112 protein-coding genes, 2 tRNA genes and 3 pseudogenes (2 of these 117 only partly in view) are annotated in these 115,343 nt (G+C 37.3%); 40 read left to right on the forward strand and 77 right to left on the reverse strand.

Annotated elements, in window-relative coordinates:
• From R3D71_05015 to R3D71_05035, 5 genes are all read left to right on the forward strand, one after another.
• A protein-coding gene (locus R3D71_05015) for a hypothetical protein (GenBank protein MEZ5691008.1) crosses the window boundary here: on the forward strand, positions 1 to 561 show its 3' portion. It extends 42 nt beyond the left edge of the window; 561 of the gene's 603 nt are visible here — the last part of the coding sequence; the start codon falls outside the window, past its left edge; its stop codon occupies positions 559 to 561.
• A 137-nt stretch (positions 562 to 698) separates the two neighbouring features.
• Entirely contained in the window at positions 699 to 1,862 is a 1,164-nt protein-coding gene (locus tag R3D71_05020; GenBank protein ID MEZ5691009.1) for a phosphoserine transaminase, read from the forward strand.
• A gap of 161 nt (positions 1,863 to 2,023) precedes the next feature.
• Complete coding sequence (gene serA / locus R3D71_05025; GenBank protein MEZ5691010.1) at positions 2,024 to 3,598, forward strand: phosphoglycerate dehydrogenase; 1,575 nt, start codon at positions 2,024 to 2,026, stop codon at positions 3,596 to 3,598.
• A gap of 454 nt (positions 3,599 to 4,052) precedes the next feature.
• Positions 4,053 to 4,436, forward strand: a complete 384-nt coding sequence (locus R3D71_05030) for a response regulator (protein ID MEZ5691011.1) — start codon at positions 4,053 to 4,055, stop codon at positions 4,434 to 4,436.
• A 2-nt stretch (positions 4,437 to 4,438) separates the two neighbouring features.
• Positions 4,439 to 5,830, forward strand: coding sequence for a PleD family two-component system response regulator (locus R3D71_05035; GenBank protein MEZ5691012.1), 1,392 nt, complete (start codon positions 4,439 to 4,441; stop codon positions 5,828 to 5,830).
• A 6-nt stretch (positions 5,831 to 5,836) separates the two neighbouring features.
• Here R3D71_05035 and xth read toward each other — a convergent pair whose 3' ends face one another.
• From xth to R3D71_05050, 3 genes are read right to left on the reverse strand one after another with little or no spacing between them, the layout of a single operon-like run.
• Complete coding sequence (gene xth / locus R3D71_05040; protein MEZ5691013.1) at positions 5,837 to 6,652, reverse strand: exodeoxyribonuclease III; 816 nt, start codon at positions 6,650 to 6,652, stop codon at positions 5,837 to 5,839.
• Complete coding sequence (erpA, locus tag R3D71_05045; protein MEZ5691014.1) at positions 6,649 to 7,008, reverse strand: iron-sulfur cluster insertion protein ErpA; 360 nt, start codon at positions 7,006 to 7,008, stop codon at positions 6,649 to 6,651. The genes xth and erpA overlap by 4 nt, the downstream gene beginning before the upstream one ends.
• Positions 7,009 to 7,054: 46 nt before the next feature.
• The gene (locus R3D71_05050; GenBank protein MEZ5691015.1) at positions 7,055 to 7,411 is read right to left on the reverse strand and encodes a hypothetical protein; all 357 of its coding nucleotides are present in this window, start codon (positions 7,409 to 7,411) and stop codon (positions 7,055 to 7,057) included.
• A 137-nt stretch (positions 7,412 to 7,548) separates the two neighbouring features.
• Here R3D71_05050 and R3D71_05055 point away from each other — a divergent pair, with 137 nt between their 5' ends.
• Positions 7,549 to 8,748: a deoxyguanosinetriphosphate triphosphohydrolase gene (locus tag R3D71_05055; GenBank protein MEZ5691016.1), complete on the forward strand. Its 1,200-nt coding sequence runs from the start codon at positions 7,549 to 7,551 to the stop codon at positions 8,746 to 8,748.
• 19 nt (positions 8,749 to 8,767) lie between these two features.
• Here R3D71_05055 and R3D71_05060 read toward each other — a convergent pair whose 3' ends face one another.
• The 12 genes and pseudogenes from R3D71_05060 to R3D71_05115 form a co-directional block, all read right to left on the reverse strand.
• A complete protein-coding gene (locus tag R3D71_05060; protein ID MEZ5691017.1) occupies positions 8,768 to 9,043 on the reverse strand; it encodes a hypothetical protein in 276 nt (91 codons plus the stop codon).
• A gap of 14 nt (positions 9,044 to 9,057) precedes the next feature.
• A complete protein-coding gene (locus tag R3D71_05065; GenBank protein MEZ5691018.1) occupies positions 9,058 to 9,435 on the reverse strand; it encodes a hypothetical protein in 378 nt (125 codons plus the stop codon).
• Between the two features lie 62 nt (positions 9,436 to 9,497).
• Positions 9,498 to 9,809 (reverse strand): hypothetical protein, encoded by a 312-nt coding sequence (locus R3D71_05070; protein MEZ5691019.1) that lies wholly within the window; start codon positions 9,807 to 9,809, stop codon positions 9,498 to 9,500.
• Between the two features lie 17 nt (positions 9,810 to 9,826).
• Positions 9,827 to 12,592 (reverse strand): valine--tRNA ligase, encoded by a 2,766-nt coding sequence (locus R3D71_05075; GenBank protein ID MEZ5691020.1) that lies wholly within the window; start codon positions 12,590 to 12,592, stop codon positions 9,827 to 9,829.
• 66 nt (positions 12,593 to 12,658) lie between these two features.
• Complete coding sequence (locus R3D71_05080) at positions 12,659 to 13,084, reverse strand: type II toxin-antitoxin system VapC family toxin (GenBank protein MEZ5691021.1); 426 nt, start codon at positions 13,082 to 13,084, stop codon at positions 12,659 to 12,661.
• Positions 13,081 to 13,326 carry a hypothetical protein gene (locus tag R3D71_05085; protein ID MEZ5691022.1) on the reverse strand — a complete coding sequence of 82 codons (246 nt, stop codon included), beginning with the start codon at positions 13,324 to 13,326 and terminating at the stop codon, positions 13,081 to 13,083. The genes R3D71_05080 and R3D71_05085 overlap by 4 nt, the downstream gene beginning before the upstream one ends.
• Positions 13,327 to 13,403: 77 nt before the next feature.
• Positions 13,404 to 13,979: a hypothetical protein gene (locus tag R3D71_05090; protein MEZ5691023.1), complete on the reverse strand. Its 576-nt coding sequence runs from the start codon at positions 13,977 to 13,979 to the stop codon at positions 13,404 to 13,406.
• Positions 13,980 to 14,146: 167 nt separating this feature from the next.
• Entirely contained in the window at positions 14,147 to 15,238 is a 1,092-nt protein-coding gene (locus R3D71_05095) for a DUF2157 domain-containing protein (GenBank protein ID MEZ5691024.1), read from the reverse strand.
• Between the two features lie 2 nt (positions 15,239 to 15,240).
• Complete coding sequence (locus tag R3D71_05100; protein MEZ5691025.1) at positions 15,241 to 15,837, reverse strand: hypothetical protein; 597 nt, start codon at positions 15,835 to 15,837, stop codon at positions 15,241 to 15,243.
• Positions 15,838 to 15,852: 15 nt separating this feature from the next.
• Positions 15,853 to 16,887, reverse strand: coding sequence for an aspartate-semialdehyde dehydrogenase (locus R3D71_05105; GenBank protein MEZ5691026.1), 1,035 nt, complete (start codon positions 16,885 to 16,887; stop codon positions 15,853 to 15,855).
• Positions 16,888 to 16,902: 15 nt separating this feature from the next.
• A pseudogene (locus R3D71_05110) lies at positions 16,903 to 17,193 on the reverse strand (type II toxin-antitoxin system RelE/ParE family toxin).
• A gap of 15 nt (positions 17,194 to 17,208) precedes the next feature.
• Positions 17,209 to 17,478: a type II toxin-antitoxin system ParD family antitoxin gene (locus tag R3D71_05115; GenBank protein ID MEZ5691027.1), complete on the reverse strand. Its 270-nt coding sequence runs from the start codon at positions 17,476 to 17,478 to the stop codon at positions 17,209 to 17,211.
• 277 nt (positions 17,479 to 17,755) lie between these two features.
• Here R3D71_05115 and R3D71_05120 point away from each other — a divergent pair, with 277 nt between their 5' ends.
• A complete protein-coding gene (locus tag R3D71_05120; protein ID MEZ5691028.1) occupies positions 17,756 to 18,745 on the forward strand; it encodes an AAA family ATPase in 990 nt (329 codons plus the stop codon).
• Between the two features lie 122 nt (positions 18,746 to 18,867).
• Positions 18,868 to 20,658, forward strand: a complete 1,791-nt coding sequence (locus tag R3D71_05125) for a hypothetical protein (GenBank protein MEZ5691029.1) — start codon at positions 18,868 to 18,870, stop codon at positions 20,656 to 20,658.
• Positions 20,659 to 20,715: 57 nt separating this feature from the next.
• On the opposite strand, the gene R3D71_05130 is transcribed toward R3D71_05125, so the two are convergent.
• The 4 genes from R3D71_05130 to R3D71_05145 all read right to left on the reverse strand — a co-directional run bounded on the left by R3D71_05130 (position 20,716) and on the right by R3D71_05145 (position 22,359).
• Positions 20,716 to 21,027, reverse strand: a complete 312-nt coding sequence (locus R3D71_05130) for a type II toxin-antitoxin system RelE/ParE family toxin (GenBank protein MEZ5691030.1) — start codon at positions 21,025 to 21,027, stop codon at positions 20,716 to 20,718.
• A complete protein-coding gene (locus R3D71_05135) occupies positions 21,011 to 21,298 on the reverse strand; it encodes a type II toxin-antitoxin system ParD family antitoxin (GenBank protein MEZ5691031.1) in 288 nt (95 codons plus the stop codon). The genes R3D71_05130 and R3D71_05135 overlap by 17 nt, the downstream gene beginning before the upstream one ends.
• A gap of 132 nt (positions 21,299 to 21,430) precedes the next feature.
• A complete protein-coding gene (gene rpmB, locus R3D71_05140; GenBank protein MEZ5691032.1) occupies positions 21,431 to 21,727 on the reverse strand; it encodes a 50S ribosomal protein L28 in 297 nt (98 codons plus the stop codon).
• 56 nt (positions 21,728 to 21,783) lie between these two features.
• The gene (locus R3D71_05145; protein MEZ5691033.1) at positions 21,784 to 22,359 is read right to left on the reverse strand and encodes a TlpA disulfide reductase family protein; all 576 of its coding nucleotides are present in this window, start codon (positions 22,357 to 22,359) and stop codon (positions 21,784 to 21,786) included.
• A 13-nt stretch (positions 22,360 to 22,372) separates the two neighbouring features.
• Between R3D71_05145 and argH the strand changes: the two genes are divergently transcribed.
• Complete coding sequence (gene argH / locus R3D71_05150; protein ID MEZ5691034.1) at positions 22,373 to 23,791, forward strand: argininosuccinate lyase; 1,419 nt, start codon at positions 22,373 to 22,375, stop codon at positions 23,789 to 23,791.
• A 222-nt stretch (positions 23,792 to 24,013) separates the two neighbouring features.
• Here the strand turns inward: argH and R3D71_05155 are convergent, their stop codons facing one another.
• From R3D71_05155 to R3D71_05165, 3 genes are all read right to left on the reverse strand, one after another.
• A complete protein-coding gene (locus tag R3D71_05155; GenBank protein MEZ5691035.1) occupies positions 24,014 to 24,199 on the reverse strand; it encodes a DUF465 domain-containing protein in 186 nt (61 codons plus the stop codon).
• Between the two features lie 747 nt (positions 24,200 to 24,946).
• Complete coding sequence (locus tag R3D71_05160; protein ID MEZ5691036.1) at positions 24,947 to 25,312, reverse strand: hypothetical protein; 366 nt, start codon at positions 25,310 to 25,312, stop codon at positions 24,947 to 24,949.
• A 28-nt stretch (positions 25,313 to 25,340) separates the two neighbouring features.
• A tRNA-Pro gene (locus R3D71_05165) sits at positions 25,341 to 25,417 on the reverse strand.
• 212 nt (positions 25,418 to 25,629) lie between these two features.
• Between R3D71_05165 and dapA the strand changes: the two genes are divergently transcribed.
• Genes dapA through R3D71_05180 form a run of 3 tightly spaced genes read left to right on the forward strand, consistent with a single transcriptional unit; the run spans position 25,630 to position 28,398 of the window.
• A complete protein-coding gene (gene dapA / locus R3D71_05170) occupies positions 25,630 to 26,514 on the forward strand; it encodes a 4-hydroxy-tetrahydrodipicolinate synthase (GenBank protein MEZ5691037.1) in 885 nt (294 codons plus the stop codon).
• Positions 26,515 to 26,557: 43 nt separating this feature from the next.
• Positions 26,558 to 27,046, forward strand: a complete 489-nt coding sequence (smpB, locus tag R3D71_05175; protein MEZ5691038.1) for an SsrA-binding protein SmpB — start codon at positions 26,558 to 26,560, stop codon at positions 27,044 to 27,046.
• Between the two features lie 14 nt (positions 27,047 to 27,060).
• Positions 27,061 to 28,398, forward strand: a complete 1,338-nt coding sequence (locus R3D71_05180) for a hypothetical protein (protein ID MEZ5691039.1) — start codon at positions 27,061 to 27,063, stop codon at positions 28,396 to 28,398.
• Positions 28,399 to 28,582: 184 nt separating this feature from the next.
• Here R3D71_05180 and mrdA read toward each other — a convergent pair whose 3' ends face one another.
• The 5 genes from mrdA to R3D71_05205 all read right to left on the reverse strand — a co-directional run bounded on the left by mrdA (position 28,583) and on the right by R3D71_05205 (position 33,102).
• Entirely contained in the window at positions 28,583 to 30,535 is a 1,953-nt protein-coding gene (mrdA, locus tag R3D71_05185) for a penicillin-binding protein 2 (protein ID MEZ5691040.1), read from the reverse strand.
• A gap of 537 nt (positions 30,536 to 31,072) precedes the next feature.
• Positions 31,073 to 31,906: a rod shape-determining protein MreC gene (gene mreC, locus R3D71_05190; GenBank protein MEZ5691041.1), complete on the reverse strand. Its 834-nt coding sequence runs from the start codon at positions 31,904 to 31,906 to the stop codon at positions 31,073 to 31,075.
• A gap of 163 nt (positions 31,907 to 32,069) precedes the next feature.
• A complete protein-coding gene (locus R3D71_05195) occupies positions 32,070 to 32,630 on the reverse strand; it encodes a cob(I)yrinic acid a,c-diamide adenosyltransferase (protein MEZ5691042.1) in 561 nt (186 codons plus the stop codon).
• A 7-nt stretch (positions 32,631 to 32,637) separates the two neighbouring features.
• Positions 32,638 to 32,817 carry an HIG1 domain-containing protein gene (locus R3D71_05200; protein MEZ5691043.1) on the reverse strand — a complete coding sequence of 60 codons (180 nt, stop codon included), beginning with the start codon at positions 32,815 to 32,817 and terminating at the stop codon, positions 32,638 to 32,640.
• 87 nt (positions 32,818 to 32,904) lie between these two features.
• Positions 32,905 to 33,102 carry a hypothetical protein gene (locus tag R3D71_05205; GenBank protein ID MEZ5691044.1) on the reverse strand — a complete coding sequence of 66 codons (198 nt, stop codon included), beginning with the start codon at positions 33,100 to 33,102 and terminating at the stop codon, positions 32,905 to 32,907.
• A 302-nt stretch (positions 33,103 to 33,404) separates the two neighbouring features.
• Between R3D71_05205 and R3D71_05210 the strand changes: the two genes are divergently transcribed.
• On the forward strand, positions 33,405 to 35,111 hold the full coding sequence (locus R3D71_05210) for a hypothetical protein (GenBank protein ID MEZ5691045.1): 1,707 nt from the start codon (positions 33,405 to 33,407) through the stop codon (positions 35,109 to 35,111).
• An 18-nt stretch (positions 35,112 to 35,129) separates the two neighbouring features.
• The gene (locus tag R3D71_05215) at positions 35,130 to 36,005 is read left to right on the forward strand and encodes a 4-(cytidine 5'-diphospho)-2-C-methyl-D-erythritol kinase (protein ID MEZ5691046.1); all 876 of its coding nucleotides are present in this window, start codon (positions 35,130 to 35,132) and stop codon (positions 36,003 to 36,005) included.
• Between the two features lie 152 nt (positions 36,006 to 36,157).
• On the opposite strand, the gene R3D71_05220 is transcribed toward R3D71_05215, so the two are convergent.
• The 7 genes and pseudogenes from R3D71_05220 to thiC all read right to left on the reverse strand — a co-directional run bounded on the left by R3D71_05220 (position 36,158) and on the right by thiC (position 43,199).
• The gene (locus tag R3D71_05220) at positions 36,158 to 36,886 is read right to left on the reverse strand and encodes a hypothetical protein (protein MEZ5691047.1); all 729 of its coding nucleotides are present in this window, start codon (positions 36,884 to 36,886) and stop codon (positions 36,158 to 36,160) included.
• 71 nt (positions 36,887 to 36,957) lie between these two features.
• Complete coding sequence (locus R3D71_05225; protein MEZ5691048.1) at positions 36,958 to 38,136, reverse strand: UbiH/UbiF/VisC/COQ6 family ubiquinone biosynthesis hydroxylase; 1,179 nt, start codon at positions 38,134 to 38,136, stop codon at positions 36,958 to 36,960.
• Between the two features lie 39 nt (positions 38,137 to 38,175).
• Complete coding sequence (locus R3D71_05230; protein MEZ5691049.1) at positions 38,176 to 38,715, reverse strand: hypothetical protein; 540 nt, start codon at positions 38,713 to 38,715, stop codon at positions 38,176 to 38,178.
• Positions 38,716 to 38,940: 225 nt separating this feature from the next.
• A complete protein-coding gene (locus R3D71_05235; protein ID MEZ5691050.1) occupies positions 38,941 to 39,651 on the reverse strand; it encodes a polymer-forming cytoskeletal protein in 711 nt (236 codons plus the stop codon).
• A gap of 182 nt (positions 39,652 to 39,833) precedes the next feature.
• On the reverse strand, positions 39,834 to 40,898 hold the full coding sequence (locus R3D71_05240) for an NAD(P)/FAD-dependent oxidoreductase (GenBank protein MEZ5691051.1): 1,065 nt from the start codon (positions 40,896 to 40,898) through the stop codon (positions 39,834 to 39,836).
• A 9-nt stretch (positions 40,899 to 40,907) separates the two neighbouring features.
• A complete protein-coding gene (locus R3D71_05245) occupies positions 40,908 to 41,465 on the reverse strand; it encodes an endonuclease domain-containing protein (GenBank protein ID MEZ5691052.1) in 558 nt (185 codons plus the stop codon).
• A pseudogene (gene thiC, locus R3D71_05250) lies at positions 41,439 to 43,199 on the reverse strand (phosphomethylpyrimidine synthase ThiC). The gene R3D71_05245 and the pseudogene thiC overlap by 27 nt, the downstream one beginning before the upstream one ends.
• A 162-nt stretch (positions 43,200 to 43,361) precedes the next feature.
• Here thiC and R3D71_05255 point away from each other — a divergent pair.
• Positions 43,362 to 43,592: a hypothetical protein gene (locus tag R3D71_05255; GenBank protein MEZ5691053.1), complete on the forward strand. Its 231-nt coding sequence runs from the start codon at positions 43,362 to 43,364 to the stop codon at positions 43,590 to 43,592.
• Between the two features lie 252 nt (positions 43,593 to 43,844).
• Here R3D71_05255 and alaS read toward each other — a convergent pair whose 3' ends face one another.
• The 9 genes from alaS to R3D71_05300 all read right to left on the reverse strand — a co-directional run bounded on the left by alaS (position 43,845) and on the right by R3D71_05300 (position 57,948).
• Positions 43,845 to 46,463 (reverse strand): alanine--tRNA ligase, encoded by a 2,619-nt coding sequence (alaS, locus tag R3D71_05260; protein ID MEZ5691054.1) that lies wholly within the window; start codon positions 46,461 to 46,463, stop codon positions 43,845 to 43,847.
• Positions 46,464 to 46,490: 27 nt separating this feature from the next.
• The gene (recA, locus tag R3D71_05265; protein ID MEZ5691055.1) at positions 46,491 to 47,525 is read right to left on the reverse strand and encodes a recombinase RecA; all 1,035 of its coding nucleotides are present in this window, start codon (positions 47,523 to 47,525) and stop codon (positions 46,491 to 46,493) included.
• Between the two features lie 154 nt (positions 47,526 to 47,679).
• Complete coding sequence (locus R3D71_05270) at positions 47,680 to 50,385, reverse strand: sensor histidine kinase KdpD (protein MEZ5691056.1); 2,706 nt, start codon at positions 50,383 to 50,385, stop codon at positions 47,680 to 47,682.
• Between the two features lie 79 nt (positions 50,386 to 50,464).
• Positions 50,465 to 52,477, reverse strand: coding sequence for a hypothetical protein (locus R3D71_05275; protein ID MEZ5691057.1), 2,013 nt, complete (start codon positions 52,475 to 52,477; stop codon positions 50,465 to 50,467).
• Positions 52,478 to 52,513: 36 nt separating this feature from the next.
• Positions 52,514 to 56,041: a transcription-repair coupling factor gene (gene mfd / locus R3D71_05280; protein MEZ5691058.1), complete on the reverse strand. Its 3,528-nt coding sequence runs from the start codon at positions 56,039 to 56,041 to the stop codon at positions 52,514 to 52,516.
• 195 nt (positions 56,042 to 56,236) lie between these two features.
• Positions 56,237 to 56,485 (reverse strand): hypothetical protein, encoded by a 249-nt coding sequence (locus R3D71_05285; GenBank protein MEZ5691059.1) that lies wholly within the window; start codon positions 56,483 to 56,485, stop codon positions 56,237 to 56,239.
• A 1-nt stretch (position 56,486) separates the two neighbouring features.
• Entirely contained in the window at positions 56,487 to 56,744 is a 258-nt protein-coding gene (locus tag R3D71_05290; protein ID MEZ5691060.1) for a hypothetical protein, read from the reverse strand.
• Positions 56,745 to 56,781: 37 nt separating this feature from the next.
• Complete coding sequence (locus R3D71_05295) at positions 56,782 to 57,627, reverse strand: hypothetical protein (protein MEZ5691061.1); 846 nt, start codon at positions 57,625 to 57,627, stop codon at positions 56,782 to 56,784.
• Positions 57,628 to 57,687: 60 nt separating this feature from the next.
• Positions 57,688 to 57,948, reverse strand: a complete 261-nt coding sequence (locus tag R3D71_05300; GenBank protein ID MEZ5691062.1) for a succinate dehydrogenase assembly factor 2 — start codon at positions 57,946 to 57,948, stop codon at positions 57,688 to 57,690.
• A 110-nt stretch (positions 57,949 to 58,058) separates the two neighbouring features.
• Here R3D71_05300 and R3D71_05305 point away from each other — a divergent pair, with 110 nt between their 5' ends.
• Together R3D71_05305 and R3D71_05310 are read left to right on the forward strand one after the other, a co-directional pair.
• The gene (locus tag R3D71_05305) at positions 58,059 to 58,967 is read left to right on the forward strand and encodes a GGDEF domain-containing protein (protein ID MEZ5691063.1); all 909 of its coding nucleotides are present in this window, start codon (positions 58,059 to 58,061) and stop codon (positions 58,965 to 58,967) included.
• Positions 58,968 to 59,050: 83 nt separating this feature from the next.
• Positions 59,051 to 59,338, forward strand: coding sequence for a hypothetical protein (locus R3D71_05310; protein ID MEZ5691064.1), 288 nt, complete (start codon positions 59,051 to 59,053; stop codon positions 59,336 to 59,338).
• Between the two features lie 46 nt (positions 59,339 to 59,384).
• Here the strand turns inward: R3D71_05310 and R3D71_05315 are convergent, their stop codons facing one another.
• Genes R3D71_05315 through ubiE form a run of 4 tightly spaced genes read right to left on the reverse strand, consistent with a single transcriptional unit; the run spans position 59,385 to position 63,279 of the window.
• Positions 59,385 to 59,846, reverse strand: coding sequence for a hypothetical protein (locus R3D71_05315; protein MEZ5691065.1), 462 nt, complete (start codon positions 59,844 to 59,846; stop codon positions 59,385 to 59,387).
• Positions 59,847 to 59,853: 7 nt separating this feature from the next.
• Complete coding sequence (locus R3D71_05320; GenBank protein MEZ5691066.1) at positions 59,854 to 60,930, reverse strand: glycosyltransferase family 4 protein; 1,077 nt, start codon at positions 60,928 to 60,930, stop codon at positions 59,854 to 59,856.
• A 54-nt stretch (positions 60,931 to 60,984) separates the two neighbouring features.
• Entirely contained in the window at positions 60,985 to 62,535 is a 1,551-nt protein-coding gene (gene ubiB, locus R3D71_05325) for a 2-polyprenylphenol 6-hydroxylase (protein ID MEZ5691067.1), read from the reverse strand.
• 6 nt (positions 62,536 to 62,541) lie between these two features.
• Entirely contained in the window at positions 62,542 to 63,279 is a 738-nt protein-coding gene (ubiE, locus tag R3D71_05330; protein ID MEZ5691068.1) for a bifunctional demethylmenaquinone methyltransferase/2-methoxy-6-polyprenyl-1,4-benzoquinol methylase UbiE, read from the reverse strand.
• 155 nt (positions 63,280 to 63,434) lie between these two features.
• Here ubiE and R3D71_05335 point away from each other — a divergent pair, with 155 nt between their 5' ends.
• Together R3D71_05335 and R3D71_05340 are read left to right on the forward strand one after the other, a co-directional pair.
• A complete protein-coding gene (locus R3D71_05335) occupies positions 63,435 to 64,484 on the forward strand; it encodes a Ppx/GppA phosphatase family protein (GenBank protein MEZ5691069.1) in 1,050 nt (349 codons plus the stop codon).
• Entirely contained in the window at positions 64,477 to 65,181 is a 705-nt protein-coding gene (locus tag R3D71_05340; GenBank protein ID MEZ5691070.1) for an RlmE family RNA methyltransferase, read from the forward strand. Before R3D71_05335 ends, R3D71_05340 begins: the two co-directional genes overlap by 8 nt.
• Before the next feature lie 95 nt (positions 65,182 to 65,276).
• Here the strand turns inward: R3D71_05340 and R3D71_05345 are convergent.
• The 3 genes from R3D71_05345 to ubiA form a co-directional block, all read right to left on the reverse strand.
• Positions 65,277 to 65,353: transfer RNA gene (locus R3D71_05345), tRNA-Arg, on the reverse strand.
• A 64-nt stretch (positions 65,354 to 65,417) separates the two neighbouring features.
• Positions 65,418 to 66,812, reverse strand: a complete 1,395-nt coding sequence (locus R3D71_05350) for a GGDEF domain-containing phosphodiesterase (protein ID MEZ5691071.1) — start codon at positions 66,810 to 66,812, stop codon at positions 65,418 to 65,420.
• 141 nt (positions 66,813 to 66,953) lie between these two features.
• Complete coding sequence (gene ubiA / locus R3D71_05355) at positions 66,954 to 67,793, reverse strand: 4-hydroxybenzoate octaprenyltransferase (protein ID MEZ5691072.1); 840 nt, start codon at positions 67,791 to 67,793, stop codon at positions 66,954 to 66,956.
• 53 nt (positions 67,794 to 67,846) lie between these two features.
• Between ubiA and R3D71_05360 the strand changes: the two genes are divergently transcribed.
• Genes R3D71_05360 through R3D71_05370 form a run of 3 tightly spaced genes read left to right on the forward strand, consistent with a single transcriptional unit; the run spans position 67,847 to position 70,250 of the window.
• Complete coding sequence (locus tag R3D71_05360) at positions 67,847 to 68,659, forward strand: 16S rRNA (uracil(1498)-N(3))-methyltransferase (protein MEZ5691073.1); 813 nt, start codon at positions 67,847 to 67,849, stop codon at positions 68,657 to 68,659.
• 10 nt (positions 68,660 to 68,669) lie between these two features.
• Entirely contained in the window at positions 68,670 to 69,947 is a 1,278-nt protein-coding gene (gshA, locus tag R3D71_05365) for a glutamate--cysteine ligase (GenBank protein ID MEZ5691074.1), read from the forward strand.
• 21 nt (positions 69,948 to 69,968) lie between these two features.
• The gene (locus R3D71_05370) at positions 69,969 to 70,250 is read left to right on the forward strand and encodes a BolA family protein (protein ID MEZ5691075.1); all 282 of its coding nucleotides are present in this window, start codon (positions 69,969 to 69,971) and stop codon (positions 70,248 to 70,250) included.
• Between the two features lie 52 nt (positions 70,251 to 70,302).
• On the opposite strand, the gene R3D71_05375 is transcribed toward R3D71_05370, so the two are convergent.
• Positions 70,303 to 70,611, reverse strand: a complete 309-nt coding sequence (locus R3D71_05375; GenBank protein MEZ5691076.1) for a hypothetical protein — start codon at positions 70,609 to 70,611, stop codon at positions 70,303 to 70,305.
• Between the two features lie 142 nt (positions 70,612 to 70,753).
• Positions 70,754 to 72,910, reverse strand: coding sequence for a bifunctional (p)ppGpp synthetase/guanosine-3',5'-bis(diphosphate) 3'-pyrophosphohydrolase (locus R3D71_05380; GenBank protein ID MEZ5691077.1), 2,157 nt, complete (start codon positions 72,908 to 72,910; stop codon positions 70,754 to 70,756).
• A 335-nt stretch (positions 72,911 to 73,245) separates the two neighbouring features.
• On the opposite strand from R3D71_05380, the gene cpaB reads away from it, so the two are divergent.
• From cpaB to R3D71_05415, 7 genes are all read left to right on the forward strand, one after another.
• On the forward strand, positions 73,246 to 74,178 hold the full coding sequence (cpaB, locus tag R3D71_05385; protein MEZ5691078.1) for a Flp pilus assembly protein CpaB: 933 nt from the start codon (positions 73,246 to 73,248) through the stop codon (positions 74,176 to 74,178).
• Positions 74,175 to 75,554 carry a type II and III secretion system protein family protein gene (locus tag R3D71_05390; protein MEZ5691079.1) on the forward strand — a complete coding sequence of 460 codons (1,380 nt, stop codon included), beginning with the start codon at positions 74,175 to 74,177 and terminating at the stop codon, positions 75,552 to 75,554. Before cpaB ends, R3D71_05390 begins: the two co-directional genes overlap by 4 nt.
• A complete protein-coding gene (locus R3D71_05395; GenBank protein ID MEZ5691080.1) occupies positions 75,526 to 76,230 on the forward strand; it encodes a CpaD family pilus assembly lipoprotein in 705 nt (234 codons plus the stop codon). The genes R3D71_05390 and R3D71_05395 overlap by 29 nt, the downstream gene beginning before the upstream one ends.
• Before the next feature lie 32 nt (positions 76,231 to 76,262).
• Positions 76,263 to 77,477, forward strand: coding sequence for an AAA family ATPase (locus R3D71_05400; GenBank protein ID MEZ5691081.1), 1,215 nt, complete (start codon positions 76,263 to 76,265; stop codon positions 77,475 to 77,477).
• Positions 77,478 to 77,553: 76 nt separating this feature from the next.
• Positions 77,554 to 79,092: a CpaF family protein gene (locus R3D71_05405; GenBank protein ID MEZ5691082.1), complete on the forward strand. Its 1,539-nt coding sequence runs from the start codon at positions 77,554 to 77,556 to the stop codon at positions 79,090 to 79,092.
• A gap of 58 nt (positions 79,093 to 79,150) precedes the next feature.
• Positions 79,151 to 80,071, forward strand: coding sequence for a type II secretion system F family protein (locus tag R3D71_05410; GenBank protein MEZ5691083.1), 921 nt, complete (start codon positions 79,151 to 79,153; stop codon positions 80,069 to 80,071).
• A 1-nt stretch (position 80,072) separates the two neighbouring features.
• Positions 80,073 to 81,101 carry a type II secretion system F family protein gene (locus R3D71_05415; GenBank protein MEZ5691084.1) on the forward strand — a complete coding sequence of 343 codons (1,029 nt, stop codon included), beginning with the start codon at positions 80,073 to 80,075 and terminating at the stop codon, positions 81,099 to 81,101.
• A gap of 15 nt (positions 81,102 to 81,116) precedes the next feature.
• On the opposite strand, the gene R3D71_05420 is transcribed toward R3D71_05415, so the two are convergent.
• Positions 81,117 to 81,560: a hypothetical protein gene (locus R3D71_05420; GenBank protein ID MEZ5691085.1), complete on the reverse strand. Its 444-nt coding sequence runs from the start codon at positions 81,558 to 81,560 to the stop codon at positions 81,117 to 81,119.
• Positions 81,561 to 81,750: 190 nt separating this feature from the next.
• On the opposite strand from R3D71_05420, the gene eno reads away from it, so the two are divergent.
• The gene (gene eno, locus R3D71_05425; protein ID MEZ5691086.1) at positions 81,751 to 83,028 is read left to right on the forward strand and encodes a phosphopyruvate hydratase; all 1,278 of its coding nucleotides are present in this window, start codon (positions 81,751 to 81,753) and stop codon (positions 83,026 to 83,028) included.
• On the opposite strand, the gene R3D71_05430 is transcribed toward eno, so the two are convergent.
• On the reverse strand, positions 83,012 to 83,278 hold the full coding sequence (locus R3D71_05430) for a hypothetical protein (protein ID MEZ5691087.1): 267 nt from the start codon (positions 83,276 to 83,278) through the stop codon (positions 83,012 to 83,014). The two genes, eno and R3D71_05430, sit on opposite strands and share 17 nt — an antisense overlap.
• 320 nt (positions 83,279 to 83,598) lie before the next feature.
• Complete coding sequence (locus R3D71_05435; protein ID MEZ5691088.1) at positions 83,599 to 84,339, reverse strand: competence/damage-inducible protein A; 741 nt, start codon at positions 84,337 to 84,339, stop codon at positions 83,599 to 83,601.
• A 110-nt stretch (positions 84,340 to 84,449) separates the two neighbouring features.
• On the opposite strand from R3D71_05435, the gene map reads away from it, so the two are divergent.
• The gene (gene map, locus R3D71_05440) at positions 84,450 to 85,244 is read left to right on the forward strand and encodes a type I methionyl aminopeptidase (protein ID MEZ5691089.1); all 795 of its coding nucleotides are present in this window, start codon (positions 84,450 to 84,452) and stop codon (positions 85,242 to 85,244) included.
• Positions 85,245 to 85,467: 223 nt separating this feature from the next.
• On the opposite strand, the gene glnA is transcribed toward map, so the two are convergent.
• Positions 85,468 to 86,871, reverse strand: coding sequence for a type I glutamate--ammonia ligase (gene glnA / locus R3D71_05445; GenBank protein MEZ5691090.1), 1,404 nt, complete (start codon positions 86,869 to 86,871; stop codon positions 85,468 to 85,470).
• A gap of 161 nt (positions 86,872 to 87,032) precedes the next feature.
• The gene (locus R3D71_05450) at positions 87,033 to 87,374 is read right to left on the reverse strand and encodes a P-II family nitrogen regulator (protein ID MEZ5691091.1); all 342 of its coding nucleotides are present in this window, start codon (positions 87,372 to 87,374) and stop codon (positions 87,033 to 87,035) included.
• Between the two features lie 162 nt (positions 87,375 to 87,536).
• Here R3D71_05450 and R3D71_05455 point away from each other — a divergent pair, with 162 nt between their 5' ends.
• From R3D71_05455 to R3D71_05470, 4 genes are all read left to right on the forward strand, one after another.
• Positions 87,537 to 89,792, forward strand: a complete 2,256-nt coding sequence (locus R3D71_05455) for a putative PEP-binding protein (GenBank protein MEZ5691092.1) — start codon at positions 87,537 to 87,539, stop codon at positions 89,790 to 89,792.
• A gap of 114 nt (positions 89,793 to 89,906) precedes the next feature.
• A complete protein-coding gene (gene bfr, locus R3D71_05460; GenBank protein ID MEZ5691093.1) occupies positions 89,907 to 90,371 on the forward strand; it encodes a bacterioferritin in 465 nt (154 codons plus the stop codon).
• A gap of 91 nt (positions 90,372 to 90,462) precedes the next feature.
• On the forward strand, positions 90,463 to 91,035 hold the full coding sequence (locus tag R3D71_05465; protein MEZ5691094.1) for a peptidylprolyl isomerase: 573 nt from the start codon (positions 90,463 to 90,465) through the stop codon (positions 91,033 to 91,035).
• 23 nt (positions 91,036 to 91,058) lie between these two features.
• Positions 91,059 to 91,895 (forward strand): TIGR01459 family HAD-type hydrolase, encoded by an 837-nt coding sequence (locus R3D71_05470; protein MEZ5691095.1) that lies wholly within the window; start codon positions 91,059 to 91,061, stop codon positions 91,893 to 91,895.
• Between the two features lie 15 nt (positions 91,896 to 91,910).
• Here R3D71_05470 and R3D71_05475 read toward each other — a convergent pair whose 3' ends face one another.
• The 8 genes from R3D71_05475 to R3D71_05510 form a co-directional block, all read right to left on the reverse strand.
• Positions 91,911 to 93,032, reverse strand: coding sequence for a peptidoglycan DD-metalloendopeptidase family protein (locus R3D71_05475; GenBank protein ID MEZ5691096.1), 1,122 nt, complete (start codon positions 93,030 to 93,032; stop codon positions 91,911 to 91,913).
• Positions 93,033 to 93,078: 46 nt separating this feature from the next.
• Entirely contained in the window at positions 93,079 to 94,866 is a 1,788-nt protein-coding gene (gene gpmI / locus R3D71_05480; protein ID MEZ5691097.1) for a 2,3-bisphosphoglycerate-independent phosphoglycerate mutase, read from the reverse strand.
• A 32-nt stretch (positions 94,867 to 94,898) separates the two neighbouring features.
• Positions 94,899 to 95,630 (reverse strand): phosphate signaling complex protein PhoU, encoded by a 732-nt coding sequence (phoU, locus tag R3D71_05485; GenBank protein MEZ5691098.1) that lies wholly within the window; start codon positions 95,628 to 95,630, stop codon positions 94,899 to 94,901.
• A 104-nt stretch (positions 95,631 to 95,734) separates the two neighbouring features.
• A complete protein-coding gene (locus tag R3D71_05490) occupies positions 95,735 to 96,190 on the reverse strand; it encodes a 23S rRNA (pseudouridine(1915)-N(3))-methyltransferase RlmH (protein MEZ5691099.1) in 456 nt (151 codons plus the stop codon).
• 18 nt (positions 96,191 to 96,208) lie between these two features.
• Positions 96,209 to 97,657, reverse strand: coding sequence for a fused MFS/spermidine synthase (locus R3D71_05495; protein ID MEZ5691100.1), 1,449 nt, complete (start codon positions 97,655 to 97,657; stop codon positions 96,209 to 96,211).
• A gap of 38 nt (positions 97,658 to 97,695) precedes the next feature.
• Positions 97,696 to 98,073 carry a ribosome silencing factor gene (gene rsfS / locus R3D71_05500; GenBank protein ID MEZ5691101.1) on the reverse strand — a complete coding sequence of 126 codons (378 nt, stop codon included), beginning with the start codon at positions 98,071 to 98,073 and terminating at the stop codon, positions 97,696 to 97,698.
• Between the two features lie 30 nt (positions 98,074 to 98,103).
• The gene (nadD, locus tag R3D71_05505) at positions 98,104 to 98,712 is read right to left on the reverse strand and encodes a nicotinate (nicotinamide) nucleotide adenylyltransferase (GenBank protein ID MEZ5691102.1); all 609 of its coding nucleotides are present in this window, start codon (positions 98,710 to 98,712) and stop codon (positions 98,104 to 98,106) included.
• A 28-nt stretch (positions 98,713 to 98,740) separates the two neighbouring features.
• Positions 98,741 to 100,024 carry a glutamate-5-semialdehyde dehydrogenase gene (locus R3D71_05510; protein MEZ5691103.1) on the reverse strand — a complete coding sequence of 428 codons (1,284 nt, stop codon included), beginning with the start codon at positions 100,022 to 100,024 and terminating at the stop codon, positions 98,741 to 98,743.
• 148 nt (positions 100,025 to 100,172) lie between these two features.
• On the opposite strand from R3D71_05510, the gene R3D71_05515 reads away from it, so the two are divergent.
• Positions 100,173 to 100,640 carry a hypothetical protein gene (locus R3D71_05515; protein ID MEZ5691104.1) on the forward strand — a complete coding sequence of 156 codons (468 nt, stop codon included), beginning with the start codon at positions 100,173 to 100,175 and terminating at the stop codon, positions 100,638 to 100,640.
• A gap of 26 nt (positions 100,641 to 100,666) precedes the next feature.
• Here R3D71_05515 and R3D71_05520 read toward each other — a convergent pair.
• The 3 genes and pseudogenes from R3D71_05520 to R3D71_05530 all read right to left on the reverse strand — a co-directional run bounded on the left by R3D71_05520 (position 100,667) and on the right by R3D71_05530 (position 101,658).
• Positions 100,667 to 100,846 (reverse strand): annotated as a pseudogene (locus tag R3D71_05520) (integrase core domain-containing protein).
• Between the two features lie 40 nt (positions 100,847 to 100,886).
• A complete protein-coding gene (locus R3D71_05525) occupies positions 100,887 to 101,156 on the reverse strand; it encodes a hypothetical protein (protein ID MEZ5691105.1) in 270 nt (89 codons plus the stop codon).
• Complete coding sequence (locus R3D71_05530; GenBank protein MEZ5691106.1) at positions 101,143 to 101,658, reverse strand: hypothetical protein; 516 nt, start codon at positions 101,656 to 101,658, stop codon at positions 101,143 to 101,145. The genes R3D71_05525 and R3D71_05530 overlap by 14 nt, the downstream gene beginning before the upstream one ends.
• Before the next feature lie 78 nt (positions 101,659 to 101,736).
• On the opposite strand from R3D71_05530, the gene R3D71_05535 reads away from it, so the two are divergent.
• Positions 101,737 to 102,411, forward strand: a complete 675-nt coding sequence (locus tag R3D71_05535) for a hypothetical protein (protein MEZ5691107.1) — start codon at positions 101,737 to 101,739, stop codon at positions 102,409 to 102,411.
• Here R3D71_05535 and gyrA read toward each other — a convergent pair.
• The 4 genes from gyrA to R3D71_05555 form a co-directional block, all read right to left on the reverse strand.
• Positions 102,398 to 105,139: a DNA gyrase subunit A gene (gene gyrA / locus R3D71_05540; protein ID MEZ5691108.1), complete on the reverse strand. Its 2,742-nt coding sequence runs from the start codon at positions 105,137 to 105,139 to the stop codon at positions 102,398 to 102,400. The two genes, R3D71_05535 and gyrA, sit on opposite strands and share 14 nt — an antisense overlap.
• A 567-nt stretch (positions 105,140 to 105,706) precedes the next feature.
• Positions 105,707 to 106,240: a hypothetical protein gene (locus R3D71_05545; GenBank protein ID MEZ5691109.1), complete on the reverse strand. Its 534-nt coding sequence runs from the start codon at positions 106,238 to 106,240 to the stop codon at positions 105,707 to 105,709.
• Positions 106,241 to 106,374: 134 nt separating this feature from the next.
• Positions 106,375 to 107,841 carry a Ppx/GppA family phosphatase gene (locus R3D71_05550; GenBank protein ID MEZ5691110.1) on the reverse strand — a complete coding sequence of 489 codons (1,467 nt, stop codon included), beginning with the start codon at positions 107,839 to 107,841 and terminating at the stop codon, positions 106,375 to 106,377.
• A gap of 2 nt (positions 107,842 to 107,843) precedes the next feature.
• Positions 107,844 to 109,994: an RNA degradosome polyphosphate kinase gene (locus tag R3D71_05555; protein MEZ5691111.1), complete on the reverse strand. Its 2,151-nt coding sequence runs from the start codon at positions 109,992 to 109,994 to the stop codon at positions 107,844 to 107,846.
• A gap of 137 nt (positions 109,995 to 110,131) precedes the next feature.
• Here R3D71_05555 and R3D71_05560 point away from each other — a divergent pair, with 137 nt between their 5' ends.
• Entirely contained in the window at positions 110,132 to 110,644 is a 513-nt protein-coding gene (locus R3D71_05560) for a histidine phosphatase family protein (GenBank protein ID MEZ5691112.1), read from the forward strand.
• Between the two features lie 47 nt (positions 110,645 to 110,691).
• Here the strand turns inward: R3D71_05560 and R3D71_05565 are convergent, their stop codons facing one another.
• The 5 genes from R3D71_05565 to R3D71_05585 all read right to left on the reverse strand — a co-directional run bounded on the left by R3D71_05565 (position 110,692) and on the right by R3D71_05585 (position 114,171).
• Positions 110,692 to 111,741, reverse strand: a complete 1,050-nt coding sequence (locus R3D71_05565) for a CsgG/HfaB family protein (GenBank protein MEZ5691113.1) — start codon at positions 111,739 to 111,741, stop codon at positions 110,692 to 110,694.
• A 56-nt stretch (positions 111,742 to 111,797) separates the two neighbouring features.
• Positions 111,798 to 112,241 (reverse strand): hypothetical protein, encoded by a 444-nt coding sequence (locus tag R3D71_05570; GenBank protein ID MEZ5691114.1) that lies wholly within the window; start codon positions 112,239 to 112,241, stop codon positions 111,798 to 111,800.
• A gap of 29 nt (positions 112,242 to 112,270) precedes the next feature.
• A complete protein-coding gene (locus R3D71_05575; protein ID MEZ5691115.1) occupies positions 112,271 to 112,741 on the reverse strand; it encodes a hypothetical protein in 471 nt (156 codons plus the stop codon).
• A gap of 140 nt (positions 112,742 to 112,881) precedes the next feature.
• The gene (locus R3D71_05580; GenBank protein MEZ5691116.1) at positions 112,882 to 113,463 is read right to left on the reverse strand and encodes a hypothetical protein; all 582 of its coding nucleotides are present in this window, start codon (positions 113,461 to 113,463) and stop codon (positions 112,882 to 112,884) included.
• Positions 113,464 to 113,607: 144 nt separating this feature from the next.
• On the reverse strand, positions 113,608 to 114,171 hold the full coding sequence (locus tag R3D71_05585) for a hypothetical protein (GenBank protein MEZ5691117.1): 564 nt from the start codon (positions 114,169 to 114,171) through the stop codon (positions 113,608 to 113,610).
• Between the two features lie 367 nt (positions 114,172 to 114,538).
• Here R3D71_05585 and R3D71_05590 point away from each other — a divergent pair, with 367 nt between their 5' ends.
• Together R3D71_05590 and ilvB are read left to right on the forward strand one after the other, a co-directional pair.
• Positions 114,539 to 115,090 (forward strand): hypothetical protein, encoded by a 552-nt coding sequence (locus tag R3D71_05590; protein ID MEZ5691118.1) that lies wholly within the window; start codon positions 114,539 to 114,541, stop codon positions 115,088 to 115,090.
• A 110-nt stretch (positions 115,091 to 115,200) separates the two neighbouring features.
• Positions 115,201 to 115,343 carry the 5' portion of a biosynthetic-type acetolactate synthase large subunit gene (gene ilvB / locus R3D71_05595; protein ID MEZ5691119.1) on the forward strand. It continues 1,660 nt past the right edge of the window, so the window shows 143 of its 1,803 coding nt (coding positions 1-143); it begins with the start codon at positions 115,201 to 115,203; its stop codon lies beyond the right edge, outside the window.

Raw genomic sequence — 115,343 nt, forward strand, 5'->3', positions numbered from 1 at the left:
AATAACGATGATAAAAAATATCATGTAGAATTCGCTAAAAACAAAACCCCATTACCTGCTGCTTTGAGTAATGAAGCAAAAGAGCTTTTAAGAGGAGCAGTGCTAGAGGATAACACCGAAATACCCAACCGTTCAAAAAATTTGCCAGAATATACTCTGGTTTTTAATAAACTAATTGTGAATAAAAACGACAATAACGCTACAAAATTTTTCGTAAAAGATAAAGATAACAACAAGCTGGAAACTATACCAGTAATAGAAGAGAAATTAGGTATAAAACTAACCCCAAGTGTCCGCAGCGCTATCCTTGAAAGAAATGATGTTAAGGAAGACAGAGAGTTTAAGGCGGTATATGAGTTATCGCGAACTGACGCTGAAAAGCTATTTGAGCATGGTATACCTGTTGTGACATATCATAAAGAGTCAAATAGAGATAGTGTTGTAGTAAAAGACAACGTAACTCAAAAAAACAAAAAAGTGGAATCCGGAAGACCACTTGAAGGTATCAGAAAAAACGCTATAAAAGAGGCTCTTTCTGTTTCTCATTCTCTGAGCGTATGATCTAAGTTTTTACTGGTTAACACCTGTGGACAAATACAATAAAAAATACTTTGCTATAGCCAGCAAAAGGTACTAATTGTGTCACCTGCTATTTTAGCCCGATACATTTGATTTTTTATATCCTAAGGAGATTGTAAGTGAAACCATCAGTTAAGCCAAATAATCCATGTTTTTCCTCTGGTCCTTGCGCTAAACGTCCAAATTGGTCGCTGGACGTTCTTAAAGATACTACGCTCGGTCGTTCCCACCGTGCTAAAATTGGAAAATCTAAATTGGCTGAGGTAATTGAGCGCAGCAAAAAACTACTTAAAATGCCTGATGATTATATTCTTGGGATAGTGCCAGCTTCAGATACAGGAGCTTTTGAGATGGCGATGTGGTCAATGCTCGGCGCGCGTGGCGTTGATGTTTTCGCCTGGGAAAGCTTTGGTTCCGGCTGGGCATCAGATTGTAAGAGCCAGTTAAAACTAGGCGACCTTAATATATATAAGGCTGATTATGGAAAATTGCCTGATCTAAGCAAAGCGAATTGGGATAATGACGTAGTATTTACTTGGAACGGCACAACTTCGGGGGTTTGTGTGCCGGATGCTGACTGGATATCTGCGGATAGAAAAGGTCTTGCTATATGTGACGCGACATCGGCGGTTTTCGCTATGGATATGGATTGGAGTAAACTAGATGTTGTTACATGGTCATGGCAGAAAGCGCTAGGAGGAGAGGGGGCGCATGGTATGATCGCCCTATCACCAAGAGCTGTTGAGCGCTTAGAAAGCTATACACCAGCATGGCCACTACCAAAAATTTTCCGACTTACTAAGGGAGGCAAGTTGATTAAAGGAATTTTTGAGGGAGCTACCATCAACACTCCATCAATGCTTTGCGTTGAGGATGTTTTGGACGCTCTTAATTGGGCTGAGTCAGTTGGCGGGCTTGATGCTCTTATATCTCGTTCTAATGGTAATTTACAGGTAATAACCGATTGGATAGAAAAATCTAACTGGGCTAATTTTTTAGCTGAAGAGGAAAACACGCGTTCTTGTACTTCCATATGTATTAAAATAACTGATAGCTGGTTTGCCTCTTTAAGTGATGAAGAGCAGGCGCAAACCGCTAAGAAAATAGCCTCTCTTTTAGAAAAAGAAAGTGTCGCTTATGACATTGGAGCTTATCGTGACGCGCCTGCTGGTCTGCGTATCTGGGGCGGGGCGACTGTTGAGAAATCTGATATTAAAACTTTGACATCTTGGCTTGACTGGGCGTACTCTGAGGTAAAAAATATTGCCGCTAACGCTGCTTAGAGGATTATCCGTGCATCCTATAGCTAAAGCGATATTACTTATTTTATTTTTGTTCATAATAACTATAGTTATCGGACATTTTAGTAATAGTATAAGGTAGTGAGATACTAGTCTAAAAATAATTAAAAATATGAGTCTAATTAGAAAGAGAGATATAGAAAATGCCAAAAGTTTTGATCGCCGATAAATTATCACCACAAGCAATTGATGTATTCAAACAAAGAGGAGTGGAGGCTGATGTTAAGACTGGTCTTACGCCAGAGGAAATTATTAAAATAATTGGTGATTATGATGGTCTTGCTGTGCGTTCCGCTACCAAAGCTACCGCTGAACTGATTAAAGCTGGCAAAAATCTAAAAGTTATTGGACGTGCTGGTATAGGGGTTGATAATGTTGATATTCCAGCCGCTACCGCAAATGGCATTGTTGTAATGAATACACCATTTGGTAATTCAGTTACTACCGCCGAGCATACAATATCTCTTATGATGTCAGTAGCGCGCATGATTCCACAAGCGAATGCTTCTACTCATGCTGGAAAATGGGAAAAAAGCGCGTTTATGGGAGTTGAGCTTTCTGGCAAGACTCTAGGTTTAATCGGAGCTGGTAATATTGGTTCTATCGTGGCTGACCGTGCGCAAGGTCTTAAGATGAGTGTAATAGCTTACGATCCATTTTTATCTAACGAAAGAGCTACAGCCTTAAACATAAGGAAAGTAGAGCTTGATGAATTACTTGGTGAGGCTGATTTTATCACCCTACATACACCACTTACCGATAGCACTAAAAATATCTTAAACAAAGACACTTTGGCAAAATGCAAAAAAGGCGTGCGTATTATCAATTGCGCGCGTGGTGGTTTGGTAAATGAGGCTGATTTGAAAGAGGCGATTGAAAATGGTCATGTCGCGGGAGCCGCTCTTGACGTATTTGAGAAGGAGCCAGCTAAAGAAAATACCTTATTTGGCATGAAAGAGGTTATATGTACACCGCATCTTGGAGCTTCTACCACTGAGGCACAAGAAAATGTAGCGGTTCAGGTCGCTGAGCAAATGTCTGATTATTTGGTAAAAGGCGCTGTAACCAACGCTCTTAATATACCTTCAATGTCAGCGGAGGACGCTCTTAAGCTTAAACCTTATCTTAAACTGGTTGATCAACTTGGTAGCTTTGCCGGACAGCTTGCCGAGAGTGGCTTAAAAGAGGTAAAAATTGAGTATGAGGGAAAAGCTGGAAAATTAAATACTAAACCACTTAGCGCTGTCGCCTTAAAAGGTCTGCTTTCACCGTTGGTGGAGGGAGTGAATATGGTAAACGCGCCGGTAATAGCGCAAGAAAGAGGAATTAGCGTAAGCTCTACGAGTCATGATAAAACTGGAGACTATCAAACTCTGGTGCGTATCACTATTATTTGTGAGGAAAATACTATCACCATCGCCGGAACATTATTTGCCGATAAACCAAGAATAGTAGAAGTGGCGGGAATCAAGCTAGAAGCTGGTCTTGGTACTAAGAATCTATACGTTAATAATGATGATAAACCTGGTTTTATCGGGGATTTGGGTACTGTTCTTGGTTCAGCGGGAATAAATATAGCCTACTTCCATCTAGGGCGTAATGAAGAATTGAAGGAAGCTATAGCGCTTGTTGAGATAGATCAATCAATATCAGAAGAACTTCTCGCTAAGATAAATAATTTGTCTAGTGTTAGAAAAGCAAAAAGCATAACATTTTGACTATAAATATAAAAATGAGAAAAATTATAACTTATAACTTTTTTTTGACATTTTTCATAATGTGTATATCAGCGCTAATTATGGGAATTAGCTCCATTAGTTTATTTTTTTTATTTAAGGCAAATTTTGAGTTTATATATAAGCATGGAAGAGACGCTATCATGGATGGTGCTTTAAGGCAGTTATTAGAACTATGTTTTTATAGTATAATCAGTATGTTATCTTATATAGTTTTCAAGAGTTGTGAACGGGTATCAGTAGATAAAATATTAAAATAGATTATTAATATACTAGGATTGTGACCAAAAGCCTATATTATCATTATTAATCAATTGATTAAATGATAAACTTTATTCAATAAATAATTTATATAAGTTTTTTATAAATTAGGAGTTTGTTAAGCCTTTATATGTAAATATTATATATTGGAATTTAACTTTTTTTTATAAAAATCATGGAAAAAAAGATATTAATAGTAGAAGATAACGAGTTGAACTTGAAGCTTTTTCGTGATCTTTTGACCGCCCATAACTATAAAATTATAGAGACCAAAGATGGTATGGAGGCGATCTCTCTCGCTCGTAGTGAGAGTCCTGATTTAATACTTATGGATATACAACTTCCAGAAATTTCTGGTCTTGATATAACTAGGCGCTTGAAATCTGATGAGTCAGTTGCCGGAATTCCAATAGTCGCGGTTACCGCTTTCGCCATGAAAGATGATGAGGAGAAAATCCTCGCTGCTGGCTGTGAGGCGTATGTTTCTAAGCCTATTTCTATAGTGCCCTTTTTGAATACAGTAAGAAGGTTTTTGGGTGAAAAGGAACTATCTGATTAGTTATGACAGCACAAATTTTAGTAGTTGATGATATACCGGCCAATATTAAGCTGTTAGAGGCTAAACTTACCAGTGAGTATTATGATGTAATAGCTGCCGTTGACGGGTTTGAGGCAATAAAAAAAGTTAAGGCACATAAGCCTGACCTTATATTACTTGATGTTATGATGCCGGAAATGGATGGGTTTGAGGTATGTACAAAACTCAAAGCAGATCCAGAAATAAGTCATATACCGGTGGTAATGGTAACCGCTCTTTCAGAAAAATCAGATAGGCTAAAAGGTCTTGAAGCTGGTGCCGATGATTTTATTACCAAGCCAATTGATGATACCGTATTGCTTGCCCGTGTAAAATCTTTGATAAGAATAAAAACATTACTTGATGAGTTGCGCTTGCGTGATGCGACAGGTGTACAAATGGGAGCGGCATCAGGTAGTGATAATAATTTTATAGAGGATGTTTCTGGTTCAAAAATTTTGTTAATTGATGATGATGAGATTCAGTCAAAGAGTATTTTATCAAAGCTAGAAGAAACATATGAAGCTCATCTAGAGGATAATGTTGATAATGCTGTATCGGTAGCTGTGGCAGGGAAATTTGATGTTATTTTAATTAGTACTTTATTAAATGATATGGATGGTCTGCGCTTGGCATCTCATATTAAAAGCACTGAGGAAACTAGAAACACGCCAATAATAGTATTAGTTGATGAAGACGAGAAACATATCATGCTTAAAGCCCTTGATATGGGAATTAGTGATTATTTAGTTGTTCCAATAGATAAAAATGAAATGGCGGTGAGGATAAAAACTCAAGTTAGGCGTAAACATTATCAGGACGCTCTTAAGGAGCAGTACAAACAAAGCGTATCTATGGCGCTTACAGATGGTCTTACTGGTTTATATAATCGTCACTATCTAAACACTCACTTAGAAAATATGGTAAGGCAAGCCAGTAAGAACGGTAAAAAACTTGCTCTTATGATAATGGATATGGATCATTTCAAACAAGTAAATGACAATTATGGGCATGATGCTGGTGATATGGTGCTTAAACAATTGGCGGATATAATATTAAACGCAGCCCGTTCTACCGATTTAGCCGCACGCTTTGGTGGAGAGGAATTTGTGGTTCTAATGCCAGAGACTGATGAAAACTCAGCGCTTGGTGTCGCCAGTCGTATGCGAGAAACAGTGGAGAAAACAAAATTTGCTATTGATGGCGATGGCAATACTATAGATAAAACAATCAGCATAGGGATAGCCAACCTTCTTGAAACTGGTGATAGCTCTAAAGGGCTATTAAAAAGGGCTGATGAGGCGTTATATTTGGCAAAAAATAGTGGAAGAAATCAGGTTAAGGTAGCGGTTAAACCGGTACCGTCCGGCTGGTAATATTTTTTATAAAACAAATTTAGCGACTACCGGAGCGTGGTCAGATGGCTTATCAAGAGAGCGTAATTTTTTCTCAACCCAGTATCTATCCAGCTTATCAACCGCTTGCGGTGATAGTAACAGATGATCTATCCTGAGGCCATTATCAGATGCAAAGGCATTAGCGCGATAATCCCACCAGCTATACTCGCTATTTCCATCCCACTTGCTAGCGCGACAAGCGTCATAAACACCAAGAGCCAGTATTTTTCTTAATCTACTTCTTACCTCATAGTGGGTAAGCACACTGTCTTTCCATTTCTCAGGAGAATGTACATCTCTGTCATCTGGCGCGATATTATAATCTCCACCAATAACAAAAGACTCACCATAACTAAGTAAAGTCTTGCTATGTTCGTATAAACTATCCAGAAAACCCAGCTTATAGATAAATTTATCGGAAGTTATTTCTTGACCATTCGGCACATACACTGAGGCAACCCTAAATACTCCACATGGTGTAGTAGTAACCGCTTCTATATATCTAGCTTGTTTATCAACTTCCTCAGCTTGAGATTTTTCAGGCAAACCACGCTCTACATCATCAAGCGGAAATTTTGAGAGAATAGCTACTCCGTTGTAACTTTTCTCACCATGAATCGCGATATTATAACCAACTTCCTCAATCTCCATAGCTGGAAACATATCGTCAGTACATTTTAATTCCTGTAGTAACACTATATCTGGACTGTCATTTTTTAGCCAGTCAAGCAGATGAGAAAGACGAGAACGCACGGAATTAACATTCCAACTAGCTATTGAAATGTTTTTTTTATCATTCATAAATTTATAGAAAAACTATTGCCACAGCCACATTTAGAGGTGGCATTCGGGTTTTTTATCTCAAAACCCGCTTGCGCTAAATCTTCAGTGTAATCAAGCACTGAATTTTTAAGAATACCTGCTGACACATCATCTATAACAACCTCAGCGCCAAAATTAGAGATTACAATATCACAATCCTCCGGCACGTTATCATCAAGGTCAAACTTATATTGAAAACCAGAACACCCTCCACCATCAACACTTACACGAAAACGTAAGGTAGGATTATTTTCCTTCTCTTTGAGATAATTTATCCGCTGAGCCGCCGCTTGTGTGATATTAAAGTCAGAATTTGTTTGTTGAGAGTTTTCCATGTAGTTATATATGGGATAAAAAACATTCTTTCGCAAGTGTGTTTTACTACTTCCTTATACCTCCAAAGGTTTTTTTAGCTTCTTCTTCGAATCTTTTTTGCCACTCTTTTGACCTTTGTCCTTCATTGCTAACTCCAATTTTATGTATAATATGGTCAATATTATTCTCATCAGGTTTAGGTGTTGACATAGATTGCCTATATTTAGCAATAACATTTCGCAATTTATCTTGTACAGTATCACCTAGTTTTTCCTCATTTACGAGAGTCTTGCCTTCTAGAAAATCTTTTATTTCAGTTTGTACAACTTCATTTCTTAAAGATGACTCCGTAAATTTGTTTCTTTGCTCTATATACCACTGTAATGCGTCCATCTCTTCTTCTGTAGGTTTCCCATCTTTCATGTTAATTATCCTTATAATTAAATTAGCTTAAATTAAAGTGTAGCAGCTTATTTTTTAATGAAAAGTTAAATTTTGTTAGTGTTTATTTTTTTTATTTCCTTGCAATAATGGATAATATTCTTTATTTTCAAGTAGATATGATAAAAAATACTAACAATTTTACTCTTTATGCCTGCAACCCATTAAAAACTCGTGGTCGGCTCTATAAAGAAGAGGAGAGTAGTTCCCGTTCACCGTTTCAGCGGGATAGGGATAGGATAATCCATTCTACCGCCTTTCGCCGCCTTGAATATAAAACACAAGTATTCGTAAACCATGAGGGAGATCACTATCGTAACCGTCTGACCCATAGCCTTGAGGTATCACAGCTTGCTCGTTCAATGAGCCGTTCGCTAGGGCTTGACGAGGATCTAGCGGAAGCTCTCGCTCTTGCTCATGATCTAGGGCACACACCATTTGGCCACGCTGGTGAGGATGCTCTAAGTGAGGCGATGCGACCATATGGTGGTTTTGATCATAATGCTCACACTATTCGTATACTCACCTCACTGGAAAAAAGATACGCGGAGTTTGACGGGCTGAATCTTACTTGGGAAACATTGGAAGGTGTAGCTAAACATAATGGGCCACTTACTGTAAAATTACGGGAGATTGAGGAATATAATAAACGCCACGATCTGGAACTTAACACCCATGCTAGCCTTGAGGCGCAAATCGCCTCACTCGCCGATGACATAGCTTATAATAATCATGATATAGATGATGGAATACGCGCTAAGCTTATAACAATTGAGCAACTTGAGGAAGTAAAGGAAATAGCGGAGATTTTTTATGAAGTTAAGAAAAAATATCCAGATATTGAAATAGAAAGATTAACTCATGAGGTAAATCGTCGCCTTATAAACCGCATGGTAACGGATTTAATTAAACAAACCCGTATTAACATAGCTGATAATAACATAAAAACTATTGATGATATTCGTATGTTAGGAAAGCCGCTGGCTTGTTTCTCTCCACAAATGCAACAAATAAATGCCTCACTCAAAAAATTCCTGATGGAAAATATGTATCGTCATTATAAGGTAAATCGTATGGCAAGTAAGGCGAAGAGGGTGGTAACAGACCTATTTGAGTTTTTTCTCGCTGAGCCGCAATGTCTTCCTGATTTATGGCACGATAAGATATTCGTTGATGGTGAATATAGAATAAAAAAAGAGGATAAAACCCGTATAGCTCAAATAGTATCCGACTTTATCGCCGGAATGACCGATCGCTTCGCGCTTGATGAATATAGAAGAATATTTGACGTGCAAGCCCGCAGTTGGCTAGGGAAATAAGCAATATAGCAAATATACACTAGTTATTTCGCGCGACCCAATCACTTAAGAATTTCTCCGCCTTTGCGTCTGGTTCTGGAAGCTCGTCACGATATATTACTTTTCCGTAGCTTTCAGGAGTGGCATAGGTTCTATTCAGGTAGTCCTCCTGCATTTTCCGGTATCCCTCAAAATCACAACGTATATAACAAAAGAAATCTTCTCCCTGCCTATTTTTACCGTAATAGGTCATAATAGCGTCACTCTTGCCAAATTTTACTTTTTCAGCAAAGGTTGGGATATAATTCTCTGCCATCTTATAGACTACATCTATGCCCTAGCTGGAGATTGTAGATTTGTAGCCAGAGCTGCTTCAGTCGGTTGCTGTGTTTGTTTTGACATTCCATTAATCTCTTTATTTATACCTAGATCTGTAGCGTGTTTAGTAAATAACTCATGGTTTTTTACCACCTCGCTATGTTCATCATCGATAGCTTTTAATAAAGCACCCTTTACTATTGGTTTTACTGTGTTAATAAAATGATCACCGGTACCTTCACCATCCTGACTCTTAAGCGCGACAATAGATTTTACCCCATAATCTTGCAGTACAGAGTTTATAGCGTTACTCAATCCATCTATAGAGCTGTCTTTAGCTTTTTCAATCCTATCTAAATGCTCATGATGTTTTTTATATTCAATATCCATAAATTTTTCCTCCCTATATTTAGGTTCATTATATTCATAATTATAATAAAGTAAATATTTGTTTAGTTTATGCTGTTAGCGTATTTATCATGGTCAAAGCCATAATAAGCTTTTATCTTATCTTTAACCTCTGTGCTGGGTTTTCCCTTGCCTTTCTCCACTACTACGGCAAAATGTGGTATATCTCCCTTATCAATACAATACATCATCTGCTGATGCAGGCTGGCGCTTGCTATAGCGTAAAAATATATATCGTCACCGTTTCTCTCATCCTGAGCGGGAATATAGTAGACATTGATTTTCTTCGCTTCCTCATACTTTTTTTTGTAATAAGGTAGGTTTTCCATCATGCTTTCTGAATTATCAGGCGGCATCGCTATTCCTTTTTTATTTACTTTTGACGCTCAAGATTATCAGGAACTCTATTTACCTGTACTTTAACCGTATGTTTAGATAAATCAGGAGTAGCTTTACCATATAATACACCATCCTTATCAATCTTTTCGTATTCCGCCTGCTCAGAGTTACGTTTATGTTCCTCAATTACTGCAAGCCTTACCGAAAGCTTAAACCAGCCAAGATCTGAAGTGTAAGTAAGGTTATCATTATCAGCTTCTATAATTTCATGAACATTACCAGCGGCTTTGAGATCACCAGCAACCATTGTTAATAAATCTAAATCACCGTCACCTGTCGCTATGATTTTAACTTCAGCGACCGGTGCTTTAATGGAAACTCCAGCCTCTGATTTTGCCTTACGAATAACATTAAGAACATCAACAGCGGAGATACCACTTTTTTCATGGTTTTCATTATGTGGATAATCAGTGGCAAGCGGCCAGTTGCCACGAGAATGCACAGAACCCGATTTCTCAAACTTATTATCAAAAATATGGCTATATAATTCTTCTGTAATATGCGGAACAAATGGCGCGAATAAGCGAAGTATAGCATCCAAACAATGATAAAGCGTATAAAGAGCTGACTGCTGAGCCGAGCTGTTTATATCACCCTCACCATAAGCCCGTGTCTTTACTAACTCCAGATAATTATCACAAAAATCATTCCAGAAAAAATCCTCTATGGCAACCCGTGCGTCACAATACTCAAATTTTTCAAATAATTCTGTGGACTTAGCAACCGCTTTATTCAGCCTTGATAATATCCATAAATCCAGAGACTCATTTATTACACCATTTTTAGCGTCAGCGGCGGCAGTGGATGGAGTTCCATCTAGCTTACTAAGATTCATAGAAGCGAATTTGCAGGCGTTCCATAATTTATTCACTAGCTTACGTCCGATTTTAAGTAAGTCTTCAGAAAAAGCTGTATCAGTACCAAGACGTGAGGTAGATGCCCAATAGCGCACCGAGTCTGTTCCTTTTTCTTCAATCAAGGCAACAGGAGTTACTACATTACCTTTGGATTTACTCATTTTTGTTTTATCAGATGCTAAGCACCAGCCAGATATAACTATGTTTTTCCAAGGGATAGCGTCAGCGTGTAGATGCGCTTTAGCTATAGTATAAAAAGCCCACGTACGAATAATCTCATGTGCCTGCGGACGCATATCGGCAGGGAATAATTTCTGGTATCTGTCACCACCACCAATAGCCCGTGCGTTAATTTGTGGGCTTATAGATGATGTCGCCCAAGTGTCTAGTATGTCAGCGTCACCCTTAACCTCATCTTTACCATAGCCTTCCGGTAGGTCAACCAGCGGATCAATAGGTAATTGTTTGGCATCAGGGAATAATATCTTACCTTCTTCGCCACTACGCTTGGAATACCATACTGGAATCGGCACACCAAAGAAACGTTGACGAGAAATACACCAATCTTCCTTTAAGCCCTCAATCCATTGATTGAGACGTATCTTCATATACTCAGGATACCAGTTTACCTCCGCGCCTTTTTTAAGCAATTCTTCTTTCTTATCAGTAAGTCGGATAAACCATTGATAAGTAGGGATTATCTCAATCGGTGTTCCGCTACGCTCAGCGCATTTTACGGTATGAGTCATCGGTGTTTGTTTAAGCAACTTGCCTTCCGTTTGTAACAGCTCAATGATTTTAGCGTTAGCTTGCTTGGGTTTTAGTCCCTGCGTGTCATCCCGCACTTGTTGTGGGATCTGTATAGCGGTTTGCCCAGAAGCAGCAAACGAATCCACAAATAGCTGGTTATTAAAATCAAGCTTTCCTTCTTTGGTAAGCAAGGCACGTAGCGGTAATTTATATTTCCGCCACCACTCCTTATCAGTGTCATCACCGAAGGTACAGCACATAACTAAGCCTGTACCCTTGTCACGCTCTACCGCCTCGTCAGCAATCATCGGCACTTTAACACCAAATAGCGGAGTTATAGCGAATTTTCCTTCATACTTAGCGGCGTTCTCATCTTCAGGATGATACATCACCGCCACACATGCGCCAAGTAATTCAGGACGAGTAGTCATGATAATTATACTTTCGCCCCCGCTACGCGACATACTGTCGCTCACATGGGGCATAGCTGAAGGCTCGCTCGGTCTGCTGACCTCGCCTTCTAACCCAAAAACTATCTCATTCATGACACCGGACATTTCTTTATTCTCAATCTCGGCGGAGGCGATGGCGGTGCCGTCCACCCAGTCCCAGTAAGTCGGGCGGAAATCACGATAAATTTCACCTTTTTTCAGCAAATCAATAAAAGATTCTTGCGATAATTTACGCACGTCATCATTTATTGTTTGATATTCCTGTCGCCAATCAACACTAAGGGCGGTGCTTTTGAATAATTTACGAAAATCTTCCTCAGCGTCACGCACCACATCTTTACACATAGCGACAAAATCAGCACGTGGCATAGAGCTACCACGAACTTTCTTTATTTTCTCAACTAGCCGCTCAGTGGGCAGACCATTATCATCAAACCCCATCGGGTAAAAAACATCCTTACCCGCCATGCGTTGATAACGGGCGATAAAATCCGCCTGTGTGTAGCTAAAGATATGCCCCATATGCAGTACGCCGGATACGGTCGGCGGAGGAGTATCTATAACAAAAGTTTCCTCACGTGGCTTATCATCTCGCCAGTGATAAGTTCCTTTTTCTACCCAATAATCCTGCCAATATTTTTCTTTTTTCTTGTGATCGTAATTTTGTTCTAATTGCTTCATGGTATGTATTTTCTTGGTTTAGTAATATGAGTTTATCATATAAGTCACTATAAGCCCCATATTTCTTTAATGCAGCAAGAAATTACTTATATTTACAATATCGTTATAATACTTTTTTGCTTTGCCTATAAAAACTTTGTCCGCTGTCACAAGTGGCAGTTGTTTATATTTCGCTAGTGCTAGATATAAACAATCAGGGAAGCTATGAGGTATAGAAAGAGTTAACTCCTTTGCTTCTTCCCATATTTCACTATTTTTGACTAGAATAATAGATTCTTTTTTTATATGCTTTTCCCATTCGTTGAGTGCCATATACGTAAGATTTCTGGATAATGCCCCCATACGGTATCTTTTTGTAATAGCGGATACTACTTCTAAATTCACTATTGATGGCGCATACATATTGTTATGTTTAGAAAGTAGTAACTCAGCTTGTTCAGAAAATTCTTCCGGCAATATCCATTTAACAGCGACACTTGCGTCAATAATCATTCATCCTCACCATCACGCATAGAACGAATGAATTCCGCGCTACTTGGCAATATTCCACATTCCTTTTGTACTTTATCACGCAAATCTCTGGAGCTTTCCACAAGCTGCTGTCGTTCGTTCTGTACAAACCCTGTAAGCATTTCTCGTAGCTCAGCCTCTAAGCTTCTGCCATTGCGTTTGGCACGTAATTTCATACTGTCAACTACCCAGCTTTCCAGATTACGGACTCTAATCTCAGCCATATTCTAACCTATAAATTAACATTAGGGACAACTGTCTAATTGTAGTCAAATTATAGATATATGTCAATATAACGGTATTATATTAAGTTTTTTAATATTCCAAACACTCCCCACAGAAAACATAGTGCTCCCATCGCGTTTAAGATAAATATCATATTGTTATGTAATTGTGTGCGTAGCATATAAACAGTAAAAATAAGAGAAATACCAATAATAAGCAGATTCCATTCTCTAGTTATTCCTATCATATCAAAAACTATAAATAGAAAAGAACCAGCGAAACAGATTACGGCAAATAACAAAATGGTTATTTTTGTTGCAATAAATATAGAAAGCTGTTGCATAAGCATAGCCCCGAAAACTATTAGACCTACTAGCCGCCAATTACTAGTGTATAAGTTAGAAAATTCATCGATAAGTATAAATAATCCAATAGTTTTTAATAATATCGCTACAAATATAATAGGCTCTATAATAGACATTTTTCTACTTTCGCGAAGAAATTTAATTCCTATAGCGTATAACACAATACCATTACCAAGGGTAGAGATTACCCTTGCCACTCCGTTTATATCTCGCCATAACGTAGAAATATGAGCTGAGATACCAGAAAATATAGATATTCCAGCAAGTCCAAGTAATGAAAAATACATAATATTCGTTATATCAATGCCCTTTTTATTTTTTTCTTACTTTCTGGTTTATCGATCATAATTTTTTACGCGTCACTTGTTATATGATGTTATACAGGTTGCAATACATATCAGTTATAATTCAGTATATTGAAAAATATATATATTATAAATTTATGATAACTTCTTCATGGTATGTATTTCTTTTTGATTTTGAATGCTCCGGCGCTTATGGCGGAGAATATTATTCCTATTATTATAAGAGAAATCGGCCAGCCAACTGAATTGACAAAATTTTTGGCGGTGAAATACCCGATATAACCAAGTGTTGACAATACTGATATTATCAAAACACTAGTGCTTTTTATAGTTATGCTGAAATACAAGGCAAGGAATAAAAACCCTATATAAAATATCTCAAATGGCGAGTCTTGTAATATCTCAAACCCTCCCCATAAAAAGCATAATGAGCCTATTATGTTTGAGATAAATATTATATTATCATATAGGTGCGCGCGCAGCCCATAGACAGTAGAAACAAGAGAAGCCCCAATAATAGCGGTTCCGTAATCAGCATAATCCAATTGATAAAATATTCCCAATACTCCACTATAAAACACATATATACTAATAACATAAAGCATTTGCGCGATACGCCTGTAAGCATCTTTGTACATACCATGAGATATAAGTAATATAGAAAGCCCAACGATAAACATTGTCCATTCTTCCACTACTCCTAACATATCAAATGCTATGAATAGGAAAGAGCCAGCGAACCAAAACATCGTAAATAATAATATGGGAACTCTTATAGAAATAAAGGTCAAAAGCTGCTGCGTGAGCATAATCCCAAAAACTAGCAAGCTCGCCAGCCGCCAGTTATTAGTGTCATAATTAAAATACTCATTAATAAGAACAAAAAGCCCGCCAGTCTCAAATAAAGCCGCTACAAACATAATAGGAGCCACGAAAGCCGCTTTGCTTTTATCACGGGAAAAAATTATACCCATAACATATAAGGCGATACCACTACCAAGAGTAATAATTACCCTTGCCGCACTATTCATGCCCTCCCAAAACATTGAGGCGTAAACCGCAACACCAGAAAATATGAATATTCCGCCAAGCAAAGAAAAAATCATCATAGCAATGCCCATACCATCTTTTTTCTTATTTTCCGGTGTGGGAGCTATAGCCTCTTGTATCTCACTAATAGAAATTGAGTATTTTTTTATCAATTCTGATATTTGAGATAACGCTTCCTGCCTGCTATCCATAACTATTCTCCATCAGCTATAATCCAGCCTAATAAATATGTATTATTTATGCTATAGCTATAATTTTTACCATTATTTGGATAAATACGAAACACTCTACCATCCTTATTTATAGCCAATCCATTACGTCCTCCGTAATATCCTCCAAAAGGAAAAAATCCGCTTCTATAATTATATCTATAGTTATCAGCGAATTGATAGCCATCAGGAGATACAGGACTGTTATCAAGTTTAATAGACTCTAATTCAGGAATATCAAATTTTTTCCATATTCCAACTTCACCATCTTCAGGGGGCATATTAAAATTTATTTCACGACTGACTAGAGTCTTAGCGTCAAAAATATAAAGCTTTTTATTATTGCATACGTTATTTTTATTATATTTATATTCAGCTGCAATTTTACCATTTACGGTCTTAAAATTAACCTCTGGCTCCTTTCTACAGCCACTATATTCTTGTACGCTAAAAACTAGGTTGTATTTGGGAGGTGCGACAGTCCATCTAGGAATAGCGGTCGCTATATAGAAAAATATAATAAGTATAATTGGAAGCCCAATACCAGCGGCAAGGGCTGGATTTTCTTTTATAAATTTCATATACACTCCTGAATGTTATGATTTATTTTTTGGCATTAGCCCGTAATTAGTTATAAGCTCTTCAGCTATTTGTATGGTATTAAGCGCTGCTCCTTTACGTAGATTGTCAGAGACTATCCACATAGCAAGACCGTTTTTTACTGTTGTATCTAGGCGAAGACGTGAGATAAATACATCATCCTCACCAGCACATTCCAGTGGTGTACAATAGCCACCATCTTTAGGCTCGTCATATAGGGTAACGCCTTTAGCGTTCTGTAGGGCTTCCCATGCTTGTTCCAAACTTATCGGATTTTCAAACTCTAAAAATACCGCTTCCGAATGACCGACAAAAACCGGAACACGCACACAGGTAGCGATAACTTCTATGTCTTTATCCAATATTTTCTTGGTTTCATTAACCATTTTCATTTCTTCTTTGGTCGCTCCACTTTCAACAAAAGAGTCAATATGCGGAATTACATTAAAAGAAATCTGCTTGGTAAATTTTTTAGCTTCTTGCTTTTCATTCATATATATGGATTTAGTCTGGTCGTATAACTCATCCATCGCTGGTTTTCCAGCGCCACTAACCGATTGATAGGTGGATACCACAATACGCTTGATTTTAGCTAGTTCATGCAATGGTTTTAACGCCACCAACATCTGCATAGTAGAGCAGTTAGGGTTAGCTATAATATTATTTTTACGGAAATCCTTAAGAGCGTCAGCGTTTACCTCTGGTATTACCAGTGGAATATCAGGATTCATCCGAAAATAGGAGGTGTTATCAATTACCACACAACCAGCCTTAGCGGCGGTTGGCGCGTATATTTTTGATACCTCAGAACCCGGTGAGAACAGGGCAATATCAGTATCAGAAAAATCATAATCCTCTAATGCTTTTATTTTTAGAGTTTTTATATCGCCAAAACTAACCTCTTTACCTAGTGACCTTTTAGAGGCGAGGGCGACAACCTCACTTACTGGAAAATTACGCTCGGAAAGTATAGAAAGCATAGCCCTTCCTACATTTCCCGTAGCGCCTACAACTGCGACTTTATATTTCATAATACTTTAACTTATCTAAATATTGATTTTACCTATATCACGCATAGCATGAACAACACGAACAATCTCCACAACAAGCTCAAACTCCCTATATAAAATCAAATAATTTTTTATAGGGAAATAGCGCATCTCTAGCGAAATATCAGGACGTGCTCATCCTAGCTTCGGATTCTTGCTGATCAATATACATTTTTCAGCTATATCATCAAGTAACTTATCCGCTGATTTTATATTTTTTTCAGCGATATACGACCATATTTCTAACAAATCAGTATGTGCTTTATTAGAATATAAAATTCTAGCCATAATTACGAATAGCTTTTAATTATTCTTTTTTCTGAAATTACGAGCTTCCTTTTTTATTTTTCTTATATCAAACTCACCAGCTAAGCCGCTATCTATTCCTTCTTGCCATAATGCTCGTAACTCTTCAGTATTGTGATCTTCGAATTTATACTTATTTTTCCAGTCACGTAACGCCTCACGTATAACTTCACTGCTGGAGGCGTAATAACCACTTTCTACCGCTTTGTGAACTAAAAACGCCAAATCAGGAGTAAGCGCTATACTGATTTTTTCTACAGACGACATAAATATTCCTACTTATTATTTATTATTACTAAAAAGTACGATTTAATCATACTATAATTAACTAAAAAATACTATAAAAATCACCGCAGAAAGCAATAATTTTATCATACGAAGCGAGCGTAAAATTTAATAAAAATATGTAATATTTTTATTTGTAACGAGTATGATTGTTGTAATTGCTTAAAATTAAGTTATGTATACTATATAGACTTGTAGCTTATATATCTAAACTGAATGACAGAGCTCGTAGTAAATTAATAGGATTTAGATAAAGAAAATGACCAGCCCAATGATAGCAACCAATAATATTGAAAATAACAAAGAAAAGCTAGAACAACAGGTAGATTCCAAAGAGATATTCGGAATAGATTTTAGCGATGACTTAAAAGCTTTTTCCTCTAAAACAGAGCATGTACCAGAAATTGATCCTGATTATTATTTTGAACCGGAGGTTACTTCCGCCATTCTTGCCGGATTTTGCTATAATCGGCGGGTTTTGGTGCAAGGATTTCACGGAACCGGAAAATCAACCCATATTGAGCAGGTGGCGGCTCGTCTTAACTGGCCATGTATTCGGATTAATCTTGATAGTCATATCAGTCGCACCGATTTAATCGGTAGAGATATAATAACTTTGAAGGATGGTAAGCAGATCACCAGTTTTCAGGAGGGTATATTGCCATGGTCTCTTAACCGCCCGATGGCACTAGTATTTGATGAGTATGACGCTGGAAGACCGGACGTTATGTTTGTAATTCAAAGAGTATTAGAAGCACATGGAAAACTTACCTTATTAGATCAGAACAAGGTTATAACCCCAAATCCATGTTTTCGGATATTTGCTACCTCAAATACCATCGGGCTTGGTGATTCCACCGGACTTTATCACGGAACACAAGCAATTAATCAAGGGCAGATGGACAGGTGGAATGTGGTCGCTACCTTAAATTATCTTGAGCCGGAAGAGGAGCTTAAAATAATAAATAGCCATGCTGAGAAACTACCGGCGAAACAAAAATCCTTGCTTAAAAATATGGTGGAGATGGCAAACCTAACGAGGACAGGTTTTATAAATGGTGATCTGTCTACCGTAATGTCGGTGCGCACCGTAATTAACTGGGCTGAGAACACCGCTATTTTTGGCGATGTTCATAAGGCTTTTCGTCTTACCTTTTTCAATAAATGTGATGAGAGTGAGCAACCACTTATTAATGAATATTATCAACGCTGTTTTAACAAAGAGCTTCTTGAACGTAAGTCACCATAGCATGACCAGTAGGTCATGCGAGCCATCAGCCCGCGAAGCGGTATCCCATGTGAAAGACAGTAGTCTTTCGCGGGGATGGATATAAAAACAAAATACTGTATAGGTAAGTAAAATACATATAAATGCCAGCAAAACCCAAAACACCTCCTGATATATTACAAAACGCTATTGAGGACGCGACCAGAGCCTTAGCGCGGAAAGATAATCTTCAGGTTGAGTTCTCTAATATGAACAGCCGGAGTGATTCTGATAATAAAATTACCCTACCACCAATTTTTTCTAATTATAACCATGATGATCTGGCGAGAATAAGAGGAAAAGCCGATAGCAAGGCTATGTTCCTTCGCTATCATGATAAGAAATTGCATAATTCTATAATCAAAGAATATCCACAGCAGGCTGAATTGTTTAATCGCTTTGAGGAAATAAGGACACAGTCTTTAGGTGGTAGTAAAATGTCAGGAGTACGCCACAATATAGAAAGTTTTTTTAACAATGAATATAGAGATTTCCTAACAGATGAAAAACTCCCTCTCGCTGAGGAAATAATATTACAGGCGAGAAAGCATATCCAAAATATGGATCTTCCAGAAAAACTTGCCATATACGCTGGAAATCCCAGCACAAGCGTAAAGAAAATTATACCGTTACTTGCCGATATGCGAGCTTGCATTGACAATCAGAAGGAATACGCGCGAATAATAGGACAGCTTGTTGATGTTGTTACCACGTCCGCTAGCACCAATGATAGTAAAGAAGATAAAAATAAAAAACCTAGTGATGACAGTGATAATAATAAAAAAACACCAGATAGCGGTGAACAGGAAAATGAGATAGTTTTTTCCTCAGGTGATAGTGTAAGTAGCAAAGAACAAACTAAGATCCAATTATCATCGCCACAAATAGAGCAAGCTGTAGAGCAGCAAGGTAAAGAAGAGAATGCGGCAACGCATAACAGTCCATATCCTTATAATTTTGACGCGAAATCACTGGTAAATCCTTACCATGCCTATACCACTAAATTTGATGAGATAACTAGCGCCACCAAGCTAGCCACTCCAGCAGAGATTGAGAAATTACGCGCGCAACTTGATGAAAGACTTACTCGTTTTCATACAGTGACATCACGTCTTGCTAATCGCTTACAGCGTTTGTTATTGGCAAAACAAGCAAGAAAATGGTTGTTTGATGAAGAAGATGGAATAATTGACAGTAAAAAACTGTCCCGTGTCATTATAAAACCCAATTATAACCATATATATAAGTTAGAAGAGGAAACGGATTTTCGTGATACCGTAGTCACTTTGCTTATTGATAATTCCGGCTCAATGCGTGGTAGACCAATTACCATAGCCGCGCTTTCGGCGGATATTATAGCCAAAACATTGGAGCGTTGTGGTATAAAAGTAGAGATACTTGGTTTTACCACTAAAGAATGGAAGGGCGGAAATTCCTACAAAAAATGGGTAAATGATAATAAGCCATCAAAACCGGGTAGGCTTAACGACCTTATGCATATCATTTACAAATCAGCCGATAGCTCATGGCGGAAATCTCGGAAGAATCTTGGACTTATGCTAAAGGAAGGATTGTTGAAAGAAAATATAGATGGAGAGGCGATATTATGGGCGTGTGAGCGTTTGCTGACTAGGAATGAGCAAAGACGAATTCTGATGGTTATATCCGACGGCGCGCCGGTTGATGACAGCACTCTATCTTGCAACACTGGTAGTTATCTGGATAGCCATCTTAGAGAAGTTATAGAGTATGTGGAAACTAAATTACCGATAGAATTGGTTGCTATTGGCATTGGGCATGACGTAACCAGATATTACAAAAAAGCTATCACCATTTCTGATATAGAAAAACTCGGTGAGACAATGACTGAGCAGCTATTAGATTTATTTAGATAATAGTCACAAATCTCTAAATAATTTTTGGGGATGGTGGAGATTTACTTCAAAAAAAAATTAAATTACTATATATTCTGGAAAGTCCATACGAGAATGCAATACACGAAAAATAGAAATTATATTGCCTTCAATAGCGTAAATAATCGTGTGTTTGTTTACGTTCCAAGCTTTATAATTTTCTCCTATATCATTTCGTGCGTGCCCTAAATACGGGACTTCCTGAATGGTCTTCAAAGCTTTTCTAATGGCATCCGAGTAATTTTTACGCTGTCTTTTACCGTAATTCTCATGTGTATACTGTAAAATATCAATAATGTCCGACTGCGCGATAGGAGCTATTTCTAATCTATACTTACTTTGGAATGACATCAGGATTACTGATCGCTTTACCACTCTCAGCGTTTCTTATAGCAGTCTGTTCAATATTATCCATAAGCTCATCAGTAAATAATATTCCTTTCCCAAGCGCGGTTTGCTCAGCCCCAATCCTGATAGCGGCTCTAAAATTATCCTGACGTTCTTCAGCTTCTCTTTTTGCCCGTATGGCAGCCCTAACGACCTCAGTCTCGTTAGCGAAGTAGCCTTTTTCAACTTGCGATTTAATATAGTTCTCGTCTACCTTCGGAAATCCTATATTCATAATAAGACCTTTTTATGAACCAATTATGTATTGATTATATGTGTATATAATATCAATTCTGACAGTTAAAAGCAAGCCGAAAACCTAACGTTAAAGAGTATAAGCGTAGCAGAGTTGCTTTTTAAGCGAGGATTAAGCAGCCTCAGCGGCAGCCATTTTACGCTTAATTTGACGTTTTAACTTAGCGGCTTTTTCAGTCATTTTATTTGCTGAATGGCTAAGTAGGTAGCCATCAAGACCACCATTATGCTCAATGCTACGCAAAGTAGCGGCTGTTACCCTTAGTGGAACATTTACGCCGAGAACTTCGCTTTTTAAGGTAACATGCTGTAAGTTAGGCATAAAACGAGTACGAGTTTTACGGTTAGAATGAGAAACATTATTCCCTGATTGAGAACCTGTTCCTGTTATGTCACAACGTTTAGACATGATGTTACCTTTTGATTTGTAGAGATTTTAGAGTTAAACAGGCGGGCTTTATATATCTATATATCTTTTAAGTCAAGATATTCCTCTATCAAATTGGTTGTTTCCTCACTTTCCCATTTAACCACTGATTGCTTGCGTAACACTATCATTCCAGTCTTATCTATAAATATAGTGGTTGGCAGAGCATCAATTTTAAGAGCCTTAAATGCTTTCATATAAACATCATAAAATACGTCAAGATTATCTATTTTATTGTCTTTCAAGAATTTTTCTACTTTATCAACATTTTTTCCATCTAGGGAAATCGCAATAACCTTAAACCCTTTACCTTTATATTTTTCTTGAGTTTTACTTACTTCCGGTAATTCCTTTACACATGGCGGACACCAAGTAGCCCAAAAATGCAGAGCGGTAAGCTTGTTACCGCTAGGGTCGAATTTATGTTCTTTATTACTTTTGTCAGTATAACTTATATCCGGCATTACATCTATTACGGATTCAGCTTTTGCTATGTCGGTAAAAAATAGGCTATTAGCTAAAACAGTGATAGCGATAATAACCGGTAACAAAATAAATATAACTCTCCTACTTGCCAAAGAGTGAAGAAACGATGTAAATCTTTGCGTAAACATAAAGGAGCTTCCTATGGTTGATTCAACAGATAACACAAAAAATAAAGTTTCCTCAGCGAACCAGATGTGGGGTGGGCAATTTTCCTATCCACCTGACAAACTCATGGCTAAGATTAATGTATCCGTAGATTTTGATAAGATACTCTACAGGCAAGATATAAAAGGGTCAATAGCCCATGCTAAAATGTTAGCTACTCAAGGAATAATAGATAGTAAAGACTCAGTGGAAATTATAGCTGGTCTTTCAGAGATCGCGCTAGATATAGAAAATGGTGATTTTGAATTCAAAGAAGAGCTGGAAGATATTCATATGAATATAGAGGCAGCCTTAAAAGAAAGAATAGGGGATGCTGCTGGTAGGCTCCATACCGCTCGTTCGCGCAATGATCAGGTGGCGACCGATTTTCGGCTTTATATAAGAGATGCTATGGATTCCTTAGATAACCATATAAAAGAACTCCAAACATCGCTTCTTGATAAGGCAGAAGAAAATACAGATAGCGTAATGCCGGGATTTACTCATTTACAAGTGGCACAGCCGGTAATTTTCGCTCATCATTTGCTGGCTTATGTGGAGATGCTTCAAAGAGACAGGCATAGACTTAAAGACGCTAGAAACAGACTCAATGAGTCTCCACTTGGTGCTGCGGCGCTCGCTGGAACCTCATTTCCTATAGACCGTTTTATGACAGCTAAGGAACTTGGTTTTGGCAGGCCTATGGCAAATTCACTAGACGCTGTATCGGATCGTGATTTCGCTATGGAATATTTATCAACTTCTGCCATTTGCGCCTTACATTTATCACGTCTTGCTGAGGAAATGGTTATGTGGTCAAGCGCGCAATTCGCCTTTATTAGTTTTTCAGACGCTTATTCTACTGGAAGTTCTATAATGCCACAAAAGCGTAATCCTGACGCTGCTGAGCTTATCAGAGGGAAAAGTGGGAGGATGCTTGGTAACATGATAGCGTTGTTTACTACTATGAAATCACTGCCTCTTGCTTATAATAAAGATACGCAGGAGGATAAAGAACCAGTATTTGATACGGCGAGTAATATCAGCTTATGTGTTCAAGCTATGAGTGGTATGGTTAGGGATTTAACCGTAAATAAAGAAAATATGAAAAAAGCGGCGGGAGCTGCGTATTCCACCGCCACTGATCTTGCTGACTGGTTGGTTAGGGAATTGAAAATGCCGTTCCGTAATGCCCATCATGTTACCGCGAGGATTGTAAAATTAGCGTCTGATAGAAAAATCGCTTTGGAAGAATTGCCGCTTGCTGAAATGCAGACTATAGAACCACATATAAATGAAAATATATTTGATTTTTTAAGTGTGGAAAATTCAGTTAATAGCAGAAAAAGTTATGGAGGGACTTCTCCTTATAACGTAAAACAAGCGATAGCTGAGGCAAGAAGCAGGATAGTCTAAACAATATTATTCTATTATCATAATAGTAAGGAGATAATATGCGTTCTTTTGTAATTATAATATCAGCTATGATTCTAGTGCAATTAACAGCTTCATGCGGTATAAAAGGAAACCTAAAAACACCAGACCAAATTGAACGGGAAGCTAGTAAAAAATAAAAAAGCCACAAACTTAAGTTCATGGCTTTTTTCAGTTATATGCTTTTATAGTTAAGGGTTTTAGCTACGCCGAAACCTTTTCTCCCATGTCAATACATCGCTGCATTTCCTCTTTTATTAGCAGCTTTTGTTTCTTAAGCTCGGTTATCACACCAAAGTCGGGAGACGGATGGTTCATTTCCTCAGTAATTTGTTCTTTAATTTGCGCGTGTTTTTCAGATAATGATTCTATATGTGACTGAATAGACATAACAGTATTAACCCTTTCTTTAGAATTGAATTTACGGTCAATAATTCTGCTGATTTTATAAGAACATAGTAATATGTAAGCTTATTATATCATGCTTCCCATAATCTACTGATGTTGCTTTTTTATCGCAGTTTCACCAAATAATTTATAGTGAACGTCATACATTATACAAAAAAATTGACTATATTTTCAAGATAAAAGATGTTAACAGCTTTTTATTTTTCTTGCGATCAATGCGCTGTGGTATAAATAATCCATAGTAACTTGCGGTAAGAATTACCCAAGTTACTATCAAAACCTGCTCCAAAAGAGTCAGTTTTGCGCCGCGAAGCGAGCGAGATGCCTTTATTTTTATGGGTAAAAATAAAGGCAATTTACTATAGTTAAATCAGTGTGATTTATAAATTTGTCTTTTATTGATGGCAATTATCTATACAAAGATTTTTAATAAAATTGATGGTATTTTCAGTAATGGTCGGGGAGGTAGGATTGATAAATGACCTACTGGTCATTCACCCTACGGGTGGCTATGCCGTCTAATTTTGCTTGCTGCAAAATTGTCGAACCTAACGGTTCTTATCCTATCAAATAACCGCAACATTACTAAAAAAGGGCGTAAAGCCCTTCTTTAGTAATGGTCGGAGCGGCTGTACGTCTTTAGAACCAATGAGGGGTTAAAGTTGGTTATTTTACAATTGCCTATCAGGATTCCTAATCAGATAGTAAAGGCAGCTTTTTCTATTTGAGTTATATTCCTATCATGCCCACTGAATAATAAAGCCATTTTATTGCAGAAATAATCAGTATAACTCCCAGAAATAAGATAAAGATCAACTTTTCTGTCCTTAGATATTTTATGTGCAAGTAAATTAAAACTGCCCAATAGCCAATAAGTAGCATTATGAAAGATAAGCCATGAACACGTAGAGCAGAACCATCAAAAAAAGTGATTGTATGTAGAAAAGAAAACGGCATAGCCAATAAGGCATATAGAGTATGACCAATAATCATCTCGGCGATATCAGGCCAATGATTCCAGTGAAAATAAAAAGAGGTGGTGGATATAGCAATTGCCATCAACCAAAGAAGTATTATTGATAAAAATTTCTTCATATATATGAGCACCTTAAATGTTCGAACATGGTCGGGGAGATAGGATTCGAACCTACGACCCTCTGGTCCCAAACCAGATGCGCTACCAGGCTGCGCTACTCCCCGACTAAACACTCCTAACAACAAATATCCATTTGTGGTTAGGCATAATACATATTCAATATACATCAAATAGAGGCGTTATATAAGCTTTTTATTGACGAATATCCTATTAAAGATGTACTAACAGTTTACAACACGATAAGCAATAATATCATATCAATGAATTATGCGAATCACCTTCTTAAACATCAATAATTAACTGTCAACTAAAAATTATGATTAAAGGTATATATACAGCGTTAATTACCCCATTTACCTCTGAAAACACTATAGATGAGAAAAAATTTGGTGATTTTATAGAATGGCAGATAGAGGAGGGGGTGCACGGTCTTGTCCCATGCGGGACTACTGGTGAGTCGCCTACTCTTACTCATGACGAGCATAACAGAGTCATAGAGCTATGTGTTGAGGCGGCGGCGGGCAGAGCGCATATTATGGCGGGAACTGGCTCAAACTCAACAGATGAGGCTATAATGACCACTCAGCACGCCAAAAAAGTTGGCGCTGATAGCGTGCTTGTAGTCGCCCCATATTATAATAAACCAAATCAAGAAGGTATTTATCAGCATTTTAAGGCTATTAATGACGCTGTGGAAATACCGATAATAATATATAATGTTCCTAGTCGTAGCGTGGTTAATATATCAGATGATACTATAGCTCGTCTCGCTCATCTTCCTAATGTCGTTGGAGTTAAGGATGCTACCGGCGATCTAGCCCGTCCTTATCTTTTGAGAAATAAATTGAAAGATTTAGATAAAGATTTTTTTATGTTTTCTGGTGAGGACATGACAGCGGTCGCGTTTAACGCTTCTGGAGGACATGGTTGTATCTCAGTATCGGCTAATATTGTTCCCAGCCTTTGCGCAAAAATACAAAATAAATGTTTTTCCGGTGATTATTATTCAGCATTAGAACTACAAGATAAATTAACAGAATTAAATGACGCGATGTTTAGAGAGACAAGCCCTTGTCCCGTAAAGTATGCTGCATCATTAATAGGTAAATCTTCGCCATACTTAAGATTGCCATTAGTTGAAGTTACGGAAACAACTAAAAATGAAATTAAAAAAATATTAATCAATTTAGACTTGCTATAAAAGAATTTTTCATCTTTATTAGCGCAGTGATTGGAATGATTCCATGACAGGAAAAAATAAAGCGGCAAAAAAAAATACTGGAAATAGTATAGCGTTAAATCGTAAAGCTCGTTTTGAATTTTCTGTTGAGGAAGAGTTTGAAGCTGGCATTGTGCTAACGGGGACTGAAGTTAAGTCGCTACGTGCGGGCAAGGCTCAGATAATGGATGCCTATGCTGGTGAAAAAAATGGTGAGATATGGTTATTTAACTCATATATCGCTGAATATTCCGGTGGGAATCGTTTTAATCATGAGCCACGTAGACCACGTAAGTTGCTACTGCATAAAAAACAGATACGCAAACTACTTGGTAAACTTAAGGTTAAAGGAGTTACATTGGTGCCAATGTCTCTCTACCTTAATAGTCGTGGTTTAATTAAAATAAAATTGGCACTAGCGACGGGTAAAAAACAATATGAAAAACGTGATGCTATAAAACAACGTGATTGGCAGCGCGATAAAGCAAGAATTATAAGAAATAAAAACGGGTAATTATAGGTATTTATATGTTAGAAGCTATTACAGATTTTTGGAAACCAGTAAAAAAGAATCCTCTCCCAGAAAAACTTAAACTGACTGATATGCAGATAGGTAGTGTAATAGGGTTTGGGTATGTTCCACAATCTGAGCTAAGTGGAAAGAAGATAAAGGTAAAGACTATTAATAGTTACCGTTTCGGCGATGATACCTTAACATCTTTCGTTTTGGATAGCCAAAAAGGTAATATTATTTCTATTATAATAGCGGAAGCTCAAGGTGAGCAGTATTTGGCCATATCGCATAAAATATCTGAGGAAAATAAAAACAAGCTGTTTGATAAAGTGGCGATAGATAAAATAATTAGTGATAGTGAGGAAAGTAAATTTTCCTGTAATAACAATATAGAAGAGTTAAAAGGTTGGCTTGTATCTGACTATAAACGTGAAATACAGGGTATGAAAGGGCATATCTATAACGCTGATTTTAGAAAAGGGCGTGATAACTCGGTGCCAGGTAAAGAATTTGAGTATACTTTGCTGGGTAGTAGCAGTAATGAACACGCCATAGAAATTGAGAAATATAAAGATGGTAAAATTGATATTTACGCTACCATATATCGTAGAACTTCCGATATAGCTGAAGTGGTGCATGAGGCAGATAAGCACTATGAAACAAGTGATTCAGATCTTAATTTAATTGTAAAGAATGATATTAGTAATGATGTTGAGGGTGGTAAGAAAATTGAGGATAATAAAGAAGATAATTTAGATATTATTAAGGAAAAAGTTGCTGTTAATGATTTGGTTGAAGAGGAAATAGTAGCTAGTGAAATAAAACCTAATTCGTTAGTTAATGTTGAAAAAAAGATAGACGAAGATATAAAAGAAGAGAAGATTAATAATAATGAAGACAATAATAAGATAATAACAAAAAATAACAACGAGGAGAAAAGTAATATGACAACCGTTCTTAGCAAAGAAGAAGTGAAGCCATCACTAACAAATGGTCAGGTAAGCCCTAGCTTTTCAAGTAGTAATAGTAATGAAAAAACAAAGGAACTTGTAAAAGAAAATAGAGTTATCTCTTCTGATGGTGGTGATTCGGTTGAATGTGAGTTACGTGTGGCTAATCAGATAATAGATGAAGCGATTCGTAATGAAATGCGTCTTTCAGATGTTGTTCGGCGTATAATAGAGCTTCCTGTCTCTCATCAGGAATCTGTGCATCTTCCAATAGCTCTGGCTGATGAGGATTACGCTCTGCTTGCTATACGTTATGGAATACCAGCTTCCAACCGTAACGCGATTAAGTCACGTATCGTTCAGGAACTTGGAGATTTTTCTGGTAGTAACAAAAAAGCCTAGTTATTTATCCTCTGTCTCTGCTGGAATATTTTTTATCCTGTAAGTCGCAAAGATGTACGGGTTATAGATAGTTCTTCGTCTATACTCTTGTTCTACTTCGCTATGACTTATAGAGTCGTGTCTTATGGAATGGTTGGTTTGGTATATTTTGTTCTTATAACAGTTCCAAATTTCTTCCGGTCATTTACTGATACTCTTCTAGCTTATCAGTTATGTCAGTAAAACCATCTCTTGTGGTTGCCGTATCTTCTATATCCTCGGTTCTTTCCTCAATTGGTTCAGGATTATTAGTGGTAGTATTAGAGTATATAGCGGATGGTTCTTGTGGAATTAACTCAACACCAGCTGCTATTTGCTGTGTTCTAAGCAATATATCCCTAGCTACGGGAGCCGCCGCCGCTGAGCCACCACCACCATGTTCAATTACAACGCTACAAGCGAATTTTGGCTTATCAATAGGAGCGAATCCAACAAAAAGAGCGTGATGTCTTGATTCCCAGTCTATTAAATTTTGGTCTTGCCCACGCTTAGTAATTTTACGAACTTGCGCGGTACCTGTTTTGCCAGCCATCTTAAAACGAGGATCAATAATACGTTTATAGTAAGCTGTTCCTCTGCGATCATTATTTACTGAGATCATTGCCTTTCTATTTAATTCAAGTAAATCTTCGCTAACATTCATAGCAGGAAATACAGGGTTCTCTTGTCCTTCATCTACAAAAAGACGTGGCTCTACCTTCATACCGCTGGCCATACGCGCTACCATCACCATAAGTTGTAGAGGAGTCGCTAAAGAATAACCCTGTCCAATAGCGTAATTTATAGTATCACCACCACTCCACCTTTGATTATGTGCCTTTTTTTTCCAGTGTGGAGTTGGAACATTACCATCTTTTTCTCCTACTAATCCAATATTATGCAATTCTCCAAGCCCAAAGCGGTGTGCCATATCAACAATTTTTTCAACACCAAGCTTTTGCGCTACAGTATAGAAAAAAGTATCGCATGATTGCTGTATCGCCTCATGATAGTTAACTGTTCCATGACCACCTACCTTCCAGCAATTAAAACGATGCCTGCCTAAAAAGAAATGACCGGGACAGTATACAGTGCTGTATGAGTTTATTATACCAGCTTCTAAAGCCGCAAGCCCAACAATCATCTTGAATGTAGAAGCAGGAGGATATTGACCAGCGATAGACTTATTAAGCAAAGGAGATTTTTTATTACTGGTAAGCTGTTTCCAATACTCGTTACTTATACCTGAACTAAATATATTGGGATCAAAGGCAGGCATAGAAAGCATAGTAAGTATATTGCCAGTATCTATATCCATTACTAAAACACTCGCGCTTTCATCCTTTATCAATTCAGCGGCATATTCTTGTAGATCTTTATCAATAGTAAGAGATATATTGTCACCGGCTATACTTTCGGTTTTACTTATTTCTCGGACTGGCATTCCATGAACATTAACTTCTAGCTGTCTGATACCAGCCTTACCACGTAATCTATCTTCAAGCATTTTTTCCACGCCATTCTTACCGATTTTGAAGTCTGGCAATCTAAGCAAAGGAAGGTCATTCTCTGATAACTCATTTTTATTTACCGCACTTACATAGCCAAGAAGGTGAGCTGCTTTTTCAAATAAAGGGTAATAACGTATCTGCCCTATATCAATCATTACACCAGTTAGTTCCATTATATTAAGCTCAATTAATGACACTTCATCCCACTCCAGACTAGATTTAACTAGGATAGGAGGAGCGATGCTAGATACTTTTATTCCTTCAATTTCTTCTATTTTTTTATCTGCTATTTCAATTAATTTCTTAAGCTTTTCTATAGTATACTTAAGTGTGTCCTGACTTATGGCGCTGTAATCAATAAATAGCCGGTAATTAATGTTGGTAATGGCCATTGGTTTGCCATTTCTATCTAATATTTTACCTCTAGGCGGAGCTATAAGCTGCAATTTTATACGGTTATTTTCTGATAAGGTAGCGTATTTTTCAGCATTGATGAATTGCAGATAGTAAAGTCGTGCCGCAAGAGCGGAAAAAGCTGCAAGCTGAACACCACCTAAAAATATGGAACGTCTTGTAAAGACAAGTTGCTTTTCACTCTTCCTAGCCATTAATCAGAACTCTGCGTTTTTGATTAATACTTTTTGTCAATCCATCAAATAATTTATGAAAAATAGGATAAAAACATATTGTAATGAGAACTTGCAGAATAACTGGTAATATAGCGCTAATATAGTTTCCTGAAAATGACATTATTACCCATTTTATCGCGGAAATTATTATTAATAAAATAGCGAAATATCCCCAAATACCAATGAAACTATTATCCCCGATTGACCTTCTATTGTTGCTATAAATTATTGTGACAAATATAATATATAGTAACGATGATATACCAATTAAGTTTCCAATCATAGCGTCATGCAGTAAACCAATAACGAAAATAAAAGTAAAAGGAATATATCTATTCTTATAACGTTCCCAATAAAAAATTGAAATCAGTGGAAAAAGAGGAGTTATATAATTCGCTCCCCATAATGGAATAGGAGTGACTGATATTAATAATAGTAGCAAAGTAATAAATGAAGGCACCAAAAACAGTATAAACAAATTTAAGCGTTTTACGAGTTTGTTCATTATAACCTAAATTAAAGCGAGTTTTCAATAATACTCACATATTCTATATTAGCGCCGTTTATAAATGGTTGAACCACTATCTTATTTTTTCTAATTTCAGTGATTACACCAACTGCTATTCCATACGGAAATATACCACCATCACCAGAAGTTATAATACGTTCACCAACTTTCAATTTACTATCAGTAGATATATAGGATAATGTGGGAAGCTTGCTATTGTTGCCTACCATTATTGATTTCTCACGACTTGATTCTCCCATAACTGGGACACGTGAGTTAATATCATCAATCAGCAATATACGAGAATTATTATCCGCGACCTCTATAGTACGACCAACAAGACCGGCTTCACTTATAACAGCTAAATTTTTCTTTATTCCCTGATTGTCACCACCTTCAATAAGAGCGGAGCGAACATAAGGACCACTAGTATCGGTAACAATCCTAGCGGTTATATAGTTGTTTTTATCATCTGGAAGAGCGTTCATTAACATACGAAGATTATGATTTTCCGCTTCCAGATTTTTGGCTAATGTTTGCCATTGCAACAGCTGTGAATTAGCGTTTTTAAGATAAATATTCTCAGCGCGTAAATTCACCATTTCACTCATCCATATACCAATATTAGAGATACTGCTAGCTGGCTTGCTTATAACCGATATAACAGGAGATAAAACATCAATAATTGCCGACCGAAAACGTAATACAGAAGGGTTCTCAGCCTTATTCATGGTTATAAGAACAAGAGATGCTACCATCAACAAAGCAAGCGAAAACCTAACCGATCCCCTAGAGGTGGCTACAGCCGCTATGTTGCTATTACGACCTTTCTTAATTGACATTTTTAATGTTTTTCAATTGGTTAAATGATAAAAATAATATACAGAACAAACTATTATAGAATATATTTTTACGATATAATTCTACTATCGCAACTTAATTCTTATATAACTATAAAATATTTTTCTGAATATTCAGTTAATAGGCTTAAGGCTATGCTATATGCTAGCGATTAGCGGCTGGAATCCATAATATATCAGCTTTTCCATTATTGTTACTAGCTCTGGCTAGTACAAAAAGCAGATCAGAAAGACGATTAAGGTATTTTATTACTTCATTATTTATCGTTTCAACTTTAGATAATTCACAAGAAATTCGCTCAGCCCTCCTTACAACACATCGTGCCATGTGTAAATAGGCCGCCGCTTGGCCTCCAGCCGGTAACACAAAAGAAGTAAGAGGTGATATATTAGCGTTAATACTATCTATTTCATGTTCCAGACGCTCTGTTTGTGACGGTGCTATCCGCAAAGCCTTATCATTATTGTTGTTATGTGGAGTAGAAAGATCTGCGCCTAAATCAAAAAGATCATTTTGCACCATAAAAAGGTTTTTGTCGTATTTTTCATCTATATAAAGCCTTGCCATCCCGATTGATGAATTGGCCTCATCAACAGTACCATAAGCTTTTACACGTAAGTCAAATTTCGCGCGCCTAGAACCATCGGCTAAACCTGTTTGTCCATCATCACCGGTTTTTGTATATATTTTATTTATTTTAACCATATAAAGCCTATCTCATAAGATAGATAATTACTACAAGAAGCAACACCAAGCCCTGCAACGATACACGAGCTGTCATCAATTTATTTCCATATTTACGGTTAAGTTTTCCGCCGCTACCCATCATAAATATCCCAGAAATTAATACGATAAAAACCGCAAAAACAAGGATAGCTAACAATAAATTCATAAACATGATAATTAACTAGCCTTCAAATAACTAAAAGATGTCCTGTTACGAGGTCAGACAGTAGATATAAACTAAATATAATTACTACTAAACATTCTTATATGCTACTGGCAGACCAGTGTTTTTATCAATCGCAAGGCTACCATCCTCAAAAGCTGCCGCCATGTAACGACCAACACCGCTCTTAATGAAAAGAACCGGTTTTACCTGTTTACCATTTATCTTACGTAGTGCTGTTACCTTCCCACGTGACTCAGGATTATTCTTACTTGCTTTTCCACTCATATCTTATACCCTTCAATAAGTATTATAAATAACGTAAGCCATTATATTTTTTATGATTTTATAATAATTACAATGCCAAGTTCATAAAAAATTAGCTATTTTCTAATAAATTCAGTGCGTGATTCTAGTAATATAGAGTAAACAAGCAAGTGTTTTTATTATAAAACTCATTATATTATGCTATAATGGGCTTTCATTTAATGGTTTTTTCAAAAAATACATCTAATATGCTGAAAATAAAGAATATATATATCTTAATCCCATCAATTGTAATAATATTCATGGGAGTTTCGCTATATCTATTGAATAAAAAAACAGATAGCGGAACTTTTAACAATGAAAATGAAATAGCTTTTGAATCTATTGATAAATCAAATGATTATGATGATTATATAAGCTATGGTGTGTCGGCAAACTATCTTTCAAGTCGTTTTTTGCGTTCAAAAGGAGACATAGAAGGAGCTATTAAAGCCTTAAATCAAGTTTATTTTTATGACAAAAATAATATATCCATAGCCAATCAGTTAATGGGATTATACTTATTAAATGGTGAGATTAAACAAGCTATAAAAATTGCTTATCATATATATAAATATGACGATAAAAACACCATTGCCTCTCTATTAATCGCTTTAGAAGAAATAAACAAAAATAACCCGCAAAAAGCTGAGAAGATTTTAAGTAACAGCTTTAGTGAGGAAAAAGAACAATTATGGCTTCCTTTAATATATGCGTGGCTAGATGTTGAGCAGAATAAATTAAAAAAACCTCTGACTATTGATAACCTTAGCGCCAGCGCGAAAAAAGTTTTATCAATAGTAAATTACCATCTGGCTCTTATTAATAGCAGTGCTGGTTTTAACACAGAAGCTACTGAAAATTTTATAAAATCTGTTAACGAAACTTCAAGGCCAGCGGATAGAGTTATAAAAGTTCTTATCAATTTTTATGATAACAATCATGATAAGAAGCTGAAAAAAATTGTAGATTTTTATAAGAAAAAATATCCTAATCTCGCCGAACAAAAAATAAAACCAATAAAAAATATGCGTGATGGCGTGGCGGAAGTAATGCTCACTATGGGTTCGGTAATGCTCGCCGCCAATATTGTTGATGATTCTATTTTATATCTTCGTATAGCGACATATCTGAAACCTGATATGGATATAGCTACCGTTTTATTGTCTCAGTCATACAGTAAATCACAGCAATATGAAATTTCAAATAAACTGCTTTCCAAAATACAAAAGGACAGTCCGTTATATGTGGAATCACAGCTATACATAGCTATAAATTTTAGAAAACAAGATAAAGATAATCTTGCGCTTGAGCATATCAATGGCTTTCTCGAGTCATATCCTGATAATATTGACGCTTATATAGCGAAAGGTGATCTATTGCGTGGAAAAGAAAATTTTGCTGACGCTATAGATTCCTATAAAAAAGCTATTATTTTATCAGGTAATGACAGCAATAATTGGTCATTGTTATTTTCTATAGCCACCTCATACGATAAGTTAGGAAAATGGTATGATGCTGAAAGAAATCTTAAGTTGGCTCTTAAAATAAATCCTGAGCAGCCGGACGTTCTTAATTATCTTGGTTATAGTCTGTTAATGCGTAATGAGAAATTAAAAGACGCTAAAAATCTTATTCATAAAGCTGTATTAAAACGTCCTAATGATCCACAGATTTTAGACAGCATGGGCTGGGCTTTATACATGCTTGGTGATTATAAAAACTCTATTACCTATCTTGAAAAAGCTATCAATATTATGCCAGCGGACAAAACTATAAATGAACATTTGGGAGATGTTTATTGGCGGCTTAATCGTAAGATAGAAGCTCGCTTCCAATGGGATAGAAGTCTTGTATATAGTGAGGATGAAGTAAATAACAAAAATATTATTGAAAAAATCAAGAATGGATTGCCAGAAAGTAATCCATCAGCGGACTCTATAGCTGAAAAAAAGAAGGTTACTGCCGCTAATACGGTGATAATTAAATAATAAACCTCTGTAGTAATTATGGTTACCTCAAATAGTATTTTCGCTCCGGCTAAAGTTAATTTATCATTGAAAATTGTTGGAAAAAGAGAGGACAACTATCATTTACTAAAAAGTATAGTGGTATTTGTTAATTATGGTGATGAGCTTTTATTTGAGGACAGCGATAATTTAAGCCTTAATATAATAGGAGAATTTAGAGATAAATTATTAAAGTTTCCAATTGAGAATAACCTTGTAATAAAATCCGCTAAAGCATTACAGAAATATACAAAAAAACCTGTAGGAGCAAAAATTACTCTAATCAAAAATTTACCGATAGCGTCAGGAATAGGAGGGGGGTCAGCCAATGCGGCAGCCACAATCAGAGCTTTGTCTGACCTATGGAAAATTAATATTGATAAAAGCTCTCTATTAAAAATAGCGTTAGAGTTAGGTAGTGATGTGCCTATATGCTATTACAGAAAAGCTTGTTTGATGGAAGGTATTGGAGAAAAAATTAGTTTTTTGCAACTGAAAGAAAAAATATATATAGTGTTGATAACACCTGATATTTCTGTATCAACCGCTGAGATATTTGGTAACATAAACAAAAGTATGTATGGTCAGTTCCCTGATAAACAAAATTATACGGATATTATTGAACCAGAATTATTAATAGATGAAAAGTTATATGGTAATGTTCTACAGCAAGTCACTATCGCTAAATTCCCTATTATTGGCGATATAATAGAAAGCATATCAAAAACTACAGGATGCTTTCTTTCTCGTATGTCAGGAAGTGGCGCTACATGTTTTGGTTTATACAAAAATAAACAAAACGCTGATAACGCCGCCTTAGAACTAAAGAGAAAATACAGCGGCTCTTGGTGTGTCAGCGCGTCAATCCAAGAATAACTATAAATTTAGGGTATGGTTCACAGTACCACATCGCTATTTTAGCAAAAAGATCGTCAGGTTACACCTATAAAATCTCAAAAAATAGTGTTTCTAAATATACAATCTAGCATAGATCAGAATATTTATAACAAAAGCAATATGTCTATCACTCACCTGCCATATTGATACATCTTGAGCTGCTGTTCCTGATGCCATTTGTTAATTTGCTCTATACGCCAACGCAGACCAGCGTCTACCATAACATAAATATTATCAACTAGATATTTTATCCCATAAGCATTCGGATGATAATTATCCCCTAAAGTAAATCTTTCATTCCCCTCAATGCCTTTGAGCATATACGGATATACTGGCGTACTTTCTGAAATAAATTTCATCAATTTTTTTAAAAGTTTAACATACAACTCACTACGATATGCTGAAGGTTTAGCATTAACTCCTATCAATATAACATATATACCTTTTTTCTTGATCTGTTTTATAAGATTCAACATATTATATTTATATTCATTAATATTATAATTACGCTCTATATCAGTCTGCCCAATCTGCAATATAATGACATCAGGGGCTTTTCCCATTATGCCATCTATTTCTTGTAATGCTGTAAGCAAAGTTACTTTGTTTTCACCAACCGCTTCAACATTAACGTTAAATCCAACTGTTCTTAGTTTCCGTTCCAACTGTACGGCAAAAGAATTTTCTGGTCTTACATAATTACCAACGGTGAGTTCATCACCATATATTACTACTTTCAAAGCTCCGGGATTCGCGACATTATAGGTTGATAATTGCGCTGAACCATTACTAGCGTAAAACATCACGACAACAGTGATAAAATATATAGTTATGCGGTTTATTATGTACATTAATCTCATAAATCAATCATAAAAATAGATAAGACTATAGCACATTATATTATAATATAGCTTATACTTCAATTAGATGTTTACTTATTTATTCCCATAGCATGCCTCATAAACATCTTTTTTAATATCGGCATTTTCCCTATAGTAAGTAACCCAAATCTACGAACAAGTTTTATAGGTAAAATATTGTTAGAAAAAGATTTATTTAATATATCAGTAATAGCTATCATTGAGCTATTATCAAAAATCCTTCTATTTTCATAGATTTTAAGAATATCACAATCACCAATATCACCACCTATTAATATCTGTTCTTTGATAAGATTAGATAATTCTTGTACATCACGAAATCCTACATTAACTCCTTGACCAGCTATAGGATGAATCCCATGAGCGGCATCTCCAATAACGACACATCTATTTGCTATATATGATTTAGCGTGTGAGGCAGAAAGTGGATAAGAGAAGCGATTGCCAACATTTTTTATACTTCCTAAATATTTACCGACCCGCTCAGATATTTCAGTTATAAATTCATCATTATCCAGTTTTATATAGCAATTCACTCTGTCACTAGGCTCTACCCAGACTAAAGAAGAGAAGTTACCTTGCATGGGAAGTACGGCAAATGGACCAACTGGGAAAAATTTTTCTTGAGCAAGACCGTGATGAGGTAACTCATGTTCAATAGTACACACAATAGCCGTTTGCTTATAATCAGATGTATAATATTTTATTCCTAATGATTTCGCTGTTTTTGAATTTCTACCATCGGCTACTACCAATAGTTTAGCGTTTAATACTGAATTACCTGTGCCATATATAACTGCTTCACTTTTATGATTATCAGCCTTATCAATTATAAAATTCTCAATTATTTCTATATTGTCATATGTTCTTAAAGACTCATATAAACCATGTCTTATATAATTATTTTCAACTATAAACCCAAACGGCTCTGTAGATACTTCCGCATGATCATAATGTATAAAATATGGGCTATCACCATCGGTTACTATAATATCTAATATCGGCTCAGCGTATTTTGTGATATTACTCCAAACCCCAATATCATCTAATATAAGCTTAGAGCCAAGAGCTATAGCGCTTACTCTTCCATCTGCCTCTGGTCTATTATTAAATTTTATATTATTTTTTTCTAATATAGCTATCTTTAATCCATAGCGAGCAAGAGAAATCGCTATGCTCATGCCAATAAGGCCAGCTCCAACCACTACTATGTCATAATTTTTAGCCATGACTAATATATATAATAGGAATTATATATCTGTATAGTGTTAATTATACTGAGAAATTAAGGACTGATTTAGCATAACCGCTATACGAGAGTCACGCTCCTTAAGAGCGGCAAGTTCCGTTTTGCTCATAATACTCTGTAGTGATATATTTATGAACTCAAAAAATATCACAACTATATTATCAAGATGCTTCTGTATCTTATCAACAATCTCATTAGTAATCCTATAGGCTATGCTGCTAGTTTTACGATATAACAAACGAACATTTCTATGATACTCACTCAACGACATAAATATTCTACGAAGAGCTGATTCTATACGTTTCTTGCTAAATTTACTGGCACTTCTGTTTTTTTGACTTTCCGCTATTAATAAAAACTCCTCAGCCAGAACATCAGATGAATCTGCTATTTCGTTAACCAACGGTTCAACAAGTTCCAGATGCTTTGCCGGATTACTAGTTCTAGAATCCTCAACGGTTAGCAATAACTCATCAGCGTAATCGTATAAAGAGCTTATGTCGTCATATTTGGATTTATAATCATCCATACTATATTCTTTAGTATTTATAGTAACCATATAAATATCCTAAGTTAGGTCTCACCTACTATGTTTGTTCAATAAACTTAACACTAATGATAAACTGTTAATAGGCTTCCGTGTATTACATTTTTATGACAATTTATTGGTATAACAGTAAGATATATAGTAAAATATGTCATAATTATTATGACAATAAAAAAAGCCCAACTAAAATATAGTCGGACTTTTTTGTTAATAAACAGCATGTTAGCTTGTTTCGACCTAAGCGGCTACTCTATCATCCTTAGAGCTACGAGAAGATGACCTAGAACTACTGTTGCCGGAAGCCCCAGACATTTTTATATCTCCGGTCAGCTCACCACCACGCTCAATTTCAATTTCCCCATAAGAGATAGTGCCACGCACTATACCAGTTGAGTAAATAACTAAGCGACCACGAACTACGAGTTCTCCCTCAAACAAACCGCTTATTTCAGCATCCTCAATTTGTGCCGCCCCTTTGAAAGAACCACATTCAGCTATCTCAACCGTATGAACATCATTAAGGGTAGCGTCAACTTTACCTTCTATCACTAAGCGATCGCAGGTAGCGATTTCACCTTTAAGCAAAATATCATTGCCAACAGTTAGTACTCTCTTACTTCCACCAGACTTTGCTCCAAGCATAGAAGAGGACTTAGCAGAATCACTTTTGCTATTATTAGATGTTGATGCTAGTGGCGCAGCAGGCGAAGCGGCCGGGCGGAAGGAGCTAGCGGTTGGTGGTGGCGAAGCCGGACGAGCGGTTGGCTGAGGAGCCGCTTGCTGCGTGCTGCTACTTCCGGAAGACGAACCCCCGGTAGAAGAGTTGCTAGAAAAGTTAGAAGATGTTGTAGATTCTTTTTCATCCTGAGAGTTTTTCATATTTTCATCCTGTATTTGGTTTTGGTCACTGTCGGCATCAAATAAGCCTTCTTCTTTACGGCGGAACATGTGGTTATTCTCCTAATAATACTTCATGTTATTTTGCATTTAATAAACAGAAAAAGCCGCTAATAGAGTTTCATCTAGTTTTATCAAAAACAATAATTCTTTTATTAGCGAATTATTTCATGCAGACTATAAGAATTTTTTTTATGAAGCTACAAAAAATTACAATTTTTACACAGTTATTTTTATCTCAATTTTTTTCGTTTAAAAAATACATCACTTGCAAGCTTTCTAAATACAGGATTTGTAAGAATTATATTAAGTAAAAAATTTGGCGCGAAGTTTTCATAAGCGAATCGCATGCTTTGTTTAAGGTAAAATTTTGGATAAATCTTCGCCATAATTTTTTCTGGATTATCCCCGTTTTTATGCAGGTAATAAGCTATACTATTACCAAGAACTTTTCCGTAATGCATAGCGGTATGAATTCCACCAGCGGTAAGTGGAGAGACAATTCCAGCGGAGTCTCCTAGTAATATTACGTTACCACGCGCAAATGGAGAAACCAGTCCACCAACCGGTATACGTCCACCACGCCGAGCGACAATTTCCGTTCCATCAAAATCAATTATATTTTTCATTCTTTTAGTAAATTGTTTAATGTCCGGCTGCTTCGGCATACGACAAGCAAGTCCCACTTGCGTAATACCAACACTAGGAATTACCCATCCCAAATAACCATAGGCTGATTGTTGATCTAAAAAACAATAAAAACTATTTTCTGGTAAATCCAACCCTTTATATTCGGCTTCCGCGCCAAGCAAAAATTTTGTGTTTTTACCAAGAGAAAAATCCTCCGCTACTTTAGAACGTGGACCATCAGCGCCAATTAAAAACTTACAGAAAAAACTTCCGTTATTTACTTCTATCTCATCATTTTTATGAGCAGCGTTTTCATATGGCGTATCATATAAAATAGTAGCTCCAGCCTTTTCAGCCTCGTCAGATAAATATTTCATTAAGGCAGGGGTGTCGGTGGTCAGAAAGAAATAATCGTCAGTGGTAAGGTCAATATGTTTAAGGTTCGGAGCGAAAAGTTTTACGTCAGTTATTTTGCGGATTACCTCATCTGGTAAAGAAAATTCCTCAGCGCACTCACCAACGATAATACCGGTAGTGTGCATACCTTGACCAGCGACTTTTTTGCGCTCTAATAAGGTAACGGAAATACCATTTTCTGCCAAGACTTTAGCGCATATCAGCCCACCAAAGCCACCACCGGCTATTACTACGTCAGTTTTTATAGTCATGCCCAAAAACTACGCCGATACTTTCTGATAAATCTCTCCGCCACCTTCTTTGAATTTTTCTGCCATTTCCTGCATAGCTTCTTCTCCCTCTACCTCATTGAGGGAGAGGGTAGGGGTGAGGGTGTTTACAATAGTTTCCGCGACACCTTCAAGATTATTCAGAACATCATTGTTCCAGAAGCGCAAAACTTTCCAGCCATTCTGCTCTAACATCTCGCTACGTTCTTTATCTTCTTTCATCTTCTCAGGCGCGGCATGTTGCCCACCATCCAGCTCAATAGCAAGTTTATATTTGGTAGAGGCAAAATCCAATATCACGCCACTTTCAGGATGTTGGCGACGGAATTTCACGCCAAGCAACTGTCTGTCACGTAATAGCGACCATAAAAGCTTCTCGGTATCAGTAGCACTCTTACGGAGTTCACGCGAGCGTGCGATTAACCATTCCTTCTGTTCTCTTATGAAGCTATCTTTCCTCCTCACCCAACCCTCTCCTCCAGTGGAGGAGAGGACTTTATCAGAGTCTTGATTTTTAACAAACTCTCTTACATCCTGACTAATTTTCATACTACAAAATTTAGGACCACACATAGAGCAAAAATGCGCTACCTTAGCGCCATCAGCAGGCAAGGTCTCATCATGGAAGTCTTTAGCGGTTTCAGGATCTAAAGATAGATTAAATTGATCTTGCCAGCGGAAATCAAAACGGGATTGTGACAACGCGTCATCACGCATGTAAGCCGATGGATGACCTTTAGCGAGATCGGCGGCGTGCGCCGCTATTTTATAGGTTATTACACCCGTTTTTACGTCATCTCTATCTGGCAAACCAAGATGTTCTTTTGGAGTGACATAACAAAGCATTGCTGTACCAAACCAACCAATCATCGCCGCCCCTATACCACTGGTTATATGATCATATCCGGGCGCTATATCGGTGGTGAGTGGTCCAAGCGTATAAAATGGTGCTTCATGACACAACTCAAGCTGTTTATCCATATTTTCTTTAATCAAGTGCATTGGCACATGACCCGGTCCTTCTATCATTACCTGACAGTCATGCTCCCAGGCGATCTTAGTAAGCTCACCAAGAGTTTTTAGTTCAGCAAACTGCGCTTCATCATTAGCGTCATGGATAGAACCCGGACGAAGCCCATCACCCAGTGAGAAACTCACGTCATAGGCACGCATGATTTCACAAATATCCTCAAAATGAGTATAAAGAAAACTTTCCTTATGATGACTCATGCACCATTTCGCCATGATGCTGCCACCACGTGATACTATACCAGTCTTACGACTTTCGGTCATTGGTATAAACGGCAAGCGTACACCGGCATGGATAGTAAAATAATCAACCCCTTGCTCACACTGCTCAATTAAAGTGTCACGATAAACTTCCCAGTTAAGTTCTTCCGCGATACCACCAACTTTTTCTAGCGCTTGATAAATCGGTACCGTTCCAATCGGCACAGGGGAGTTACGGATAATCCATTCACGGATGTTATGGATATTTTTTCCGGTAGATAAATCCATAACATTATCCGCACCCCAGCGTATTGCCCATACCATTTTTTCTACTTCCTCAGCAACAGAGGAGGTAACAGCAGAGTTGCCGATATTAGCATTAATTTTTACCTTGAAATTACGCCCGATAATCATCGGTTCCGCTTCTGGATGGTTTATATTAGAAGGAATTATCGCCCGACCAGCGGCTATTTCTTGCCTTACAAATTCAGGAGTTATAAACTCTGGTATTTTCGCGCCAAATCCTTCACCACGCTGGTATGGTTTTTTTCCGTCATCGCGAGCGAAGCGTGGCGATCCATTCTGGATTGCCGCGTCGCCTTCGGCTCCTCGCAATGACAATCTTCCCTCATTCTCACGGGTGGCGATATATTCCATTTCCTTCGTAATGATACCAGCTCGGGCATATGTAAGTTGTGTAACGGATTTACCGGATTTTGCTCTAATAGGTGTTCTGTTCACATTGGGGAATTCTTCAACTGCTGCCCCTGACGCTGAGCCTATTAAACCGTTATCCTCTGGCCTCACGTCACGCCCGATATATTCTTCCGCGTCACCACGTTCTTTTATCCATTGCGCACGCAGTTTTGGCAGTCCTTCATAAATGTCAATTTTAGCGTTTGGATCGCTATACGCACCGGAAGTGTCGTAAACAGTCACCGACTCCTTACCGTCTTTTATCATTATTTCACGCATTGCCACACCATCAACATAAACTTTACGGGAGGAGGGCAGGGAACCTGTAGTCACGGAGAATTTTTCGTTTGTTTTCATAATTGGAATCTTTTTGTTTAATGGTTTTACAAATACATAAGGAAAATAAACAACTCTATAGCTATTTACCAGCTAATTTTATAAGAAATAAATTCTTTGACTCTGTTTATCGTCATGATTATAGTATGTCCGTAAACATAAAGTTACAAAAAGGACATAGTTATGGGTATACAGGAAGACTTTTTGGATGACAAAATCACACTTGAGGAAATTGAGCCACTGTTACAGCCGGGTTGTAAATTTGAGCATAAGACAGAGAGAAAACAGACCATAGAAGCTGGAAAACCAATCCAGCACTGGAAGCGCAGATGTACACGTATTGTGGATTGTGATGATTCCGCAAATAACAGGGATTGGTTCTGCCGCGAATGGGAAAAGACAGACGATTACTAATTTATATCGCTTTCGGTGAAGATTTTTTATAGTAGTTTTTGTTGTTGATTGTTTACGCGAAGCCGACCATTCATCTTCACCGGAAAAGTCTCAAGTAGAACAAAATGCTCTCATGCGGATAATGGTGAATAAGTTATTCGAAGAACTTGGTGCTGAACAACCAGATTTCTTAAAAGACAAGGATAGAGAGAAAACCATATAACCAATACTGTCTTGCCTACCGAGCAATGCTCAAACAATGAATATTAGACATTAATTAATAATAGATTTTACCTTATCTATAGCCTGTTCTAATTTACTTACGTCTGCGCCACCACCTTGTGCCATTTCTGGTCTGCCACCGCCACCTTTGCCGCCGAGTTCGGCAACTGCCGACTGCACCAATGTTACTGCGCTTATTTTAGCTGATGTTTCCTTTTCTACTGCCACCACTACCGAAACTTTACCCTCAACCATTGTGGAAACCACGGCGATTTGTGCTTGCTTGATAAATCCTTCAGCAACGGAGCGTAACTCCTTAGGATCTAAACCATCAAAATTTTTAGCTATGAAACTATAATTTCCAACCTGTTCCGATTTTGCTTCCATTCCGCCACTGCCACCACCTAAGGCTAGCTGTTTTTTAGCGTCGGCTAATTCTTTCTCCAGTTTTTTGCGTTCCGCGCTTAATTGCTCAACACGTGTTGGCACTTCTGAGATAGCGACCTTCAGTGAGCCAGCCAATTCCCGTAGAGTATTTTCCTGCTCGCTTAAATATTTGAACGCATTATCATGAGTTACTGCCTCAATACGGCGTATACCAGCGGCTACCGCTCCTTCAGATACTATCTTAAATAAACCAATATCACCGGTGGCGTGAACATGGGTTCCTCCACAAAGTTCTACTGAGTAATTATCTTCACCCATAGAAAGTACCCGTACCTCATCACCATATTTTTCACCGAATAACGCCATAGCGCCAGCGTTTATAGCTTCATCCGGTGTCATCACTTTGGTGGATACAGGTGTATTCTGCCAGATAATCTTATTTACGCGCTTTTCAACTTCTGCTATTTCCGCACGCGAGACCGGTTTATTGTGGCTAATATCAAAACGAAGACCTTCCTCATGCACTAAAGAACCTTTTTGCGTTACATGTTCTCCCAACACATCACGTAAAGCCTTGTGCAATAAATGGGTTGCCGAGTGATTGGCACGTATAGAGTTACGATAAGTAGAGTTTATAGCGGCAAAAACCTTATCTCCAACATGAATATTCCCTGAGATAATAGCGCATTGGTGAACATGCATGTCTGAAATTGGCTTTACGGTATTTCCAACTTCTATCACTAATCCAGAGTCATTACGCATAACCCCCTGATCACCAATCTGCCCGCCGGACTCACCATAAAACGGGGTGTGATTGAGTATAATAGACACTTTATCACCAGAATTCGCGCTTTGAACTTCTATGCCATCTTTAACAATAGCAAGAATTTCCGCTTCCGCGCTATCTTGTTCATAACCAAGAAATTCTGTCGCGCCCAATTTTTCTTTAATCTCAAACCATAAGTTACCAACAGATTTCTCTCCCGATCCGCTCCATGCGGCACGTGCCATCTCTCGCTGTTTATCCATAGCTTTATCAAAGCCATCAACATCCACCTCCAAACCACGATTACGCAAAATATCCTGCGTTAAATCTAGAGGAAATCCATAAGTGTCATAAAGCTTAAAAGCCGAGTCTCCGGCTAGTTTTTGTCCTTTAGATAGAGCTTCTGTTTCCTCATCAAGCAATTTAAGCCCGCGCTCTAATGTTTGCTTAAAACGTTCTTCCTCAGCTTTTAGGTTTTCGCTGATAGTTGCTTCCGCTCTTTTTAACTCAGGATAGTGCTCACCCATCTCACTAATAAGGGTAGGAACCAGCTTATACATCAAAGGTTCTTTACATCCAAGCTGATGGGCATGGCGCATGGCACGACGCATTATCCGACGCAACACATAACCACGTCCCTCGTTACTAGGCAGCACGCCATCAGCGATAAGGAAGCATGACGAACGGAGATGATCCGCTATAACCCGATGGGAGGTTTCGTGATTCGTATTTTGAGATTCGTGTTTGGAAGCATTTATTATATTTTTGAACAAATCAATATCATAATTATCATGCACGCCCTGAACAACAGCGGAAATACGCTCTAATCCCATGCCCGTATCTATGGATGGCTTAGGTAAATCCACACGACTTCCATCTGCCATTTGCTCATATTGCATGAACACCAGATTCCAAATCTCTATATAACGATCACCATCTTCATTAGCTGTTCCAGGAAGTCCGCCCTCTATATGCTCACCATGGTCGTAGAATATTTCAGAACAAGGACCGCAAGGACCAGTATCACCCATTGACCAGAAATTATCATTAGTCGCTATCTTAATTATTTTGCTATCAGGAAATCCTGTAACTTTCTTCCAAATATTAAACGCCTCATCATCAATGTGGTAAACCGTTATATATAGCTTATCCTTGCTCAAACCAAAATCTTTGGTTAGTAAATCCCAAGCTAGATTTATAGCGTCATCCTTAAAATAATCACCAAAAGAAAAATTACCCAGCATCTCAAAAAACGTATGATGACGAGCAGTGTAACCAACATTATCAAGGTCATTATGCTTTCCACCGGCACGCACGCATTTCTGTGAGGAAGTGGCACGGCTAAACGCTAGCTTCTCAGCGCCAGTAAACACATTCTTGAATTGATTCATGCCAGCGTTGGCAAACATAAGAGTAGGGTCATTATGAGGTACCAGCGAACCAGAAGGACATATCTCATGTCCATTACGCTTAAAAAAGTCAAGAAAGCAGGAGCGTATATCAGATACGGTTTTCATAAGATAATAGTTCCATAATAAAAGGGGCTAAGCAGCGTCTTCAGTCTCACGTTCAGTTTCATCACCCTTCATTACATCCGAGATTACACCGGCGCTTTGTCGTATCTTCAACTCAATATCATCAGCGACCTTTGGATTATCCCTAAGGAACTGCTTTACATTCTCACGACCTTGTCCAATTCTCTGATCGTTATAGGAGAACCATGAACCAGATTTCTCAATTATCCCAGCCTTTACTCCTAAATCTATAAGCTCACCGGTTTTTGAGATACCCTCTCCATACATAATGTCAAACTCAATAACTCTAAAAGGAGGAGCTACTTTGTTTTTAACGACTTTCACCTTAGTTTGGTTTCCGGTGATTTCCTCTTTATCTTTAACAGCTCCTATACGTCTTATATCAAGGCGAACGGAGGCATAAAATTTAAGCGCGTTACCCCCAGTTGTTGTTTCAGGACTTCCAAACATTACCCCAATTTTCTGACGAATTTGGTTGATAAATATAACAGTGCAATGAGTACGAGATATAGAGCCGGTAAGTTTACGCAAAGCCTGACTCATAAGGCGGGCCTGCAGCCCCATATGCGAATCTCCCATCTCACCATCAAGCTCGGCTTTTGGCACTAAAGCGGCTACAGAATCCACCACCACCACATCAACAGCGCCACTGCGTACTAAAGTATCAGCTATCTCCAAAGCTTGTTCACCGGTATCAGGTTGCGATATAAGAAGTTCATCTATATTCACGCCTAGTTTTTTAGCGTAAATAGGATCAAGAGCGTGCTCAGCGTCAACAAACGCGCATACACCGCCTTTTTTCTGCGCTTCCGCTGCTATATGCAGGGTGAGGGTAGTTTTACCAGAGCTTTCTGGTCCAAATATCTCAATAATACGTCCGCGTGGCACACCACCAATGCCAAGTGCTATATCAAGCCCTAAAGAACCAGTAGAAATAGCCTCTATAGCTTCTGTTTTATTATCACCTAGCTTCATTATAGAGCCTTTACCAAAAGTTTTCTCAATTTGGCTTAGCGCTGTCTCTAAGGCTTTATTCTTATCCATCTTATTCCTCAAATCTAAAAATGTTAGTGAATTAATATCTAGGCTAATTTACACGCTTTATTACACTGTGCAAATAATAATTGTATGAATATTAATATGTATAGTTATTTGTAATAACTAATAAGATAAGTTTTGGCAAAAATGACATAAATCTTTATTTGGTATCAGGGTTTTTTATAGGAATCGTAAAGCTAAATACCGCTCCAGTATTCTCTTTAACATTATCAACCCATATTTCGCCACCATGAGCGTTAACAATTCCTCGGCATATAGCAAGACCAAGACTGCCATCACTGCTGGTTCCACTATAAAATTTATCAAAAATTTTCTCTTTATCTTTTTCTTTTATCCCTTTTCCATTATCATGCACGCTGATTTTAATATTTTCCTTATCCGTTGACGCGGCAATAGTCACGGTAGTTCCTTTTTCGGTATGCATCGCAGCGTTTTCAAGCAAATTTATAAGAACTTGTTCAATTAAAAGACCGTCAATATGGAGTAAAGGAAGACCATTTTCAATATCGGTAATGACCTTATGGTCTGACATTTTCTGCTCAACTCGCATAAGAGCTGAACCGATAAGCTCCTCAATAAAATAAAGTTCTTTGTTAAGTTTCACTGAGCCTGATTCAAGGCTAGTAACATCAAGCAGATTTGTCACTATCTTAGCTAGTCTCGCCCCTTCCTCATGGATTACCCGAATAAGCTCCATTTTATATTCATTAGTAGCTTTTTCTCCTTCGAGAAGTAAAGCGCTCGCCGAACTGGTAATAGAAGCAAGAGGAGTTCTAAGATCATGAGATACTGATGATAACAGTATGTTTCTTAATTTCTCACTTTCAGCTTCTATGGTAGTTTTTTCTACCATTTCCGCTGATTGCGCTCTTTCTATAGCAAGTGCTATTATATTTGATAGAGCTTCTATTAACTCTATCTTATCACTAGAATAGCTTTTAATATCCTCATCATGCGGCATTAACCCAATCACTCCCATAACTCCAGCGGAAGCTACAAGAGGAACATAAAAAGAGTTAGCGCTTGGCATTGTATTAGTTCCAAGCCCAGCATTTTGCTTATGAGAAAATGTCCATCTGGCGACACTCTCCTCACGAACCGGATCAGCTCCATGTAAATCAGAATGAGTTTCGGCTATTACGGTTTGTAATTCATCTTTTTCATCAGCGAGCCATAGAAATATATTACTATCCAGAACTTCTGCCATATGTTGAGCGGCTATCTGTGCCAGAGTAACTTTTCCACGATTAGCGGTAAGTTCACGACTCATCGCGAATAAAATAGAGGTATGTTTTTCTCTCTTACGAGCTGCGATTGTCTGAATACGCAACTTTGAGGTTTGAGTGCCTATGATCATTCCAGTAAACAATAATACAGCAAAAGTGATGAAATATTTTTCATCAATCACTTTAAGAGTGTTGTAGGGTGGTATAAAAAATAAATTAAAAAATATAGCTGAAAGAAATGTCGCAAGTAAGGAAGGCATTCTCCCGTATCGTAATGAAACTCCAACAATGCCTATAAGATATAGCATTACTAAGTTTATTGGCTCTACATAGCCTCTAATTGGTAACATTAGTAATGTCCAAGTTAATATTACTAGCGCTGATATAGAATAATATTGCCATGGCGTACGCTTTTTCCAGAATGGAAATAATAAAGCTTTACGATCTTCAGAGTCCCCTGTTACCACGTATACATCTATCTCTCCGGAACCACGTATTATCTCATCGGCAAGAGTTCCAAGAATAAAGGTAAGAAGTCTTGATTTATTTGGTTTTCCAACAATTATTTTAGTTATACCATTTTCACGGGCATAAGTCAGAATATCATCTGATGCTTTGCTATGCCCCTGAACAATTTCGGTCTTAGCACCCATACGATTAGCAAGCCGCAGGGTTTTCTCGACAGATTCTTTACCCTCTTTATTAAGGCGAAAATGCCGCTCATTTTCTATATAAATAACCGTCCATTGTGACTTTAGACCACTAGACATACGTTTTGCCGCGCGCACCAATTTTGTGGAAATAGCGTCAGGACCTATACACACCAATATCCTCTCAGCTCCGCTCCAACCTTTAGCTCCTGTCCCTTGATCTTTATATACATCCATCAAAGCGTCAACCCTCTCGGCGGTTCTACGTAGAGCCATCTCCCTTAACGCTATCAGATTGCTTTTTTTGAAAAAATTTTGCGCCGCTCGTTTTTTAGCCTCTGGCGCTATATAAACCTTTCCTTCACTAAGACGCTTAAGTAATTCTTCGGAAGGTATATCAACTAGCGATATTTCATCAGCCTTATCAAAAATAATATCAGGGACGGTTTCTTTTACCCACACACCGGTTATACGAGCGACTACATCATTAAGGCTTTCAAGGTGCTGAACATTTATCGTAGTGTAAACATTTATTCCAGCATCCAACAACTCATCAACATCGTGCCAACGTTTGGGATGTCTGGAATTAGGGGCGTTAGTGTGAGCTAATTCATCAAGAAGAATAAGCTGTGGTTTGCGAGCTATCGCCGCGTCAATATCAAATTCTTTAATTAAAGTTCCTTTATATTCTATTTCCCGACAAGGAATTATCGGAAGCCCATCAAGAAGTTTTTGTGTCTCTGGTCTGCCATGCGTCTCTACTAAGCCGATTACGACATCAATTCCCTCATTTAGAGCGGTCTTACCAGATGAAAGCATGGAGTAAGTCTTACCAACGCCAGCACACGCGCCAAAAAATATTTTAAGCTTGCCACGAGTGCTTTCTTTTTGTTGCTTTTCATGCTCCTCAGCCTTTATACGGCTGAGTAGTTCATCAGGGCTGGGGCGACGTGACTCATCATTATTCATGAGCGATATATTAGCTAATTATTTCAGATAAACAAGAAGTAAAGTTGGATGTTCAATTACCAACCTGTATGATTGTAATTTACCTATGTCCTTGAGCGGTTATTAGTTCTGCCTTGGACTTTGCTTCCTTTATACCATCAATTTTAGTTGAAGGCGAAGTGTATCTTGCGTATTTTTCTACAACAGTGTTTATAGTTTCCTGTGATGCTTGCTCATCTTCCGGTTGTTGGTTGTTTATGTTGGTGAGGAGGTTTTTTAAATTTCCTAATGTTACATTTTGATTATTTTTAATTTTCTTAAAAAATTTATGAGATGAGCCTACTTCACTAAAGAATTTATCTTCTGATTCCCCTTTTTGTATCCGTAGTTGAGTTATAGACTCATCTAGCTTTTTGTTTCCTTGTATAACGTCATCCATTAACTCTGAAAACGGCTTTGATTTATCCGCAATTCCAGACATAACCAGCATTACGTTAGAGGCAGTCTCCTTATCAGTTGTTAGGGCGTTAGCGGTGCGTTTTATTATATCTATTGGTGCTATGCCGTTTTTATAGCTGCCATTCGTTAAATTTTTGACCACACTGTAATCAAAACCATGCTTTTCTTTAAATCCATCTGCTGTAGTGTTATTTATAATCAGAGATTTTTTAAAGAAATCGGCTATAATCTCACCTTTATGTTCAGATCTTTCAATGCCTTTTAATTTGTCTCTAGCTTTGTTCAAAAGTTCATCAACATCTTTCTCCGGTACTTTTAGTAGCAATTTTGTTATTCTATAAGAAAGCTTACTATCATCCGTTAAAACTTTTGCTATCCTCTCAGCGCTTCCTAACCTAACATTATATAGTGAACCACTAGGATTATCTTTGTCATATTTTCTCAATTTATTTACATGAGTAGCTTCAGTTCCATATTCTCTAGCAAAGGAATAATCACTATGCCCTACTGCGTCCAAGGCTTGTGTGAAAAACCCAGCCAAAATTCTGTTTTTTTCATGAATATCATCTGTTTTTTTTATAAGCGACTCTACTGTATATACTATTGCTGGCAGGTTTTTATTATTTCCTTTGGAGATTGTTCTAAGCCTATTAAGGCTATCCTTAGATATGTTATGACTGTCAGCTATTTTTTTTAAGGTAGCGTGTATAGGTTTTTTGTCTTCATTTTCTCCAGCATTATATCCGTTAACCACTTCATCGGTAATGCCTAATATTTGGGCTAGCTCCTTACTATCACCAACATTCCACTCTTTCTTAACGAACTTCAATAATCCACTAAAAGATTTTTTACCATGCTCGGTGTTATCATAATCTATAACTAAATCCTCAAAGGATTTTTTCTTCCATAGTGGCAATAATCTATCTACTACTTCTTCGCTTTTATCAGGTGTTATACTAACATTATCTATTAATATGTCCTTAAGTATCCTGCGCGACGGGGCTATTTCACCACTTGTATTACGTTTTAATAATTCGGACGGAATCTTTGATTTTTGTTTGTCACTTAAAACTGACATTACAGCATTTGGTGCTTGCGCTAATTCTTTAATGCCCAGTTTTTGCTTTATAAAAGATTCTAAATTTTCCTGATGATCAACATCTTCTAATCTATTCTTTGTTTCATTTTTATGATTAGCACTTTTATCTCTTTCTGGAATTAATCTATCTATTACAAGTAAAACATCCCTGTCAGATAACCCTCCTTTTTCTAATAAAGTTTGTTCTAAGTATTTCCTATCACTTTTATCTATGTAGCGTTTTTTTATATCTACATTAAATGGTTCAACTCTTAGGTTGTTTGTCTCACTGTTAAAATAATTGGTAGTCGTAATGCTCGCCTTAAAAATTTTCATAGCGTGTTTTGCATCTATATTGTCACTTGCTAATATAGACGATACTAACCTTATGTCAGGAGCTTGCGTGCCATGTAAAACGCCATTGGTAATTTCTGCGTTAAATTTATTTCGAAATATGTCTTTTAACTGGGTTTCGTTTGGAAAATTTTTATAATCCCTATAATCAACACCAGCGGCATCATATAGGCTATTTATAAAAGCTAACCTATATGTATCTTCGGTAATTTTGGAAGCCATGATTAGAAATTCTATACTTTAAATTTTTTTGTATAATTAAAATAAATTAATTATTTCAATCAGTAAAGCCCTAATTGAGACAATTTTATCCTCTATACCTTTCCATTCATGGGTAAATACTAGTTTTTGGTCGCCACGCAGCTTTAGGCGGCGGGGATTAAGCTCTATATGGCGGATTAAAGCCTCCGGATTTGATACATAATTATTATAAAAACTGATGACCGCTCCCTTAGCTCCGGTATCAATACGCTCAATACCAGCTTTTTTACATAATAATTTGAGTTTAAGAGTGGTAATCAAGTGCCGTACCTCCTCAGGAACATCTCCAAAACGGTCTATTAGCTCGGCGGTAAACTCTTCTATTTCCTCATCAGATTGCATCCCTGCCGCTCTGCGATACAAACCAAGCCGTAAACTTAAGTCATCAATATAGCTTTCCGGTATCAACACCGATATTCCAAGATTGATAACAGGCGTAAAATCCTGCTCACCATCACCATTTTCTACATTCTTTTGATTCTCGGCGCGCAAAGCGGCGACCGTTTCCTCCAGCATTTGCTGATAAAGCTCTATGCCGACTTCTTTAATATGTCCTGATTGTTCCTCCCCAACCAGATTGCCGAACCCACGAATATCCATATCATGACTAGCTAGAGAAAATCCCGCGCCAAGCGTATCGAGCGTTTGCATCACCTCCAGCCGTTTAGTGGAGTTTTTTGTAAGCTCACGGTGGTGTGGCAGCATGAAATAAGCGTAAGCCCGTATCTTACCTCGCCCAACCCGCCCACGCATCTGGTATAGTTGCGCCAGCCCGAACAAATGGGCGTTATGGACGATAATGGTGTTGGCTTCTGGAATATCAAGCCCCGACTCTATAATAGCGGTTGAGATTAATATGTCATATTTACCGTCATAAAAATCATTCATTATCTGATCCAGCTCACTGGCGGGCAGACCACCATGCGCGACCACTATGCGTGCTTCCGGTACTAATTCGGTTATTTTTAATTTAAGTTCGGCAATATATTTAATTCTTGGCGTTACGACAAAACACCTGCCAGCACGGTGCATCTCCCGCATTATCGCTTCTCTGATGATGACCAGATCAAACGGCATGACAAAACTGCGTATAGCCAGCCGGTCAATCGGTGGAGTGGTAATAAGACTTAAATCACGCACGCCGGTAAGCGCCATCTGCAACGTTCTTGGAATAGGGGTGGCGGAAAGTGTTAGCACATGAACTTCTGATTTTAATTCTTTCAGTTTTTCTTTCTGTCCCACTCCAAAATGCTGTTCCTCATCAACAATTACCAATCCCAGATTTTTGAACTTTATGCTTTTAGCGAGTAAAGCGTGAGTGCCAATAACAATATCAACCTTGCCTTCAGCTAGTTTTTCCTTCGTATCTTTTTGTTCTTTAGCCGAAACCATACGTGATAGCTGGCGAACAGTTACATCAAAACCAGAAAAACGCTCTCTAAAATTACGAAAATGTTGGCGGGCTAGCAACGTAGTTGGACAAATAACCGCCACCTGCGTTTTTTGCTCTTCATTGCACGCTGTAACAAAAGCCGCTCTGAGCGCTACCTCCGTTTTTCCAAAACCAACATCGCCACATACCAGCCTGTCCATCGGTTTTCCGGATCTTAAATCATCTATTACTTCTGCTATCGCTCGTGCCTGATCATCTGTTTCTACGTATGGAAAACCAGAACAAAAACTATCATAAGCATTTACTGAAGCGTCAAATATCTTACCTTTTTTAATAAGCCTCTTTGCAGCGATACTAAGCAGAGCCTCAGCGGCTATTTTTATTCTCTGTTTTAATTTCGCTTTGCGGTTCTGCCATGACGCGCCGCCAAGCTTATCAAGATTTATTCCTTCATCATCAAGCCCAAATTTAGAGATTATCTCAATGTTCTCAACCGGCAGAAACAGCTTGTCATCCCCAGCGTAAACCAGCTTCAGGCAGTCATGCACCGCGCCTGACGCTTCTATGGCGACTAGCCCTTCAAACCTACCAATCCCATGTTCTTTATGGACAATTAGATCGCCTTCATTAAAATTAGAGGCTTCACTCATAAATACTTCAGAGCTTTTCTTCTTCCTCGCTTTTCTGACTATCCGGTCACCGAAAATATCCTGTTCACTGAAAATATAAAATTTTTCAGTCTCAAAACCTTTTTCTATAGGTAAAACACACAGCCCAATCGTTTTGCCTTTTATATTTTTTTTGCTCTTCCACTCATCAAGGCGCACGGTATGGAAATCGTTTTCCATTAACAATGTTTGCACACGCTCTCTTGAACCGGATGACATGCAGGCGATAATTACCGGTTTTCCTTGTGCTTGCTGCCTTTCTAATTGATGAAATGGAGTGTTATCCACCTGTCCTTGCGTGAAACGAAGAACAGGACGAAGTTCTAATGATATATTGTTTTTGTCTGATTCTTTAGAAATATTGTTGTCATTGCCGTTTATGATAACGTTTGAATCAAACGAGCTAAAATTCAGGTGATTGCGAATTGAGAGTAGTTTATTAAGTGCGTCCTTCATTATAAATAATTGCGCTGGAGGCGGTGGGTTATATTTATCTTCTCCCGCGAAATTATTTTTTCTACTTATGCTATCCGCTGTTTTCCTCGCCTCGTAATAATCTATTATCGTTTCGCTTCGTTCTTCTATAGCGGTCTTTACGTCATCATCTGATATAATTAGGCTATCTTTGCAGTAATCAAAAATAGTCTGGGTGTTTTCATAAAATAAAGGAAGCCAGTGTTCCATACCGCTATACGTCATGCCTTCCGATATAGCGTCATATAGCGGGTCTTTGCCGCTTACCGCTCCGAACAACTCACGATAATTATTACGGAATCTCGCGATATTTTCCTCATTTAGCAAAACCTCACTTATTGGGTAAATATCAATTCCAGCAACTGAGTCGCTGCTTATCTGAGTCATAGGGTCAAATAACCGTATTTCCTCAACCTCATCACCAAACATGTCAATACGTATTCCTTGCTCCATGCCAGAGGGAATAATATCAATAATCCCGCCACGAAAGGCGAACTCACCGGTTTCCATTGCTTTGCCACTACGGCGGTATCCGTATTTGATAAGAGAATTGCTGAGTTCACTTTGATTTAAGTTGTTTCCCTTATGAATAGAAAAATGGGCAGACACAACCATATCGGCAGGCGGTAATTTTTGTAGCGCGGCGTTCACGCTTATCAATAACACTCTTTTTGTTGGTTTATCTTTACTATTATTTCTGTTTGCCAGATGGTTTAATATTTTTATCTGCTTTGCCATCACTACATTTTTAGGTGACACCCGATCGTAAGGCATACAGTCCCACGCTGGAAATACTAATATCTCGGTATCAGGAGCAAAAAACCGGATAGAACTTTCCATAGTCTCCAGTTCACGGTCATTGGTGGTAATATACAGAATGTCACTGGTGGCGGGAAGAGGGGATACATCTCCATTTAACAAACGGGCGATGACCATTCCTCTTGCGCTTGTGGGAGTTGAAGACAGATTAGCTGATAATATATTATTCATGCAGGGCGTTATAAACATCTATAAAGACTGTTGCAACAGATGAGTTTTATATGTCTGCAAACAGGCTATAGAAAGTTAGCCTCTGCCTTTCTTTTTCTGAGTTTTGGCAAGTAGTTCTGGATGTTCGCTTGCTATAACTTCACAAGCTTCTTTTACTGAAGATTTTATTTCTTCTAATTTGCCATGATTTTTAACTCAACCACTACCGACGACAGTCGGTAGTGGTTGAGTACCTTCACTTTGTTCAATAATCCCTTCTTCTAAAATTTCGAGTAATTGTGTTGATTGCTCTCTGAGTGTATTATTAGATGATAATTCCTCATCACTTAGATAATTATTGGCAACGCTTATCGTTGCGCCAGAAAGAGAAGATAACCCCTCATTCGCGGTAAAATAATCATGGTAACTCCAGTCTTCTGGCGGTTCTTTTGTTATAGCAGGCATTTTATTTCTCCCATGTCCTAAGAAATTCTCTGGCTTTCTCGTCCGGCTCCGGAATATTATCGCGATAAATTATCTTACCGTAACTTTCTGGGTTTCTGTGACGCTTGCCTAAAAAATCCTCTTTCATTTTCTTATATCCATCCATATCGCAACGTATGTAGCAAAAAAAAGACTCTCCCAGCAAATTTTTCCCGTAATAGGTAACGACGCTCTCGCCGCTACCAAACTTTACTTTTTCCGCGAAATTTATATGACTCATATGTCTTTATGGTTCTTGTTTAGTTTTTCTTGTTATTTTATGCTTTTTGTTGAGCTCCAGCAATTCTTTGGTTTATTTTCGGAGGTCTAGTCGGAATTGAACGCTCTTCAAATTCTTTCTTAATTCCAGCAACTTTGACCATTCTATCCTCCGCGTCGGCAATTTCTGTTTGTGCGTCCTTTACAACATTTTTACTTGTTAACATAGAATGAACTATATCCGGATTAGAAGCGACATTTTCTGTAATCAAACGAAAAACACGGTTATCTCCTTCCGTCTCATAGAGTTTATCTTTATAGAATTTATCTTTAGGTATGCTAATTTTATGACGTTTATGAGAAATAAAATAATAAACGTCGCTATCCAGTAATTTTTCTAACATTTTAATCTGTTTTTTCTCTATAGCGACTTTTACCATCTTAAAAGGTAATTCTAAATCATTATCACTAGTAGCTAACTGATAAATAGCTGAACTTTCTTTTTCACCACGATCGGTGAATGCCGATATGAAATCAATATTTCCGGTTTTTATGGCCTCCAAAAGAGAATTTTCTAGTCCGATTATATCACTATAATTATAATTATTTTCAATAGTATTAGGTGACCGCATACATGGAGAGAAAGCATCATGCTCGCCACCAAATAAACTACTTGCATTTAAATCTTGTTGCCTAACAACTGTACCAGTTGTAGAACTAGCGGTATACGTATATTTTTCTTCTAAGAAATTTTTCAAAGCTTCTGGGATGGTGCCACTTTTAGCAGCCGCAGACAAATCTTCCAGCAATTGTTTGCCGAAATTACTTTTAATGTAGTGTATTTGTTCGCCCATGTTCGCGCCATCAGCCGGAACACCAGCTTTCCTATCCTCCTTGTCCCTCATATAACTTTCCTTTTGTTGCAAATTCAGAACCGGTAAATTCTAACTATTTATTAACTATTGTCAATGGGTTTTGTGTCCGTGCTCTCTGAGCCTTTCAAGGATTGGGCGGTACGAATTATCGGTCGGAGGCATCTTTTCTATCAGCCAATCCCAGATGTCCGCGTCGTTTTCATCCAGTAGCTTCTCGTAAATATCTATTTCATTATCACCCATATCTGCCAGATGCTCATCAGCGAAACCACCTAATATTAGGTCTGTTTCCTTCCAGCCACGATGCCAACTGCGATAGCGCAGGCGTTTTATTCTAGTCTCTCTATCCATTTGTCTATATAATACAATATGATATTTAGTTAATATTTTATTTATCTTAATAAACTAAGCTAATACAGCGGATTGTACTAGAAATATATGTAAGAACAAGGTTCATTTTTATGATGAATGATTATAGTGGTGATAGCGCGGTAATTACTATCTGTCAGAATAGCAGAGCGAAGACCGTAACCATAAGCGCTGTGAATGAGATAGCGACAAATATAATAGGTTTTAATGAGCTTGAGCTTATTGGAAGAAAACTCACTGAGATATTGCCGCCACGTATTAAAACTTTACTTGATGAATATGTGGAATATGATTCCGAGATTAATGATGTAGGAACTGTATTAAGCAAAGTTCAGAGCTTCAGTGTAATCGGAAAAAATGATAAAGAAAAAGCTTATCGCCTTAAAGTAGTGCGCACCCAATCACTCGGAAATTCAATATATTTTCTGCTTATATTGCAAGATAGTTTAGGCGCAAGAAAAAATGAAGCCTTGAGAAAAACAATTCGAGAAAATTTTAGAGGTCATGAATCTTTAGATATAGATACAGATCTTCCAGATCGGGAGTCATTGATAAAAGATATAAATATCATGAAAAGATATGCTGGAAGCAACAATATATTCTCATGCTTCGCGGTGTTACAGATAGATCGCTATAATGAATTACTTACGAATAATGGCAATAAAACCTGTAATGAGATTATGAAATATATAGCGAAGCTTGCAAGACGCAGCGTACGTCCAGATGATGTAGTCGGTCACGCTGGAGATGGTCGTATTGGTATATTACTAGTTGACATAGCTAAAGGTTCCGAAAGAATGGTACTTAATCGTTTGCGCTGGCAAGTAGCATCTAACCCGTATATTGGTGATGAAAAAGAAACTATAGGTATCAGTATTACTATATCATTCGCTAATATAAGTGATGATTCGAACGGCAATGAACTAATTAAAAAATGTGAACATAGCTTGGATAATCTTGGTGATAACGCGCACAATACCCTTATAGAGTCAGCCGCCTAACTATATTCCTTAATATTTATTGACTAATTTTTGTAATATATTATCCTAAGCCAAATAGTCAATAACATCTCTACCATAATCTTATGTCTGATATATATGATAGTAATAGAGAAAGAACAACACGACCAACCCGTGCAGGAGGAAATGTGGAAAGAAAAACAGGAAAAGAAATAGCGGAGGAAACTGTCGCGGAATCCTTAAGAAGATCAAACGAAGGGAGAGGATTACCATCTGACGCTTCCGCTCAAGATTTAGTTGATGATATAATGAGGGAATATAACATTAAGTTACATGAAAAATTTCCAGAACTAGAAAATGGCGGAAACCCAAACTCCTCATTACCAAATAAAGGTGGACAAATAGAAAGATAATTCTATACACTTTACTTGCCGATGACTTTTAGCTAATTAAAATAGTCTAACGCAACCAATCAATAGTATCTTTATGGTCGGCCATAAAATCGCCAACATCTCTCATGATTAAATCAAGTTCGCCATTTGGTTTTTCTAAAGCACAGGTAAGAGCCTCTGACTTTAAGCTGAGTCTACACCAGCTACCATTATTACGTTGACAGGCGATAGCTTTATAATTTTTTGATATATTCTTACTATTAAGTTCAAATTTCTCACTAAAATTCCGACAAATAGACTTTGATTTACTGATATATGGCTTACCAACATATATCTCACCACTTGCCAGTGAGCTATTCCATTTATGAGATTTATCAACTCCTACATAATCCATAACATAGTTAAATATTTTATTATAGTAGGCTAGTTGTTCTCCAGTGAGATAGCTACGCGGACTTTCGCTATCATTACTAGCAAAAGAAGGTTTGCAAACAATCACACTTATTATAAATAACAACAGATATTTCATAAAAACATCACTTACTATCTATTTTATCCTTAAGAGCAAAAAGTATATTATCCAGTTTTCCTGATGATTTTTTTATGCCGAAATCATCAACTTTCTTGCTTCCTTCCATAACTATTTTTTCAGCTATCTTACCATTATCAAGCAATATTTTCTCAATAGTTTCCGCAAGATTATTATAATCTCCTCTTGGATAAAGTATCCCATTAATGTTATCCGATATAATGGCTGCCAACCCATCAACTTCTGAGGCTATAACCAAAACGCCATGCGCCCAAGCCTCTAAGACCACTATTCCAAATGTCTCATTGTATGATGGAACGCATAAAATATCAATTTTATTAAAGAATTCTGCTTTTTCATCTTGATAAACCCAGCCCTGAAACTCTATATCATCACTTACCGCAAGCTTATTTGCCATTGACTGTAGCTTAAGTTTTTCCTCGCCATCTCCAGCGATTATCGTCTTTATGTCATAATTCTTTTTCTTTAATATAGAAGTAGCGTTTACTATTTGATCCGCTCCTTTTTCAGGAGATAATCTACCTAAAAAACCAATTGTTAATGGCGTATTTATACAATAATTTTGAATATTTTTTTTCCCACTAAGATCTATCATGTTATTCATTACCACACAGCGATCTTCTGGATATTTATTTTTTACGAAGTGCCTTCTCATATCCTCAGTAAGAGTAATGAGCGCTGAAGCTTTTTTACTATAGCGAACGGTATTGCTGTGGCTTACTCCTATTAAAGGTGTATCATTCCCAGTAAGTGCCATACGACAGGTAAAAATCGCTCTACCATTATGGGCTAATACAATATCCGGCTTATGCTTATTAAATAATTTCTTTAAGCTACACCAAGCGAAAACATCGTAAAAACCATGAACTCTCTGCGTAATTATATTAAATGATAACTCTTTCAGCTTATCTATATAAGGAGCGTTGGGAAGAACTAGGCAAGTAACATCATGTCCACACATAATCAAGGCTTTGCAGTAATCAATGTATGATTGTTCCAAACCACCGACATTATCGGTAAAAAGAGCATGAAAAATTTTTAGCTTGTTCTTTTTTACACTCATTCTTTATTCTTAATTTTATAGCTATAGAAAATGACAGATAAGCGATTTTATAAATCAGATGGTTTCAATAATATATATCAAACATAAAATAAATAGACTACTCCACGCGAATATCAGCCATGACTTGTTCTTTTCGTCACGCCTGTGACTTATTTCCCTCACCGTTTGCGGATGTAGTTTTATCCCATCCTTATCACTAAGTATTTTTAATGTATTTTCTATGTTAAATAAAATATTAGGGAATTTCCGTATTATTTCTCGTGAACTCATTCCCACATCCCTTATTCTTGCTTTCATTCCAAAATTATCTTTTGTCCAATCATCTATTAAGGGTGTCGCCAACTCCCACATATTAAGATTAGGATTTAACATTCTACCAACTCCTTCAGCTACCATCATAGTTTTTTGCATCAGCAATAATTGTGGCTGAACCTCCATTTCAAATTCAGCGGCGATAGCGAACATCTGACCTAGAAGAGCGGCTATTGATATTTCATTAAGCGGTTTTCCCATAATAGGATGAGCGACCGCCATACAGGCTTGTCTGAAAGCGTCACGTGATTTATTAGCTGGAACGTACCCAGCGTCAAAATGCATATCGGCTACCGCCTGATAATCAGCCTGCATGAATCCGTAAAGTATTTCAGCGATATAAATTCGTGACCCAATATCGAGCCTACCCATAATCCCAAAATCTATCGCGACTAAATCTCCATTTTTATCAAGAAATAAATTACCGGGATGTAAATCAGCGTGGAAAAAACCGTCTTTGAAAACTTGTGAGAAAAGGCTACGAGCGGCTTTTGCTAGTATCTCATTATTATCAAAACCACTATTTTTAATCCTCTCCATATCACTAAATGGTATACCATCTACCCAATCCATTACTAACACACGACGACTAGTTTTTTGCCAGTCAATATCCGGTACGCTTAATCCTTTCTCATGTTTCGCTATATTATTCGCCATCTCGGTTGCCGCCGCCGCCTCAAAGCGTAGATCAAGCTCAAAAAATACTGTTTCCTTAAATATTCTTACTACCTCAACCGGCTTTAAGCGTCTTAAACCGTGAACACGCTTTTCCACGATTCTCGCTGCCCAAAAAAATAACTCAAGATCGCGAGCAAAGGCTTTTTCTATATTAGGACGTAAAATTTTAACCGCGACCGTCTTTCTATCTTTGGTTATAGCCTTATGCACCTGCGCTATAGAAGCGGCAGCTACTGGATTTTCATCAAATTTGGTAAAAATTTCCGTAAGTGGAAGCCCAAATTCCTCCTCAACTGTTCTCTTTGCTACATCGCTTGGAAAAGCTGGCAACTTATCCCTAAGTCCAGAAAGATCATTAGCTATATCCTCACCTATAAGGTCAGAACGAGTAGAAAGAGCTTGTCCAAGTTTAATAAATGTTGGACCTAACCGCTCAATGGCGCGCGCTAATCTTTCACCTTTACGTTTATCCAGCTTTTTGCTAGTAAATATTCTGCATACAACAGAAAGAATAGGGGATATTTCCAAATCATCTATCAAAAATAAAGCGTCTTCCTTAGCTAGAATCCTAGCTATATTAAAAAGACGAAAACTATTACGTAAACCAGTGAACATTAAGCGCTAAACCTTCCATCCGGAGTGAATAGCCACTATCCCTTGCGACAGATTATGATACTTTACATTAGCAAAACCAGCTTGCTCAATCATTTCCTTAAATTCTTCCTGTTTCGGGAACATACGAATACTTTCTACCAGATATTCATATCCTTGCCGATCTCCCGTCACCACTTCGCCAATTTTTGGAATAATATTAAATGAATAAAAATCATATATTTTTTGTAAAATATCACCCTGTAATTCGCTAAATTCAAGACAGAGGAATCGTCCACCAATCTTAAGCGCTCGGTATGCCTCACTCAGAGCTTTATCAATATGAGTAACGTTTCTAATACCAAAAGCTATGGTATAAGCGTCATAAACATTATCCTCAATTGGCAAATTTTCAGCGTCAGCGCACAACCAATCAATATTTTTATATATATTACGATCTATCGCTCGCTTTTTACCTTCACCAAGCATTTTCTCATTAATATCACATATGGTAATATTACAATCAGCTTTTTGTAATATCCGAAAACTAATATCACCAGTGCCACCAGCCATATCTAATATCTTCATGCCGTCTTGAGGATTTAGCAATCTTACCATCTCATTCTTCCAAATACGGTGAAGTCCGCTACTCATCAAATCATTCATTAGATCGTATTTCGTCGCTACACTATCAAACACACCCTTTACTAAATGGTGTTTTTCGTCTTCTGCTACCTTCCTATATCCAAAATCAGCACTACCAGCCATACACCCATAACCAATTGATAATTATATAAATATATTTATTTTTATACAAATAAGAATGATATACTTGTTTCATTAATCGTTATGTTTTAGACTGTTTTCATGATTTACTCAATAACATATACCCCCTTAGGGGCAGATAATAGAAAGCTACAGCTATGCTGGAGACAACAACCGCTGCGCCAAAACGTTCGGCGCGGAATAAGGGAGCGAGCGAAAAACCGGTTTTCGCCGCCCTTGACTTGGGAACCAATAATTGCCGACTTCTAATAGCGTCATTACATGGGTTGCCTAGAATTGATACATCAATCGGGGACAGTCCGGTGCAGGTATTTGACAGCTTCTCACGTATAATAAGACTAGGTGAGGGAGTAAGTAAAAGTGGTAATATATCGGAAGAGGCTATAGACCGAGCGGTATCGGCTCTTAAGGCTTGCAGGAAGAAGTTGAACCGTTATGACTTGACTTCATCACGATTTGTAGCGACTGAGGCTTGTAGAAGAGCGAAAAACCGTGCCTTATTTTTAGAGCGTGTACTTAACGAAACTGGAATAAAAATAGATATAATATCAACTGAGGATGAAGCAAAGCTGGCTTTTTCTGGCTGTGCTTCTTTGTTGAACAAAAAATATGAAAAAGCTCTAGTTTTTGATATTGGTGGCGGCAGTACCGAGCTTATGTGGGTAGATGTAAAAAATGGTAAAATAATAGATGACTGGTTGTCGGTAAATTTTGGAGTGATGAATTTATCTGACAAATTCGGTGGCTCTGATTTCGCTGATATAACCTTCAAGGATATGGTAAAGACAATTTCCGATAAGCTTCAGGAATTTGACAAAAAAAACAATATAAGTGAGGCGATAAGAAATGGTGGTGTGCAAATGCTCTCAACCTCTGGAACAGTTACAACTCTCGCCGCTGTCCATCTTGACCTACCACGTTATGACCGCTCACGGATAGATGGAACAACATTATCAGTATATGATATAAGAAGAGCTACTGAAAAATTACTAGATATGAAATCATCTGAACGCTTTAATCATCCTTGTATTGGTTTTGACAGAGCGGATTTTATTCTCTCGGGCTGCGCTATATTTGAGGCGATAAGCGATTTATGGTCTATTGATAACATAACTATCGCTGATAGGGGGGTGCGTGAGGGTATAATTTTGTCATTAGCGCGAGAATGGCAGACAGCGAATGGCTAACTCAAATAAAAATTCTGGTAGTAGAGGACTTACCACACGAGTAAAAACTGCTCGTGGTAGAAAACCATCCTCAACCAGATGGCTGCAACGCCAATTAAATGATCCATACGTGACAAAAGCGAAAAAAGAAGGATATCGCTCACGTGCCGCTTATAAATTGATAGAGCTTGACGATAAATTTCATTTCTTAAAACCAACAAAAACAGTGCTTGATTTAGGAGCGGCGCCGGGTGGTTGGACACAGGTGGCGGCAGATAGGGTAAAATCAACGACAAAAAAGCCTTTAGTAATAGGAGTTGATATTCTGGCAATGGATGAGGTAGCAGCGGCAACCACTATAAAGTTGGATTTTATGGCGGATAACGCACCAAAGACAATAACTGAGTTAATACCGGCAGGTGTTGATATAGTGCTATCTGATATGGCTCCTAATACTATAGGGCATAAAGCCACTGACCATATACGGATAATCGCTATGGTAGAATCAGCATATTATTTCGCGCGCGAGATACTTAAAAAAGATGGAGTCTTTATCGCTAAAGTCTTTCAAGGCGGAGCGGATAAAGAACTATTAACGCAAATGCGTAAGGATTTTACCAGTGTAAAACACGCTAAACCTAAAGCCAGCCGCTCCGACTCCTCCGAAATGTACGTAGTGGCTATGGGTTTCAGTGGATTAAGCGGTAAGCTACGCTAATTTCATTGAATAATTCACCACATTTGAGATCGTTTCTAAACTTAATAATAGTTTCTTTTAATTTTAGTATCTTTGCTATGTGCATGTTTTATTAATGGTGATCCCGAGAGGATTCGAACCTCCGACCTACGGATTAGGAATCCGTTGCTCTATCCTGCTGAGCTACGGGATCACACCAAAACTTTCACTTTTATAAGTGAGTGAATAATACAAATAATATATGAATATCAAGAAAACTAGCTTTTTTTATACTCACCACCATTAAGCCAGCTACGGTGGTTTTCAGGTTTGCCTAGATAATATCCCTGAAGGTAATCAACTCCCATGTCCATCAGTATCTTAGCTGACTCACCATTCTCAACAAACTCCGCTACTGTTTTAAGCCCAAAACCTTGCGCGAATTCTAGGAGTGTCTTGACAAAAAAGCGGTTATCGGAGCTTTCCGCTAAGTCTTTGATAAATACACCATCAATTTTTACCATATCAACCGATAAAGCTTTCAACTGTCTGAATGAGGTGTAGCCAGAACCAAAATCATCAAGCGCAACATGACAACCTAAATCCTGAAGCGAGGCGACAAAAAAAGCCGTACTTCGTAAATCTTGCTGAACAGCGGTTTCAGTGATTTCTACTGTAATACGTGAAGCGATTTCAGGAGTTTGTTTTACTTTTCTTTCAAACTCAGTAAGCCAAACTTGATTTTCAGTGGTCATGTTAGAGACATTAAAAGCAAGTTTTACATTATTATTTTCTCTAAGTTCGTCAACGACCATTCCCATAACCATAGTATCAACTACATCAATAAGTCCCATTTTCTCAGCGACAGGGATAAGCGCGCCCGCTGAACTTATTTTGCCAGTTTTATCTACTATCCTAAGTAATGCCTCATAGTGTGATATACTACCATCTTTAGCATTTACTACTGGTTGATAAGCTAGCCTCGCCCTATCTTCTTTAATCGCGTTAAAGAAGTAATTAGCAAGACCCATCTGTTGACGACACTGACTCGCCTCATGGCGGGTTGATTCATATGTACGTTGTGATGAGCTTTGCATACTATTTATCGTGACATAAGCTTTGTCCAGCGCGTCACTGGCATCAGCCGTTTCTAAAGGAAAGGAGACACTACCAAGAATACCCATAACATACAAGGACGCGGTTTCAAAATTATCACGCCCAAAATTCTGAACCATACTATTAATGCGAGCCATCATACGAGAAGTGTCATCAGGATAGCTATAGGATAGTATTATACCAATCTGATCTCTCTGCAATCTGTATATTGTGTCTTCCTCTCCAAGTATATCGTCTATCATTTTTATAATATCATGAATAACTATCTCAGAAGTATCATGACCATAAGCGTTTATTATCATAGATAAATTACTGATGGATAATAATATAAGCGCGCCGGAATTATTATTAGAGATAACATTATGTATAGAAGTCTCCAGTATATTCATGAACTCAGCCGAACAAAAATTAGAGCTAGAATATATTGATGGTGGTATCATCATCTCAGGGATATTTTCTTCATTAATAGAAGCATCGCCTACTATATGATGATTGTTGGTGGAATCACTATCCGAATCAATATGATTATCCCTAGATCTGTCTTCTCTGAAAGCCATGCTAAACCGTGCTTTTCCCTGATATACTAAGCATTTATATAGATATTTATATTTTTATTATTATTTTATATTAATAATTTAAGTATAGCTATAAATGGTAAACAGAATATTACTTAAAAAGGCAAAATATAAGAAAATCTTTTAGATTAATACACTGATAAATAAAGATAAAAAAACAATTAATCCAAATATGGAGTTTGATAAAAATACCTTCCTAGCTGAATCTGGCTTATTTATATCCAGATAATATATCTGCCATATACCATGAAAAACAGCTGGCAATAGAGTTAATATTGATAAATATTTTCCAGTTGCTAGTACAAATCCGACAATAGCTAGTAGATAACATAAGCTAACAAATTTCTTGGTGTCATTTCCTAATCGTAGCGCTGTAGAGCGAATACCTATTTTAACATCATCATCCTTATCTTGATGAGCGTATATAGTGTCATAACCAATAGTAATCAGAACTCCTGATATATAAATTACTACCGCCGGAAGCTCTACATAACCACGCACAGCCGCCCAACCCATAAATGCTCCCCAATTAAATACTAATCCTAGAAACAATTGCGGCCACCAACTTATTCTTTTCATAAAAGGATAACAGACAATCGGAATTAGTGCTAAAGCCCCCCATATCATAACAACAACACCTAATTGAAGTGCGATAAGCACTGATACGGAAAGTAACATAATCAGTAAAGCGATAGCCTGAGAAATCTGTAATTCACCACTGGCAAGCGGTCTATTTCTGGTTCTTTCCACATATTTATCAAGATTACGATCTATAATATCGTTTACAATACAGCCAGCCGAACGCATGGCGATAGACCCTATAAAAAACAGGAAAAGATAGTATAAATTGATATTCCCTCGTGAGGCGACAACCATAGACCATGCGCATGGCCAAAATAACAACCATATTCCAACAGGTTGGTGAAGCCGCATTAAACGTAAATATGGATTGGATAGTTGCATAATATGTATATAATTATAAAATAATAATAACCAATAAAAAATACCATGTAATTATGGCACGTGAGATTAGATTATATACAAAATATCCATTAATTCAGGATAGTGAAATAACCTTAGAAGAAGGACAATCACATTACCTAGCTAACGTTATGCGCCTTAAATCTGGTGACAATGTAAGTCTTTTTAATGGAAAAGATGGTCAGTGGCTCGCTAAGATAACACTGATAAATAAAAAACACACAAGAATCGTTCCACTTAACAAAACACATGAACAAACCTACTCTCCTGATTTATGGCTAGTTTTTGCTCCAATAAAAGGTAAAACCGAACTTGTAGCGGAAAAAGCTACTGAACTTGGCGTATCAAAAATCCTGCCAGTAATTACTGAGCATACGATTGTTCGCTCTCTTAATAGCGATAAGATAGAAGCGCACATTATAGGTGCCGCGCAACAATGTGAAATGCTTAATATACCAGAGCTTGAAATAGTTGATAATATTACCTACTTATTAGATAAATGGGATAAAGAAAGAATCCTGTTATATGGTGATGAAAGCGGAGGAGGGGAGCCTCTACTGGAAACTTTAATTAATATAAAACAGCATAATATACATAGAGGAATAAATACGGGAAAAAGCACGGTGTTAATCGGTCCTGAAGGTGGGTTTTCAGAAAGCGAGTTTATGATATTAAGAAAGCATAGTTTTGCTAAAGGAATCAGCATGGGGCCACGAGTAATGAAAGCTGACACGGCAGCGGTTGCCGCTTTGTCTTGCGTTCAGTCAGTGTTAGGGGATTGGGACAAAAAACCACGTTTTATAAGCGAACAAATAAATAAGAATAACGAAAAAACAACAGAAGAATAGCAAGAAAAACATGACCACAAGCACGGAAACTATTAGCGATCAATTCTCCAGTATAACTAATAAACCTATACTAGAAATCTTAAGGGATTTTTGTAAGAATCATAATAATGAGATAGATGAGTGGTTCACTAAGCTATACTTAGAAGCGCCACCGTTTTTTTATAGTTCAGTTGATTTACGTCATAGTGGCAACAGGCTAGTTCCAATAGATACAAATATATTTCCCGCTGGTTTTAATAACCTCTCACCAGTCGCGAGAAAGCGTGCTACCATATGCGTTAATGATTTTTTGTCAGAAAATTATCCTGATGCTAAAAATATAATAATAATACCAGAAAACCATACCAGAAATCTCGCTTATTTTGATAATCTTCTAGCTCTTTCACAAATCATTGAAAATACTGGGGCGAATGTCAAAATAGGAAGCCTTGCCGCCGGTAAAGGAGAGGTAAGAAAATTTATCTCGGCGGAGGGAAAAGAAATAATTCAGCATCCCATATTAAAAAAACATTTTGAAGTTATCGGTGAAGATGGCTTTAAGCCGGATTTGATAATCATGAATAATGATATGACGGCGGGAATACCAGAAATACTACAAAATGTAATACAGCCAATAATTCCTTCAACTAATATGGGGTGGTTCAGGAGACGAAAATCAACGCACTTTAGCGAATATGATAAATTAATAACTGAATTCTGTGATAAATTCTCTATAGATAAATGGTTGCTTTCCGCCAAATCTCATCAATGCGGTCTTGTTAATTTTAAGAATAAAGAATCTTTGCGGTGCCTAGCGAAATCCGTCGATGAAATACTTTCTTATAGTAAAGAAAAATATAAAAAATATGGAATAGAACAAGAGCCATATGTTTATATAAAGGCTGATTCCGGTACTTACGGTATGGGCATAATGAGTGTATATTCAGCTAATGAAGTTCTGGAATTAAATAAAAAAGAGCGCAATAAAATGCAAACTATAAAGGAAGGAGTAAAAGTAAGCGAGGTTATCATTCAAGAAGGTATTCCTACTATAGACAAGGTAGATGGTGTGCCGGCTGAGCCCTTAATATACTTGATTAATGGTGTAGCGGTTGGCGGTATGTACCGGATTAATGATAGGCGCGACTCACATGGTAATTTGAACGCTAGCGGTATGCGATTTACCGGTATGTGTGATGAGAGCGAGGAAGAATGTGGGAAATGGAAAAAAATACCAAATTGTAGCTTCCGCTCACATGGTATAATAGCCTCTATCGCCGCGCTCGCCGCAGCGAGAGAAACCTATTAACACTGGAAGTGATATATATAAATGCCCGTAATCCAAGATTCTATCAAAGAAAAACTTGTATCAGAACTTACCCCAACCCATCTGGAAGTATTTGATGAAAGCCACAAACACGCTGGACATGTTGGTGCGCCACAAGGAAGTAGTGAGACTCATATAGGAATAATAGTAGTATCAGATAAGTTTATAGGAATGCCACGTCTTGCTCGTTCACGCCTTGTCCATAAAATAATAGAAAATGAGATAAAGCAAATTCACGCTATAACATTGCTAAAGACCCTAACTATAAAAGAGTATGATGCGTAGGGCAGTTTACTTATAACAAGTAATTGCTATAATTCCGTTATTCTCCTATTCCTCAATTCTTCTTACTACGCCTTCCGCGCTTAATTTTTGGATAGAGATAATTATCTATAATATAACGTTTAAGAAATAAAATATTTTCCTCTTTAACATTAGTTGAAAAATAACGCATCAATATGTAACGCTCTGAATCTAGTATCTCTTGAAAAAATCTTCTTTCCTTACGTGAATAAAGCAAAACACCGCTTACGGAGTTCTCATAAAGCATATAATTTTTCATTTCACGTACAAGAGTAAGGCTTAAAAAAGGGGAAGAGAGGGCAAGCAGATCGTCATTATCATTTGACGCTACCGGAAGGAACACAAGATTGTGACACCGCCCTATATATTGCATGCTATATGTATATACTAAACTACATATGGTGTCAAGATGCTATAAAAACGCCTAATATTCCGTAATGATTTATACTTAATCACGAATAAAAATTATCCAAAATGCATACAAATCAACCAACAGCTCTTTCTACGCTTTGCACTACTTCTTTACCACGCAGATTAGCTATTATAGTATTAAGATGCCTTATATCACGCACCTCTATGTCAATCATCAGTTCAAAAAAATCACTAGAACGGTTTGTGATCTTGAAATTACTGATATTTCCATTTTCTCGGGCGATAACATTGGTAACAGTGGCAAGTGACGCTTGCTCATTACTCACATTCATTTTAACACGCCCTATATGAATCGCGTCTTCTTGGTCTTTTTCCCAAGCGACATCTATCCATCTTTCAGGAGCGTCAGAATAATTTTCTAAAGTCTCACAATCCATCGTATGTATGGTTATTCCCTTGCCGGTAGTTACAATTCCAACGATTTTATCTCCCGGTATAGGATGACAACAACCAGCGAAGTGAATTGCCATTCCCGATATAACACCTCTTATCGGAATCGCCTCTCTTGTTTTATTTTTTTTCTTAAATGGCTTATATAAATTTGATAAAACTGAGGTTACACCATTAGTATGTACCGGTTTTCTCTCACCAATAACTACATCAACAACCTGTTGACGGCTAATCATCCCCTCTCCAATATCAGCCATCAGGTCATCAACTGTTTTCCTATTAAACTGCGGAAGATGAGGCTCTATCAATTTCTCCGTTAACTCCTCTCCTTCTTGCCTTAAACTCTTTGCCATAATAGCTTTACCAAGCGCTATATATTCATTACGCTGGGCTGTGCGTAGATATTTCCGTATCTCGCTTCTGGCTTTTCCAGTTACGACAAACCGCTCCCAACTTGCTGATGGAGTCTGTGTTTTGCTGGTTATAATATCAACTTGATCGCCATTTTTAAGTTTGGTTCTAAGCGGGACTATCCTGCTATTTATTTTCGCGCCAACACAGGTGTCGCCAACACCGGAATGCACCGCGTAAGCGAAATCAACAGGTGTCGCTCCTCTTGGAAATGAAAGTATATCACCTTTAGGAGTAAAACAAAAAACCTGATCCTGATACATCTCTAGCTTAGTATTTTCTAAAAACTCCTCTGGATTATCAGATTGCTCAAGTATTTCCAGTAACTCACGTACCCAGCGGAGATTTTTTCCATCCTTACCGACTTTTTTGCCTTGCTTATAAGCCCAGTGCGCCGCCAAACCATACTCAGCCACTTCATCCATATCAAAAGTTCGTATCTGAATTTCCACACGTTGCTGCGCCGGACCAAGAATTGTTGTATGTATTGATTGATAGCCATTTGACTTTGGCGTTGATATATAATCCTTAAACCTACCGGGTATCGTATGCCATTTGGCATGTATAGCTCCTAGTGCTTGGTAACATTCAGCTATACTACCTACCGAGATACGAAACGCTACAATATCAGAAAGCTGTTCAAAGCTTATCTTCTTGTTCTCCATTTTTTTCCATATAGAAAACGGTCTTTTTTCGCGTCCCCGCACACGGCAATTCACAAGTCCGGCTTTCGCTATTTCCTCCCGTAATGTTTCCTTAGTTTTCTCAACTTCGGATACACCTTCTTCTCGTAAAAACTCCATACGTTTTATTATAGAATCCCTTGCCTCAGGATAAAGCTCAGCGAAAGCAAGATCCTGTAATTCTTCTTTTATAGAACGTATTCCTATACGCTCCGCTAGCGCGGCGTATATCTCAAGAGTTTCTCTGGATATTCTTTTACGCTTATCGGGATTTTTTATATATGATAAAGTCTCCATATTATGCAGACGATCAGCGAGCTTTACCAAAAGCACCCTTAAATCTTTACTCATAGCTATTAGAAGCTTACGGAAATTCTCAGCTTGCTTTATGTTTTCTGATTTTCCCTCAAGTCGTGATAGCTTAGTGACCCCATCAACAAGCTCTCTTACCTCTTTACCAAAATTCTTTTCCACCGCTTCTAGGGTAACTTCAGTATCCTCAACCGTATCGTGAAGCAGGGCGGTAACTATGGAAGCGGCATCAAGTTTGTATTTTGTTAACTTATACGCCACTTCAACTGGATGAGAGAAGTAAAGATCGCCAGACGCACGCTTTTGCGTACCATGTGCTTTCATTGAAAAAACGTATGCCCTATTTATAAGATCTTCATCTATATTAGGATCATATGATTTGATTTTTTCTACTAATTCTGCTTGTCTAATCATGTATAAATTCTAGCGTAAACAATATAATATTACAATAATATTGACTGACAATTTATCTATATTTACTTGTGTTACTAACCATACAAATAACCATAAATTAAAAATAATTTAGAACTATATCGTAACCAATAAATAATAAAAAATTAATACAAATTAAACTAACTCGCTAATTCTAATGATATGTTGCTATTCTGCAACTTTATTTAATCGTTTCTTAATTTGTTTTTGTTTAACTTTGCCTAATGAGCATCAGAAGATGCCTTGTGTCTTCAATGTGTCGCGAATATGGAATTAACTAAACGCGGTTAGATAATAGATAGTAGGCGATAATAGCAATGTCCAGTCGTTCAATAGTAATTATAATTTCGGTGGTGGTCATAGGCTTTACTTTAATGTCTATACGCAATTATCTGACTAGTAATCCGGTCATTGGTGATAATGAGCCACGACCTCAGATAAGAAGAATCATGATAGCTAAGAACAATATTGCAAGTGGTAGCTTTATTAAAGTGCAACGGGATTTTGACTGGCGGGAATATTCCGAAATTGAGGAGAGTAAAGCACGAGAAAGCAATCAAGGTAAGATACCAAAAGAAAGTTATTTATATGAAGGCACGTTCAATCTTGGAAGCTTTGAGGGAGCAGTTGTCCGTCGTTCTATTTCAGCTGGTGATCCTATAGTTGCCTCAATGCTTATGAGATCGGGAGAAGGTGGCTTTATGTCGGCTGTTCTTGGAGCCGGCAAAAGAGCTGTTACTATTTCGGTAAATCCAGTTTCGGGTAACGCTGGTTTTGTGTCACCAGGCGACAATGTAGATTTGCTTATAACTTATAGTACCAGAAAACCAGTAAATGGCATGGAGTCAGTAATAACTGAAACTTTTCTTAAAAATATAAGAGTTCTCGCTGTTGATCAGGCTCTGGAAAATCCTGAGAATAAGGCTATCGTAGCAAAAACTATAACTGTTGAGGTGTCTTCTGAAGAAGCAGAGAAAATATCAGTTGCAGCGGAAATGGGGAAAATATCCTTAGCTCTGGTGAGTACAGCTATCCCTGATGAAAACATACTGTTTAAGAAAAATGTGGATAGTAGAAGCAAGAAAGATAATTTGAATGAAGTTAAGAATGATAAAGTAAAACATACTCTTTATACTTCAGATGGAGATGTAAGCAATCTCATGGCAGAAAAAGAATCGGCAATAAGCAAAGTACGTATTATTAGAGGTAAAGATATTGAGGTTCTAGAATTTTATCAAGGTGTGAAATGAAGAAAATACATATAGTTATAGCACTGATTATCAGCTTCTTTTTATCTACTGCTCCAGTAAATGCTGAAACCACTGTTTACATTGAAATAAATAAAGGAAAAGTAATAAAACTGCCAAGAAAAGCTGCTTCAGTTGTAGTGGCTAATCCTGATACTGCCGATGTACAAGTGCTATCACCTAGTACTATTTTTGTTTATGGCAGAAAAACTGGAGAGACTTCTATTTCTGTCGTTGATGCTGACGATAAAGTGATTTTACAGAGAGTTGTTAATATTACGCATAATTTTAATAGCATGGAGAAGATGATAAAAAAAATTTCACCAGACTCTGATATTGAACTAAAAACCACTAATGAGGGGCTTGTTGTAAGTGGTTACGCCCCGTCTATTAAGGACTCTCAGAATGTAATAAGCGTTGTAGAGTCTTTTATTGGAGAAGGTGGAAAGCTTGTAAACATGATAAATACCGCTGGTGGGGATCAGGTTAATTTACAGGTTAAAATCGTGGAAATGTCGCGTAGTGATCTTAAAACTCTTGGAATAAACTTACAATCATCGGTTACTGGAGGTGGTATACTATCCCAAGTGGTTACAGGCTCTCTTGACGCTACGTCATTAGTTGGTAGAGCAGTAAGTGGTAATGCTAATATACTTACCAGCCTTACCAGTGGCAATAACACCATAAGTTCATTAATAGACCTTCTTGAGACACAGGGACTCGCGACTGTTCTAGCTGAGCCAAGTCTTACCACCGTGACTGGAAAACCAGCTAGTTTCTTAGCTGGAGGTCAATATCCTATTCCTGTTGCTGGCAGTGAAGGGACTATAACTGTTGAATATCAGCCTTTTGGCGTAAGCTTGAACTTCACTCCTGTAGTAATGTCTAATGATAGAATAAGTATTTTAGTAACTCCTGAGGTAAGTACTTTGAATTTCTCTAACCCTATACAAGTTAACGGTTTTAACTATCCTATACTTGACACCAGAAAAGCCAATGCCACAGTGGAGCTTGGCAGTGGACAAACATTTGTTCTTGCCGGACTGTTGCGTAACGATACCAGTAACAATTTAAGCAAAGTTCCCGGTGTTGGTGATATTCCAGTACTTGGCGCTTTATTCCGTTCACAACGATTTCAATCAAGCCAAACTGAGCTAGTCATTCTAGTAACTCCATACATAGTTCGTCCAATATCAAATCCAGAATCAGTTCAAACACCTCTGGATGGCTTTAATCCACCAACTGATACTGAACGCTTGCTTTTTGGCAGTATTCACAGACAAGAAAAAATGCCAAAACAAGAACAGGAAAATATTGAAAGTCTATATGGCGAGGAAGAATATAAATTAAATGGTGAAAGCGGATTTATTCTGGAGTAATGGCATGAGCGTAATTAAAAAAAACAATATTATTATTTTATTAGCGATGTTATCTTCTCTATTATCTGGGTGTATGCCTGAACTTGATATGCAGGGACATAACCCTAAGGAATATTATAAAAAATATCCAATAAAAAATCATGTTTTAAGTGAAAATAGTCTCTTAATATTACAATTTAGTAACAAGTATAAGTTCTTAAGGAATGAAGATGAAGCAGAGTTAGTTAAAACTATCAATGACATAAGAATAAATGCTGTGAGTGACATAGAGATACGTTACTCAAGAGAACTTCCTTATCGCTATAAAAGAGTGGCTTATGTAAATTCTTTGCTAAAGAAATCTGGTCATTATGAAAATATTAGATCATTTGCTGATAGTTCGGTTCCATATAATCAAATTATAATAGAAATAAATCATCTATCAGTTTTGCCTCCTAAATGTCCGGATTGGAGAAAATCACCTGTTACAAATTACACCAATACTCCCGCCGCTAATTGGAGATGCGCAAGTACGGTAAATTTAGGTCTTATGATTGATAATCCAAGAGATTTAATACATGGGCAAAACAATAATATTAGCAACTCAAGCAGAGCGGCTGAAGCTATAAAAAACTATTATACAACGGAGGATTCCTCTGAGTCTTCTAGCACTTCATCATCCTCTTCAAAAGAATAAATTAGGTAACTTATTTTAGAGTGCGATTAGCTATGGAAAAAGATAATACAAATATTAAGTTTCTAGCGTTTGTAAAAGACGATAGTGATATAAAGATATTATCCGAGTTTGCCAGTGAGAACGGTTTAGGCGAGAATTCTGTTCAAAAAGGTGATATTGGCGCGGCTATATCCTATTTGAATAACAAACAACCACCAGAAACATTGTTAATAGAGATAGAATCCGCTGACTCCGCTCCAAAACAATTTGATGAGTTGGCTAATTTTTGCAGTCCAGAAACTAAAGTAATAGTAGTTGGAAAAATAAATGAGTATAGCTTCTATTGTTGGTTAAAGGATATAGGAATATCTAACTATCTACTTATGCCTCTTAAAAAAGAGACCGTTGCTAATATTTATAACAAAGCTGTTAAAAAACCACAAGAAGGCAATAATGAGGTAAAAGAACCAACAAAAATATTTTCTATAATTGGCGTGCGTGGAGGAGTTGGCGCTTCTACTGTAGCGCTTAATCTTGCTGGTATATTCGCTAAAAATTCTGGAAAAAAAGTAGCGTTAGTTGATTTAGACGCGTATAAGGGTACACTTTCACTAATGATAGATATAGAACCTTCTCATGGTTTGCGTGATGCTCTTGAAAGACCTGATAGGATAGATCCTTTATTTATTGACAGGGTTATGAGTAAAACTCACGAAAATTTATGGGTATTAAGCGCGGAAGAACCCTTGCAAGAACAAATAAATATAGCGGACGCGACAGCTGATTCCTTGATTAAAGAATTGTCCAATAAATACGATATTATAATAATGGATATACCGAGATATATGGATAAATTCTGTCACGGGTGCTTAAAATATTCTGATAGTGTTATATTAGTTGCAGAGTTATCTCTACAATCAATTCGTGATAGTTTACGTTTTAGTGATTTTATCGCTGATATATTAAAAATGCCGAGACCAATGGTAATAGCTAACAGGGTAGGTGCTGGCGCTAAAAATGAAATCGGAACCGCTGATTTTGAAAAAGGCATAATGGCAAAGCTTGAGGAAAAAATTAGCTATCATCCTGATATATTTATGTCTATAGGTTCCGACATACCTGCAGTCCACCATGCCAAACATAATGTGGTGAAACCTCTATATTCGATAGCTAAAAAATTAATACCAACTCTAAAGGAAGAAGACATAAAAGTCGAAAAAGGCTTATTTGACTTCATGAAAAAGAAAGAAAATAAAGACAAAGAATAAATAATTATGAACATAAAATATAAAATCATATATAAAAAAAAACTTAGTATTACCCCTAAAGTAAAGAGGTATTCTAATGTTTGGTAGACGCGGTATAAGCTCAACAGAAGCATCTCCTCAATCTCCGGCTATAAATAAAGAGAAGGAAACTCAAGCTGAGAATAACCAAAATACTGCTGGTAACTCGTCACCGGCGGTTGTTGTCTCTCCACAAACAGCGAGTCCTGTTAAAGAAGCCGCTTCAGAACCTGTTAATAATTTAGATAAATTACAACCAAAAGAAGATCTGCTCGCTGGCTCAAGTGATAGCAGTCTGGACGCTCCAAAACCACCAAGTAAAGAAGCTCAGGAATTAGCGGCGACTAAAGATAAGATATATAACCTTCTGCTTGAGCAAATTGATATTACTACTTCTTCAAGATTACCACGTAGTGAGCTTAAACGGCAAATTATAGAGTTAATCGGTGAGATAGTAATGGAGCAAAGATTGCCACTTAACTACGCCGAACAACAATTACTAGCCAATCAAATTGTTGATGATATGCTTGGTTTTGGACCTTTGGAACCTCTGCTTAGAGATTCTTTGATTACTGATATAATGGTAAATGGTCCATACCAAATTTATGTTGAGAGAAAAGGTAAGCTTGAGTTAACAGACGTAAAGTTTCGTGATAATGAGCATGTAATGTCTGTAGCTACTCGTATCGTAACAGGGATAGGTAGAAGAGTTGATGAGTCAAGCCCTATCTGTGACGCTCGCTTACCAGATGGAAGCCGTGTTAACGTTATCGCTCAACCTCTCGCGATTCGTGGGACATCAATCTCTATTCGTAAATTTTCTGAGAAAAAAATAACATTAGACGCTATGGTTAATACGAGTAGCGTCTCTCCAAATCTTTGTAAATTGCTTAAAATATGTGGAGCTATTCGCCTGAATGTTATTATTTCTGGTGGTACTGGTTCTGGTAAAACTACCATGCTTAACGCTCTTTCCCGCATGATAAGTAACGGTGAAAGGATTGTAACTATTGAGGATGCCGCCGAGCTGCAACTACAACAACCACACGTAGTCCCACTAGAGACAAGAACAGCGAATTTAGAAGGAGATGGCGAGATTACTATGCGAGATTTGGTAAAAAACGCCCTTAGGATGCGTCCTGACCGAATTATTCTTGGTGAGGTGCGTGGAGCGGAAGCTTTTGACCTTCTGCAAGCCATGAATACAGGTCATGATGGTTCAATGGGAACATTGCACGCGAATAGTCCTCGTGAGGCTCTAACTCGTATGGAAAATCTAGTTAGTATGGCAGGTGGTAATCTTACTAGCAAAGCTTTACGTACTCAGATAGCTGGCGCTGTTAATCTTATTGTGCAAATAAGTCGTATGCGTGATGGAGTAAGACGAGTTACTCATGTTACCGAGATAATAGGTATGGAAGGTGATGTTATAGTCACCCAAGATCTTTATACTTACAATTTTCAAGGTGAAGGTGATGATGGAAAACTAGTTGGTGAATTTAGGTCTTCTGGAATAAGACCACATTTTTCGCAAAAAGCATCTTACTTCGGGCTGGATAAACAACTTATAGAAGCCATGTCTACGGAACCTCAATAATAACGTATGGTAACTAATAATGCTTACTAACGCTGTAATTTTTATCTGTGTGATCCTATTGATAGCGTTAGTTTCAGCTAAAAAGATAGCTGATAGTCGCGAGCTAAGGCGACGTATTGATAGAATGAGAATGAAAAGTTCCGCCGCGCCTAAAGTAATGCGAGAACTTTCATTACGCAGAAAAAATCTTGAAAGTAAGGGACTATCTTCCATCTTACTTAAGCCACTTCCTAATTCTAAACGTATAGCTATTTTACTTGATAACGCAGGAATAAAAATAACTCCCAAGCAGTTTATTTTGCGCAGATTTGTTACAGTATTACTTATCATAGCTGGGGCTGCAATATTCAAATTTTCGGTATTAATGTCCATTCCAGTAGCCTTAATTGCGGGAATATGGCTACCGTTTAAGATAATAAAAATGAAAATGGAAAAACGTTCCAGAGAGTTCTTGAGAGCTTTTCCTGAAGCGATAGATCTTATCGTAAGAGGGTTAAGATCAGGTCTGCCCGTCTCGGATTCTATAGTACAAGTATCAACTGAGCTTCCAGACCCCATAGGTAGTGTGTTTGCTACTGTAGCAAATAAAATGAAGTTGGGTATATCACTAGAAAAATCTCTTTTAGAAACCGCGAAAGAACTTAACTTAAGAGAGTTTCATTTTTTTACCACAAGTATAATATTACAACGTGAGACTGGTGGCAATCTTTCAGAGATTCTTAATAACCTTTCTGATGTATTGCGTTCTCGCTTTATGATGAAAATGAAGATCAAGGCAATTACTTCAGAAGCTAGGGCATCAGCCGTTATTATTGGCTCACTTCCTTTTGTGGTCGCCGCCGCTGTAATGTTTGTAAGCCCCAACTATCTAAAACCTTTAATAGAGGAGGAGGGAGGAAACCAAGCGCTAGCGGTAGCGTTTGGCATGCTTTCTTTTGGAATATGGTCGATGAACCGAATGTCAAGATTTGAGATATGATATGATCCAGCAAACCGAACGACTAGATCCCATATCCGCTTTTATTAAGGTAAACCTACCAGCTGGTATTAGTGTAGATGATTTTTATATAGGTATTACTTTCCTTATAATAGCAATTTCTATCGTCCTAATTGATAATATGTTAGGAAATAGAAAAAATAGACTTATGGCACGCATCAAAGCGATACATGCTCGTCGTAAGGAATTATATAAGCAGGAAATGTCGCCCAAAAAGCGTAAAAAACCTGAAAGTAGCATAAATTTTATGCGTAAAGTCTCTATGAAATTTGAGTTAGTCAAAAAATTTCAATTAGAACAAGCAGAAGCTACTTTAGTACAAGCTGGATTTAGAACTAAAGACGCGCTACTTATATTCGCTTTTATAACTCTAGTATTACCTTTTATTTTAGGTCCTCTTGGAGTCATATTAATGGAGCTGTCAACACCGGTGACCTTTACTGGTAAGCTTCTTGGCTGGTTATGGCCTTTGCTTGGTCTATATTTCGGTCTTAAACTCCCTTGGATATTTATAAGAAGAAAAAAAGCAAAACGTTATCTCGCTATCCAAAGAGCCTTGTCAGATACTCTTGACCTAATGACTGTATGCGCTGAAGCTGGACTTAGCATAACAGCGTCAATGGATAGAGTCGCAAGAGAATTAGGAACAGCATATCCTGAAATGGCGGAAGAATTAACTCTAACATCTGTGGAGATAAATTTTTATCCAGAACGTAATAAGGCTCTCACTAATTTTGCTGAACGTTGTGATATGAAAGAAATACGTGGTATTGTTACTGTTCTAATTCAGACCGAAAAATACGGTACTCCAATAGCTCAGGCATTAAGGGTATTATCGGCAGAGTTCCGGCAGACTAGAATGATGAGAGCTGAAAATAAAGCAGCGCGTCTTCCCGCACTCATGACACTCCCCATGATATTATTTATTTTGCCTACAGTTTTTATAATAATCATGGCACCGGCGGTAATCAATGCCAAAAAGAATTTGTATGGGAGTGAGTTTTCAAAATAAATTCACAAATACTATCTACGCCTCAGAGTGTTTTTGTTCATTATATCTAATCAGAAAACTATTTAAACATTTCTCTAACTGCGATTTATGTCTAAGCAAGTCATTGTCATGAACTCCAACAAGCTTTTTATTTATCTCTTTTAGTCCTTGTTCACAGGCATGCGCTAACATATCAAGAGGATTTTCTAAAACTGGTAACAATACTGAATCGCTATCATCATGCTTGTAATGCTGATGAAACTTACGAGGACCTCTTACCTCAGCAAGAGCTAGCGAAATTCGGGTAACTATGTTCTTAAAACGCTGTTGCCAATACATTCTTTCAGTATCATTCTTGGTAGAAAATCTACTTTCTAATAGTCTGGCGCAAATATCTTCCATTAACAGCAATGATTCGTTTAATGAACTCGTTATACGGTAAGTTGAAGAATTCGCGGGTTTTTCAGCCACAATATCCATATTATACCTCCTTGTTAAGGCATACCGCCACCAATAATCCAGCAATATCCAATACTCTACTACAAAACTAGAAAAAATTCTAGATATATGATTATTAAAATCAACTTTATTATCTTTATTTTATGGAATTTATTTTGATATATGTTATCTAACTAACAAAATTTTAGAAAATTCAATTTAGGAGAAAAAAGTGGTAGATATTATAAGTGTTTACGCTCGTGAGATAGTTGATAGTCGTGGCAACCCAACAGTTGAGGTTGACGTTGAGTTAGAAGATGGATCTTTTGGTCGCGCGGGAGTGCCATCGGGAGCTTCTACAGGTTCATTGGAAGCATTAGAATTGCGTGATGGCAATAAAAAAATATATAAAGGTAAAGGGGTCAGTAAAGCGGTTAATAACGTAAATAACATAATAGCGGATGCTATTATCGGGTTTGACGCTAGGGAACAAATAAAAATAGACCAAACTCTTCTTGAGTTAGACGGAACAAAGAATAAAGCTAAATTAGGAGCGAATGCTGTTCTTGGTGTGTCACTGGCTATAGCTAAAGCCGCCGCGCAATCTTGCGCCTTACCTTTTTATCGCTACGTCGGTGGTTGTGGAACTCATATAATGCCTGTACCACTTATGAATATTATCAATGGTGGTCAACACGCTAATAATAAACTTGATATACAGGAATTTATGATAATGCCTGTTTCAGCGAATAGTATGACAGAAGCTATTCGTATGGGAGCTGAGATATTCCATGAATTGAAACATCGTCTCAGCGAAGAGGGATATAATGTCTCTGTCGGTGATGAGGGAGGTTTCGCGCCCAATTTCTCAAAGTCTGAGGAAGCCTTATCATTTATAATGAAAGCGATAGAAAGCGCAGGATATAGAGCTGGAGAAGACATAGTTTTAGCCCTTGATGTAGCAGCTAGTGAATTTTTCCATGATGGTAAATATATAATGGAAGGAGAGGGGAAAAATTTAGATTGCGGTAAAATGCTTAAATATTATGAAAAGCTAGTAAATAGCTATCCTATCGTATCAATTGAAGATCCAATGGCTGAGGATGACCATGTTGGCTGGAAAGAAATGACGGCTTTATTTGGTGATAAAATCCAATTAGTTGGAGATGATTTATTCGTTACCAATCCGGTTATCCTATCAGAAGGGATAGAGCAGGGCATGGCAAACGCTCTACTGGTAAAACCTAATCAAATCGGTACACTTACCGAGACCATGCAAGCGGTACAGCTAGCTCACCGCTCAGGATATAGAGCTATTCTTTCTCATCGTTCAGGCGAGACAGAGGATACAACTATAGCGCATCTTGCGGTAGCGAGTAATTGTGGACAGATTAAAACCGGATCATTGTCACGTACTGACAGGCTGGCTAAATATAATGAACTTATCCGTATAGAGGAAGAACTAGGAATCTGCGCTCATTACGCTGGAAACGCTATTTTGATGGATTAGACACGGCACTTACATTGCTCTGATGTTCATCAAATCTCTTACGCATGGAGCAACAAATATATTCCATGTTTTGCTGGTTTTTTTGTAATACCTTGCTTATGCAGTCAAATAACATGAGATCTGTCTTAGTAGGAATATAGTTTTTATCTATTTTATACATATAAGAGACATTTACGGCTTTTACGGCAAGCTGTACTGCTTCCTCAAGAGCACTTTTCCGGTTAAATATTAATCTCAGAAGTTTTTTCATAACACACCATTCTCATTTTTCATTTTATCAAAATATTAATGAAAACGGCATCAGGCAAATATTTGCGCTGATGCCGGGGTGTTAAGAAGTCACTCAATCATGACCGCGAGCGGTTATTATATAACGCCACCACCCCGACGCAATGCGAGGTGACAGTTTGATAACGGCAGATGTCTCTGCCGGATTGAGAGAGGTTCTTAAGCCCCAGACCGGAACTCCCAGTCATACGCCGATGATAGCACGTGCTATAATTATTGGTCAAATATAAACAAAAGCTATGATAACTAACATTCAATTAGAATAAATTTCAATGGTGAACACTAAGTCACCTTTAGCTCAGAGGTAAGAGTTCTTAAATAATTTTCTACTTCACTAGAGCATAAATTTAGTCTGCTTTCATCACTAGAGCGACAAACAACACTAGTTCCAAGACGGCTATTTTCTATAAAAGGATAGCTGCCTATTTCAACATCAGGAAAATTATTTTGTATGCTGGTTAATTCTTTTGCTAAGGTTCCTTCTGTAATGAATGAGGAGATTGTCTTGGACAGAACTATCTTTCCTCCCTTTAATACTCCTTTGATACTATCAAACATAGCGCGCATAATGCTCGGTACACCTGCCATTACATATATATTATCAATAATAAAACCGGGAGCGGCACTTACCGGATTATGTAAAAGGGTAGCCCCTTCAGGCATATGTGCCATTTTAAGACGAGCCTCGTTAAGATTATCTTTCCCGTAATAATTAAGTAAAATTTCTTCCGCATCTTTATTCAAAATATATTTTTTATCAAAAGCCTTAGCTATACTAAGACTTGTTATATCATCATGAGTAGGACCTATCCCACCAGTGGTAAACACATAATCATATTTTTCGCTATAATCCTTTACCGTATCTATAATCATTTGCTCATCATCAGGAATTATCCTTACTTCTGATAGGGTTATTCCTTGTTTGTTAAGAGAGTCAGCAAGAAAATTTATGTTTTTGTCCTGAGTACGCCCCGATAATATCTCGTTTCCAATCACTATCATTGCTGCTTTTGTTGTTTGCATAAAAATATATTCCTGATAAATTCCTTAATTAGAATAGAAATAGCATAAAACCGACTTTTGCGTATAGTAATTATATAGCAACTGAAATGGTAAAAATAGAGGGTTAATTTATTGTGGGTGAAAATAGGGAAATAACAATACATTCCGAAGAAGATTTTGTTGGAATGAGAAAGGCTGGTCGCCTTGCTGCTGAAGTATTAGATATGATCGCAGAGCATGTTGTAAGCGGAGCGACTACCCAGCAGCTTAACGATTTATGCCACAAAATGATAATAGATAATGGAGCTATTCCAGCGCCTCTTAATTATCGTGGATTTCCTAAATCAATTTGCACATCTATAAATCATGTGGTGTGTCATGGTATTCCCGGTGAGCAAAAATTAAAAAATGGTGACATAGTAAATATAGACGTAACCGTAATTCTTGATGGCTGGCATGGTGATACTAGCCGTATATATTGGGTAGGCGATCCACCAATCAAGGCAAAACGGCTCACAAAAATCACCTATGACGCTATGATGTTAGGAATTGAACAAGTAAAACCGGGTGTTCACCTAAGCCATATAGGAAAAACCATACAGGATTACGCTGAAGGTCATGGCTATTCGGTAGTACGAGATTATTGTGGACATGGTATCGGCAAAGTATTCCACTCCGCTCCTAGCGTACTACATTACTATGATGAGAACTACTCTGTAGTTCTGCGTGAAGGTATGTTCTTTACTATAGAACCAATGATAAATGTTGGTGACTATCGTACTATACTAAACAAGTATGACGGTTGGACTGTTACAACTCGTGACAAGCAACTATCAGCGCAATTTGAACATACCATTGCTGTTACAAAAAATGGCTATGAGATATTCACCTCATCACCAAAAGGACTCAACTGTCCACCTTATTGAAACCAACTCCAAAAGAGTTAATTTTTCACTGCTGAGCTAAGCGATAAGCACGACCAGCAGGTCGTGCGAGCCTTCAGTTATGCTCCATGCGAGGGACAGTAGTCCCGTAGCGGGAGCAAAACAACTTTATTTTTTAGGAAAAAAATAAGGACAATTTACCATAAATAAAAAAACACCCGTTACTATTGTAATAACGGGTGTCTTTACATGTATAAAAATATAATTAAACGCTATAATACATCTCAAACTCAATCGGAGCCGGAGTATGCTCTAAGCGATACACTTCCTGCATTTTAAGATCTATATAAGCATCTATTAAATCGTCTGTGAATACTTCTCCCTTTTTCAAGAACGCACGGTCACTATCAAGATTTTCTAGGGCTTCCCGTAACGAGCCACAAACGGTTGGTACATCTTTTAGTTCTTCAGGAGGAAGATCATATAGATTCTTATCCATAGCGTCACCAGGATGAATTTTATTTTCAATACCGTCAAGTCCAGCCATAAGTAACGCTGAAAAAGCTAAATAAGGATTAGCTGACGGGTCAGGAAAACGAGTTTCAATACGCTTTCCTTTTGGTGACGCTACATACGGAATACGGATAGAAGCCGAACGGTTACGAGCTGAGTAAGCAAGCAACACTGGAGCCTCAAATCCGGGTATTAAACGCTTATAACTATTGGTAGAAGGATTAGTAAAGGCGTTCAACGCTTTCGCGTGCTTTATAATACCACCTATATAATATAAGCAAGTTTCTGAAAGGTCAGCGTAACCATTCCCAGCGAATAAAGGCTTGCCATCTTTCCATATTGATTGATGAACATGCATCCCAGAACCATTATCACCAGATATTGGTTTAGGCATAAAAGTAGCGGTTTTACCATATGAATGCGCTATATTATGCACAGTATATTTATATTTTTGAACATTATCAGCAGTTCCCAACAATGTGGAGAATAATGTGCCAAGCTCACACTGCGCCGGAGCTACTTCATGGTGATGAAGAACTGGCTCAACTCCAATCATTTTTAGTGTTGATAGCATTTCACCGCGAAGATCCGCTAAAGAATCAACCGGTTGAACAGGGAAATAACCACCTTTGGTAGCGGGACGATGTCCCATATTACCGGCATGATATTCTCTATCATTATTAGCTGGAAGCTCCTCGCTATCCAAACGATGGAAACTATAATTACCGCTAGTTTTGAAACGCACATCATCAAAAACAAAAAATTCCGGCTCAGGTCCAAAATAAGCTGTATCGCCAATACCAGTATACGCTAAGTATGACTCAGCTCGCTTCGCCACCGAACGTGGGTCACGACTATATGATTGCCCAGTTGATGGCTCAACAATATCACACACAATCACCAATGTCGGTTGAGCGGTAAATGGGTCAATAAATGCTGTACTAGCATCTGGCATAAGTATCATATCGGACTCATTAATTGACTTCCATCCAGCTATTGAAGAACCATCAAACATGATACCATCCTCAAAACTACTCTCATCTATTTGCGAAGCGACATAACATGTGTGCTGCCATTTTCCTTTCGGATCGGTAAAACGGAAATCGACAAATTCAATGTCATTCTCTTTTATTAAATTAAAAACATTCTCAGACATGCTAACCTCTTATATATTATTTTTGCTTATCAATTAATGAACATTTGCCAATCAAGCAATAGAGAGCCAAACAGGAACGCAGTTATAACAGTGTATTATTGTTTGTAAAGTGAGTAATAACATAGCTGACCAATACATATTTATAGAAATATATTAATGAACTAATTAATAGTGCTATCGCCTCTTTCACCGGTTCTTATCCTGATAGCGTCCTCAATCGGTATAATAAATATCTTACCATCCCCAATACGTCCCGTATGGGCGGCGTTAGTAATAGCGTCAATTGTTTTTTCAACCATACTATCTTCTACCACCACCTCAATTTTTACCTTAGGTAAGAAGTCAACCACATATTCAGCGCCACGATAAAGCTCTGTATGGCCTTTTTGACGACCAAACCCACGAGCCTCGCTAACCGTAATTCCTTGTAATCCTACCTCCTGAAGAGCATCCTTAACATCATCAAGCTTGAAAGGTTTTATAATAGCTTCTATTTTTTTCATAATATCCCTAAATATCAATTGGTTTGATTGGATTGTATGGCACTAAAACAACGAGGGCAATCATATTACTGACAAATAATATTGCAAGTTGATTTTATTGATTTTTTAAGCTTAAATGGTAAATAAACTTCAATAATCTTGCAATTTAACAAAATATACTGAATGACTAGAACCCTAAAAATATTAGCTATTGATGATGACCATGAAAGTATTGATAGAGCTGTGTATGCTCCTCTTAAAAGAGAGTTATCTAGGAAAGATATAGATTTAGAATATAAGATTGTTGAAAATTATGACGCGGCTATTGGTGAGCTAAGAGCAGGCTTTCGCCCTGATGCTATTACCAATGACTATATGATGAGAGAATATAAAGGAATTGGAACGGGTCCTAACGGATTTAAGCATTTAGAAAAAATTTTACTCCATATAGATGGAAACATACCTAATTTTACTCCAAAACCATTTATGATGACCGCCTCAACCAATGAGGCAAAAGTTCAGATAAATAGAAGCTCTATTTTAAGAGCTCACAACACAGAAATTGCCGATAAGAGTGATATTGATAGAACTATTATATCTCATTTAGAATCACCGGATATTTTCCCTATAACAGAAGATACTCCATTTTCTATATTTTTACGAGAAAAGCTGGGTGAGGATATTATAGCTCCGCTGCATCGCTATAGTGATTATAAAGACGAAGAGCCTCAAGCTAAAACAAATTCTGATAATAGCATTTTACAGAAATATGATCTTAGTGATAATGGAAAGATGATTAAATCACTGTCGCCTGATATAGATGATGAAATTGAGGGAAAGACACATAGGGTTGATTGCCTGAAATCTAATGATATGCCGATAAATGGTTATGTCGCTTTTAATGAGGATGACGTAAACAAGCTTTTAAGGGAAGATAAAGAGCCAGTTCTTTTTATGGACGATTATGACGTAAAAAAACATAGCATGCTATTGCCTAAACTGTCAGGTATAGTATGTCTTGGTACAGGCGGTAGTCATTTGCTGGATAAGGGTATCCCCACTATTAGCAAATCAGATAGAGAGGTTTGGAATTCTGACACAGGTGAGGCAATCAATTATTATCGTATTGAACAGATTGACGGTAAGTCAGCTTTGGTTAATAACTCTCATGCTGTAAAGCGAGCTGTATTTAATTGGCAGCAAGAGGGGGAGAACGTAAATAACCCACCGCAGCCGGAATATGATAACCCACAAAAAAACAAAATAATTTTATTTAAGGCTGGTGACAAAGTTACACTTGCCAGAAACGCCGCCTATCAAGGACATCTAAAAATAGAGTATCCTGATGTCACGCCCATCGTTAAAGAAGTAGAAAAAATTGCTTCCAGTCTTCCTTTCAAATCTCCCCATTTTTTAGCTACTTTGAATTCAGCTAGTGATATGAATCAAGGTTATGACGAAATAACTAAAATTATGAAATCAGGAGCAGAAGGAATTGGTTTAATACGTACAGAAAATATGTATAACAATGAGGCATTAGAGAACATTAAAGAAGGGATTTTAAGTAATGACTCTCATGGGTTTGTTCATCTTGGGCCAATAGGAAATTTTAGGGATAATGGTCTGAGCGGAGCAATCCATAATACTATAGAGAATTTAAGTGATAGAGAGCCTTTGCGTATTCGTTTGTTTGATTTTCCACCAGATGAATTCTTCTCTAAGAATGAACTGAAAAAACTCAAAGAGAGGGTGGGCGATGACGTGCAAGGAACACCACTCGCCCTAAAAACAAAAGGACTTTATGAGAATCAGCTAAATAGTATTTTTAACTCTACAAAATCAAAAAATCTTGAGCGTGAACAACCGATAAATTTACAAATCATGGCTCCTCACATCAATAATGCTGATGAAATGGAGCAATTTATTGAAATGGTTGAGAAGGAAGCCAAGAGAAAAGATTTTCCACGTGTTAATTATAAAATTGGCGCGATGATAGAAACCAAATCCATAACCGATCACAAGGAATTGGCAAAGCTGGCAAAGATGGTGGATTTTGTAAGTTTTGGTACAAATGATTTAACGCAGGAAATTACTGAGGTTAAGCGTCCCTTTGAAGGTGGTGGCATAAATCCATATGAAAAACTGGATGATAGAGTAAAAGATGTTATGCGCGAAAGCATAAAAATTTTACGAGAAAATAACCCGAACATTATTATAGGTTGTTGTGGCTCGCAAATGAAAGACTTGGATTCTTTGACTTTTGCGGCAAAGGATCTTGAGCTTGATGACGTATCCATGCCGTCTGACGCTAAACATCTTGTCGGCAGAAGATTACAACTTTATCAACGGCTTGAGCAAGAGCACAATGCGACTAAAATGGTTGGTAGTAACATAGATAAAGTAAATAGCGTAACGGCTACACCTAAACAGCGCGGCTAATAGACAAATCCGGTGAATATGTCCCATAAGCCTTGACTTGACTACAGTCAAGGCGTAAGAGTATTAAACATTTTACTTATATGCTTATAACGTATTAAATTAGAAAGATTTTCAATGTCCAAAATAGTGGATGATAGTATACTTAATAAGTTTAATATCATACTTGGCAATCAACTTATCGCTATCAATCAGCATTTTCTACATGCCCGCATATTGAAATATATGGGTTTTATGAAGCTGGCTGATTATGAATATAAGGAATCAATTCAGCAGATGAAGTACGCTGACGCTCTGGTTGAAAAGATATTGCTACTTGGAGGCATACCAAACCTACAGGAAATTGGTGAGTACAAAGTTGGCAAAGACTCAGAAGATATACTAAGGTGTGATTTACAAACTATAGAAAAAACAAAAAATGACCTAATTAATTTCATAGAGCTACAAAATAGCGCTAATCATAATCATGGATTGGATATTTTGAAAAATATTTTAATAAACGCCAATGAACGGGCTAATTTTATTAAGTCGCAATTAAAAGATATTGAGGAATATGGAGTAAAACAGTATCTGGCAAGTTAGTTCACGAGTATAAACATTATTTAATATTGTATAATCATATAAATTCTGCTTTATATCATTGCCGATAAATATTCTATCAAGGAGACTTTTTATGATTCGCAACCTGTTAGTTACACTTACTGTAATTTTTATGATTTTTGGAGTAACCGCTATGGCAAAATCTAAGTCTGCGAAGGCAGCAGATAATCAATTAGAAAACACCCTTTACATGGATCTTAAATATGGTCGGGTAGTAATAGAAATGCGCCATGATCTTGCGCCAAAACATGTAAAACGTATTAAAGAACTTGTTCGTCAAGGATTTTATGATGGTGTGGTATTCCATCGTGTAATAGATGGATTTATGGCGCAAACTGGTGATCCAACCGGCACTGGAACCGGCGGTTCTGGCAAAAAGCTAAAAGCCGAGTTCAGCAAAGAGCCTCACTTGCGTGGCGCGGTTTCTATGGCAAGAGCTATGGATGTAAACAGCGCCGATAGTCAATTCTTTATTTGTCTTGCCACCGCTAACCATCTTGATGGTCAGTATACCTATTGGGGAAGAGTAACCAAAGGCATGGAATATGTTGATATGATTAAAAAAGGTGATCAATATAATAACGGTATGGTAACAGATCCTGATAAAATAATAAAAATGCAGGTCGCCGCTGACGTTAAAGAGTAATAATCTAGGCTGATACAATTACTATGAAGCGTATTTCTTCTATCTCCGGTATAATATCGGATTACGATATTTTTTTTCTTGATTTATGGGGAGTAATACATGACGGAACTCATCTATATCCAAAGATATACGAGAGTCTAGTAGAACTTAAAAAATTAAACAAAGAAGTTATATTTATCTCAAATGCTCCAAGAAGAGCGATAAATGTTATAAATGTCCTTCATAATCTCGGAATAGATGAAAGTCTTTATAAAGAGGTAGTTTCCTCTGGTGAAGTGGGGTTTCGGTGGCTAAAGAATGGATACTCTAACTGGGGTAAGCGGTATTACCTTATTTCAGCTCTAAAAGATGTCGCCACCCTTGATGGCTTAGATTTTGACAGAGTTGATAAACTACAAGAAGCTAATTTTATACTTAATCTGGGTTTTGGTTCAGAAGAACAAACAACTGAGGATTATCATAATATTCTAAAAGAAGCTGCCAACTTATCATTGCCTATGCTCTGCCTAAATCCCGACCTTGAGGTAGTAAAAATAAACGGCGATAGATTTCCATGTGCTGGCGCTATCGCCAAAGAATATATAAATTTTGGTGGTGAAGTTAAATGGTTTGGTAAGCCATATATAGATATTTATAATTATTGCCATGATTTACTAGGCAGACCAGACAAAAACAAAATACTAGCAGTCGGCGATAGTTTAGAGACTGACATACCCGGTGCAAAAAATTTCGATATAGATTCTGTGCTAGTAACCGGTGGTATATTAAAAAATAAAAGCATAGAAGAAATAAATAATGAGTGCAAGAAATTGAATTTAACTCCAAAATATATCACATCAGGTTTTGGTTTTACATCATAGCGCTTGGCTATACTTCTAACGGCTCATTTCCCTTATCCATGAAGCTGGATTAACCGGCTTATTATTATGCCTCAACTCCATATAAAGCTCTCTATTACTTAATTGTTTGCCCATCTCACCAATTGGCTCTCCTTCCATCAAAAATTCACCGCTGGTAGTGGATATATTATCAAGCCCAGCTATAAGCGTATGATAATTATTTTTATGTTTTAGTATAACCATATTACCATATTCCATAAATTTTCCAGAGAAAATTACCTCTCCATCGTAAGGTGAAGTAACTTGAGCGTCCGGTCTAGTTAATATAATAATACCTTTGCTCTTACCGTTCTTCTTTTCGCTACCATATTTCTGTATTAAACGACCGGCTGCCGGAACACGAATTTTACCTTTAGCGTCCGTAAAGGAGCGAAGACTAGAATCACCAGTACTATACTCAGCTTGTTTTCTTAACTCCTCTTTCTTGCGTTCTTCTTCTTTTTCTAAGGATACGATAAGATTTTTAAGATTTTTTGCTTTTTTCGCTAATTTATTTAGTCTTATATCTATTTTTGTTTTCTCGGCTTTTATCTCATTTTGTAATTTTTTATATTTAGACATCTGTTCCGCTAACAGTTTTTTCTGCTTATTAAGCCGTGAATTTTCTTCTTCCGCTTCTTCTTGTTTTTTCTCCACATCGTTTTTTAATTTGTTAAGCTCTATCATTTCACTATTTATCTTGATAGATTCATTACGAATTGTCTTCGTCATTATTTTTAAGGCTCTCGCGGCTTTTATATTATTATCCATATCACCCGGCATAAATATCACCGCTTCTTTTGGTGTTTGACTTAATTTAATAGCCGAACGCACCATTAAACTTAGCTCTTTTCTACGTTTATTAAGCCTCTCGGTTTTTTCCTCTATGTCTAAATTAAGAACTCTAATTTTCTCCTCAATAGCCGATAACCTAGCTTCACTCGCTTGAAGGGAAGCCGCTATTTTTACCATTCTTTTTGAGATGATATTCTTCTGACTCTCAAGGTTCTCTATTTTTTTACCTAACTTGTCGGACTCCGCTTTGCTTCTACTTATCTCATCATTGGTTTTTTTTAGATCATCGTGCAAAGCGGCGGAAGCCGGTAAGTTTTCCGTCAATAAAAAACAACAACACATAAACGTGAATAATATTAATCTGTATTTTCTACGCATAATTTATAAGTAATGACTTACCTGTCATTTCAGTAGGTTTTTGAATAGCAAGTAATTGTAGAATAGTCGGAGCTATATCCGCAAGCACTCCATCAGAAATTTTTATATTTTTATTTCTAAAATTTTTTCCAGCTATAATCAAAGGAACAATATTAAGAGTATGTGATGTATGAGGTTGATTAGCTTGCGCGTCAAACATTTTTTCAGCATTCCCATGATCGGCGGTAATTAGTATAACGCCACCTAATTTATTTACAGCGTCAAACAACTTTCCTATACATTCATCAACAGCCTCAACCGCCTTAATAGCGGCTTCTAAATTACCCGTATGACCAACCATATCAGCGTTAGCGTAATTAACGACAATAAAGTCAAATTTATCAGAATTCATCTCATTAATAAGTCTATCTGTAACCTCATATGCTGACATTTCTGGTTTTAAGTCATAAGTAGCTACAGTAGGGGATGGAATAAGCACATGCTCCTCACCGACGAACTTTTCTTCCCTGCCGCCATTAAAGAAAAAAGTAACATGAGCATATTTCTCAGTTTCCGCTATGTGTAATTGTTTAAGACCTTGCTTGGAGACAATCTCACTTAAAATACCACATAGATCTTCATGAGGAAAAATCGCTGGTATCAAATCATTAAGCTCTTTAGAATATTCAGACATGCCAAGAGCGGAAGAAAATTTAATCTGTTTCTTTCTTGTAAAATCTGAAAAACTATCCTGAAGTAGCGCCGATAAAATTTGCCGCGCGCGATCCGCTCTAAAATTACACATAAGTAAACCATCACCATCTTTTATTCCCGCATAACCCTTGATAGCGAATGGCTCTATAAACTCATCTGATACATTATTATCATAATTTTTTTCAATAGTGCTTATATATGAATCCTTAAACTTGCTAGGGCTTACCATCTCGTCATAAGCTTTTTCTATACGTGACCACCGATTATCCCTATCCATAGCGTAATAACGACCTGATATTGTGGCAATAGATATAGCTGGATAGTTTTTTAGAGAAGATGGATAGTCAATATTAGAATCATCTTCTATTTCCATTAGCTCACTAAGCTTTTTTATAACTGGGAAAATATCATCAGCTAGCTGTTTATTCTGCTCTTTTACTATAGATAAAAAGCAATGTAACGCCTCGCCATACTCACCGACATTAATAAATTCTATTATTTCATCAACTTCATCATCATTAAGTATACTCTCTGAATATTTTAACAATAACGCCATATCATCCTCTATTATAGAGTAATGCAGACGCATAATAAATTCATGAGCGCTACGAGGAGGGCAGTCACGACCATCAAGAAATAAATGTAATTTTACGTCAAGACCGCTAGCTACAAAAATTCTCGCTATCTCTAATATATGAGCATAGTGAGAGTGAACGCCTCCGTCAGAAAATAAACCAAGCAAATGAACAGTAGCATTATTCCTCTTCACACTATCAATAAAATTAATAAGCGACGGATTATTATTTATAGAACCATCATCTATTGCCTTGTCTATTTTTACCAAATCTTGCAGAACAACCCGTCCGCTCCCTATATTCATATGCCCAACTTCTGAATTTCCGACCTGACCTTCAGGCAAACCAACATAATTCTCAGAAGCGTTTATAAGTGATTTTGGAAATTCTTGGCTTATTTTATCAAAATTAGGAGTATTGGCTAAATTTATAGCGTTGTTATTATCATCGGTAGAATATCCCCAACCGTCAAGAATAGTAAGAACCACCGGTTTTGGACGTTCATAACTCATAATAATTCAACCATTTTGAAGCCATGCCTCATTTAAGAATCAGCATTATCTGATTTATCGGAAGAGGCGTTTACACCATCTATAATACTTTTTAATGTTGCCTTATTTGGTCTTTTACCAGCCATCACATAATAAACCATTTTGGTAAGATTGGTTATATGATCTCCCAAACGCTCAAGATTCTTAGCGGCGAATACTACTTGCGTGCAAGGCATAACCCTATCAGCCGACTTACCCATTTCCTCCTGCATCATATCTATTATAGATTTATAAATAGCGTCTATGTCTTTATCCATTTTCCAAATAATAGCGGACTTCTCCACATCATTATCAGCGAACGCCGAAAGCGCGCCAGTAAGCATCTCTACAATAATATCAGACATTTCCTCAAGTTTTACTATAGCATCTTCCGGCACAAGCCCTGCTATACGCATACTTCTTTTGATTGTATTTTTCGCTAAATCACCAGCATGCTCAAGCATACCAGTTATCTTTATTATTGAGATAACAAACCGTAAATCAATAGCCATCGGGCTTTGCAGCGCTAAAACTGTTATCGCTTCTTCCTCTATTTGTTTATCAAGCTTATTGATATGTTTATCAGCTAGCTTAGCGTCAGCGATCTTATCCTCATTTATTTCCCTAAATGATTTCTTCGCGTCAATTATAAGATCTTGAACTTCCTTTCCCATATCCATAGTAAGAGAAAGTAAATGATTCAACTGTTCATCATAAGAACGCAGAGTATGTTTTCCAAGAGTCATATATATAGTCCGGTTACTGGTTATCCTTTATTATACATACAACATATAGTAGTAGTTGTTTATCATTTTTTCCAGATAAATATTATCCGTATCACAACTATATTCTACTCTCTATGATAAGGATGATTAGATATAAGACAGTAACAGCGATATATCTGTTCAGCGAGTAACGCTCTTACTAACATATGCGGCCATGTAACCCTACCAAATGACCAGATCAAATTTACTTTCCCTAATGTTTCTTCAGTAAGCCCATCCGCTCCACCAATTATAAAAGCGACAGACGATATACCACGTTGCTGTATATCTGAGATATTAGTGGCGAATTGCTGGCTGGAAAGTAATTTTCCTGATTCATCAAGAGCCACTATATATTCATAGCCAGAGCACGCGTTTACAAGAACCTCATTCTCCTTATCTTTTTGTTTACCGCCAGAATTTTTTATATTGAACTCATTGCATTCAATTTTCCAGTTAGTGCGTTTTATATATTCGTGGAAAATTTGATATTCAGGAGAATTTTTCTTGAGTTTACCAATCGCGTTTATAGCTATTTTCATCGCTAAATAATAAAATAATCAATTATATGGCTGATCAACGGAGTAGGTATTTTTATCATCTGTATATAAATCTTTGTCATCCGTATACTCATTATCAAAATATATATACATAATATTGGCTGGTTTATCATCAACTCGTTTTTTCGCTTCCAAAGTATCGTTTTGCATTATTTGCCGTGAGAATGTTGGAAACACACTAGCGAAAGTATTATTATAACGGACACTAAAACGATTAGCGAAAGTAGGGCTGGCTATAACATTAGCCGCTATAGTGCCGCCCTTTTTAAGCCGCGCCTTCACATCAAGCAAAAATTCTCTGGTCGTACATTCCATAGGAATAGATATTCTATTAGTATAAACATCTATAAATATAATATCATATTTATTTTTTGTGTTGTGAACAAAGGCTCTCGCTGAGCTAGCGATAAATTTTTTATTATCGGTTAGTTTCCTATTTAAGAAATATTTTTCAGATACATCCTTAAGATCTGGGTCAATATCAACAAAAGTATAGTTATTGGTTTTATCATCTATACCTATGGCGAAGCCACCAGCTCCAACTACTAAAATATCAAGAGGTTTCTTCGCAATTTCGGTTGCTGGTTTTATTATATTATCCTCAGCGTAAGCGAAATACTCAAAACGGTACTTATGGTCTTTGCTTATCTGTGAGGAAGTAGAACGATTTATATGCAAAACCTTCCTTTCCTCTTCCGGCACATCTTCCACTCGCACCATATTGTAAGCGTTGTTTGAGTATATATCAAACTCTCTCATAGTCTCTGTCTTATTAAGACCATAAACCGTTAGAAATACTATTACGCACAATATCGTCTCAAAACTAAATATACTCCTTACTAACAGCAAAATAAGAATACATAATAGCGATATAGTAACAATAACCGTATTATGCACGCCAACATAACTCATAAGCACTATTGTGGAAAACACTGAGCCAAGAAATGAACCAGTCGTTGAGAAAAACAACATTTTACCGGTTATCTCACTTAGTTTTTCGCGCGAGAAATAGTTACTTACCAACGGAACGGTTTGCCCTAGCAGGAAAACTGGAAAAGATAAAAATAATACCGAATATAAAGATGTCTGAAACAGACGGTTAGTAAAACCAACCTTCTCAAGAACCGAAAAAAATATTTCCTGAAACACATAAGAAAGACCTATAGTTAGAACTATAAGCGATGACACCACATTCTTAAGTAAAAGTTTTCTTATAGACAGTTTTTCTTTTTTCTTGTGCTTTGATTTGGCGTAGGCTTTCTTAAAGGCGTTACCACCAATATGGTAACCAAAAGCAAGTGGCATAAGCACAGCGCTAATTATAATAGATACTACTTCCGTACCACTGCCAACAAAAGGAACTAAACTCCTTATCGCAAGTAGTTCAGTCGCCAGTACCGCGTAACCTTCTATTAAAATTACCAAAAAAAGAAGCTGAGTTTTATTCATAATGAGAAATTATTATAAATTAATTTACAGTTGATTAACTAAAAGGCGATTTCTCTGCTGGAATCCAGCGCCGACCACATTTTTTCTAAATTATAACGCTCACGTATGTCAGCTTTGAATATATGAACGATAACATCACCAGCGTCAACAAGTATCCACTCACCACTTTCTTTTCCTTCTGTGGGAACTGTTTCATAACCAGCTTTTTTAAGAGCGGTAACTATGTAATCAGCGAGAGCCGCGACATGCCTTGACGATATACCAGTAGCCACCACCATACGATCAGCCACATCGGTTTTACCTTTCAAATCAACTGATACAACATCCTCAGCTTTATTGACATCTAACTCTTTACAGATAATTTTTTCTATTTCATCAACTGAAAGATTAGGAAAACTTTGCTTTCTATTAATAATATTTCTCCATTTATAAAAATAACATACACTCTAATTATGTACAAAAAAAGCCATTTTTCCAAGCTTTTTTCTTATATCCGTAGATGAATTATCATCTTTTTTTAGACGAATCAAATAAAGTTGTGGCAAATTTTCCTTATAGTCTATCTTATTAGTTTTATTAAGAAATTTCTTCATATAACTATACGATTTGCCAGAGGTACAACTAAATGAATAAGGAAAACGGTCAAAAACCACTATCGGAACTAAAGCCGCTATATCTTTCCATCTTTGCCAATTATGGAAACCAGCGAGATTATCCGCTCCCATTATCCAAACAAAAATAGTTCCCTTATATGCCTTTTGTAGCTTATCTATGGTCTGGTAGGTATATCGTATATTTTTTCTTCTCTCAAAATCAGAAACTATAATACGCTTACTATCTCTTGTTACCTTAAGCGCCGAACTAAAACGCTCTTTATATGATGCCATATCTTTTGTTGATTTAAGTGGATTTTGTGGGCTTACCAGCCACCACAAGCAATCAATACCAAGTTTTTTAAGAGCATACTCACTTATATGCAAATGTCCCACATGCGCTGGATTAAATGATCCTCCAAGCAGACCGACAACACGATTTTTAGTATAAACTGGCTTCAACTTCTAAACTTCTTCATTTATCAAAAAATCAAGGACGAACCTGCCCGTTACCATGTACCACATATTTATAAGTGGTAAGATGTTGCGCGCCAACAGGTCCCCTAGCGTGTAATTTACCGGTTGATATGCCAATCTCCGCGCCAAAACCGAATTCTCCGCCATCAGCGAATTGGGTGGAAGTATTATGCATTACTATTGAGCTATTTACCTCACGCATAAACTTTCTCGCGGCATTTTTATCGTCGCTTATGATGGCGTCCGTATGATGAGAGCCATATTTATTTACATGAGCTATAGCTTCGTCAATACCACCAACTATCCTTAACGATATAATAGGAGCAAGATATTCGGTATACCAATCATCGTCATTTGCTAGATTTATCCGAGAATCTATCTTGGCTGATTCCACGTCACCACGTACTTCACAACCGACCTTATCCAATACGTCAACTATGGCTGGAATTACCTCTTTTGCTATATCCCTATCAACCACCAATGATTCCGTAGCGCCACAAATACCAGCACGACGCATTTTAGCGTTAAGCACAACATCACACGCCATTTTTATATCAGCATTTTTATGAACATAGATATGGCAATTACCATCAAGGTGTAAAATAGTCGGAATCCGGCTTTCATCTCGTATCCGCTTGGTAAGTGATTTACCGCCACGAGGTATAATAACATCTATATACTCATTCATAACCAACATCTCACCAACCGCTGCCCGATCACGAGTAGGCACAAGTTGAATAGCGTCCTGCGATAACCCAGCTTCTCTTAGTCCCTCATGAATAAATCTGGCTATAGCTTGTGATGAGTATATACACTCAGAACCAGCTCGTAATATAGCGGTGTTACCAGATTTTATACATAAAGCGGCAGCATCCGCCGTAACGTTCGGGCGTGATTCATATATCATCCCGATAACTCCAATCGGTACACTTATCTTCTGCAATATAAGCCCGTTAGGTCTTTCCCATTCTTCTAAAACCCTATTTACCGGATCTGGAATAGTGCATATCGTCTCAAGCCCTGCCGCCATAGACTCAATCCGCCCCTCATCAAGACGTAAGCGGTCAATCATCGCGTCACTAAGCTGTTTCTTATCAGCGTAATCTAAGTCTTTCTTATTCTCATCTACTATATAATCAATATTGTCACGCAACATAATAGCGGCTTTAGCCAGCGCCATGTCCTTTTGTTCATTGGAAGCGTTGGCAAGCTGGTCGCTAGCAGTACGTGCCCTGCGCCCAATATCAAGCATCATTTCATGTATTTCGTTATTTAATTCAGTAGGTCTGGTTTGCATAACAATTACGATAATAATATATCAAGATTTAATTTTTATATATATTTTAATAGCTTAATCCGCAAATAATTGCAATATTTAATTGCTATATTAATTGTCATAAAATTGTAAATTGCAACAGAGGTATCAAAAGCTTAATATATTGAATATGCAAAATTTATTCACAGATACACCACGAAACAACATTACAGATTTTGCTGCCAACGATAGAACTGTTACGCGTGATGATCATACAAATTTTATCATTAACCTTCACTTAAATACCAGTAGTATTTACAAAAATATTAAAGATCCAACATCTATTGAATATGACTCAAGAGCTTTTAATATAGCTCTTAATGATGGTTCTATAAAAAGGAAATTAATATCAGAATTGCAAAACCACAACATTGATATTGTTGATGGAGATATCTATTATGGATATTTTTCTCTTACTGCTGACATAGGCAAAAATCAAATACTGCACATATCATTTCCAAAAAATTCTATAAAAAATCACCAAAGATTTAACGAGCCAGAAATATTACAACCACTCGCTACTTTATATAAAGACGATGAATTAAAAATAGAAATACTGCCAAAAGTAAGAACTGAAGGGGTTGTAAAAGTCAAATAATTCGGTGTCAGATTTTGTAATCTGTTTCATGTTATATTTTTTCCAATAAGATGAGAAGGAGTTTTTCCATTTGCGGCGGAGTGAGGTCTTGCGTAGTTGTAGTAAGTCATATACTCGAACACTTCATTTTTGAGCTGGTCTAGCGAGTCGAATACCATTTCACGCAGCAAATCTTCTTCTATTGTTTTCCAGAATCTCTCTATTTTTCCGTTAGTTTTGGTCTGTAAGGTTTAGTTCGGCGATGTTTTATTTTAAGTTCAAAAAGCAGACGCATAAAAAAGGATTTTTCTTAATAGTTGCTGGATCGTTACTACCACTGCCAAACTCTGAACCATTATCCGTTAGTATCTCAACAAAATCAAAACCAAACTCTTTCTTGAATAAATTAAGTAGCTTCATTGTAGAAAACATCACATTTAGCGATGTAACTTCAGGAATAACCTCACACCACGCTAGAGAAGTTTTATGGTCAATCAGCCCCACCAGATAATAACGTTTATTATCACCGGAAATCATGCCTTTGGGTAGGTAATGGCAATATATGCCCTAGCTCACCGGCTTTTTCTTTGATAATCTTGCGTTTTTCTTCCATCATTCTTGGCTGCAATCTGTTAAATCCATGTTTTTTGCTTATATTATAAATAGTGCTAGGACAAGGACGAGTTTCATGTTCAGAAATCTGTAAATCAGCATGTATCTCAAAACGATTCAAACCTTTTTGCCGTAAGCCTATAATCTGTTGTTCTATATGAGGTAAAATTCTCCTAGTTTTATATTTAGCACCGCGTTTTTGAGGCAATAATTCTAATTTAGAACCACTACTTTTGTAACGATTATAGTATTTTATGAAATTCTGACGGGTTAGATTATGAAATTTATAAAATTCACTGACAAAACAAAATCTTGTGTGTCGCTTTGCCTTAATTAATTCATATTCCGAACATAAAAACTCCATCCGCTTTATTGTGCTTGACTCAAGAACTCTGTCCTTGCCACTGCGTAATTCTTGTTTGCTCATGCGTTGCCTCATTTATAAAGTTTGACTCAATTAGTGACTTTACAAAATCTGACACCGAATTATTTGACTTTTACAGGGGTGACAGATAATCATATTAATTCTCTGGTTTCCTCACTTGCTAAAAAAGGTTTGCTTTTCTCCGATGCAAAAGATAAAAATATAGGTCTCATGTCTGTTGATAATAAGGAAATTCCAGTAGTTATAGGCTCTGGCGCTGTTGTAAAAGTGAATGGTAACAATATAGAAAGTTTTGGAGATAATAGTAAATTAGGGAAAAATTACTCTATAAGATTATTTAATATACGTATGGACAGTATTTATGAAAGACTATCCGGTTGTGATAAATCGTTAAATCTTGAAAGCAATAAAAAGATATTAGACTTCTTTATACAAAACCAAAATTATACCAGACATGAGTGGGGAGATCGTGAAAAGCCAGAAACATGGGCACAAAATAAATATGTAGAAAAGCTAGGGCTTAAAAAACAAGATGGCAATGAAAAATATTACCCCAAAGGCATAATTAACCATGCGACAATAAATCAGCTAAATAAAAACAAAGATCAAAAACCAGAAAAAACCAAAAAGTTTGTTGGAACAGTAACAGATCATAACCTGCGTGAGCAAGACGCGACACGGATCGCCGCCTCCACAATAAGAGAGATAATAAACGAAAAAGGTGGCAACACCGATGATTTCAGAAGTTTTCTAAAGGATAGAGAAAATAGTAAAAACGATATTACTCGCCGCTAACCTCTTCAGCTTCCTCATTATCAGCAGCCTCTGCCTCTGGTACTGATACCACTGAAACTACCTTTTCACCATCAGCGGTGCGCAGTATAGTAACACCTTGCGTGTTACGACCAGCAACCCGTATTCCATCAAGCGGGCAGCGTATCACAGTAGCATGATCTGTCATCAACATAATTTCTCCGCTTTGTCCAACCGGTTGGCTAGATACCACCTTACCGTTACGCTTGGAAGTCACGATATTTACCATACCCGAACCACCACGCCCTATAGTACGATACTCATAAGCAGAGGTACGTTTTCCATAACCATTTTCGGTGACGGTAAGTATAAATTCCTCCGCCGCCTCTAACTCAGCGAAACGCTCATCAGAGATGGTTATATCCGCCACAGATTCACCATCATTACTAGCATTATCTACGTTATCATCTGTATCAGAATCATCGCCACCTATCGCTTTGCGTTTTACGGCGGCCATTCTTAGGTACGCTTGTCTTTCCTCAGCGCTAGTCTCTATACCACCGATAATGCTCATAGAAACAACCTCATCGCCAGAAGTAAGCTTCATACCTCTTACACCGTCGGAAGTTCTGCTTTTGAACACCCGAACAGCATTTACCGGAAAACGAATGGCTTTTCCTGATTTTGACGCTAGGAATACATTATCATTTTCCGAGCAAACCCGAACAGCCACCAAGCTATCATCCTCATCCATGCGAATGGCGATTTTACCATTAGCGCGAATATCATGGAAATCAGATAAATCATTCCTACGCGCGTTACCTTTGGCGGTCGCGAAAAATATGTTCATTTCATCCCACTGGCTCTCATCCTCAGGAAGTGGCATAAAAGTGGTTATAGTCTCACCATCGGCAAGCGGGAAAAGATTGACCAGTGCCTTACCGCGTGTGTTAGCGGCTCCAAGCGGCAATTTATATACTTTAAGCTTATACACCTTACCAAGAGACGAGAAGAACAGTACTGGAGTATGGGTATTTACAACCAACAACTCAGTTGTAAGATCCTCATCACGTACACTCATCGCTGATTTACCCTTGCCACCACGCCGCTGCGCCCTGTACTCAGAAAGGGCAGTACGTTTTATATAACCACCAGAAGTTACGGTCACCACCATATCCTCTTTCTGAATTAAATCCTCAATATCAGCCTCAAACTCAGAAAACTCTATTTCAGTGCGACGAGGGGTGGCAAATTGCTCCTTAGCGGCAAGTAATTCTTGCCTTAAAATTCCATAAAGCTTTTCTCTATCGCTAAGAATAGAAAGATACTCGGTTATCTCAGCGGAAAGCTCTTGCATTTCGCCATCAATTTTTTCCCTCTCAAGACCAGTAAGACGTTGCAGGCGTAATTCTAAAATTCCTCGCGCTTGCGCTTCAGTAAATTTAATACGACCACCAATTACCTTATTTCCAGAATCATCAACCAGTTGCAACAACGGCAGAACATCTCCAGCGTCCCAATCACGGCGCATTAACTCCTCACGAGCGATATTAGGGTCAGCGGACGCTCTAATTACCGCTATCACCTCATCAATATTAGCGACAGCAATGGCAAGACCGATCAATAAATGCGCCCGATCACGCGCTTTACCAAGCAGGAAGTTGGTACGTCTGGTGATTACTTCCTCACGGAAATTAACAAAAGAAGTAATTATATCCTTTAGATTCATCACCGCCGGACGACCATTATCAAGCGCCAGCATATTAACACCAAAACTAGTTTGCAGCGGAGTATAGGTAAATAATTGACTAAGAACCACATCTGGAACAGCGTCTTTCTTTATCTCAACCACCACCCGTACACCTGATTTATCCGATTCATCGCGCAAATCAGAAATACCTTCTATCTTCTTATCATTTACCAGCTCAGCGATACGTTTTATCATATTCGCCTTATTTACCTGATACGGCACCTCAGTGATTATAATAGCGTAACGACCAGCGCGAATCTCCTCTATCTCAGTTTTTCCGCGCATAATCACCGAACCACGACCAGTGGAAAGCCCGCTACGCGCGCCACTCACGCCAAGAATAATACCACCAGTTGGAAAATCGGGGGCAGGGCAGGCTTCAAGCAACTCATCCATAGTCACTTCCTGATTATCCAGATAGAGCATACAAGCGTCCACCACCTCACCAAGATTATGCGGCGGAATATTGGTTGCCATACCAACCGCGATACCGCCAGCGCCATTTACCAAAATATTTGGATAGGAAGCTGGAAGCACTACGGGTTCTTTTTCAGATCCGTCGTAATTTTCCTGATAATCAACAGTGTTTTTATCAATGTCAGTAAGCAAACCATGCGCCGCTTTAGAAAGACGTGACTCGGTGTAACGCATAGCCGCTGGCGAGTCACCATCCATAGAGCCAAAATTACCCTGACCATCAACCAGCTCAAGGCGCATTGAGAAAGGTTGTGCCATCCGCACCAAAGCATCATAAATCGCGCTATCACCATGCGGGTGGTATTTACCCATCACATCACCAACGATACGGGCGGATTTTTTATATGGCTTGTTATGCTCACAGCCAAGTTCCAACATTCCATAAAGAATACGCCGATGCACCGGTTTAAGCCCATCACGAACATCAGGAATCGCCCGACTCACGATCACGCTCATAGCGTAATCAAGATAGGATTTCTTCATTTCCTCTTCAATGGAAATTGGAACTAAATCAGAGGTTTTTTGGCTGCTGCTATCGGTCATTTTCTTGCTTTTGCTAAAGGTTAAATATCACACATATTTTTCTAGCATATTTAAGCGATGAAGCAAGGAAATAAAAGAGCTATTCAAACAATGCCACCACTCTTTTTGCTAGCTAGCCACAACCACGTATAAGAAAGAATTTCGTATGATTAAAAAACCGCTCACCCCTTGCGGGGGAGTACGCGAAATCAAGTAAAAACGCAGATTGAGCGTATGGGGGTAGAATAGCTATGGCAATCGCATTTGGATACAATGTCACCCCGCACGTGGTTAGCGGGACCTGGTGGGTTGCAGAGCAATCCAGTGAAAAGCTCTGCTTTTCACAACCGGATGCCGTCATAAAGACGGCATGACAGTGTCGTGTTCAGTGCCTGATACCCAAATGTAATCGCCATGGGTAGAATAGTAGACAGCCATATACGCTCCCCACCAAAAATTGAATCATTACTCTACTCCCCCGCAAGGGGGGAGTAGAGTAATGGCTAGCTAATTATTCATTTCCCTTTGTCTTTATTTTTAGTAACAGGTATTACGTCAGCACTCAACAACAAAATATATAAAAAATATCTATAAAATATTATCTGTTTTCTTCATTAGATGAACTGTTAATGGATGATTTATGCCGGCTAACTCTGTAATTAGTCTTATAAAATCATCAAAGCGATACATATAATTCCCATTTTTGGGCAACGTAACAAGAATTTCATCATCTTTATTAAGCAAATAAACGAGAAAAATATCCTCTTTTACCTTAGCGATTTCTTCCCATCTAACTTTTACATAAAATTTCTTTAAGCTATTATGTTTAATACCATCTCTATATACAACAACAGGAGTCGCAACAATGATAGGCAATGCAATAAGCAAAGCAAGAAACATTAAAACAGTTATATCATTATAAAATATTACTGGATAATCAAAATAACCCTTCAATAAATTTATCAAAAATGAAAAGTCTTCTCTAAAATCTTCCTTATGTTTTAAGAACAAAAGAAAATACAGTACAAACAATCCAACCAAAGCAGAACTATATCCTGCAAAAAATCTGTAATAAAATTTATCAACCGGTTTTCCAAATTTTTTACCATCTAGTTTTCCCATGACAAACCTTATAAAGATTTTCTATAGTTAATTCAATAAATCAACTATAGAAAAATACTGTAATATAGACAAGAGTTTTCCCTTAATATTATGACAATGCAGACTTGTACGGGTAGCCATCTATCCAACTGATTCTACTCATAATATTCTGAAAAATAAGCCTCATTCAAAAGCTCTATGCGCTTGCTTATAATATCCCCAACTACATCTTTCATGGAGCTGTTTATATCAATAGCGATAGACCCACTACCAACAATCAGCTTAGTCTTAGGCAAACTGCCATCAACACTACCAGATAAAGAATAAGCTAAATTAACCGCTGTTCCAAGTATTTTCGCTATTTTTTTTTCTTTATTTCCAATAAGGCTTAAATAAACCGGTTCATCCTTCAGCCGAAAACGATAGCGATAATATAAGGCAAGGGCAAGGGTAACTCTTTCTGTATGAGTAATGCTAGTAAAAGAACCATAAATTATCCGTTGAAAAGCCCATTGCGCGCGATATTCAGGGTGAATATGCAGGGCAATATCCGAAAATAAACAAAAAGCTAGGCGAAGCCTTTTTTCTTTATCCGACTCATCTGGAAATAAGGGTTGTATCCACTCAAATAATTCCTGCGCGTAAGAAATACTACGACCATTACGTGAAGCGAAAGCTCGCCCTGAAAACAACAAATTATCGTCACTGCGCTGTGAAGCGGGTAATTTTTTATATAAATACCCCTCTCTGATACCACTTGCTGAAAAAACAATCTTTTTTGCTTTACTTAATTCTGTAAGACGAAGCAAAATCATCGCCGCGCCATGTAAAGACGCTATACGTTTTGTAGAACAACCAGAAAACTTACTCAAACGATTAAGTGGAGTATCTATTATCGCTTTTATAAAAGGAATAAAATCTTTTGTATTTACCTCATATTCATGAAGAATTTTCAGAGGATAATTATTTTCTTGCATATGTATTTTAGCAAGCGCCCGAAAACTTCCACCAATCAAATATATATTTTTTATCTTTTTATCACTTATCCAATTTTCGTGTCTCAGATTATCATCTACTATCTTTTTAAGCCGAGATACATCACCACCACTTTCATCTTGCATCCGTAAACTACCAAGTGGCAAGCTTATATGTTTTTCTGATACATCACCGGTAACACCTACCAATTCTAGGCTACCACCACCAAGATCAGCGATTACACCTTCCGGTTTATGTATAGAAGAACATACAGCGAAAGCCCCAAGCTTAGCTTCCTCCTTACCAGATATAATATCAACCTTTACGTTATACTCGCTCTCAAGCCAGCTTACAAACTCTGCCCCATCACTAGCATCACGAACAGCGGCGGTCGCTACTATGTATAAAGTAACTATTCGCATATTCCTACCAAGTGTTATAAATCGGTGCAAGGAATCCTTAGCCATATCCACACCTTCAGGATTCAATTTTCCGGTTATAGAAAGACCTTTACCAAGAGCGCATAACACTTTCTCGTTATATATTGGTATAGGGGAACGCTTTTGCTCATCATAAACCACAATCCGAATGGAATTAGAGCCAATATCAATTATCCCAACCCGCTTATCCTTAGCTGCTTTGTTCATTATTAATTATTCTTCGCTTTAGCCGTTTTATTTAATTTGGCTGTTTTAAGCGAAGTTCCTCGTCCTGACAAGCTCGGATTATTAAGAAAATAATTATGGGCGGTAAAACTATCTTTTTTATTAGACACACGCTTATAACTGCCATCAGATTGCAAAATCCAGCTTTGACCTTCATCCTTTATATTAGCCATCATTATCTGACCAAGTATCTGCTCATGAACCGTCGGATTTTCTATCGGAACCATCACCTCAACCCGCTTATCAAAATTTCTTGGCATCCAATCCGCTGAACCAATAAAAACTTTAGTTTCAGGGGAAGACATCTCATGACCATCAGCGAAACAATATATACGTGAATGCTCTAAAAAACGCCCGACAATACTTTTTACTGTTATATTTTCAGAAAGCCCCTTAACTTTTGGACGCAAGCAGCATATACCGCGTACTATCAACTCAATTTTAACACCTGCCTGAGAAGCTTGGTAAAGAGCGTCTATTACCTTTTTGTCAACCAAAGAGTTCATCTTTGCCCAAATTGCTCCGCTCTTACCTTTTTTTACATTTTCTATTTCCTTATCAATCATAGAAATTATCTGATCACGCATATAGCTAGGAGCGATGATAAGTTTCTTAAATTCTCTTGGTGGAGCGTTACCAGTCACAAAATTAAATAAATAAGCCGCGTCATGACATAATTCTTTATCAGAAGTAAAAAATGATAAGTCAGTGTATGATTTAGCCGTAGTTGGATGATAATTACCAGTTCCAAAATGAGCGTAAGAAACTAAACAATCATTCTCCCTACGAGTAACAAGAGTAATTTTAGCATGCGTTTTAAGCGTTACAAATCCATAAACAACCTGCACTCCAGCATTTTCTAAATCTCTTGCCCATCTTATATTAGTTTCCTCGTCAAAACGAGCTTTTAACTCAACAAGAGCGGTTACCGACTTGCCAGCCTCAGCGGCGGCTATAAGCGCATGCGCGATAGGGGAGTCCTTGCTAGTACGATATAATGTCTGTTTAATGGAAACAACATTCGGATCCTCTACCGCTTGTTTTAAGAATTGGATAACAACATTAAACGTCTCAAACGGATGGTGGATAACTATATCCTTAGTGGCTATCGCCTTCATACAGTCGCCATGAAAATCATCTATTCTTTCTGGGAATCTAGCGTCAAAAGATGGGAAACGTAAATCCGAAGGGCTATAAGCAAGAAGTTCCCGTAAATTAGTAAGCCCTAACATTCCGTTTACCTCTATAACGTCCTCAAGGCGAACATGCATTTGCTCGGAAACAAAATTCACTAAATTTTTACTGGCCGGAGCGGCAAATTTGATCTGAATAACTCTTCCACGTCTGCGCTGTTTTATCGCTATCTCAAAATTCCTTACAAAATCTTGATCGTCATCATCGTCAACTTCTAGCTCACTATCTCTTATTATCCGAAACAAAGCGCTATCAACCACTGAGTGATTAGGCATAAGTATCGGTAAGAAATGTTCTATTACATCCTCTATCATGAGACAACGTATATTATCACCTGGCACTGAAACGAAACGAGGCAAACGAGCGGGTAGGGGAATTATAGTCATCCTCTCGCCAGAATCCTCATCGTCAGATTTTTTCTTCTTGGCTTTGCTGCCATCTATTAACTCAAAAACCAGAGCCAGATTAAGGTTTGGTAGAAAAGGAAAGGGATGTGCCGGATCTATGGCTATAGGAGTAAGCAACATAAATATATTCTCAAGAAAATATCGCTCTAACCAAACCAAATCATCTTTTGATAAATCATTAATCTTTACAATAGATATATTATTCTCTTTAAGTTCACCCCGCAGATTTACCCAACATTTATGCTGTCTTTCAATCATTACCTCAACCGCGTTATTAACAGCCTCTAACTCCTGCTGTGGTGTCATGCCGTCTTGGCTATGCTTGGTAACACCTTTTCTTATATAGTCTTTAAGACCGGCGACCCTTATCATATAAAATTCATCTAAGTTAGAAGCGGATATAGCAAGAAAATTAATCCGCTCCATTATTGGATTATTGGCATTTTCCGCTTCCTCTAGAACTCTAGTATTAAATTCCAGCCACGACATTTCCCGATTAATAAAACGGTTATCCGATTCCATAATATTTTTCATACAGTTAATTAGCTGATTTATATGTATTTATAACAAATATTGTTGTATAATCACTATACGATAAAAAATAAACATTTTACAGTTCTATATAATAAAATTAAGTTAATAATACCGTACATATAAAAATAAGATAAGACATGGAAGACAGAAAAAGACTTATAATTCTAAGGCACGGCCAAGCAGTAAACGCTGGTTTCAACGAGCATGACCATTCTCGTGAACTAACAAGCAGAGGTATAAAAGAAGCAACAGAGATGGGAGAATTACTCGCTAGCGGTGATTTCATTCCAGATAAGGTAATATGCTCAACCGCGCAGCGTACTCGTATGACGTTTGACAATATAGAAAAAGCCTTATCAGAACCTCTAAACGTTGATTATCTACCACAAATTTATAACGCTTCTGAACATGAGATTTTCAATCAGATAGTGACGATAACGGATGATATTAAAACATTAATGTTGATAGGGCATAATCCAGCATTATACCAAATATCTCTTACCCTTGCTAAAGATGGTGATAAAACAATGCACGACAATCTACATACAGGTTTTCCCACTTGTTCGCTGGCGATAATAGAATTTAATGGCAAATGGCAAGATATAATGTTATCTCGTAGTAAGATTCTATTATTCTCCACACCAAAATAATTTCCTACTACGGTTAATTAAGAAAAATAACTTAACTAGGAAACAGCCTAATTATTTCCATCATCAGGTAAATTAAAATTGTATTTTGCTTCCTTTCTTAATTTACCATCTTCTTTGAATTCTAATTTTTTATATTCTATCTCTTTTGGTAAATATTTTTCCTCTATCGCAAGTGATTTGTAATCAACCTGGGTAACTTTAGGAGCGGAAGATTGTTCTGATCCACTTGCGCTAGGGCTATGAGCATGGTCTTTTTTATCCATATATTGTTTTAATGCTTTCCTACCGTCAGCTACATTCCTAAACTGCCATATCTCATTTATCGCTCCTTCCATAATCAGAGAATACAACGCGGTCTCTATAGCCTGCCTTACTCCAAGTTGAGTAGGCTCGTTCATAGCAAATCCCGCTTCAGATTGGAATAAATCGCTTACAGCGAAATACCGTAAAAAATTAGCGTCAGCGGCAACCGAATATATAGTTTTAGAGCTATTTACCGAAAGCAGAACTTTCCCACTTTGGATACTTATCGCCCGTAAATATACGGTTACTAAATCACGACGATACTGAACAGAACCTCCAATACCAAGATATACCGCGCCGATACCACCTGAAATAATGTTAGAATCATAGGATACAATTCCACCTTCTATCATCATACCACCATAAATAAGGGGAGGTAATTTAGGTAATCTTTTTCCTCCAGCGCTCCGATATTTATTGCGCGTTAATTCTATAATCTGACGCTCTTGTAGAAGGTTTTTTAGACTCCCACGCTCCGCTACGGTAAACCATTTATTTTTCCCTGCGTTTAGCAAGGCGTTGACCAATATTGAATAGCCACCTTTGGTAACAGCGCTAGAATAATCCGTATACCGTCCATTATCTCTAAACTGACCGGTCTGATCAACAAAGTCATATACCACAACTGGAACAGGACTTACCGGTAGTGGAAGATTCGCTAGCACATCACCAGCTCGTGTTCGCGCGTTAATTTCTGAATCAGTAACAAAGCTATTCTCATACATATCTCTTTGTGTACAAGCACTTAACGCACACACCGATAATATTATAAAAATATATTTTCTTATAAGCATTTATACCCACCTTTATAGAGAAAGCCAAACTAAAATCTTACGCTAACTATAATATACTAAATATCTGGAACAGTGATAACGCTGGTTACATTCGCGGAATTTACTATAGTAATAACAATATTTCCATCACCCGGACGAACGAAGGATATTTGTCCACCGCTAGGAAGTTGAAAAATACCAGACGGATTCGCTGTATTAAATATATCATTGTATATTTTATTAGTTATCTGGCTTTCCAGCCCTCTTATAATAAGCTCACTTGAGTTTGGAGTTGGAGTTGTCCTTCTTGTAGCTGGCTTATCCACGCTATTCATCAAAGCGGATAGACCATTAGGGTTAGCATCAGAAAAAATAGCAGGATTTTTACCAACAAATGTGATAGGGCTAGCCTCTGCTGATGGTTCGCACAACATAGAAAACACACAAACTAAGCTCAAAAAAACACCTTCTCTAATGAAGGACTTATTTAGTAGACGATTAAACATATCTTTTCTAAACATATCTTTTCCCGCTAGGCAATTAATAACAATTATTTTTTATTCTTTTTATTAAATTCTTCAGTCTTTTTACCATTTTGTATAATTATTTTATGACTATAATCTCCATCTTGTTCTTCTGCCGAGTAATTATTTTCTCCGCTCTGATCAACGTAAATATCATTCCCTTCACCAACTTGATTCTGAATAGAGTAGTTATTCTCTCCACTCTGTATAACTGTTGAGCTATTAGAACTACCATTTTGTATAACAGTAGCTGCATTCCCATTAAATCTATTTTTATGTATCATTTCTCTAGCGCGCGCACGTTCGTTAATACTTGGATTGTCAAGAATTTGAGATTGGTAATCACTAACTCTTTCTCTTATCTTTATCTGCACAGTCTCATTCTCACCACCAACTGGCTTTGAACCAGATGGAAGCTGCCTTATATCAACACTATCAGATGCAAAGACAAAAGATGGTACTATGAACAGAAAAACAGAACATAAAAACTTACACAAACACATACATCTAAAACCTTCAAGATATTTTTGTCAAAAACAAAATATTAAATTTTAGTTACTTGTATATATAGATATATCATAAAAAGAGAGACATACCACAAAAAGTAACATGCCTCTCTTTCATTTTTTTACTATGACTAGTTTTGTACAACAGTACTTGTGTTACCGCTTCCTGGTTGAAGAACTGTAGAAACGTTTAGGTCACCAGTTTGTAATACGTCAGCGAAATTATTATCACCACCTTGACTGATATCAGCTACTCCAAAACTACCATTTTGAGTAACCTGTCCTTCGTTGTTATTACCAGTTTGACTGATTACCGCATGGTTCAAAGTAGCAGTATCTGGTGTTTGGAATATTTCCGCAAGATTTAGATCACCATCCTGTGATATTTCACCATAATTATCATCACCATTTTGAATGATACCAGCATAGTTATCACTACCAGCGTCTTGAGTAACATGAGCCACGTTAGCGTTACCATTTTGAACAGTGGTAGAATAGTTGTCATTACCACCAGCAGCACCTTGACTTACTGTGGCAAGACCAATAACACCTTGTTGTAGAATACGTGCTTCATGACCAGAGTTAGTTTGGCTAACAGAAGCCACTTCGCTTACACCGGTTTGAGATATATACACGGTATTGCTATCAGCAAACGCGCTACCAGCAAAAAGAGAAAGAGCAACCGCTGAAGTAAGAAGAAGTTTGGTTTTCATAATAAATTCCTTTCAAATTAAAAAATTAATAAACTAAGACAAAATGTCCTAACTCATACACTATTAACACCATTACTTTAAATAAGGGCATTAATCTCTTTATTCTTATTAAAAAATAAGAAAATTCCGTTTCATATTCATTCATTAAAATTGTTGAACTATAATAGCTCCATTGTTACCTATTTGATTAACTGTAGCTATATTCCCATCACCTATCTGTGATACGGAAGAAATATTTCCAAAACCAGCTTGCGTTACCAAAGCCACCCCATTGGTTCCTGTTTGTGAAATAATAGACTGATTACTATCTCCTGATTGAATTAACTGAATAATATTATTAACGTTTGATTGAAAAATAGCAGATTGATTTCCTGAACCAGATTGTTCCAGATTTATATTCCCATTTACAGCATATTGCTGTATCTCAGAAATATTGTTATCACCAGATTGACTAATAAATGCTTTAGAAAATTCTCCATTCTGCGAAACACTGTTACTATTGTTATTACCGCTCTGTATGAGATATATTTCCTCACCTTTTCCAGACTGCATTACATCAGTATTGTTGTTATTACCGGATTGAACGATCTCAACAATTCCATTCTCTCCAATCTGCATCACAGAGGTGACATTACCAGCAGCATACGCCTGATTTACAATTAAAATAAACCATAAAGATAACGAAAGCACAGCATTTCTAAAAATCATCAACATCCTGTTTTTTATACCCTAGCCAGCCCGTAAAACACTTAGTGTACACTGTTCACATTATCCAGCGTTTTAATTATTAATAAAAAAACAACAAACTTTAAGGTGAAGGCTATAGCAATTATTTTTCAGTGTCAATATAATTATAGTAGTTTTAAACACATAAAACCTATTATTTAATATGTATTTTTTGTATGTGTTTACATTGCCACAAAATTTATCTGTTAGTAAGCCCTCATTAATAATAGACACCCATTAACATTTTTTGATTATGGCACAAAATTTGCCTATATCATTCAAGTTGTCATCAGTAAAAAATATGAACTTAAAAATTGCCAGCTAACCTATTATAGTTTATCAAAATAAAATGCTCTTACGTAATATCATAGCTATATCTTCTATTATCATTTTATCCTCATGCTCGCATTTTGAGGAGGATAAAAATGTTGTTAAGGAGCAAGTAAAACATGACGCTAAGGATGTTCAGGGAAATATAGAAAAAAACGCTATCAGAGTAGCGAATAACGTGCGTGATGGCATTAAAAGAACTGGTGAAAAAGTAAGGGAGTGGTGGATAACCCCACTACCAAAAAAAGTTGAGAAGCCAGTACCTACCAGATATTGCTACCGTGTATTGCAGGATATTTTATGCTATCGCAATCAAATGCCGGGATGGGAAAGTAAATTGGTTGGCTATCAAGGAAATAATGCGATGCCGCCAAGAGAAGCACAAATGACAATGATGTCGCTCAGAGAAGAACGACTTACTTTACCAATAGAAGAAAGAATAGCAGAAGCGAAGCCAGAAGTTGTGATAAAAGATAAAAAACCAGATGATAAATTAATAAAAAAGAATATGTCTACAACTAATATACCTAGTGAGACTTTGCCAGATCCAATTATCTCTCCACAGATATAGTATATTTTTACCCATAATAGGTATAAAGTATAGCATCCTATTTTTATTGACCTATTAGTTAAAAAACGCTAGCTTTGCCTCTTCATTATTCCATATAAAACAGGCACTTTATGAAGCAGGCGGAAAATATAAAATCACAGACTGAGTCTGTAAACGAAACGCTAGGTGAAATATCCGGAGCGGAGATAATAGTAAAAACCTTGCTTAATGAGGGAGTTGAGGTCGCCTTTGGCTACCCTGGTGGTGCTGTTCT

This window comes from Rickettsiales bacterium, from assembly GCA_041396965.1.
In the GTDB taxonomy this organism is placed as follows: Bacteria; Pseudomonadota; Alphaproteobacteria; order Rickettsiales; family SXRF01; genus SXRF01.

Coding starts and splice junctions, on each gene's coding strand:
- serA (MEZ5691010.1), top strand. CDS start 2,024: ATGCCAAAAGTTTTGATCGCCGATAAATTATCACCACAAGCAATTGAT.
- R3D71_05030 (MEZ5691011.1), top strand. CDS start 4,053: ATGGAAAAAAAGATATTAATAGTAGAAGATAACGAGTTGAACTTGAAG.
- R3D71_05035 (MEZ5691012.1), top strand. CDS start 4,439: ATGACAGCACAAATTTTAGTAGTTGATGATATACCGGCCAATATTAAG.
- xth (MEZ5691013.1), bottom strand. CDS start 6,652: ATGAATGATAAAAAAAACATTTCAATAGCTAGTTGGAATGTTAATTCC.
- erpA (MEZ5691014.1), bottom strand. CDS start 7,008: ATGGAAAACTCTCAACAAACAAATTCTGACTTTAATATCACACAAGCG.
- R3D71_05050 (MEZ5691015.1), bottom strand. CDS start 7,411: ATGAAAGATGGGAAACCTACAGAAGAAGAGATGGACGCATTACAGTGG.
- R3D71_05055 (MEZ5691016.1), top strand. CDS start 7,549: ATGATAAAAAATACTAACAATTTTACTCTTTATGCCTGCAACCCATTA.
- R3D71_05060 (MEZ5691017.1), bottom strand. CDS start 9,043: ATGGCAGAGAATTATATCCCAACCTTTGCTGAAAAAGTAAAATTTGGC.
- R3D71_05065 (MEZ5691018.1), bottom strand. CDS start 9,435: ATGGATATTGAATATAAAAAACATCATGAGCATTTAGATAGGATTGAA.
- R3D71_05070 (MEZ5691019.1), bottom strand. CDS start 9,809: ATGCCGCCTGATAATTCAGAAAGCATGATGGAAAACCTACCTTATTAC.
- R3D71_05075 (MEZ5691020.1), bottom strand. CDS start 12,592: ATGAAGCAATTAGAACAAAATTACGATCACAAGAAAAAAGAAAAATAT.
- R3D71_05080 (MEZ5691021.1), bottom strand. CDS start 13,084: ATGATTATTGACGCAAGTGTCGCTGTTAAATGGATATTGCCGGAAGAA.
- R3D71_05085 (MEZ5691022.1), bottom strand. CDS start 13,326: ATGGCTGAGATTAGAGTCCGTAATCTGGAAAGCTGGGTAGTTGACAGT.
- R3D71_05090 (MEZ5691023.1), bottom strand. CDS start 13,979: ATGTATTTTTCATTACTTGGACTTGCTGGAATATCTATATTTTCTGGT.
- R3D71_05095 (MEZ5691024.1), bottom strand. CDS start 15,238: ATGGATAGCAGGCAGGAAGCGTTATCTCAAATATCAGAATTGATAAAA.
- R3D71_05100 (MEZ5691025.1), bottom strand. CDS start 15,837: ATGAAATTTATAAAAGAAAATCCAGCCCTTGCCGCTGGTATTGGGCTT.
- R3D71_05105 (MEZ5691026.1), bottom strand. CDS start 16,887: ATGAAATATAAAGTCGCAGTTGTAGGCGCTACGGGAAATGTAGGAAGG.
- R3D71_05115 (MEZ5691027.1), bottom strand. CDS start 17,478: ATGTCGTCTGTAGAAAAAATCAGTATAGCGCTTACTCCTGATTTGGCG.
- R3D71_05120 (MEZ5691028.1), top strand. CDS start 17,756: ATGACCAGCCCAATGATAGCAACCAATAATATTGAAAATAACAAAGAA.
- R3D71_05125 (MEZ5691029.1), top strand. CDS start 18,868: ATGCCAGCAAAACCCAAAACACCTCCTGATATATTACAAAACGCTATT.
- R3D71_05130 (MEZ5691030.1), bottom strand. CDS start 21,027: ATGTCATTCCAAAGTAAGTATAGATTAGAAATAGCTCCTATCGCGCAG.
- R3D71_05135 (MEZ5691031.1), bottom strand. CDS start 21,298: ATGAATATAGGATTTCCGAAGGTAGACGAGAACTATATTAAATCGCAA.
- rpmB (MEZ5691032.1), bottom strand. CDS start 21,727: ATGTCTAAACGTTGTGACATAACAGGAACAGGTTCTCAATCAGGGAAT.
- R3D71_05145 (MEZ5691033.1), bottom strand. CDS start 22,359: ATGTTTACGCAAAGATTTACATCGTTTCTTCACTCTTTGGCAAGTAGG.
- argH (MEZ5691034.1), top strand. CDS start 22,373: ATGGTTGATTCAACAGATAACACAAAAAATAAAGTTTCCTCAGCGAAC.
- R3D71_05155 (MEZ5691035.1), bottom strand. CDS start 24,199: ATGTCTATTCAGTCACATATAGAATCATTATCTGAAAAACACGCGCAA.
- R3D71_05160 (MEZ5691036.1), bottom strand. CDS start 25,312: ATGAAGAAATTTTTATCAATAATACTTCTTTGGTTGATGGCAATTGCT.
- dapA (MEZ5691037.1), top strand. CDS start 25,630: ATGATTAAAGGTATATATACAGCGTTAATTACCCCATTTACCTCTGAA.
- smpB (MEZ5691038.1), top strand. CDS start 26,558: ATGACAGGAAAAAATAAAGCGGCAAAAAAAAATACTGGAAATAGTATA.
- R3D71_05180 (MEZ5691039.1), top strand. CDS start 27,061: ATGTTAGAAGCTATTACAGATTTTTGGAAACCAGTAAAAAAGAATCCT.
- mrdA (MEZ5691040.1), bottom strand. CDS start 30,535: ATGGCTAGGAAGAGTGAAAAGCAACTTGTCTTTACAAGACGTTCCATA.
- mreC (MEZ5691041.1), bottom strand. CDS start 31,906: ATGTCAATTAAGAAAGGTCGTAATAGCAACATAGCGGCTGTAGCCACC.
- R3D71_05195 (MEZ5691042.1), bottom strand. CDS start 32,630: ATGGTTAAAATAAATAAAATATATACAAAAACCGGTGATGATGGACAA.
- R3D71_05200 (MEZ5691043.1), bottom strand. CDS start 32,817: ATGAATTTATTGTTAGCTATCCTTGTTTTTGCGGTTTTTATCGTATTA.
- R3D71_05205 (MEZ5691044.1), bottom strand. CDS start 33,102: ATGAGTGGAAAAGCAAGTAAGAATAATCCTGAGTCACGTGGGAAGGTA.
- R3D71_05215 (MEZ5691046.1), top strand. CDS start 35,130: ATGGTTACCTCAAATAGTATTTTCGCTCCGGCTAAAGTTAATTTATCA.
- R3D71_05220 (MEZ5691047.1), bottom strand. CDS start 36,886: ATGAGATTAATGTACATAATAAACCGCATAACTATATATTTTATCACT.
- R3D71_05225 (MEZ5691048.1), bottom strand. CDS start 38,136: ATGGCTAAAAATTATGACATAGTAGTGGTTGGAGCTGGCCTTATTGGC.
- R3D71_05230 (MEZ5691049.1), bottom strand. CDS start 38,715: ATGGTTACTATAAATACTAAAGAATATAGTATGGATGATTATAAATCC.
- R3D71_05235 (MEZ5691050.1), bottom strand. CDS start 39,651: ATGTTCCGCCGTAAAGAAGAAGGCTTATTTGATGCCGACAGTGACCAA.
- R3D71_05240 (MEZ5691051.1), bottom strand. CDS start 40,898: ATGACTATAAAAACTGACGTAGTAATAGCCGGTGGTGGCTTTGGTGGG.
- R3D71_05245 (MEZ5691052.1), bottom strand. CDS start 41,465: ATGAAAATTAGTCAGGATGTAAGAGAGTTTGTTAAAAATCAAGACTCT.
- R3D71_05255 (MEZ5691053.1), top strand. CDS start 43,362: ATGGGTATACAGGAAGACTTTTTGGATGACAAAATCACACTTGAGGAA.
- alaS (MEZ5691054.1), bottom strand. CDS start 46,463: ATGAAAACCGTATCTGATATACGCTCCTGCTTTCTTGACTTTTTTAAG.
- recA (MEZ5691055.1), bottom strand. CDS start 47,525: ATGGATAAGAATAAAGCCTTAGAGACAGCGCTAAGCCAAATTGAGAAA.
- R3D71_05270 (MEZ5691056.1), bottom strand. CDS start 50,385: ATGAATAATGATGAGTCACGTCGCCCCAGCCCTGATGAACTACTCAGC.
- R3D71_05275 (MEZ5691057.1), bottom strand. CDS start 52,477: ATGGCTTCCAAAATTACCGAAGATACATATAGGTTAGCTTTTATAAAT.
- mfd (MEZ5691058.1), bottom strand. CDS start 56,041: ATGAATAATATATTATCAGCTAATCTGTCTTCAACTCCCACAAGCGCA.
- R3D71_05285 (MEZ5691059.1), bottom strand. CDS start 56,485: ATGCCTGCTATAACAAAAGAACCGCCAGAAGACTGGAGTTACCATGAT.
- R3D71_05290 (MEZ5691060.1), bottom strand. CDS start 56,744: ATGAGTCATATAAATTTCGCGGAAAAAGTAAAGTTTGGTAGCGGCGAG.
- R3D71_05295 (MEZ5691061.1), bottom strand. CDS start 57,627: ATGAGGGACAAGGAGGATAGGAAAGCTGGTGTTCCGGCTGATGGCGCG.
- R3D71_05300 (MEZ5691062.1), bottom strand. CDS start 57,948: ATGGATAGAGAGACTAGAATAAAACGCCTGCGCTATCGCAGTTGGCAT.
- R3D71_05305 (MEZ5691063.1), top strand. CDS start 58,059: ATGATGAATGATTATAGTGGTGATAGCGCGGTAATTACTATCTGTCAG.
- R3D71_05310 (MEZ5691064.1), top strand. CDS start 59,051: ATGTCTGATATATATGATAGTAATAGAGAAAGAACAACACGACCAACC.
- R3D71_05315 (MEZ5691065.1), bottom strand. CDS start 59,846: ATGAAATATCTGTTGTTATTTATAATAAGTGTGATTGTTTGCAAACCT.
- R3D71_05320 (MEZ5691066.1), bottom strand. CDS start 60,930: ATGAGTGTAAAAAAGAACAAGCTAAAAATTTTTCATGCTCTTTTTACC.
- ubiB (MEZ5691067.1), bottom strand. CDS start 62,535: ATGTTCACTGGTTTACGTAATAGTTTTCGTCTTTTTAATATAGCTAGG.
- ubiE (MEZ5691068.1), bottom strand. CDS start 63,279: ATGGCTGGTAGTGCTGATTTTGGATATAGGAAGGTAGCAGAAGACGAA.
- R3D71_05335 (MEZ5691069.1), top strand. CDS start 63,435: ATGCTGGAGACAACAACCGCTGCGCCAAAACGTTCGGCGCGGAATAAG.
- R3D71_05340 (MEZ5691070.1), top strand. CDS start 64,477: ATGGCTAACTCAAATAAAAATTCTGGTAGTAGAGGACTTACCACACGA.
- R3D71_05350 (MEZ5691071.1), bottom strand. CDS start 66,812: ATGGCTTTCAGAGAAGACAGATCTAGGGATAATCATATTGATTCGGAT.
- ubiA (MEZ5691072.1), bottom strand. CDS start 67,793: ATGCAACTATCCAATCCATATTTACGTTTAATGCGGCTTCACCAACCT.
- R3D71_05360 (MEZ5691073.1), top strand. CDS start 67,847: ATGGCACGTGAGATTAGATTATATACAAAATATCCATTAATTCAGGAT.
- gshA (MEZ5691074.1), top strand. CDS start 68,670: ATGACCACAAGCACGGAAACTATTAGCGATCAATTCTCCAGTATAACT.
- R3D71_05370 (MEZ5691075.1), top strand. CDS start 69,969: ATGCCCGTAATCCAAGATTCTATCAAAGAAAAACTTGTATCAGAACTT.
- R3D71_05380 (MEZ5691077.1), bottom strand. CDS start 72,910: ATGATTAGACAAGCAGAATTAGTAGAAAAAATCAAATCATATGATCCT.
- cpaB (MEZ5691078.1), top strand. CDS start 73,246: ATGTCCAGTCGTTCAATAGTAATTATAATTTCGGTGGTGGTCATAGGC.
- R3D71_05390 (MEZ5691079.1), top strand. CDS start 74,175: ATGAAGAAAATACATATAGTTATAGCACTGATTATCAGCTTCTTTTTA.
- R3D71_05395 (MEZ5691080.1), top strand. CDS start 75,526: ATGGTGAAAGCGGATTTATTCTGGAGTAATGGCATGAGCGTAATTAAA.
- R3D71_05400 (MEZ5691081.1), top strand. CDS start 76,263: ATGGAAAAAGATAATACAAATATTAAGTTTCTAGCGTTTGTAAAAGAC.
- R3D71_05405 (MEZ5691082.1), top strand. CDS start 77,554: ATGTTTGGTAGACGCGGTATAAGCTCAACAGAAGCATCTCCTCAATCT.
- R3D71_05415 (MEZ5691084.1), top strand. CDS start 80,073: ATGATCCAGCAAACCGAACGACTAGATCCCATATCCGCTTTTATTAAG.
- R3D71_05420 (MEZ5691085.1), bottom strand. CDS start 81,560: ATGGATATTGTGGCTGAAAAACCCGCGAATTCTTCAACTTACCGTATA.
- R3D71_05430 (MEZ5691087.1), bottom strand. CDS start 83,278: ATGAAAAAACTTCTGAGATTAATATTTAACCGGAAAAGTGCTCTTGAG.
- R3D71_05435 (MEZ5691088.1), bottom strand. CDS start 84,339: ATGCAAACAACAAAAGCAGCAATGATAGTGATTGGAAACGAGATATTA.
- glnA (MEZ5691090.1), bottom strand. CDS start 86,871: ATGTCTGAGAATGTTTTTAATTTAATAAAAGAGAATGACATTGAATTT.
- R3D71_05450 (MEZ5691091.1), bottom strand. CDS start 87,374: ATGAAAAAAATAGAAGCTATTATAAAACCTTTCAAGCTTGATGATGTT.
- R3D71_05455 (MEZ5691092.1), top strand. CDS start 87,537: ATGACTAGAACCCTAAAAATATTAGCTATTGATGATGACCATGAAAGT.
- bfr (MEZ5691093.1), top strand. CDS start 89,907: ATGTCCAAAATAGTGGATGATAGTATACTTAATAAGTTTAATATCATA.
- R3D71_05465 (MEZ5691094.1), top strand. CDS start 90,463: ATGATTCGCAACCTGTTAGTTACACTTACTGTAATTTTTATGATTTTT.
- R3D71_05470 (MEZ5691095.1), top strand. CDS start 91,059: ATGAAGCGTATTTCTTCTATCTCCGGTATAATATCGGATTACGATATT.
- gpmI (MEZ5691097.1), bottom strand. CDS start 94,866: ATGAGTTATGAACGTCCAAAACCGGTGGTTCTTACTATTCTTGACGGT.
- phoU (MEZ5691098.1), bottom strand. CDS start 95,630: ATGACTCTTGGAAAACATACTCTGCGTTCTTATGATGAACAGTTGAAT.
- R3D71_05490 (MEZ5691099.1), bottom strand. CDS start 96,190: ATGAAAATAGCTATAAACGCGATTGGTAAACTCAAGAAAAATTCTCCT.
- R3D71_05495 (MEZ5691100.1), bottom strand. CDS start 97,657: ATGAATAAAACTCAGCTTCTTTTTTTGGTAATTTTAATAGAAGGTTAC.
- R3D71_05510 (MEZ5691103.1), bottom strand. CDS start 100,024: ATGCAAACCAGACCTACTGAATTAAATAACGAAATACATGAAATGATG.
- R3D71_05515 (MEZ5691104.1), top strand. CDS start 100,173: ATGCAAAATTTATTCACAGATACACCACGAAACAACATTACAGATTTT.
- R3D71_05525 (MEZ5691105.1), bottom strand. CDS start 101,156: ATGATTTCCGGTGATAATAAACGTTATTATCTGGTGGGGCTGATTGAC.
- R3D71_05530 (MEZ5691106.1), bottom strand. CDS start 101,658: ATGAGCAAACAAGAATTACGCAGTGGCAAGGACAGAGTTCTTGAGTCA.
- gyrA (MEZ5691108.1), bottom strand. CDS start 105,139: ATGACCGATAGCAGCAGCCAAAAAACCTCTGATTTAGTTCCAATTTCC.
- R3D71_05545 (MEZ5691109.1), bottom strand. CDS start 106,240: ATGGGAAAACTAGATGGTAAAAAATTTGGAAAACCGGTTGATAAATTT.
- R3D71_05550 (MEZ5691110.1), bottom strand. CDS start 107,841: ATGAACAAAGCAGCTAAGGATAAGCGGGTTGGGATAATTGATATTGGC.
- R3D71_05555 (MEZ5691111.1), bottom strand. CDS start 109,994: ATGAAAAATATTATGGAATCGGATAACCGTTTTATTAATCGGGAAATG.
- R3D71_05560 (MEZ5691112.1), top strand. CDS start 110,132: ATGGAAGACAGAAAAAGACTTATAATTCTAAGGCACGGCCAAGCAGTA.
- R3D71_05565 (MEZ5691113.1), bottom strand. CDS start 111,741: ATGCTTATAAGAAAATATATTTTTATAATATTATCGGTGTGTGCGTTA.
- R3D71_05570 (MEZ5691114.1), bottom strand. CDS start 112,241: ATGTTTAGAAAAGATATGTTTAATCGTCTACTAAATAAGTCCTTCATT.
- R3D71_05580 (MEZ5691116.1), bottom strand. CDS start 113,463: ATGAAAACCAAACTTCTTCTTACTTCAGCGGTTGCTCTTTCTCTTTTT.
- R3D71_05585 (MEZ5691117.1), bottom strand. CDS start 114,171: ATGATTTTTAGAAATGCTGTGCTTTCGTTATCTTTATGGTTTATTTTA.
- R3D71_05590 (MEZ5691118.1), top strand. CDS start 114,539: ATGCTCTTACGTAATATCATAGCTATATCTTCTATTATCATTTTATCC.